The following is a 112,822-nucleotide window of genomic DNA, read 5'->3' on the forward strand; positions in this document are numbered from 1 at the left end:
GTACGCCTGGGTGTTCGGGGCCAGCGACGGGCAGATGCTCTCCCGGGAGAACCTCTCCCACGCCGCGTTCGATTACCGGGTCTGGGCGGAGGAAGGGGGCGATCACACGCCGCTCGACGGCCCCCTCGCGGATCTCTCGCCGCACCCGACCGGGCGGCCCGACGGCCAGGTCCCTCGGTTCGTCGCGCCGAGCCTCATCTCCATCGATGGCTTCAACACGAACCTCGACGGCGGGACCGATCCGTGGCTGCCGGCCGACGCGACCTCGACCCGCGGCAACAACGTCGACGCCTACGCGGACCACAACGCGCCCGACGGGTTCTCCAGCGGCGATATCCGCGCGGCGCTCTCGGGGCCGGGCTCGTTCGATCACCTCTATGACCCGCTCGCCGATCCGCTCGCCACGCCCGGGCAGACCATGGCGGCCGTCACCCAGATCTTCTACGTCACGAACTGGCTCCATGACTGGTACTACGACTCCGGCTTCACCGAGGCCGCGGGCAACGCCCAGCGCGACAACCTCGGCCGGGGCGGCCTCGACGGCGATCCGCTCCTCGCGGAGGCGCAGGACGACGCGACCGGCGGCAGCCGCGACAACGCGAACATGGACGCGACGTACGACGGCGCGTCGCCCCGGATGCAGATGTACCTGTGGTCCGGGCCGGATCAGCGCTCGCTGAGCGTCACGCCGCAGAACGCCAGCTACGCGTCGAACACCGCCCTGTTCGGGCCCCCGCGCTACGAGGTCACCGGCGAGCTCGCCCTCGCCCAGGACGGCGCCGAGCCCCGCGGCGACGCGTGCGGGCCGATCACGAGCGACGTGGCCGGCAAGATCGCCCTCGTCGACCGGGGCGGGTGCACCTTCGCCAAGAAGGCGCAGAGCGCGCAGGCGGCGGGCGCCATCGGCGTGATCATCGCCAACAACCGCGAGAGCGACGGGGCGCCGCGGCTGTCCGGCGAGGCCCCCGAGGTGACGACCCCCGCCCAGAGCGTCTCGCAGGAGGACGGCAGCGCGCTCAAGGCGGCGCTCGCCGCCGCGGACGCGCCGCTCACGGTCACCATGACCCGCGAGCCCGGCGTCGAGCGCGACGGCACGATCGACAACACCATCGTGGCGCACGAGTGGGGCCATTACATCCACCTCCGTCAGGTCGCGTGCGGCACGAAGATGTGCGGCGCGCAGAGCGAGGGGTGGGGCGACTTCATCGCCCTGCACATGGCGCTGCGCGACGGCGACGACCTCGACGGCGTCTTCCCGCTCTCGAGCTACGGGAGCGCGGCGCTCGGCGACAGCTACTTCGGCATCCGCCGCGCCCCCTACTCCGTCGACTTCACAAGGAACGGGCTGACGTTCAAGCACATCTCGGAGGGCGCCCGCCTCCCCGACCACCCGCTCAGCTCCGCGTTCTCCGACAACTCCGAGGAGCACAACGCGGGAGAGGTCTGGGCGAGCATGCTGTTCGAGGCCTACATCGGGCTGATCCGGCACGGCAGCGGCCTGACCCCGCCGCGCGCGTTCGAGCAGACCCGGCGGCGGATGAGCGATTACGTGGTGGCCGGCATGCAGCTCGCGCCGGTGAGCCCGACGTACACCGAGCAGCGCGACGCCCTCCTCGCCGCCGCGCTCGCCAGCGATCAGGGCGACTTCCTCGCGCTGGCGGAGGCGTTCGCCCGGCGCGGCGCCGGCACGTGCGCCGTGTCCCCGCGCGCCGACTCGCACGATTTCTCCGGCGTCGTGGAGAGCTTCAGCGTCCAGCCCGAGATCTCGCTGGTCCGGGCGGAGCTCGACGACAGCGCCGGCTCGTGCGACCGCGACGGGCTGCTCGACGCGGAGGAGTCCGGCACGATCGCGATCGAGATCGTCAATCGCGGCGCGGCGCCCCTGACCGGGGCGGTGGCGTCCATCGAGGTGCCCTCCGCCGGGGTGACGTTCCCGGACGGCGCGCGCGCGTCGTTCGGCGACATCGCGCCGTTCGCGACCGGGACCGCGACCGTGGCGGTGAAGCTCGACCGGACCGTGGCGCCCGCCGAGGACCTCGAGCTCAGCCTGACGCTGAAGAGCGCCGCGGCGTGCACGCCGGTGCGGGTCGAGGCCCTCGTGCGCCGCGTGAACTTCGACGAGCTGCCAGGGTCCTCGGCGACCGACGACGTGGAGGCGCAGCGCACGACCTGGCGCGTCGAGGGGCTCTCCAGCGAGCTCGTCTGGTCGCGCGCCGAGGGGACCGCGCCGAACCGCGTGTGGCGCGGCGTCAACCTCGGGAGCGTGTCCGACACGGCGCTTGTGTCGCCGGCCCTGGAGGTCAGCGAGTCCGAGCGCTTCGTGCTGACGTTCGCGCACCGGCACCGGTTCGAGACGAGCGACGAGACGTTCTGGGACGGCGCGGTGGTCGAGATCAGCGCCGACGGCGGCGCGACATGGCGGGACATCGGGAGTCGCGCGCAGCCCGGCTACACCGGGAGGGTCACCGTCGAGTCGGGCAATCCGCTGGGCAGGCGGAGGGCCTTCGTCGGCCAGAGCCCCTCGTGGCCCGAGGTCGACAACGTGGCGATCGACCTGGGGACCGCGTTCGCCGGGAAGACGGTGCAGGTGCGGTTCCGCGTCGGCACGGACGCGGCCGCGGGCGACGCCGGCTGGGAGCTCGACGACATCGGGTTCGCGGGCCTGAAGAACAAGCCGTTCGCGACGGTGGTCGAGGACACCGCCTCCTGCCAGGGCGGGCCCGTGGCCGACGCGGGGGCGGACCAGGCGGTCGCGATCGGCGAGCTCGTGACGCTCGACGCCTCGGGGAGCTCGGACCCCGAGGAGGACACGCTGACGTTCTCCTGGGTGCAGACGGCGGGGCCCGCGGTCGAGCTGACCGGCGAGGGCGCGCGGGCGACCTTCGTGGCGCCCGAGGTCGCCGCGACGACGGCCCTGGCGTTCGAGGTGACGGTCAGCGACGGGATCCTGGAGGCGACCGACCAGGTCAGCGTGGTGGTCGATCTGGCGAAGGAGCCGGCAGCTGAAGGCTGCGGGTGCGCGATCCCGGGGGGCGCGCCGCGCGGGCCGCTGGCCGCGCTCGGGGCCGCCGCGGCGCTCGCGGCGTTTGCGAGGCGGCGGCGCGGCGGTGGCGCTGCGTGAGCCATGAGCGATGAGCCATGAGCGATGAGCCGTGAGCCCGGCAGCTGACAGGTGAGGCGGAAGTTTCACCCATTGACGCCCGCGGCCCGGTCCCCCACCGTGGCCGGTCAGCATGGGACTCAGCAACTCTCCGCCCGCCTCTCCCGTCGTAACGGCCGATCAGGCGCTGGAACGCCTGATCGAGGGCAACCGGCGCTTCGTGGACAACGTCCGCGGCGAGCACGTCGTGATGGGAGCGCGGGCGCGGGCCGCCCTCGTGGAGGGGCAGCAGCCCTTCGCCATCATCCTCAGCTGCTCGGACTCGCGGGCGCCGTCGGAGCTCATCTTCGACCAGGGGCTCGGGGACCTGTTCGTCATCCGGGTCGCGGGCAACGTGGTGGCGCCCTCGCTCGTGGGCAGCGTGGAGTTCGCCGCCGCCGCCTTCGGGACCCGCCTTGCCGTGGTGATGGGCCACTCGCGTTGCGGCGCCATCGACGCCACGCTGAGCGAGCTGCTCGACGAGGACCACGGCGGCCCCCTCACCGACAACATCCGCGATATCGTCGAGCGCTGCCGAGCTCCCGTCGAGACGGTGGTGAGCGCCGCCGGCCGCCACGCCGACAGGAGCATTCTCCTGCGCGAGGCGGTGCGCGCCAACGTGCGCAACTCGTGCGATCACCTCCGGCACGGCAGCCGGCTCCTCGAGCGGCTGTGCACCGAGGAAGGCATGCTGATCGTGGGCGCCGAGTACGCCCTCGAGACCGGCAAGGTGACGTTCCTCCCGCGCGCGTGACGGGCCGGCGCGCCTCGTCGCTGCACGCCAGTCGGCGCCTCGACGCATGAGGCGAGATCACCTGATAAGGCCGCTGCGGAGCAAGCGATCCGAGATCAGGGTTCGGCGCGGCTCCGGCGCAGGACGAGCGGGAGCGACTCGAACCCGAGCGGCATGATCGCCCGCGTCTGCCGCAGCGGAGGCGCCTCGCCGGGCGTGATGGACTCATAGCAGTCGAGGAGCGCGTTCAGGGCGATCCGCGCCTCCATCCGCGCCAGCGCCGCGCCGATGCAGAAATGGGTCCCCTGCCCGAACGCGAGGTGCTCCGCCGGAGGCCGGTCGAGCCGGAACGCGTCCGGCGCCTCGAAGACGGCCGGATCCCGGTTCGCCGCGCCGAACACGACGTCGACCAGGTGCCCGGCCGGTATCGTCACGCCGCTGACGTCCACCGGCCGCGTGGCGACGCGCAGGAGGCGCTGCACCGGGCTCGAATGGCGCAGCGTCTCCTCGATGATCGGCTCCACCAGACGCCGGTCCTGCTGCGCGCGCCGGTAGAGCTCGGGCCGCTCGGACAGGAGGTGCGCCATGTTGCCGATGAGGTTCGTCGTGGTGTCGTTGCCGGCGACGAGCAGGCCGACGCAGAACCCGACCGCCTCGGGCGTGTCGAGGCGCGCTCCGTCGATCTCGGCCTCGACGAGCGCCGAGATGAGATCGCCTGACGGCGCGCGCCGTCGCGCCTCGAGCTCCGCCGCGAAGAAGTCGGCCATCGCCTTACCGCGGCTCGCGCGCTCCTCCGCCGGTATACCGCTGTAGGACATCACGGACTCGGACCAGCTCCGAAATTGCACATAGCGCTCCGCCGGGATGCCGAGCAGCGTGGCGATCACCATCATCGGCAGGGGCATCGCGTAGGTGCCCATGAGGTCTGACGGCCCGTCGCCCGTCGCTTCGAGCAGCGAGGCGGCGAGGCGGCCAATCCACGGCTCGAGCTCAGCGATGCGCCGCGGCGTGAACGATCGGCTGACGAGCCTGCGGAGGTGGGTGTGCCGGGGCGGATCGTCGTGCAGCAGCGTGATCCGCGGCAGGACACGGATCTTGTCCGTGACGTTCGACGAGAACGTCTGGGGATCCCGCAGCGCGGCGAGCACCTCCGCGTGGCGCAGGAGCGCGTAGGCACGGATTGGCTCGTCGAGGCCCGCCGCGCCGCCCGCGGGCACGCGCGCATAGAGCACCGGAGATCGCCCGCGCAGCGCGTGGTACGCGGGGTAAGGATCGGCTATCACCGAAGGCGCGGAGAGGTCGATCTGCTCGGGCGAGGGGCTCGGGGCGGTCTCGATTTCCATGTCAAGCTCACAGCGGCGCAGCCGCACTTCCGGACAGCACATCCAAGCGGTTCGTGGAAGTCAAGTCCTTTCCCCTGGCGGGACGACAGCATAGGTGATCCCATGAAACTCCGGGCGGCGTCCTCACGATCACCGTCGTGAGGCACCGTCGTGAGGCACCATCGTGCGGCACCGTCGTGAGGCACCATCGTGAGGCACCGTCGTGAAGCACCGTCATGATCTCGTCTGAATCCCCCTCGCCTCGCGAGCGCTTCCGGGCCGAACGGATTGAACAGCATCCTGGACGCCGATCACGAACACACATCGGGAATGACCTTAGCGCGAGTTCCGGATCTACCCGGCCTCAGCTGGAGATGTGTGGCTTGTAATCTCCCAATGCAAGCTGGAACCCTCGCTGGGATCGAAGCGTTTGCACATCTCCGAGCGCTCGTCATCGCGCTCGCGGGTCCTGAGAGGGGTGAGTCTGCTGACGCCGATTCTTGGCAAAATCATGCGCGATCCACGGCCCCTACGAACGAGGTGAGCACAGGTAGGAGGCCTGGATCGGGCTTGGGGGAGGGCAACATTCGTCATGACACAGCATTACACAAGTACACGCGACACGTGGGAGGCAGCCTATCTCTACTCCCCCGAGGCGCTGTTCGTAGCGAATGTCGACGGCACGCTGTCGCACTGGAGCGAGTCATTCGGCCACACGGTCGGGCACGCGGCCACGCCGGGGACGGCGTTCTTCCAGCTCCTCCACGACGACGACCGTGAGGCGGCCCGGGCGAAGTGGTCCGGGCTCCTGGAGGCGACCGGGGCCGTGGAGCTCCGCGGGCGGGTGATGACGGCCGGGAACGTGTATGCGTCCTTCTTCTGCGTGCTGCGCAGAGCGCCGCACGGCCAGGCGGTCTACGGCTCGCTGCACGCGACGTCCGGCGCCGACGATCACCCCGCCGCCGAGCCCGGGAAGGGAGAGGACGCGGACATGCTCCGCGCCCTCTCCGACAACCTCCCTGTCATCGTCTGGTCATGCGACGCGGCGGGCGTCATCACCCGCCACGACGGGAAGGGCCTGGCGGGGCTCGGCCTCAAGCGGGGGCAGCTCGTCGGGACGAACCTCTTCGACGTCTTTGCCAACGCTCCCGAAGGCACGGAGAACGTGAGGAGGGCGCTCCGCGGGTCTCCCTCCCATTCCATGAGCCACGTCCCCGGCAACAACTCGTTCTGGGAGAACTGGATGGTGCCGATCCAGAGTCCGCTCGGAAACGTCGAGTCCGTGATCGGGCTCTCGCTCGATGTCTCGGAGGCGAAGAGAGCCGAAGAGGAGCTCCGACTACGGCTGTTGCAGATCCAGAAGCAGCAGGAGGTCATCGGCAAGCTCTCGACGCCCATCATCCAGGTCTGGGACGGGGTGGTCGCGCTGCCCATGGTCGGCGTCGTCGACAGCGCGAGGACCGCCGACGTCATGCAGAACTTGCTCGACGAGATCGTCCGCACCAGCGCGCGGTATGCCATCCTGGATCTCACGGGCGTCGAGATGGTGGACACGCAGGTCGCGAATCACCTGCTCAAGCTCGTGAACGCCATCCGGCTCCTCGGCGCGGACGGGATCATCTGCGGCATCAGGCCGTCGGTCGCGCAGACGATCGTCGAGCTGGGCCTCGATCTGAACAGCATGGTCACGCGGTCGAACCTGCGGGCTGGAATCATGTTCTGCATCAACCAGATGCGCCAGCTCGCGTCCGCGTCGGCGACGAACGGCGCTTCGGGCCGCTGACCCGCGGCGTCTCCCCTCCTGCTTGCGCGCCATGCTCTCCCTGGGTCGAACCGACCAAGACAGCTTCCCCACCGCGGCGGGAGAGCTGCCGGTGATCGGTCACCTGCCCGTCCTCCACCGGGACGCCGTCGGCCTGCTGCGCCGCAGCAGGAGCGCGCTGGGTCCGCTCTTCTGGGTCAACCTCGGGTTCGCGCAACGCCGGCTCTTCTATGTCGGCGCCGACGCCCTCGATCTCCTGCGCGCGCCCGAGGTGGTCATGGACCATCCGGAGCACCTGAAGGGGATCGTGGGCCGCTCGATGGCTGGGCAGGACGGGCCGCCGCACCGGCACATGCGCTCGGCCATCAACCCCTCGTTCTCCCCGCAGGGGTTCGCCAAGGAGGCCTCCGCCACAATCGCCTCCGCGTTCGCTGCGAAGGTCGATGCCTGGCTCCAGCAAGGGAGCTTCGCGGTCCATCCCGCCATGCGGGATCTGACCCTCGAGATCATTTTTCGAATCTGCGGGGTCCCGACAGAGGATGTGCGCGCCTGGAGCCGGGCCTATCGCGAGCTGTTCCTGGGTGTTTACCCGATCCCGGGTCGTCTGCCGGGCATGCCCGCGTACCGCTCGGACCGTGCGCGCGCCTGGATAGACGACCGCCTGCGGAAGCTCCTTGCGCTCGCTCGCGAGGGCGGCGCCGCGGGTTCCCTCGTCGAGATGCTCTCGAAGGCTCGCGACGACGAGGGCGTGCCCCTGTCGGACCAAGACATCGTCGACAACCTTCGCGCGATATTGCTCGCCGGGCACGAGACCAGCGCCTCCATCCTGGCCTGGATCGTCATCGTGCTGTCGCGCCGGAGCGAGGTGTGGAGCGCGCTCTGCGATGAGCACTCGGCCGCGCCGGACGCGTCCGTGCCCATGTCCGCGAGAGAGGCGGACCGGCTCCCCGTCGCCAACGCCATCTTCCGGGAAGTCCTGCGGATGTACACGCCGGTCTGGTTCATCTTCCGGACGGTCACCGAGACGATCACGCTGAACGGTAGACGCATCCCTCGAAACACGCCGCTGGCCCTCAGCCCCGCGCAATTCGGCTATGATCCATCGCTGTTCCCGGACCCCGATCGCTTCGATCTGAACCGCTGGAGAGATCGCTCGAGCCCGCCGGGTCCGCTGGAGCTGGCCTCGTTCGGCGGGGGGCCGCACTTCTGTCTTGGATACAACGTCGCTTGCATCGAGGCGCTCCAGCTTCAATTCCTCTTCGTCCGGGCGTTGCGCCGCGCCGGGCTCGTTCCACACTTGGAGGGCGCTTCACCGAAGCACGTGTACTTCCCGACCGGGCATCCGACGGCCGCGACACGGGTCGCCTTTCGTCGGTGCTGAACGGGCAGAGCTCGAGCGCCCCAACGCATTCAGCCATCGACCGCGATCTCCGACGGGACGACGCTGCTCACCATCAACACCGTCGCCGGCGGCAGCCGGCCCTCACCGGGTGGATCAGCACATGAACACCTCGCCGCATTCGAGTCCTTCCGATCGCGCTCTGGCCGTCCTTCGCGAGCTCGTGACGGAGCTCGGGCGTGGCGGGGGTCTCGTCAGCCCGTCGGTGTACGACACCGCCACGGTGCTGATGTTCGATGTCTTTCCCGATGCCAGGGCGAGCCTCATCCCATGGCTCCTGGATCAGCAGCGGTCGGATGGGGGCTGGGGGCTGTCATCGGTGCCGCGCGCGCGCGATCTCCCGACGCTGGCGTCGATCGTGGCCCTCCATCCCTGCCGCGAGCTCGTGCCGCAGGTGCGCCGCGCCTGCGAGGGGGGCCTTGCGTTCCTGCGCAACCAGGCAGCGCATTGGGGGACGTCCTTGCCGGACGACATCCCTGTCGGGCTGGAGCTGCTCATGCCCAGGCTCCTCGACCGGGCCTCCTCGCTCGGCCTCGGCGTCGATTGGGGCCCGTACAGGGCGCTCATTGCGCTCGGCGAGCGGCGCCGGGCCTTGATCGGCAAGGCCCGGCCGGCGGCCGGCAGCGCGGCGTCGCACTCGTGGGAGGGCTGGGGGAGCGGCCCCTCGCCCGACCTCCTCGACGTGAGCGGCGGCGTCGGGCACAGCCCCGCGGCCACGGCCGCCTGGCTTCACGCATCTCGGGACAAGGCCGGCCTCGCGGGCGCACGAGCGGCGGCGCGCGAGTACCTGCTTCGAGCGAGCGACGCGACCGAGGTCGGGCTCCCCGGCGTCGTCCCCACGGTGTGGCCCATCCGCCGATTCGAGCAGACCTGGGTCCTGTATGCGCTGCGGGCCTTCGATCTCCTCGACCATCCCCGGCTCGGCGACGTGGCGCGGCCGCAGCTGCTCGACCTCGGCGCCGCGCTTCGCCCCGAGGGCATCGGCATGAGCGACGCGTTCACGCAGGACGGCGACATCACCTCGACGGTCATCGCCACCTTGGGAGAGCTCGCCGCGCCCCGCGCCATCGAGACGCTGCGGCGCTTCGAGCGAGGCGGGATGTTCATCACGTACGCGAACGAGCTGCAACCCTCGCTCACGACCAATGCCCACGCGATGCACGCCCTCGCGTCCCGCGGGGAGAAGGCGTCGGAGCCGGCGCGGTACCTCCTCGAGCGTCAGCAGCCGGACGGGCGGTGGGTCGGCGACAAGTGGCACAGCTCCTGGCTTTACACGACAAGCCAGGTCATTTTGGCCCTCTCGCACGAGGGGCAGCTGCCCGCCGTGAAGCGCGGCGTGGAGGCGCTGCTGCGCGCCCAGCGCGGCGACGGCGGCTGGGGAGCCGGCGGCGCGCCCACCGCGGCAGAGACGGCCTACGCCGTGCTCGCGCTCCGCGCCGCCCGAAGGAACCGCGAGCTCGAATCGATGGCGCGGGGCGCCTGGCGACGGGGGCGCGACTGGCTGATGTCGAACCATGACGTCGGCGCCGGCCAGGAAGATCTCCGCTGGATCGGCAAGGAGCTGTATTGCCCGGCGCGGGTGGACCGCGCGTGGGTCCTCGGCGCGCTGCTCGTGTCGCAACCGTCATGGGAAAGCTAGACGATCTGATGGAAAGGACGTGGCAGAGCCACGTCTTCGGCGACTCCTACCCGACCGCCGTCGGCCGCCGCGCGCTCTCCGAGAGGATGCGCGCCGTCCACGCGTGTTTTCTCGAGAGGTTCCGCCCGATCGTCCAGGGCGCCTTACCCGACCTCGATCCGGAGCACGTCGAGCGCGTCGTGCGCCGGATCGGCCCCAAGGCGACCGCGTTCTGCGCCGCGATCGCGATCGAAATCGAGGAGGTCGAGCGCCTCGCCGAGGTCTCCATCGTGTTTGGGCTCCTGTTCCTGTTCGATGGCCTGATGGATGACGGGGACCTGGCGATGGTGGCCGCGACGCACCGGTTCATCGAGGTTCACGCGCCGCGCCTGCACGTTCCCGCGTCGAACGACGCGGAGCAGCTGGCGTCCGCCGTCCTCCGGAGCGAGCTCGACGCGGCCAGGGCGCCGCGCCCCGATCCTGCCCTCGTCGCGGCGCGCGCTCGACCTCTCGCGGAGGTGGCGCGCCTGCTGCGTCGCCTGAGCTCTCCCGAGGGCGCGGGCGCGCTCATCGAGTCGCCTGTCGCCGGCTTTCTGAGCCATGGTTCCGCCATGCGGCAGCTCAGCCAGCGTTATCTCGAGCGCGAAGAGGGTGCGTTCTGGGACGACCACGCCGACGATTTCGTCGCGCATGCGATCGGGAGCATTCAGACGGCCGGGACGGTCGCCGTCGTCTACAGCCTCTACCGGAGCGCGAGCCCCGAGCTCCCCACGATAAGACAGGTGCTGGCCTCCCCGGCGATCAGGCGCGTGTGCGAGCGATTCGCCGACGCGGCTTCGCGCATCTTCGACGACGTGGGAGATCAGGACGTCGATCGGCGCACGGGCCCCCGGGGCCGGTTCGATCTCAACCTCTTCAACCATCCGAACCGGAGGCTCGTCGAGGCCACCCTGCGGTTCGTCGGTGTCGATGACGAGGACGTCATCGCGGCGACGCTGCGCGATCTCGCCGCCGACGACAGCGCCGGGGATGGCCGCGTCGTCGAGCGATTCGTCGACGTCGTGCGCGTCGGCGTGGCGAGCTTGCCGGCGGAGTGCTGGCGCGACGCGGGCGTGTTCCTGATGCTCCTCAAGAGGATCATCGAGTCGGGCTACGTGAACACGCTGGGCGACGCTGCGCTCGCGGAGTGACGGCGCGGCGCCTGGCGCGCCGCCCGGCGGAGCGTCGCTGCCCAGGGGGCGCTCAGGAGAGCGCCTTCGCCATGGCGGCGATGCGCTCGGCGCCGGCGGGGCTGAGCTCGCCGAGCGCGCGGACGAAGTTCGGGTGGGTCATGCCCGAGCCGAGGAACGTCCAGCGGTAGGAGCGCTGCTGCGCCTCGAAGATCTCGGCCTTCTCGGCCTCGGCGAGCGTGCGGCCGGCGGCGCGCTCCAGGGCCTCGATGTCGAGCCTGGCCTGCGCGGCGAGGCCGCCGTCGAGCATCGTGCCGATGGATACGTAGTCGTCGAAGGCCCGGGCGATGCCCTCCGGCCCGGCCTCGCGGGCGAGCTTGGCGACGAGCAGCGTGTCGACTTTGGCGTGCTGGGCCTCCTCCATCCAGTGGTGGCGGAGCAGGCTCGAGAACTGCGGGTCGAGGCCCTCGGCGTCACCCTCCTTGACGCTGTCGAGGTAGTGGCGCTGCGTCATCCACTCGAGGTGCAGGGTCACCAACGCGACGCCGAGCGCGCCGTGCTTCAGGATCGCCGCCGCGACGTCCTTCGCGGGGCCGATGGCCCCGCACTCCACGCCGAAGCCGCGCGCGAACTCCGCGGAGAACCGGCGGAAGAGGTGGATGTGCTTCGCCTCCTCGTCGGCGAACGTGACGAGCGCGCGCACCTCGACCGCGTCGGCGCCGTGGACCGCGGTGCGCGCCTGATCGAGCACGAACGGCAGGATGAACTCCTCCACGAAGCCAAAGAGGTAAAGATAGCTGTTGCCGCGGATCTGGTTGAGCAGGAGCTTCTCTCGCGCGCTCAGACAGCGGATCGACGCCGTGCCCGCGAGCGACTCCGGCAGAAAGGGCCTCGAGAAGTCGAGCTGCTTGTCACCGCCGATGATGTCCTCGACGCGCCAGGTGATCTTGTGCGAATCCGCCAGGGCCGCCTCGTAGGTGTAGCTGTGCGTGAGCATGATCCTCCCTTTCCTGGTCGAGCCGCTCGGCGTCGCGCGAAGAGCAGCAGAACGAGAGCACACGAGCGCTCGCCAGACGTCAAGGCGCGCCGGCGCCGACGTGCGCGCGACCGCCAACCGCATCTCGTGCCATGTGGTCAATCCGCCTCTCCCTCATGCGCTCACCGCCCCCTGGCGCGCGCTCGCCGGATCGCCGATCCTCCCTGCCCCATGCCAGCCTCCACGATCGTCCTCCTGACCGGCGGCGCCGACAGCTCGTGAGCGCCTCCCCCGCGTCCGCCCCTCGCGCGGCGCGGCCGGCGCGGGGACAGGCCGCTGCGGGCGCCCGCGCCCTCCGCGAGCGCGCCCTCCTCCATCTCTCCATGGGCAGGCTCGGCGAGGCCCGCTCGGATGCGGGCGAGGCGCTCGCGCTCGTCGAGCGGGAGCTCGGGCCCGCCGACCCGGAGGCAGCCGGCGCGCTGCTCGTGCACTGGCGGATCGCGGCGGCGTCCGGCGACCCTCCCGCCGCCGAGGCGCACGCGCGCCGCGCCGTCCTCGTGCTCGCGCGGGCGCGGCGGGGCGGCGAGGTCAAACGGCTCCGCGTCCACGCGTGGCTCGCCCTGGCCGCGACCGCGCGGCTCCAGGGGCGCTACGCAGACGCGGCGGCGCGCGCCCGCCGCGCGCTCCGGCTGGCCGAGGCCGCCTTCGGCGCCCGCGACGTCGAGGTCGCCGCCTGCCTCAACGAGCTGGCGATGAGCTGCAAGTACCGCGCGCGCTTCGCCGAGGGGGCGCGGCTCTACCGCCGGGCGATCCGCGTCCTCGAGCGGGTCCACGGGCCGGATCACCCCGAGCTCGCACCCCTGCTCCACAACCTCGGCGGGCTCGAGCACGCTCGCGGCCGGGCGGCCCGCGGAGAGCCGTTCGCGCGCCGCTCGGTGGCGCTGCGGGAGGCGGCGCTCGGGCCCGAGCACCCGCTCGTCGCCGAGGACGCGGCCGCGCTCGCGGCCATCCTCGACGCCCAGGGCAAGCGCGGCGAGGCGGAGGCGCTCTACCGGCGCGCGCTCGCCATCTTCGAGCGCGCGTACGGCCCCGCGCACCACGAGGTCGCCTTCACCACGAGCAACCTCGCCGCCCTCCTCTACGCCGAGGGCGAGCTCGACGCCGCAGCGCGCCTGTTCCGCAAGGCGATCGGGACGATGGAGGGGCTCCTGGGCCCGACCCACCCCGACCTGGCGATGGCGCTCAACAACCTCGGTGTGCTGCGCCTCCGGCAGGGCAAGCGGGCGGCGGCGCGCCGGCTGCTGGAGCGGGCGCTCTCCATCTACGAGGCGACGCTCGGCCCGGGCCACCCGACGATGGCGGCCTGCCGGGAGAACCTGGCGGAGGCGGGTCATGCCGGCTCGATCGTGGCCTGACGAGCACCACGCCGCGCGGTCGCGGCGGATCGAAGCGCGGCGCGTCGCTGGCTCTGGCCCTCGGCGCCGCGCGACGGCTCACCGCGAGCGTCGCCTCGACGGCGCCGAGACCGTGGTCCGCGCCTGCCGCGCGGCCTTGCGCCCGGCCCTCGGCTTCGCGCCGCCGGCCCGGAGGAGCGTGCCGTTGTGGTTGACGCCGATGGGAACGACGGCGCTCAGATTGCTGCTGGCAAAGGGCGAGGACGGCCCTCCGCATGTGATGCTGAACGTCGCGGTATAGGTCCCCGGCGACCCTGGCGCAGCGAAGGACACGTCGACGTTCCGCTGGCCTTTGAAGGAGACCGGGCAGTTCGAGACGCCGAAGTGCTGGCTCGAGACGCTGCACTGGCAACCTGCGAGGGTCACCCCTTGGCTGTCCACGGTGACCGTGCGCCAGGCCGTCGTCTGCGGCTGAACTTGCCCGAAGTCACGGAGCGCCGGGCTGGACGCCAGCGCCTGCTCCGCCTCACCGAGTGCGTCTTCTCCTCCCTCGTTCTCGAGGCTCTCCACCACGCAGCCCGCGGTTCCCAGGCTTGCGAGCAGCAGCGTCCCGACCATCACACATGAATGTTTCACAAAACCTCCGTTGCTGGACTCCACACATGACGTGCGGGGCCCCGAAGCAACGACCAAGGCGACGATCGCCGCCGGGCCTGGCCCCAGAGCCCCTCTCGGAGCCGCCCCAGCAACCGGTGCGCCAGCGCCCGGGAAGCCACGGCCCCGCCGCTTCGGCAGCTCGATGTGGATCTCCGTGGCCCAAGCGGGCGGCGGATCCTGCCGAATCGGGCCCATTCATCTGACGCAGCGGAGCTCGGAGCCCAACCCCATCTCCGATGGGCGATCGTGACATGTCACGCCGCGACCGTGACATGTCACGCCGCGATCGTGACATGTCACACCGCGATCGTGGCATCGCAGACAGACGCGGCGCGACGCGCGACGAGGCGCCCTGCTGGCATGGAGCGACGACGCGAGTCGCCCGTCCTCGGCCGCCCGGCAACGGGAGGCCCTTGGATCAAGGAGGAGGCGGAGGCGGCGGATCCTGCTCCGGGCGCGCCTGCCGCGGGGCCCACAGCGGGTAGTCGACGCCGGCGAGGCGATTGATGACGATGGCCTGGAGCGTGAGCAGGACGACCCCGCCGAGGAGCACGAGGAGCATCGGGGGCCGGGACAGGATGCCCAGCGAGACAATGAGCGTGGTCGCGCCCGCGGGAGGGTGTGGCGCGCGGGCGAGCACCATGAGGCCGGCCGTGAGCCCCAGCGAGAGCGCCGCGGCGATGGCGCGCGGCAGGGTCACCCCGGTCGCTGTCGCCGGACCTGCGTGCGTGAGCCCGGTGACGAGCAGGCTCATGTACGCGACCGCAATGCCGATGCTGTGCCCAACGATGGTGGTGCGCGGCGCGGCCGACGCCGCCGTGGGAGTGTAAAAGAACAGGAAGGCCGTTGGCCCGAGCGACGGAAAGACGAAGGGCGACTTCGTCACCACGGCGAGGGCCGCCATCAGACCGATGCTCACGAACCCGTTCACGCAGCTGAAGACCGCGAGCACCGGTATCTTGGCGTAGCGCTGGAGGAGCCACGGGAGCCTGAGGCGCGTGAAGATGCCGCGCACCACGTCCGTCATCTCGCCGCCGAGCGGGTGCCGCGGCGAGATCGGGCCGTAACCGCGCCCGTTTCCCCACAGCTCCGCCGCCGCGGGGGTCGATTGCCTGTCTCTCTCTGTCATCCTTCGTTCCTTGCGAGCGGGCCGCGCCTCCACGCGACGCGCGCCCGCCTCCGCGGCTGCACGCTCGCCGGCGGGCGCCACGGCCAGCTCGCCACGATTCTACCCCCGGGCTCCGCGAGATGGATCGGGGATCTCGCCCGGCGCGCTCGGGCCCGCCGCCCAGGGCAGCGTCAGAACTTCTCCACCGACGGGCGCACGTCGATCTCGTGGGTCCAGGCGCTCGGCGCCTGGGCGTGGAGCTGCAAGTAGGTCTCCGCCAGCGCCTCCGGCGATAGCAGGGTGTCGGCCTTCCTCCCGGGCACCATCGCGCGCACCCGCGGGGTGTCGATCAGCCCGTCGATGACGACGTGCGCCACGTGGATGCCGCGCGGGCCGAGCTCGCGCGCGAGCGACTGCGCGACGGCGCGCAGGCCGAACTTGCCGACGGCGAGGGACGCGAAGCGGGCTCCGCCGCGGAGCGAGGCGGTGGCGCCCGTGAAGAGGATCGTCCCCCGGCCGCGCTCGAGCATGCCGGGCAGCGCCGCCTGCGCGCTCACGAAGCCGCCGAGGCAGCTGATCTTCCAGTCGTCCTCGAGCTCTCGCGGCGTGAGCTCCAGCGCGCCCGCCACGCGGAAGGCGCTGGCGTTGTAAATCAGCACCTCGACCGGCCCGAGCGACTCCTCAACGCGCGCGAAGGCCGCCCTGACGGAGGCCGCGTCGGTGGCGTCCCCCGGGACGCTCAAGGCGCGCCCTCCGGCTCCCTCGATCTCCCGCTGCACGGCCTCGCACGCGGCGGCCGTCCGGGCCACGAGGCCGACGGAGAACCCCTCGCGCGCGAAGCGCCTCGACACAGCGGCCCCGAGTCCGGGGCCGACGCCGACGACGACCGCTGCCTTGTTCGAGCTCATGAACGCACACCCTCCCGCCGGCCCTCGCGCCGGCGAACCGCGGCAGCGTATCGCCTGTCCTGGCCCGCGCGAACGACAGATGCCGGGCGAGCTCGTCCCCGGCTCGGTCCGGAGGTCAGCCCCCCAGAGGAGCTACGGGCTCCCCGGCGCATCCCTCCACTGCCGCACGAAGAACGGCCATGCGTCGTGGAGGTACAGGCCGAAGGGGATCCACCAGACGAGATCGTTCGTCAAGCAGAGGATGGCGGACCGAGGCGGCCACTGCCCGGTGGCGAGCAGCGCCGCGAGGCCGATCGGCCCGAGCACCTTGCCGAGCAGGCCGACGCCCGCAAGGAGGAACCCGCGCTCGGGCGCGCGCGCGACCTCCGCGTAGAGGATGGCGTACACCCCGACGACCATCCCCAGACAGGCGAAGATCTGCGGGTGATTGAGGGGTTCCATGCCCGCGAAGCGAAAGAGCCATTGCGGGTCGGCGGCGGCATAGAGCCCCCAGCAGGCGTTGTAGAGGGCAGCCAGCGCGAAGACGGCGCGGTGCAGGCGGCGGCGGGGGATCATCGCGGGGCGACCTCGGCGGAAGGCCGGCGCTCATACACCGCGCCGGCGCCGGGCACGAGCCGGATCTCGCCCGCGCCGAGCGCGCCGTGACGGCGCGCCCGGACCCGTCAGATGCCGCCGCCGTCCTCGAAGACGTCGCTCCGCACCTGGGCCTGGCTGATACGGCTGTTCGCCGGGACGCTGCGCGTGAGCCACACGTTGCCGCCGATGCTCGATCCGCGGCCGATGGTGATGCGCCCGAGGATCGTCGCGCCGGCATACACAACCACCTGGTCCTCGACGATGGGGTGGCGGTCGATCCCCTTGATGGGGTTCCCGCTCGCGTCGCGCGGGAAGCTCTTCGCGCCGAGCGTGACGCCCTGGTAGAGGCGCACGCGCTCGCCGATACGGCACGTCTCGCCGATGACGACGCCCGTCCCGTGATCGATGAAGAAGCTCGCCCCGATCTCGGCGCCGGGGTGGATGTCGATGCCGGTGTCGGCGTGCGCGATCTCGGCGAGGATGCGCGGGATGAGCGGGACGCCGAGCGTGTAGAGCAGGTGCGCGATCCGGTGGTGCATGATCGCCGTGATGCCCGGATAGCAGAACACCGCCTCGTCGATGCTGGTCGCCGCCGGGTCGCCCTCGAACGCCGCGCGCACGTCGGTCTCGAGCAGCTCCTGCACCGCGGGGAGGCCCGCGGCGAAGTCGCGCACGATCTCGGCCGCGCGGCCCTCGCGGCGGGCGGCCTCGCGGGCGTCGAGCTCCCTCGGGAAGCCAAGGCCCCTCCGGACCTGCTCGTGGAGCGCGAGCAGCGCCGCGTCGAGCGTGTGCCCGACGAAGTAGTCCGTCCCCTCCTCGGTGAGATCCGCGGGCCCGAAGTGCGCCGGGAAGAACACCGCGCGCAGATCGCGCGCGATGCCGACGAGCACCTCGCGCGACGGCAGCGCCTGCCGCCCGAGCTTCTGGCGCGCGCCGTCGATCCCCCGGCCGGCGGCGCGCAGCTCCGCGACCACCGAGCCGAGCGCCCAGGACGCGCCGGACACGGCGGGCGCCCGGTAAACCCCGTGATCGGCCTCGCTCATGTCGCGAGCCCCTTCTCGTCGAAGAGCCCCTCGAAGAGGGCCGTGCTCAGGTAGCGCTCGCCCGAGTCGGGGAGGATGACCACGATCGTCTTGCCCTCGCTCTCCTTGCGCCTCGCGATCCGCGCCGCGACCGCCACCGCCGCGCCGGACGAGATCCCCGAGAGGATGCCCTCCTCGCGCGTCAGCCGCCGCGCGTAGGCGATCGCCTCCTCGTTGGTCACCTGCTCGATCTGATCGACGATCGACAGATCGAGCACGTCGGGCACGAAGCCCGCGCCGATCCCCTGGATCTTGTGCGGCCCCGGCCTGAGCGGCTCCCCGGCGCGCGTCTGCGTGAGCACCGGGCTGTGCGCGGGCTCGACCGCGACGGAGGTGATCGCCTTGCCCTTCTGGTGCTTGATGAAGCGCGAAACGCCCGTGATCGTGCCGCCGGTCCCGACGCCGGACACGAGGATATCGACCTTCCCGGCCGTGTCGTCCCAGATCTCCGGGCCCGTCGTCCGCTCGTGGATAGCGGCGTTCGCCGGGTTCTTGAACTGCTGCAGGAGCACGTACCGGCTCGGGTTCGACGCGACGATCTCCTCCGCCTTCGCGATGGCGCCGCTCATCCCCCGGGGCCCCTCGGTGAGCACCAGCTTCGCGCCATAACCCACGAGCAGCTTGCGGCGCTCGATGCTCATCGTCTCGGGCATGGTCAGCGTGAGCGGATAGCCCCGCGCCGCCGCGACGAAGGCCAGCGCGATGCCCGTGTTGCCGCTCGTCGGCTCGACGATCTCCTTCCCCGGACCGAGGAGACCCCGCTTCTCGGCGTCCCACACGAGCGCCGCGCCGAGGCGGCACTTGACGGAGTACGCCGGGTTGCGCCCCTCGATCTTCGCGAGCACGAGCGCGCCCGCGCCGTCGACGGAGCGACGGAGGCGCACGAGCGGCGTGCGGCCGATGGATTCTGCGTTGTCTTCGAACCAGCCGCGTGTGACGTTCGACATGGGCCCTCTGGGGTGCGACGGCATGCCTCCGCGTCCTCGAGGTCGGAGGACGTCGAGCGGGCAGCGAACGCCGCGCTTGATTACCAGCGGATGTTCATCTAACATAACGGACAGAACCCGCCAAGCACTTTGTGCCCGCCAACGCCCTCGCCGCTCAGTCGTCGTGGCGCGTCGAAGGCGCGCCGGTGGCGCGGGGGCGGCGCTCCATCACCCGACTCCTCATCTTTCATTTCGGACGACACCGCAACGACACCGCAACGCTGCCGCAACGCCTCCGCAACCCCCTTGGGCCTTGACCTCAGCTGGCGTCCGCCGGTGTCTGCATCCACCACGGCACGTGCGCCTGCGCTCCACCATCGCGGAAGGAAAATCCGCTTTATAGGAGTCCGACATGGTGGAAATTACATCTGCTTTACAGGAGGAAAGCGTCCAGGGCGTCATGAGCGCCATTGCGGCATCCCAGGAAGAAGTTGTAGTACTGGCCCAGCTTTGGCGGAGACCTCCCCCCCACGCGCCAAAGCTCGAGGAAGAGCCCTGCCATGACGAACCACGAAAGCCATCTGCTTGGCGAGCGCGCCGCAAGACAACACGCCAACACGAGCAAGACGCCGCCCCAGTGGGCCGGTTCCACCCCGCGTTGGCTCGTGCAGCTGCTCCCCTGGACGCCCGTCGAAGCAGGCGTGTACCGCCTCAACCGGGTCGTCGATAACGATTTCGCGGTCGATTGCAGCCCGGATGACGCGGCCGAGCTGCCCACGGCGCGCATCCACTATGAAGAGCAGCCGCGCGAGTTCGTGCTCAACACGGTGACCACGACGATCCAGGTGCACACCCGGATCTCCGACCTGTTCCGCAGCCCGATGGATCAGGTGAAGGAGCAGCTCACGGTCCTCGTCGAGAAGCTCAAGGAGAAGCAAGAGGACGAGCTGATCAACAACGGCAACTACGGCCTGCTGAACAGCGTGCATGAGAGCATGCGGGTCAAGCCGCGCGGCGCTGGCCCCACGCCGGACGATCTCGATGAGCTGATCACGAAGGTGTGGAAGGAGCCCGCCTTTTTCCTGGCGCACCCGCGCGCCATCGCGGCGTTCGGTCGCGAATGCACGAAGCGCGGCGTTCCGCCGCCCACGGTGACCCTGTTTGGCTCGCCGTTCCTCACGTGGCGCGGCCTCCCGCTCATCCCCACCGACAAGCTTCACCTCGCGGGCAACAAGACCGATATCCTCCTGGTCCGCACCGGCGAGAAGAAGCGCGGTGTCGTGGGCCTGTTCCAGCCGGGGATCCAGGGCGAGGTGAGCCCGAGCCTGTCGATTCGCTTCATGGGCATCAACCAGCTCGGGGCTGCCTCGTACCTCGCGTCCCTCTATTGCTCGGCGGCGGTTCTGACCGAAGATGCGCTCGGCGTGCTCGAGGGCGTCCAGGTGGACAGCTACTATGAGTACAAGTGAGATCCAGACAGCGGATCTCCAGGGTGCTCTGCTGCAGGTGACTCACGCCGTAGGGAGCTCTGGGATCGCGCCCTTGAACGTGCCGCTCTCGGCGCCGGGCGGCGCGCCGTCGCCCGCCGCCGTCGGCTTCGACCCCGCCTCCCTGGCCACGGTGATCGCGCAGCTCGCGAACGAGATACTCAGCGCGCCGTTGAATCAGGGGGCGGCTGCGCAGGCGGCGCCGCTGCCTGGCGCCGCGCCGTCGCAGTCACCCGTCCCGCACCTGGCGGCGGCTGGCGCGGCGCCGTCACCTGTACCGGGGCCGTCCGCGGCGGCGGCCCCCGTGTACCCCGGGTCGGCCCCCGCCTACTCCGGCTCTGTCCCCGCCTATTCCGGCTCTGTCCCCCCCTATTCCGGCGCGGCGCTGCCGGCTCCAGGCTCGGTCCTCGCTTCTTCCGGCGCGGCGCCTACCTCCCCCGCCGAGGCGCCGCTGCCCGGCATCTCGCCGTCGCTGTCGCCCGCCCCGCCCGCACAGGCGTCCGGCGCGACGCCGTCGGCTGCTGCGGGGCCCTCCGCGGCGGCGGCCCCCGTTTACCCCGGGTCAGCCCCCGCCGCTTCCGGCGCGGCACCGCCGGCTCCCGGCTCGGTACCCGCATATTCCGGCGCGACGCCCGCCTTCCCCGGCGAGGTCCGCGCCTATTCCGGCGCGACGCCCGCCTTCCCCGGCGAGGTGGCGCTGCCGGACTCGACGGTGCGCGCCGGGTTCGTCCGCGTCCCGTTCGTGGGCTCCGATCCGCTGAGCCTGGGAGCGACCGACGAGGTGCTCCGCATCCCGGTGCTCGGCGATCTCGCGGACCGCGACGCCGACCCGTACTTCGTACCCGGCGCGCCCGCGCTGGGCATCGAGTCGCCCGTCGGCCCTCCCCAGGTCGAAGCGCACGAGATCCGCGCCGTGGATCCGGCGCTGGTCCGCGGCGTCAGCGGCTCCTCCGGCATCCTGGACCCCCACGCGATCCGCCGCGACTTCCCCATCCTCGAGGAGCGGGTCCACAACAAGCGGCTCGTCTGGCTCGACAACGCGGCGACGACCCAGAAGCCCCGGGCCGTCATCGATCGGCTCTCGTACTTCTACGAGCACGAGAACTCCAACATCCACCGCGCGGCGCACGCGCTCGCGGCCCGCGCGACGGACGCGTACGAGGCGGCGCGCGAGGCGACGCGCCGCTTCATCAACGCCCCGTCCACGCGCGAGATCGTGTTCGTGCGCGGCACCACCGAGGGGATCAACCTGATCGCCCAGAGCTGGGGCCGGAGGAACGTGGGCCCGGGCGACGAGATCGTCATCACGTGGCTCGAGCACCACGCCAACATCGTGCCGTGGCAGCAGCTCTGCTCCGAGAAGGGCGCCAGGCTCCGTGTCGCTCCGGTGGACGACCGGGGCCAGGTGATCCTCGAGGAGTACGAGAAGCTGCTCGGCCCGCGGACGCGCATCGTCTCGATCACGCAGGTGTCGAACGCGCTCGGCACCATCACGCCCGCCCGCGAGATGGTGGCGATGGCGCACCGGCACGGCGCGCGCGTGGTCGTGGACGGCGCGCAAGCGGTGTCCCACATGCGCGCGGACGTGCAGCTCCTCGACTGCGACTTCTACGTGTTCTCGGGCCACAAGGTGTTCGGTCCCACGGGCATCGGCGCCGTCTTCGGCAAGAGCGAGGTGCTCGACGCGATGCCGCCCTGGCAGGGCGGCGGCAACATGATCGCGGACGTCACCTTCGAGCGGACGATCTACCACCCGCCGCCCGCGCGCTTCGAGGCCGGCACCGGCAACATCGCGGACGCGGTCGGCCTCGGGGCCGCGCTCGACTACGTGACGCGGATCGGGATCGAGAACATCGGCCGCTACGAGCACGAGCTGCTCCACTACGCCACCCACGCCCTCGCGACCGTCCCCGGGCTGCGGCTCATCGGCACCGCGGCCGACAAGGCGGGCGTGCTCTCCTTCGTCCTCGATGGGCAGCGCACCGAGGACGTGGGCGGGGCGCTCGACCGGGAGGGCATCGCGGTGCGCTCGGGCCACCACTGCGCGCAGCCCATCCTGCGCCGCTTCGGCCTGGAGAGCACCGTGCGCGCGTCGCTCGCCCCCTACAACACCTGCGAGGACATCGACGCGCTGGTTGACGCGCTGCATAGGATCCAGATCGGCAGGTCGCGCTGACTGGCCGCCCGGCGGCTGTCCGCTGATGCGGACGTCGCCGGGCTCCCTGCCAGCCGCCCTCACCGCCCACCCCCCCGGCTGAATCTTCGAAACAGGCTGAACACACGGGATTTCGCAGGTTTTCGTCTCGACGGCGAACTTGTGTCCCCCGGGTTGCCACTGTCGGACGCGTCCGTTATAATGGACGCATGATCCAGACGATATCGCCCAGGGACGCGGACGAGCTCATCAAGAGCGGCGAGGTGGACGTTGTGGATGTACGTGAGCCACGCGAGTGGTCGGTCGGACACGTGCCGCACGCGCGGCTGGTGCCCCTCGATCAACTGAGAGCGGATCCGCAGCGGGCCCTGCCGCGCGATCGTGTGGTGTTCGTTTGCGCGAAGGGCGCCCGCAGCCTGACGGCGGCGAAGCTCGCCGAGCGGCTCGGGTTGAACCAGCTCTACAACCTGGATGGCGGCACGAGCGGCTGGGTGAAGGCGGGGCTTCCGCTCGAGCACAGCTGAGCTGGGCTCACGCCGGCCGCATTTGCCCCGCGTTGCGGCTGGCGCGCGGCGGCGCCGTCGCAAGATGTGCGGCATGGCCCTGCGCGCACTTCGCACCTTCGTCCTCGTCCCCCTGTTCGCCGCTGCGTGCGCCCGAGGCGCCCCGCCTCCTGCCGCCGCGCCGGCTCCCCTGCCCTCGCCGGCGCCCTCGGAGGCCGCGAGCACCGCGCCCGCCGCGCGCTCGGCACCTGCAGCGGCCCGGCGACTCCCCGCCTGGGTCGAGCGCAGCAACGAGCACGCAAAGGTCCTCCTCGACGTGCTCGTCCGGTTCTCGCCGGAGCGCGCCGGAGCTCTGGGGATCGAGCGCGCGGACCGGGAGATCGCGGACCTCTCGCCCGGGGTCGAGGCGCAAAAACGCGCGGCCTTCCGCGCGGCCATCGTGGAGCTCCAGAAACGGCGAGAGACCGAGAAGGACCCGGCGGTCGCCGAAGATCTGCAGATCTTGCTGGACGCCGCGGACCGGGCCGTTCGCAGCTCGGAGCTCGCCGAGAAGTACAGCGTCACCTACGTGCACGTCACGGGGCTCGTGTTCGACGGCATCTCGAACCTCCTGGACGACCGGGTATCCCCGGCGCGGCGGGCTGCGGCCCGCACGCGCCTCCGGCGTTATGCCGGCATGGAGGCGGGCTATGTGCCCATCGCCGAGCAGGCCATGGCCAGGCTCCTCCAGGACCTCGAGAAGCCCGGATTGCTCGCCCCGCCCAGGATGGAGATCGAGCGGCACCTCGCCACGAATGCCCGCGTGCGGGAGGGCATCGGTGAGCTGTTCAGGAAATACGGCATCAGCGGCCATGACGAGCCGCTCGCGGCGCTGAATCGCCAGCTCGCGGCGTACGACGCGGCGCTGCGCAGCGACGTGCTCCCCCGGGCGCGGACCGACTTCGCGTTGCCGCGGCCGCTCTATGCGTTCGCGCTCGAGTCGTACGGCGTCGATCTGCCGCCCGCCGAGCTCGCGCCCCTGGCCCACGCCGCCTTCGAGGATCTGACGGCGCAGATGCAGGAGCTCTCGTTACCGGTCGCCCGGGCGCGCAAGCTGCCAGGCGCGGATTACCGCGACGTGCTCCGCGCCCTGAAGAAAGAGCAGCTGGTGGGCGAGGCCATCTTGCCGCACTACAAGGCGCGGCTGGCCCAGATAGAGGACATCATCAGGAAAGAGCGCCTCGTCACGCTGCCCGAGCGGCCTGCGCGCATCCGGCTCGGCACCGCCGCCGAGAGCGCCGAGACGCCGGCGCCGCACATGCGGCCGCCGCGGCTGCTCGGCAACCAGGGGGAAGTGGGGGAGTTCGTGTTGCCGCTCAGCCTCCCGGGCCCTCCCGGCGCCGCGGACGATCTGCAGAAGGTCGACGACTTCACCCATGCAGCGGCGTCATGGACGCTCACCGCCCACGAGGCGCGCCCCGGACACGAGCTCCAGTTCGCCTCGCTCGTCGAGCGCGGCGTCTCGATCGCCCGGGCGGTCTTCGCGATGAACAGCGCCAACGTCGAGGGGTGGGGGCTGTACTCCGAGGCCCTCGTGTTCCCGTTCATGCCGCCCGACGGTCAGCTCGTCTCGCTGCAATACCGCCTGCTGCGGGCCGCGCGCGCCTTCCTGGATCCGGAGCTCCAGGCCGGCAAGATCACGCCTGAGGCCGCGCGCGCGTTCCTGGAGCAGGAAGTGGTGCTATCGGCGCCGTTCGCTCGGTCCGAGGTGGAGCGCTACACGTTCCGCGCGCCGGGACAGGCGACATCGTATTTCTACGGGTTCATCCGGCTGATGGAGCTCCGGGCAGAGGTCGAGTCCATGATGGGCCCTCGCTTCGATGCGCAGCGATTTCACGATTTCGTGCTCGCCCAGGGGATCCTGCCGCCGGAGCTGCTGCGCAAGGCCGTGTTCGAGCGTTTCGTCGGGGATCAGCCGGCGCGCTGAGCGGGGAGGAGCGAGCGAGAGCGGCCTCGATCCAGCGCGGGGTCCCCTTGCGGCGCGCCTCGCCGGCTCCACCTGTCGTGTCGGGCACGGGAGCGCCGGAGGGTGACATGGGAACGAACGAGAAGAAGGCGGCGGAGCGACAGCCGGAATCGCCTGAAGGCGCCGCGGCCGGCCCCGAGGCCACGAGGGCGAAGACGCGCAAGGAGCGGAGCCCGCAGACTCCGCTCGATCGCGGCGGGGCGCCCTCGCAGCGCGAGGCGTGGGAGCCGGTGGACGAGGCGTCGGACGAGTCGTTCCCGGCGAGCGACCCGCCGGCCTGGACGCCTGTCCACCCGGGCTGAGCGCTGCGGCGTGGCGGCGGCGGGGACCCTCGCCGGCCGCGCGCCCGTCACGGCTCGGGAACGCCCTCTTCGAGCCACGTCCGCGCGCTCTCGGCGGTGAGCTTGAAGTTCGGGGGCACCCTCGACCGCCTCACGGTCTCCCCTGCCGCGTCTCGCCCCGTGAGGATGGCGTGAGGATCGTCCTCGTCGGGCACGATGTCGAGGTCCACCCGCATCCGGGCGCCGCCCCCGACCACCGTCGTCACGCTCCGGTGCAGCTGCGCCCGGCGTTGCTGGTCGTGCCGCGAAAGGATCTCGTTCGCCGTCTTCACCAGGGTGGCGAAGGCGCTCGCGTCGAGGGGCTTCGGGTTCTTCTTGTCACGCCCCATCGTCCACGGCCCCACCAGCGAGGGCTCGCTCTGGCCGTCGCACGTCATCTCGACGGCCCAGCCATCGTCGTCCTCGTTCTTGATGACCCGCGCCGTCCACCCGTTCCCCTTCCACAGCTTCGGGTCCTGATCTTCAGGGCGGATCGAGCGTGTCTGCTCCACCTCGTCGTGCGTCGCGTCCGTCGCATCGTGCGTCGTGTCCATGGACGCATCGGTGTACCCGCCGCGCGCCCGGCGCGTCCACCCCCTCCCGCGCGTCTCGGGCATTTCCTGTCAGCCCCTCACGGCGCTGGACCGCCTCCCTTCTCACGTCCGAGCGAGGCATGGCAACGGCGTCATTCAAGCGCCGCTGAAGGTCAGGATCGCCCCCGACGTCCGCCGCGGGCTGGCTGACGGCCGCGGAGCTGCGACACTCCGCGCATGCTCCTTCACCGGCGCCCCTTCCTGGCCCTGTGCGCCGCCGCCCTCGCCCCGAGCACCGCCCTCGCCGACCCCGCGCCGCCCTCGCCGCCGCCCGCCGGCGCCGCGCCGCCCTCGCCGCCGCCCCCCGCTTCCCCGCCCGCCTTCGACGTCCGCGACCTCCACGTCCCCGGCGATCGCGCCCTCGGCAGGCGGTTCACGCTGCTCGTCCCGAAGCACCTCGCCCCGGGCGAGCGCGTGCCGCTGCTCGTGCTCCTCCACGGCCTCGGCGAGACCGGCGACGAGCGCCTCGGCGCCTTCGCGTGGCTGGAGCGGTACGGCCTCGGGCCGGCCTACGAGCGGCTGCGCCGCCCGCCGCTCGGGCGCACCTCGCGCCGCAAGGACTGGACCGACGCGCGGCTCGCCGAGGTGAACGCCGCCCTCGCGGCGCGGCCGTTCCGCGGCCTCGCGATCGCGTGCCCCTTCACGCCCAACGTCCACAAGGCCCCGAACCCCTCCGCCGCGCTCGACGGCTACGCGCGCTGGCTCGCGGAGGTGGTCCTGCCGCGCGCCCGCGCCGAGGCGCCCGTGTTCGACGACGCGGCCCGCACCTCGCTCGACGGCTGCTCGCTCGGCGGCTTCATCGGGATCGAGGTGTTCCTCCGCCGGCCCGAGCTCTTCAGCGCCTGGGGCGGCGTGCAGTCCGCCATCAGCGCCCACCGCGCCCCTGCCTACGCCGACCGGCTCGCCAGGGCCGTCGCCGCGGCCGGCCCGCGCGATCTCCACCTGCTCACCAGCGAGGGAGACCCGTTCCGCGACGCGAACGCCGCCCTCGCCGCGCAGCTCGCGAAGCGCTCGCTCCCCCACACCCTCCGCGTCCTGCCGGGCCCGCACGACCAGCCCTGGCTCCGCGAGGCCGGCACCATCGAGATGCTCCTCTTCCACGACCGGCGCCCGCGCTGAGCCGGCGCCGCGCGCTCGGCCGCCTACCCGAGCGGCGCCTACCCGAGCAGCCCCGCCTCCCGCAGGAAGGCGCCCTCGACCGCGGCGTAGTCGGCCTCCACGTCGAGCCGCGCGAGGACCGAGTAGAACCCGAACTGGAGCCGGTTCGGGTATAGCATCGCCCGGCCCATTCCGATGAAGACCAACGCCGCGCGCATCCTCGACAGCCTCGGCATCCCGTACGAGCTGCGCACCTACGAGGTCGACCCGAGCGACCTGACCGCGGGCACCGTGGCCAGGAAGATCGGCCTGCCGCCGGAGCAGGTGTGGAAGACGCTTGTGGCGCGCGGCGATCGCCACGGCGTTTGCTTCGCGGTGGTGCCGGGCAACGCCCAGCTCGATCTGAAGGCGATGGCCAGGCTCACCGGCGACCGGAAGGTCGACACGGTATCGCTGAAGGAGGTCCAGCCGCTCACCGGTTACGTGCGCGGCGGGGTCACGGCGCTGGGCGCGAAGAAGGCCTATCCCGTCTACGCGGACGAGACGATCGAGCTCTTCGAGGTCGTCTCCATCTCGGCCGGCGTGCGCGGCACCCAGATCCTCGTCGCTCCCGACAATTATCTGCGCGCGACGAGGGCAAAGGTCGGAGCCATCGCGTCGCCGGGCGGCGACGCGGATTGAACGCGCGCGCCGCCGGATCCGCGGTATGCTGGCAGAGCTCGCCTCCGGTCCGGCGCCGGGCGGCGACGAGGGATATGACCAGAGCGGCCTGCGACGTGCGCGACCCGAGCGAGCTGAGCACCGCCGAGCTGCGGCAGCGGTGCCGGGGCTGCAAGCCGTGGGAGATCGGGCTCGGCGCGGTCCAGCTGGCCGCCTCGGCGGCCGCCGGAGGCGCCGTGCTCGCGGCGGCCGGCGCCTGCATTCCGGGGCTGGTCCAGTGCATCAGCGTGGGTCCGGCGCTCGCGGCCGGGCTCGCGGTCTGGGAGTCGATCGGCGTGGCCAGGGGGTGGCTCCCGGGCGCGGCGTACCGCGATGAGCTCGCGTTCCGCGCGTGGCACGCGGGGCTCTCGCCGTGGGTCGGGCCAGCAGCGCAGCGTCGCTGGGCGAGGCGCGCGCTGGCGCGCCGGCCCGCGGCCCCCGACTGGCTGCTCGTCCTCGAGGGCGTCGCGCCGGCCGGCGGAGGGCGCCGCTGGGTCAAGGTCGAGCTCTCGCTGTCCCCCTCCTCGGACGGCCCGTTCCGCTCGCAGGCCAGCGGGCACGCGCTGCTGCGCGCGGGCGGCGACGGCGCAGAAGCGCCGCACGAGCGGCGCCTCGCGCTCGAGGAGCTCGACGACCTGAGGCGGGCCGTCGCAGAGCTCCCGGCGGGGCTCTCGCTGGCCTCCCCCGCCTCGCCCCGGGACCCCGCGGTGTTCAATGGCCGCTGCGAGCTGCTCATCGCCAGGAGGACGCCGTTCGCCGCGGCCCAGCTGACGAGCGCGTTTCCGTCGCTCGAGGCCGGCCCTCAGGCGCCCTCGCTGTCGCTGCTGCACCGCCTGGTCCAGCTGGCCTGGTGCGGGGGCGAGTCAGGTCCGAGCCGGCGCGGCGGCTGACGCGGGCGCCTCGCGCATCAGGCGCCGGCCGACCAGCACCAGCAGGACACCGGACGCGAGGAAGGCCAGGTCCCAGCCGAGCTGCCCCGGACCTGGACGGACATGGTGGATCTGCAGGAGGTGATGGTCGATCACCCCCTCGACCAGGTTGAACAGCCCCCAGCCCATGGCGGCGGCGCCCGGGAGCATCCGTCCCGGGAGCTCGGCTCCGCCCACGCGCAGGGCGCCCCAGAGCTTGAACACACCTGCCACAGTGAGGCCCAATGCGACAACGCCGAACAGACCGTCGGCGAAGATGTTCCGCCTCACATCGTCGATGGTCGCGCCTGGATGGCAGCTGAAGCAGATCAGGTGATGCCACTGCAGGAGCTGATGAAACAAGATGCCGTCGATCAGGCCACCTGCGCCCATACCGAAGAGCACTCCCGCCGTCTTCACGGCGCGTGATGTCCTCGTGGCGGTGGTGCTCTCGAGCGGGCGGGCTGTGCTCATGAAATCCTCCTGAGCGCGCCCCCATGCGAGCGGCAAACCACAGCCGTCGAGCGGCGGAGGACGGATCCAGCGGGCGGGCGGGGCGACCGGTTCGCCGCCGCGGCGCCTCGCCGGCCGGCCGCGATCTGGCAGCCCCCCGACTCCGTGAGCTGGCCAGGTCGGGCCTGGCATGGAGTTGGCACATGCGAGGATCCCACGTAGCCGCAGAAATCGCTGAAAGGTGCCAGATGGACAATCGAATGAACCCGGAACGCGCCGCAGGAACGGCGGAGCCGGAGCACCAGGGTCCCAGGCCGGTCCCCTACACGTACCATGACGGTCGCGAGGACTACCTCCATGTCGGCCGCCGGGAAGGCGCGGAGTCGGATCAGCCCGAGGCGCTGATCCCGCCTTCGGAGCGGGTGACGTCACCTGTCCAGGCGACGTCCCTGCCGCCCGAAGCCGCGTCCATGACCCCCGAGGCGACGGCGCTGCCGCCCGAGGCGACCGCCCTGCCGCCCGAGGCCGCGTCCGTGGCCCCCGAGGCGACGGCGCTGCCGCCCGAGGCGACCGCCCTGCCGCCCGCGGCGGCGCCCGGGTCTCCCTGGGAGACGCCTCGCGCAGCGGCGCAGCGCCCTCAGCAGGCGCTCCGGATGAGCGAGATCGTCACGCGCGGACTGCGGACCGGCGCCGTGCTGACGGCAGCGACGATGTGCACGATGATGGCAGCGTCCACCCTCAAGCGCGGATCGCCCTGGGCCGCCATGAACGCCATGGCGGCGGCGGTCGGCCTCGGGGGTCGCCGCGCGAAGCGCCGGTTCGACCCGGTCGCCACGCCCGCTGGGATGGCGGCGCTCGCCGGGGGCCTGCTCGTGTGGGGCATCGGCTACGAGAAGGCGCTCGACGCGGCGGGGCGGCGCGGCGGCGCGCTCACGGGCGCCCTGTCGGCGCTCGGCGGCTTCCTGCTCGACGACCTGGTCTTGCCCAGCCGGCTCATGAAGGGCTTCCGCGACACGATGGGCGTGGCCGGCACCGTCGGCAAATACGTCGCCCTCGGCGTCGCGAGCGCCGTCGCCCCGCGGTGAACGCGCGAGGCGCCGGCGCAGGCGCCGCCGCGCTCCGCTATCTCTGCCCGGCGGCCTTGCGGTCCTTCTCGCCCGGCTCCTCGTGCTGGGGCAACGCGCCTCTCGGCTGCGCCTGTTCGGTCGCGCCGCTCTCCGGCGGCGGCTCCTCCTCGGGCGGGGCCGCCGCGCCCGCGGCCGTGGCCTCCGTGCCGGTCTCCCGCAGCTCGAGCGAGCCCGCGGGGCCGCCGCGGCCCGACTCCTCGTACGGCCCGCCGCCGAGCGAGCCCGGCGCGCGGAGCTCGGCGTCCTTGGGGTGCGGCCCGTCGAGCCGGAAGATCCCCTTCGATTGATCGACCTCGTCGAACCGCCTGTTCTCCTGCGGTTGCGCCTGCGCCTCGGACCGCTGCTTGGCCTTTTGCCCCATGATCCCCTCCCTCGCCCGGCGCGCAGTGCGTCGACCGCACACACGCCCGCCTCGACCCGCGGCGTGCATGCGAGGTGCCGGACCGCGCCGGCCCCGCCCGCTCACGCCGGCCGCGCCGCGCCCTGCTCCTCCGAGGCGGCCCCCACCGGGACCGGCTGGGTGAGCTGCTCCGAGGGCGTCCCGGCGGCCATCTGCTGGGCGATGATCAGCTCCCGCGCCTGCTGCCGCAGCCCGGGGAGCCTCGCGGCGAACACCGCCGCCGCGACGACGCAGCACGCGCCGCCCGAGGCGACGGTCGCGGGCGCGCCGATCTTGCCCGCGAGCCAGCCGGCGAGCAGCGCGCCGAGCGGGGCCATCCCCATGAACATCATCGCGTAGACCGCCATGACGCGCCCGCGGAGCGCGTCCGGCACCATCGCCTGCACGAGCGTGTTCGACCCCGCCATCTGCACCATCATCGAGAAGCCGACGGGCACGAGCAGGAGCGCCGAGAGCCAGAACGACCGCGACAGCGCGAACAGCCCGAGCGCCACGCCGAACCCCGCGCAGGCCGCGGCGACCCAGCGGCCGAGGCCCCGGAGCCGTCTCCGGCTGGCGAGGACGAGCGCGCCAAGCAGCGCCCCGACGCCCGACGCGCCCATCAGGATGCCGAGCCCCTGCGCCCCCCCGCGCAGGATCCGATCGGCGAAGATCGGCATCAGCACCGCGTACGGCATCGCGGTGACGCTCACGACCCCGAGCAGGACGAGGAGCGCGCGGATGGCCCTGGTGCGCGCGACGAACCGGAAGCCCTCGAGCGTATGGGCGAACGCGGAGCCGCGACCGGCGGCGGCCGGACGGGGCGCGACGCGCATCGCCAGGAGGCTCCCGAGCACGGCAAGGAAGCTCACCCCGTTCGCGACGAAGCACCACCCCTCGCCGATCGCGCCGACGAGGATGCCCGCCACCGCCGGGCCGAGGATCCGCGCGCCGTTGAACATCGAGGAGTTGAGCGCGATGGCGTTGGCGAGGTCCTCCCTGCCCACCATCTCGACGACGAACGCCTGCCGCGTCGGGATGTCGAACGCGTTGACGACGCCGAGGAGCACGCTGAACCCGAGGATGTGCGGGACCTGGACGTGCCCGCTCAGGGTGAGCGCGCCGAGCCCGAAGGCGAGCGCCATCGCGGCGGACTGCGTGGCGAGCAGGATGCGGTGGCGGCTCCGCCGGTCGGCCACCGTGCCGCCGATCGGGGCGAGCAGGAAGACGGGGATCTGCGTCGCGAACCCGACGGCGCCGAGCAGCAGCGACGAGCCCGTCAGCCGGTAGACGAGCCACGACTGGGCGACCGACTGCATCCAGGTGCCGACCAGCGAGACGAGCTGGCCGGCGAAGAAGAGCTGGTAGTTGCGGTGGCGGAGCGCGCGCAACAGCGACGGGGCGGAGGCCGCCGGGCGCTCACCACGACCCGCCGCGGGCGGCGGCTCCGCTTCAGGCTGACCCATGGCCGAAGTATGGGGCGCAGGAGGCTCGAGAACCCGGGGTTCGGAGGATCCGAGCGCGGCGGGGTGAGGCGCGTGGCCTCCGGCCGGGCTCCGCCGCGGCGCGCTCCCCCGGGCGCCGCCGCGGCGCGCGGATTCGGATCAGCCCCCGCCCGCGTAGTTCGCGGGCCACGCCGCCGAGAGGAGGCCCCCATCGACGGCGACGTCCTGGCCGGTGATGAACGAGGCCTTGTCGCTGAAGAGGAAGGCGACGAGCGCGGCGACCTCCTCGGGCCCGCCGACGCGGTTCATGGCGTGGAGCGACGCGGCGAAGGCGCGTCCCTGGGGATCGTCGAGGCGCCAGCCGGCCGTCGACATCTCCGACTCGACGACGCCGGGGCTCACCGCGTTGATGCGGATCCCCTTCTGCGCGTACTCGACCGCGGCGGTGCGCGTGAGCGCGACGAGGCCGGCCTTGGAGGCAGCGTAGACCGCGAGCCCGGGGAAGAAGCGCGACGCGGCCACCGACGCGCAGTTGACGATCGAGCCCCCGCCGCTCGCGAGCATGGCTTTGATCTGGTACTTCATGCACCAGAAGACGCCGCGGAGGTTCGTGTCCATGACCAGGTCGTAGTCGGCGTTGGACATGTCGGCGAGCGGCATCAAGAAGCCGGATCCGGCGTTGTTGAAGCTGCAGTCGAGGCGCCCGTAGGTGGACACCGCGGCCTTCACGAGCGCCTCGACGTCGCCCTCGACCCGCATGTCGGCGGTGACCCAGGTGATCTCCCCGCCGCGATCCTTGACGGCCGCGACGAGCTCGCGCCCTTGCGCCTCGCGCCGCGCGCTCGCGACGACCCTGGCGCCCTCGGCGGCCAGCGCGACGGCCGTCGACCTGCCGATGCCCGAGCTCGCGCCCGTGACGATGACGACCTTGTCTTTCAGGGCTCCCATGCCTCACATCCCTCGCGAAGGTGGCCGGCGCCCCCGTGACAGGCGCCGGCGCTTGTGAAATGCAGAGTTAAGGAACAACCGTCTTCGACCGTCTGGAGCGCAAATTGAACGCGCAGAGCGGGCCCGTGACGATGCCAAGGGCGGGTACGAAAGGGAAGCGATTCCGGCGTTCTACGCGCCTCGACACGACGCGCACACGACGCCCACACGACGCGCAACATGGCTCCTTGTGCCGTGGTGTCGCGCGTGCGTCGCCCTGGTCGCGCCGGGCTGCGCGGATGTGGGTCACGTCACCCTCGACCGAGGTGGCGTCGGCGCGGAGCGCGCGGCCACGGCGGAGATGGGCTATAGGCCAGCGTCCATGAACCGACCGTACCTTATCGCCGGCGCGCTCTTCCTGGCCGGCCACCTCTTCGCGCTCGGCTGCAGCGCCCCCAAGCCGGAGCCCGAGATCGCGTCCTCGGCCTCGCAGAGCGGCTATGCGGAGCGCTACCCGGCCGAGCTCCAGGCGACGGCCACGTCGTTCGGCGAGCGCGTCGACCTCGCGAAGCGCGCCACCGAGCAGTTCGCGGGCTATCCCGACCAGCTCAAGAAGCCGGACTGGAAGCAGGTCCTCGACGTCATCGAGCAGGCGGACGCGGCGGGCCGGAGCTACGACTACGTGGAGCGCGTGCGCGCCGTCGACGGCGCGGCGGCGTTCTTCAACGACAACAAGGAGGACCTCACCCGCAAGGTGAGCGGCGCCGCGCAGTACGTCGTCAAGCAGAAGGGGTGCGACGTCGACGTCACCGGGGCCACGGCGCACGCGCTCGAGGACGGCGTCGAGCGCCAGCTCGAGAAGTACGTCCGCGAGCGCAGCGAGGCGCACCGCCGCCTCGAGCGCTACCGCGCCTCGCTCGGCAAGGAGAACGCCGCGACGCTCGAGAAGCAGGCCGACGCCGTGAGCTTCGTGAGCTACGTCGTCCACATCGACATGGTCGAGCACAAGCTCCGGCTCCGCCGGATGCTCGAGGAGATCGAGGCCATCAAGAAGTCGATCGACGAGGCGGTCGAGGCGGAGCGAGCATTCCAGTCCTCTGGCAGCCGCACCGACGAGGAGAAGAAGGCGTCGGAGGCGCGCATCGAGGAGCTCGGGCGCAGCAAGGCGATGCTCGACTCGTCCGCGACCCAGGCGAAGCAGATCGACGAGACGATGGAGGAGCGCATCGTCGCGGCCCAGAAGACCTACCGCGAGGCGATGGACCGCCTGATCGCCACCCTGCGCAAGAACGCCGGCCTTCCGGCGGAGCCCCGCGAGGGCTGAGCCCGGTCCCGTAGGCGCGAACCAAGCTTCGCGCCGCGTTCTCCTACATCCGAACGTTTACGTGGTCGTGGTCGTGGTCGTGGTCGTGGTCGTCAACGATAGGCCGTGGACGACCACGACCACGACCACGTAAACGACCACGTAAACGTCCACGTAAACGTTCACGACCACGTTGGTGACCGATGGTGGAAGGGGGGGCGGGCTTCTTCTCCCTATCCCGCCCACCGCTCGGCCATCTCCAGCGTCCGCTGGTTCTCCGGTATCGTGAGGAACCGCTCCCTCCACACCGGATCGCTGATCTTCCCCGCCCTCTCCATCAACCTCTCCCTCGCCGCCGCGATCGCCGCCGCGCAGTCCGCCTCCATCCCGTTCGCCGCCAGCGCCTCCGCGTAGACGTTCCTCACCGCGGACTCCCCCTCCTCGATCGCCCCGATCGCCTTCAGCATCGAGAACGCCTCCCCCGCCGCCGACAGCGCCTCGTCGAACCTCCCCAGCCCGAGCAGCGCCCTCGCCCTCGCCGCTACCGCCGCCGCGCGCAGCGGCGGCGCGCTCTGCAGGAGCTCCGCCGCCGCCCTCGCTTCCTGCTCCGCCCCCTCGAAGTCCCGCGCGAGCAGCGCGATCCGCGCGAGGTACGTCCGCGCGCTCCCCTCCGTGCGCGGATCCCCGAGCCGCTGCGACAGCGCGATCGCCTCGCGCTCGGTCCGCTCCGCCTCCTCGATCCGCCCCCGGTAGCCGAGGACGTGCCCCAGGTTGCTGAGCGTCGCCACCGCGAGATCGTGCAACCCCATCCGCTCGGCGCCCGAGAGCGCGCTGCGCAGCACCTCCTCCGCGCCCGCGAAATCCCCGAGCTCCGCGTGCATGTACCCGACGTTCATGCGGAACGCGCACGCGTTGCCGCGGTCGCCCGCGCGCTCGAACGCCGCGAGCGCCGCGGACAGCCCCGCGAGGCATGCGCTGGGATCGCCGCTCACGAGCGCCCGGGCCGACCGCGCCGCGTGCAGCCGCGCCACCACTTCGACCTCCCGCTCCGCGAGATCCGTCCCGTCGCCCTCGATCGCGTCGATCAGCGCGTCCGCGAACACGTAGCGCCCCCCGAACACCAGCAGCAGCGCCCCCTCGCCGAGGCACATGTGCTTCGCCACGAGCGCGCCCTCCGCCTCCGCCTCGGCGGCCTGCGCCGCGCTCATCCAGCGCTCCACCCGCTCGAAGCCGCCCAGCTTGCCCGCGGCCATGGCGACGTGCTTGATCGCCGAGAACCACGCCGCGGAGCCGGCGGGCAGCCGGTCCACCGCCTCGGCCCCGCGCTGCTCCGCGAGCGCGAGCTCCCCGCGCCAGACGTGCGCCTCGGCCTCCACGAGGCGCAGCGCGCCGAGCGCCTGCGCGTTCGGGCCGCACGCGACGCCGCGCTCGGCGCGCTCGATCGCCGCGGCGAGGTCCTGCGCCCGCAGCGCCTGCTCCGCCGCGCGGCAGTACGCGGCCGCGGCCCGCGACAGCTCGCCGCCGCGCTCGAAGTGCTCGCCGAGCGCCATCGCGTCCACCGCGCCCGCGCCCGCGCGCGACAGCCACTCGCCGGCGAGCCGGTGCCCGAGCCGCCGGTCGCCCTCCGTCAGCATGCCGTAGGCCGCCTCCCGCACGATCGCGTGCTGGAAGCTGTACTCCACCTCGCCGGGGAGGCTGCCCTCGCCGCGCCGGGAGATCACCTCGCGCTGCTCCAGCTCGACCAGCTTCGGCGCGACCTGCGCCCCGCCCACGAGCGCCGACACCCCGCCCTGCCAGAACGTCTGCCCGAAGACGCTCGCCGCCCGCAGCGCCCGCCGCGCCTCGATGTCGAGCGCCTCGATGCGCGCCTGCACCATCGCCACCACCGTCTCGGGCAGGTCGGCGCCCTTGCCGTCGGCCACCGCGCGGAGCTGCTCCTCCAGGTAGAACGCGTTGCCGTCGGCGCGGTCGACGATCATCGCGAGGAGCTCCGGCGCGACGTCCTCGCCGAGCACCTGGCGCACCAGCCGCTCGCTCGCGCGCCGCGGCAGCCCCGACAGCTGCACCTCGTGGACGCCGCGCCCCGCCCAGAGCTTCGGGAAGAGCTCCCGCACCTCTGGCCGGCCGAGCGCGAGCACCATCAGCCGCTGATCGCCGAGGTTGCGGAGCGCCGAGTCGACGAGCAGCACGCTCGGCAGATCGCCCCAGTGCAGGTCCTCGAGCACGAGCAGCACGGGCCTCGCCGAGCACTCGGCCCTGAGGAGCTCCTCCCAGGCGACGCGGATCTGGTCGCTCATCAGCACGGGGCTGCGCCGCGCCGCCATCAGCTGCACGCTGTCGCCGTCGGGGAACGGCACGCCGACGAGCTCCCCGAGGAACGCCGCCGTGCGCGCCGACTCGGCGTGGCCGTACCGCGCGACGCGCGCGCGGAGCTTGCGCTGCCGCGCCTCGATGGGCTCGCCCTCGAAGAGGCCGATGGCGCGCCGCAGCGCCGGCGCCAGCAGCGCGAAGGCCGAGCCGGCGCTCATCGGGTCGCCGCGCCCGATCCACACCTCCATGTCCTCGCCGCGGTCGCGGAGCCGCCGGATCAGCTCGGAGCGCAGGCGGGATTTCCCTGCGCCCGCGGGCGCGGTCACGAGCACGGCGCTCGGCGTCGACTCCTCGACGCAGTGCGAGAACGCCGCCTCCAGCAGCGCGAGCTCGCGGTCGCGCCCGACGCACGGCGTCGGCTTGCCGAGCAGGGGCGGCGTGGAGGCGAGCTCCTCGCGCTCGCCGTGCAGGCGGAGGGCGCCCGCGTCGCGGGTCACGTCGAACCGGGCGCCGAGCAGCCCTGCGGTCACCTCGTCCATGCAGACGGCGTGCGCGCCGGCGGGCGCGGGCGCGTGCGCGGGCGGCAGCAGGTGGACCGCGCGGTCGATGAGCTCGCCGACCGGCAGCCGCGCGGACATCTCCGCGCGGCCCGTGACGAGCGCGACCGGCACGCTGCCGAGCAGCGCGTTCAGCGCGAGCGCGCAGCGGGCGGACTGCGCCGCGAGGTCGGTCGGGGCGCCGCCGGCGGTGAGCACGATGAGCGGCGAGCGGGACTCCAGGATCTCGAGCTCGCCCTGGTAGCGCTCGGCGACGGCGATGAGCGCCTTGCTGCGCTCCAGGTCCTCCTCCTGCGAGCGCGTCGCCTCGGCGTCGCCGCTCGCGTCGCGCGCGAGCACGAGGCACATCATCTTGCGCTCGTTCGTGGTGATCTCGCCCCCGCGCAGGGTGTTCGACGGGCGGCTGCTCGCGGCGCCGACGCCCACGTCGTCGAGCGCGAGCAGCTCCGCCGCCACCGCGTCGGCGTCGCGGGGCCGGTCCTTCGGCGGCTTCGCGAGCATGCGCGCGACGAGGTCGTCGAGCGCCTCGGGGATGTCGCCGCGCAGCTCCCGGAGCCGCGGCGGATCCTCGAGGATGACCTTGATGAGCACCGAGAGCCCGTCGGCGCCCTGGAACGCCGAGCGCCCGGTGAGGCACTTGAAGAGCACGCAGCCGAGCGAGAAGACGTCGGCGCGGGGGTCGATGTTCGGCTCGCTGCGGGCCTGCTCCGGCGCCATGTAGCCCGGGGTGCCGAGCATCGTCCCGGGCATGGTGAGGTGCCTGTCCATGGCGCCGAGGCGCACCACGCCGAAGTCGATGAGCGTGACCCCCTCGATCGCGCCGCCCACGAGGAGCAGGTTGCTCGGCTTGAGGTCGCGGTGGACGATCCCGGCGCGGTGCACGACGCCGAGCGTCGACGCGATGCGCGACGCGAGCGCGATGCTCTCGGCGATCGTGAGCGAGCTGCGGGTGAGCCGCTCGGTCAGCGTCTCGCCGGCGAGCCACTCCATCGCGAGGTAGGGCTGCCCCGCGTCGGTCGCGCCGTGTCCGATGTAGCGCACGATGCCCGGGTGCCGCAGCGCGGTGAGCGCCTCGAGCGCCTCGACCTCGCGCGCGAACCGGATCGCCTCCTGGAGCCCTCGCCGCTGCAAGACCTTCAGCGCCACCGGCTCGTTCGTGACCAGATCGCAGGCGCGGTAGACGTCCCCCATCCCGCCCGAGCTGGCGAGGCGCTCGATCAGGAAGCGACGGTCGATGACGTCTCCCACGCGCATCTCATCCCCGCCTTACCTGAGACCTCGCATGAGCCTGCTTACAACGGAGTAAACGAACTCAGCCCCGATCGCCAGCGACTCCGCCCGCAACGGCCGGACGAGGCTGACCGCCGGCGGCTGCGAGCCCGATCGAAGTGTGAGCTGCCAAACATCGCTCATCAGCGCCAGCGTGGGGAGGGACATTTTCTCCACACCGAGACAAAACGTCCTGTCTGCGGGGCGCGTGTCACAGGGGCGCATTGCGCTCGTCACCCCGCTTCGGCCTCGATCGCCATGGCACGACCCCTGCTGAGCTGATGGGATCATGAAGGCGAAGCTCTCGAAGAAGCAAAAGAGGAAGCTCAACAAGCTCGGCCGGAGGGCCCTCCGGCCGGTGGCCGCGGCGGCGAGCCTCGCAGCGGTGTTCGCGGCAGGCCTGTACAGCGGTGAGGCGAGAAACTATCTGAGCAGCGCGAAGACCGCCGTGAGCCGGAAGGTGAGGGCGTGGGCGGGCGCGCTGTGCGGTTTGAAGCTGGTGAATGGCGAATCGGGGAGAGCTCACCCCGACGTCGAGCTGGCGCAGCCGTCATGAGGCGCGCCGCCGCGGGCCTGCACGACCGCCTCGCGCCTCGGGCGGTCCTGGGGTAGGTTCGGCCGCCGATGGACACCCGAACTTATTTCCAGGGCAAGAGCGTTCTCATCACCGGCGGTTCGAGCGGCATCGGGCTGTCGTTCGCGAGGCTCGTCGCGGGGTACGGCGCCGCGGTGACGCTGGTGGCGCGCCGCCGCGCCCTCCTCGACGAGGCCGCCGTGGGCATCCGGCGCGAGCACCCGTCCGCGCGGGTCGACGTCCTGGAGCTCGACATCAGCCGGGCGGACGACGTGGCGCGGGCGATGGAGTCGCGGCTCGCCGACCGGCCGATCGATCACCTCGTGAACAACGCCGGCGTGGTGATGCCGGGGCGCTTCCTCGAGCTGCCGGTGGATCAGTTCCGGGGCATGATGGACGTGAACTTCTTTGGCGCCGTGCACCTGTGCAAGGCGGTGCTCCCGGCGATGGCGGCGCGCGGCAGCGGCCATGTGCTCAACGTCTCGTCGCTCGCGGGCGTGATCGGCATCTACGGTTACACGCCGTACGCGGCGAGCAAGTTCGCGCTGATCGGCTTCTCGCAGGCGCTGCGCGCGGAGATGTGGCCTCACGGCGTGCGGGTGAGCGTGTGCATGCCGCCCGACACCGACACTCCGCAGCTGGCGTTCGAGAACCAGTACAAGCCGGCGGAGACGAAGGCCATCGCGGGCAACGTGAAGACCCTCGAGCCGGACGCCGTAGCGCGCAGCATGGCCGACGGCATGGCGCGAGGGCGGTTCGAGATCTACCCCGACGTCGGCTCGCGCGTGAGCGCGATCGCGCAGGGGGTTATTCCTGGGGTGGTCCGGTGGGTCTGCGACAGCGCGCAGCGGAAGGCCGGGCCTACGGTGGGGTGACGCGGGAGAGCGATAGAAGGGCGGGACTCGTCGCCTGAGGTCCCCCCGCGCCGCGAGAGATCGTCGCCCGTGAATAAGCGGCGACATGAGGACGAAATGGTCTTCAGCAGAGCGCGTGAGCGCCGGGCAAATACGATCATCGAGAGGGCGCGCATGCATTATGCACCGCGCGTGCCGGAGGGATCCATCACCGGAGCCCGCTCGATGAGCATCGCTGATTCGCGGCCGGCGCGATAGCGCCGGATGGCGGCCCCAGGTCGAGCCCGATCGAAACAGGCGCGCATCGCCAACGGGATCAAGGTCGGCGACGTCCTGAGCAACAACGACGTCGACGCCAGCGATGTCATCGCGGTCAAGGTGTTTGACGTCGAAGGCGTCAAGAAGCTGCTGGTGTTCGTCACGTAGGGCTGCCCGATCGCCCCACCTCGCGCCAGGCCTCGAGACGGACATCGTAATGCATCGCCGGTGATCAGCCCTCGATGGCGGCTGGAGATCTGGCACGCACCCCCACAGCGCGCCGAGATCGCGCCTGGTAAACCTCCATCGCCTGGCCCCCCGCGTCCCGGCGGCTTCCAGGGCTTCCACCGACAGCCTCCTTCTGGTACGTGGGGCCGTCGCCCGGGGCCCTGGCTCCGGAGCGGCCCTTCAGACCGAGGCTCGGCCAAGGAGATCCGCACCCGTGCTAAGGAACACACGCCGCGTCGCCGCGCTCCCGCTGTGCATCGCCCTGCTGGCCGGCGCGGCGGAGGGTCGCGCCGAGGCCCCGCCGGAGGCGGTCGCCCGGCTCATGGCGCAGGCGAACGCGGCCGCCCGCGAGGATCGGCTCGCCGACTCGCGCGACCTGTGGATGGCGGTCTGGCGGCTGGAGCGCGCCCAGGTCGCCGCGTGCAACATCGGGGCGCTGTCGCTCCGGCTCGGCGACGCGCCGGCCGCCGTGCGCTGGCTGTCGCTCTGCCAGGAGATCATGCGCGCGCCCAGGACGCCCGCCGAGCGCGCGCTCGTCGCGTCGCGGCTCAGCGACCTGGCCCGCGCGCGGCAGCTCGCCGGCGAGCTCCACGTGGTCGCCCCCGCGGGCTCGAAGATCACGATCGACGGCGCGCCCGCCGAGATCGAGGGCGACAAGCCCATCCCCGTCGCCCCCGGCCACCACGTGGTGCGCGCCGCGCTGGACGGCGACGTCGCGACGGCCGAGATCGACGTGCCGCGCGGCGAGGCCCGGGAAGTCGTGCTCACGTTCGCTGCCCGGCCCGCCGGCGTCCCTGCGCCGCTCCCAGGCCTCCCGGCCGCGCCCGCAGGCGCGCAGGCGCCGCCCCCCGGCCCCCGCGCCGCCTCCCTCGCCCCCCCGCCTCCCCGGCCCGGGCCGCGGCCGGAGCTCGTCGCCGGCGGCTTCGGGCTCTCCGCCACCCTGGCGGCGATCGGCGGCGTGATGCTCGTCGGCGCGGAGAAGAAGGACGACGCGGGCGACACGGCCGCGCTCTCCGCAGGGCCGAACCGTTGCTTCCGGCTGACCCGGCCGATTTGCCAGCAGTCGGCGTCGGCCTACGACGACGCGATCACCTACCGGGGCGCGGGCATCGCCGGCCTCATCGCGGGAGGGGCCGTCCTGGCCGCCACGCTCGGTTACACGTTCTATCCGCGCGGGCCCGCAGAGATCACGGTGTCGGCCAAGGGGCTTACGTTGACGAGCACGTTTTGATGTGCGCTTCGACCTCGCCCCTGCTCTGATCGAAGGACGCTTCGCACGCCGCGCGATCTTGCGAAAACTTGCGTGACGGCGGCCGCCTGACCGCGGCATACTGCGCCCCGAGACGAACTGGCAAACGACACCCCGGCGGATTGGGGCCGCCTGGGTGCCGGCGCCACAGCCTCGTGCCGGAGGACTGGACGCATGGGTAGACCCATCGCGCGTTGTGCTGCTGCTCTGCTCTTTCTCATCACCTCGGCGACCTTCTTTGCGTGCGGCGACGGGCCCTACGTGGGTGGAAGGTGCGCGACCACGGACCACTGCCAGTCGGACCAGCAGAATGTGCCGGGCACGATCTGCATCGATGAGCACTGCGAGTGTGGCGAGCCGGGGAAGGTCATCTGCTGCGCGCGCGGCGACGACAAGCCGAACTGCTTCGAGGAGTGCCGGACCTGCGACGAGTGCGCCGAGGGCACGGAGGAGTGCTCGGGGGCGCCGGTCCCGACCGAGAGCTGCGAGGGCGACGCGGAGTGCCCCGGCCCGCCGGACCCGCGGTGCGGGGCCGGGAGGTGCGCGGACGGCGCGTGCGTCGTGGAGATCGAACGAGGGCCGATCGCCTCGCAGATCCGCGGCGACTGCAAGGTCGAGGAGTGCACGGCCGACGGCCGCGTGGTCAGCGTGACGGCCGTCGACCCCTACGACGACGGCAACCAGTGCACCCTCGACGCCTGCGAGATCGACGAGCCGCGACATCTCCTGTTGGATGGTGTCGCATGTCCCGCCTCGGGCGCCGGACGATGCCATGAGGGCGCGTGCGTGCAGTGCGTGGACACAGACCCGACGCCGCTGTGCCCTGGCGGGCTCGCGTGTGATGGTGTCTGGTGCGTGCCGGAGCACTGCGTGAACGGTGCGCGAGATGAGGGGCTCCGCGAGACGGGACTGGACTGCGGCGGCGCGTGCCGTCCCTGCCCATCGAGCGAGCGCTGCAAGGCCGCCACGGACTGCGAGAGCGGCGTCTGCACGAACGGAAGCTGCATGATCCCGACGTGCAGCGACGGGATAAAGAACGGCCTCGAGGCCGGCGTCGACTGCGGCAAGCAATATTGCCCGCGCTGCCCGGTGGGCGGGGGCTGCGAGACCGGCGCAGACTGCCTGAGCGGCGTGTGCTGGAGCGGCATCTGCCAGGCGCCCACCTGCACCGACGGCGTGAAGAACGGCGACGAGGCCGGCGTCGACTGCGGCGGCGCGGCTTGCGCCGCGGCGTGCCCCGAGTGATCGCGCCGCAGGCAGGAGGCCGACGGCGACCATGAGCTTCCAGGACCGTCGTTGATCCCTGAGTCCCCCGCGGATCAAACGCCGCGCTGCACCCCCACATCATGAGCTCATGTCGCCCCCGCTCCCTGGAGCAGGTGGGTTCGCACACGACCCGCCCCCTGAGGTGCTCGAAGTTCGGACACGTTGTCCCCGACTTTTCCGTTTGGGTCGTTCACGCGAGGCGCGACATCGACGGGGTACGTCCGCTAACCTCGCGTCGGGGGATTCCTGTGTCGCGGCTCGGCGACATCGACATCGACACGCTTTTCGCAGGCAAGGAGGGGAGAACTGCCGTGAAAGACAAGAATCGTTTCTGGAAGCTAGCGTTTGCAGCGTTCGCGGTGCTGTCCATGACATGGATCACCGGCTGCGCTCAGGGGGGCGGAGACGAGGCGGCCAAGGGCCACGACGGCGACGGCAAGAGCGCCCCGACGACAGCCAAGGTCGTCAAGCTCGCCTTCGTGACGAGCGGGACGAGCGAGTTCTGGCGCATCGCCGGGGCCGGAGTCCACAAGTACGAGCAAGAGGCGAAGATTCAAGTGGACATCAAGGCGCCGCCGAACGGCACGCCCGAGGAGCAGAACCAGATCCTGGAGAGCCTCGCCAGCCAGGGATATGACGCCGTCGCCGTGACCGTCCTGGCGCCGAACGATCAGGTCGCCGTGCTCAACAGGGTCGCCGAGAAGGTCAAGCTGATCACGTTCGACTCCGACGCCCCGAAGTCGAACCGGCTGCTCTACATCGGCACGAACAACTACGAGGCCGGCAAGGCGCTCGGCAACGAGATCGTGAAGATCCTGCCGAACGGCGGGAAGATGGCCGTCTTCGTCGGCATGTTCGCGGTCGACAACGCGACCCAGCGCCTCAAGGGCATCCAGGACGTGGTCACCGCCCACAACATCCAGATCGTCGACAAGCGCGAGGACAACGCCGATCGCGCCAAGGCGCGCGCGAACGTCGAAGACATCATCAACGCCCACCCGGACCTCAACGTCGCGACCGGCCTCTGGTCGTACAACGGGCCGGCCATCATCGCGGCCGTCGAGGCGCTCGGGAAGAAGGGCAAGGTCGTCCCGGCCGTGTTCGACGAGGAGGACGCGACGCTCAGCGGCATCGAGAACGGCACCGTGGCGTGCACCGTCGTGCAGAAGCCGTTCCAGTTCGGCTACCTGTCGAGCAAGTGGATGCACGAGCTGGCGACGAAGGGCGACGCGGCCATGGCCGCCATCCCCAAGGACAAGATGGTCGACACCGGCGTCGACGTGATCCGCAAGGAGAACGTGGCGGAGTTCAAGGCCAAGCTCGTGGAGCTGAAGAAATAGCCTCCTCATCCGGCGGCTCGATCGGGGGCGCCCCCTCGATCGAGCCGCGCGGTCCGGGCCAATGACGTCGACTCCCGATCTCCCAGCCCTGCTCGCGATGCGCGGGATCGTCAAGCGGTTCCCGGGCGTCACCGCGCTCTCCGGGGTGTCGCTCTCGCTCCGCGCCGGCGAGGTGCTCGCGCTCGTGGGAGAGAACGGCGCCGGCAAGAGCACGCTCATGAAGATCCTCGGCGGCGCTTGCCCGCCCGATGAGGGGCAGATCTTCATCGACGGGGCGCCCGTGTCGCTCAGCGGGGTGCGCGCGGCCAAGCGCCTCGGCGTCGCGCTGATCCATCAGGAGCTGATGCTCGCGCCGAACCTCGACATCGCCGCGAACGTCTTCCTCGGGAGCGAGGGGTGCGAGGCGCCGACCCCCCGCCTGCTTGCCCCGCTCCGGCGCGGTGAGCTGAACGCGCGGGCGGCGGCGCTCCTCGCGCGCGTCGGCCTCCCGCTGCCGCCGACGACGCCCGTGTCGGCGCTCACCGCGGGGCAGATGCAGATGGTCGAGATCGCCAAGGCCCTCTCGGCCAGCGCGCGCATCCTCGTCATGGACGAGCCGACCTCGTCGCTCACCGCGGGCGAGTCGAGGGAGCTCTTCGCGATCGTGGAGCGGCTCCGCGCCGGCGGGATCGGCGTCATCTACATCTCTCACCGCATGGACGAGGTGCTGAGCCTGGCCGATCGCATCGCCGTGCTGCGCGACGGGCGGCTCGTCGGCGAGCTCGCGCGGGCCGAGGCGACGCACGACAGGATGGTCTCCATGATGGTCGGGCGGGAGCTCAGCGGCCGCTACTTCCCGGAGAGGAGCGCGCGCCCGCGGCGGGAGCCCGCGCTCGAGGTCCGCGACCTCGTCGTCCCCGGCGCGCCCGCGGGCGTGAGCTTCACGGCGCTTCGCGGGGAGATCCTCGGCTTCGCGGGGCTGGTCGGCTCGGGGCGCACCGAGCTGATGCAGGCGATCTTCGGGGCGACCCGGGCGCTCGGCGGCGCGATGACGCTCGCGGGAGAGCCTTATGCGCCGCGGACGACGCGCGACGCGATCGACCGCGGCGTGTGCCTCGCGCCGGAGGATCGCAAGCGGCACGGGCTCGTGCTCCCCATGACCGTCGTCGAGAACGCGTCGCTGCCGGGCCTCGCCCGCTTCGCCCGCGCCTTCTGGCTCGACCGCGCCGCCGAGCGCCGCGCCGCGCGCGCCGAGGTCGACCGGCTCCGCATCAAGACGCCGACGCTCGATCAGCGATCGGTGAACCTCTCGGGCGGCAACCAGCAGAAGGTCGTCCTCGGGAAATGGCTGTCGATGGGCCCCCGCGTCCTCCTCCTGGACGAGCCGACGCGCGGCATCGACGTCGGCGCCAAGGCCGAGATCTACAGGCACATGGCCGCGCTCGCCGCGGAAGGGATCACGCTCTTGATGGTCAGCTCGGACATGGAGGAGGTGCTCGGCATGAGCGATCGCGTGGTCGTCATGCACGAGCGCCGGATCACGGGCGTGCTCCCGCGCGAAGGGCTGACGCAGCAGCGCGTCGCCGCGCTGATGACGGGGAGCGCGAGGGGCGCGGAAGGGGACGTGGAATGCGCGGTGACCGCATGAGACGTGAGCTGGGCATGAGCGTCGTGCTCGTCCTGATGTGCGCGGGGCTCTGGATCTCCAACCCCGACTTCCTCGGGCAATCGAACGTCGTCAACACCACGCGGCAGATCGCGATGCTCGGCATCTTCGCGATGGGCATGGGGTTCGTCATCATCACCGGCGGCATCGACCTGTCGATCGGCTCGGTGATCGGCTTCACCGGCGTCCTGCTCGCCAAGATCTCGTCCTCGGGGATGGGGTGCCTCGGCTACCCGCTCTGGGTCGGCATCCCGGCCGCGCTCGCCGCCGCGATGCTCGTGGGGCTCGCGCAGGGGCTGCTCATCACGCGGCTCAAGCTGCAGCCGTTCGTCGTCACGCTCGGCGGCATGCTCCTCGTGCGCGGCGTCTCGCAGACGGTGGCCGAGGGCGGCACGCTGAGCTTCGGCGACTCGCCGTTCCTCGGCCTCGCCAACGGCGGGCTGCTGCGCGTGTCCGGCGACGCGCTCATCCCCTACCCGCTCGTCATCTTCCTCGTGGTCCTCGCCGCCGGCGCGTACGTGCTGCACTTCACCGTGCTCGGGCGCTACATGTACGCGATCGGGGGCAACCGCGAGGCCGCCGAGTACTCGGGCATCGACGTGCGCCGGGTGGAGGTCTCGACGTACGTCATCTCGTCGGCCACCGGCGGGATCGCGGGCGTCTGCTACGCGTCCTACATCGGCCAGATGTCGCAGCAGGTCGGGATGGGCTACGAGCTCTACGCGATCGCAGCCGCCGTGCTCGGAGGCTGCTCGCTGCGCGGCGGCGAGGGCGGCGCGCTCGGGATCCTCATCGGCTCTGCCCTCATGCGGGTCATCGACAACGGCATCAACATGTTCCAGATCCGCCACAGCGACGCCGGCGTGCCGCGCATCTGGCGCCTCGACCCGAACTGGACGTTCATCATCATCGGCACCGTCATCCTCGTGGCCGTCGTCTTCGACCAGGTGGTGCACGTCGCCCAGGCGCAGCGGCGCGCCCGGCGCGCCGGCGAGGCGAAGACCGCGGAGCCGCACCCCATCGAGGCGCCGCCCGCCGGGGCGGAGTAGCCGCCGCGCGGTCAGCGGCGCTTCGCCGCGCGGCGGCGCACCCTCGAGAGCGCATGGCGGAAGCCGCTCGCCAGGTTGGCGTGCGTCACCATCGAGCCGACGTCCAGGCCTTGGCGGACCATCATCTGCGCGGCCTCCGGCCGGATGCCGACGAGCACCGCCTCGGCGCCGAGCAGCGCGGCCGCCTGCGCCGCCTCGACGAGCCGCGACGCCGCCGTCGCGTCGACGAACGCCATGCCGGTGACGTCGATCAGCACGACGTGCGCGCGCTTCGCGTCGATCTCGCGGAGCATCGACGCGATGAAGTCGCCGGAGCGCCGGGCATCCATGACGCCCACGACGGGCATCACGAGGATGCCGTCCGCGATGGGCACCACGGGGCTCGAGAGCTCGCGGATCGTCTGGAGCATCGCCGCTTGCTGCAGGTTGGCGCGCTCGAGCTCCTCGCTCCGCGCGGAGATGCGGCGCAGCAGCCGGGCGTTCTCGACGCCGATCGCCACCGTGCCGGCGACGCGGACCAGGAACGCCACGTCGCCCGCGCCGCACGCCTCCCTGCGAGCGCTGCTCAGGACGAGGGCGCCGAGGACGTTGCCGCGGCCTTGCAGCGGCACGGCGATGGCCGTGCGCGCGCCGTCGTGCGCGGCAGGCAGGTCGGCGTCCGCGCCCCCCTCGGCGGGGTCGATCACGACCGGGCGGCCCGACGCGATCGCGCGGCGCACGAGCGAGCGCGCCGGGATCGAGACCTGGTCCTCGACGACGGAGCTCGAGGGGGGCGCGACCCCGATCATCATGACCTCGATCGCCGGGGCGACGGGCGCGATCCGCCCGCCGTTCCCGGCCGCGGCCCGGCGGGCGGCCTCGAGAGAGAGGTAATCGCTCAGCGTCGTGGACCACGGCGTCTGCTCGAGGGTGACGCAATCGACGCGGGTGTGGAGGACACGGGAAGGCGGCAGCTCGGCGAGCGTCGGCCCGACGCCGCGCGTGATCATCCGGTGGATCGTCTCGATGGCGCGGAAGCCCATGTCGTCCTCGCGCTGGACGATCGTCGCGTGGATCGCCCCCTGCCGGAGCAGGGCGACCGTGCGGGCGACGAGATCGAAGCCGACGATCTTGAGATCTCCGGCCCTGCCGAGGGCTCGCGCCGCGCGGCCCCAGGACGGCCCGTTGTCCGCCGCGGCGCCGAAGGCGCCCGCGACGTCGGACCGCCCCTCCAGCGCCGCCGTGGCGAGCCTCGTCCCGGCCTCCTGATCCCAGTCGCACGGGATCGTCGGCAGCACCGTGAGGTTCGACCCGAGCGCCGCGACGCGGAAGCCCTCGACGCGCTCGCGGATGTTCAGCGCGAGCCCCACGGCGCCCAGGGACGCGACGACGCCGCCGCCCGGGAGCAGCCGCTTCATCACCTCGGCCGCCAACCTGCCCGACGCCACGTTGTCCGTCCCGATGTAGAGCGGCGCCCGGCTGCCCGGGATCGGAGGCGTGTCGATCACGACGACCGGGATGTCCCTCTCGGCCGCCCGCCGGAACGCCTCCTCCGCGCTCTCGGGGTTGCTGGGCGCGACGACGATGCCGGACATGCGCCGGCCGATCGCCTCATCGAGCAGGGCGCGCTGAGAGCCGTCGCCGTCGCCGCCATGGCCGGTCCGCCAGTCGATGGAGACGCCGAGGGGCCGCGCGGCGCTGTCCGCGCCGGCGCGGATGTTCTGGAAGTAGGTCGTCGGCTCCGACGCCGGGGCGCGGTAGACGCGGGCGCACAGGTCGCCCCGCGCGAGCTCGGGGCCGTCCCCGACGCGGTCCTCCTCGAGCAGCCAGATCTCCACCGTGTCCCAGCTCGGATCGAGCTGCACGCTCTTGATGCCGTGAGCGATGGTCTCGATGAGGTCGTGCAGCGCGAGCGTCGTGCCCACCGCGTGGAGCAGCCGCTCGAACAGGCGGATCTCCTGCGCCGCGCTCGCCTTGTCGTCATAGAGCCTGTGCCGCTCCAGCGCATCTCCGGCCGTGCCCGCGAGGACCTCGATCATGGCGCGGCGCTCCTCGCCCGGAGACTCCATGGTGGCCTGCTCGATGGCGAGATAGCCGGCCGGCTCGCCGCACAGCTGGATGGGCGCGACAAGCACCCCGGCGCCTTCGGGGACGCCGCAGCCCGCCTCGATCGCGAAAGGCAGGTACGTCCGGTACCACGCCCGCGCATCGACGATGCGGCTCGCGTGCGCGCCGTCGGGAGGCGCCGCCGTGCCGAGCGCGCCCCCCTCGACCTCCGCGCCGACCGGAACGCGCGAGGAAACCCCAGGCGGCGCGTCGAACCCGACAAGCGCTCGGGCCACGAAGCGGCCGCCCTCGCGGAGCAGCAGGCTCCCGCGCGGCGCGTGCGGGAGGACGGCCATGGCCCGCCGCACGATCTGCTGGAGGACGGCGAGGAGGTCGGGTACCTGACGCATGCGTATCGTTCCACGATCTCGCCTGGATCCAGGCGGCCTTCAACAACTTCGCGCGAGATCGATCGATCGATCGCGTCAATCAGGGCTCGGAAGAGGCTGCGCGGCCGAGCGGCGGCGCGCCTCGCGAGGAGCCGCTCACGACATCGACTCATGACGACGCGATCATGAGCTGGGCGCTCGTGGCACAAACAGGCAGCGACCTCCGCCCCAGGCGCGGGGAGCGCGCAGGCCCGCGTCACCCCGGCAGCCGAAGGCCCGCCCCGCTGGCGCCGGCCCCGAGCCCCTGTCAGCCCACCGCAAGGAGCCACCGCAAGGAGCAGCGCCCGCGCGGGCCCCGAGCCGCGCCGGGCGCTCCCCCAGCAGCGCTGCCGCAGGCGCGCAGGTTGCAGGGAAAGCGCAAAGATCTCGCGAAGCGGCCATGGATTCCGCTTGCGGACGCCGGCGAAATTTGTGTCATTATTGCGCGGTTACCGTAACAACCTTGCGACGCGTAGCAGCGCGGCGCGCTTGCCCTTGACGACCGAGGAGGCGAGAGTCCTGGACGTCATCGAACGATACGAGTTCAAATACCTGGTTCCGGAGCGTCTGGTCCCGGCGATCCGGGCCACCGCCTGCGCGATCGGCCGGCTGGACCGGTACGCCGGCCCGGGCGGCGTGTACCGCATCCGGTCGCTCTACCTCGACACCCGCGGGTTCGACCTCTACTGGGCCAACGCCCGGGAGCAGCGCGACCGCTTCAAGCTGCGGGTGCGCACCTATCCCGGGAAGACCAGCCCGGCCTTCCTGGAGGTGAAGCGGCGCGTCCAGGATGTGATCATCAAGTCGCGCGCGGCGGTGCCAGCGAGCGAGTGGCGCGATCTGCTCGCGCACGGCCGCCCCCCCTCGCTCGATCACCTCTCGCCGGGCGCGCGGAAGGGCGCGGAGAAGTTCATCGGCGCGTTCCACCGCCACGACCTCAGACCGACGCTCCTTGTCGACTACGAGCGCGAGGCGTACGAGAGCACCATCGACACCTACGCGCGCCTGACGTTCGACCGGAAGATCGTCTGTCAGCGCAGGGAAACGATGGATCTCGACGCCTCCGAGGGGGGGTGGCGCCCGGTCGACCACCCCGTCCAGACGCAGACGCCGGAGCCCGTCTGCGTCCTCGAGCTCAAGTTCGAACGCAGGCCGCCTGCGTGGATGGTGGCGCTCGTGCGGCGCCTCGACCTCGTCCGGCACTCGTTCTCCAAGTACTGCTACAGCGTCACCGCGCAGCTGATGCTCCCGGAAGCGCGGGCGACCCGGGTCGCAGGGTGGCAATGATGGACTGGCTGGCGGCGCTCTCGCACGGCGAGGCCGTCGAGTGGCGCGACGCGCTCCTCGCCCTGCTCGTCGCCTTCGGGCTCACGCAGGGCATCGCCGGCGTCTACATGCTCACGTTCCGCGGCCTCTCCTACTCCCGGACGGTCGTCCAGAGCATGGCGCTGGGCAGCATCATCACGTGCACGCTCATGCTCGCCGTCGGCAACAACATCGCGGCCGGCATCGGGATCGCGGGGGGCGTCTCCGCGATCCGGTTCCGCACCACGCTGCGCGACCCGCGCGACGTCGTGTTCGTCTTCGCGTCGCTCACCATCGGCATGGCGAGCGGCGCGCGGGCCTACGGCGCGGCGATCGCGGGGGCGGCCATGTTCGGCGTCGCGACGCTCTTGCTCCACGTCACCGGCTACGGGTCGCGCCGGCAGCCGGACGGGCTGCTCCGGTTCGTGGTGCCGGCCGGCCAGGCCGGCGCGGAGATCGCCGGCCCGATCGCGGGCATCCTCCGCGAGCACTGCGGCACCTTCTCGCTCGTGACCCTGCGCGAGGCGGCGCAGGGCACCGTCATGGAGCACGCCTACCAGATCCGCGTTCGCCACCCCGACATGCGGGCCGGCCTCGTGACGAGCCTGCAGGCGTTGCCCGGCGTGGCGGACGTGAGCCTGATGCTCCAGGAGCCGACGCTGGACCTCTGACCACGGCGACGCACCACATCAGCTGGTGCGTGGGCAGCAATCTCACCTGGGCGCCTCGCGTCGCCGCCGCACCGTGGTGGCCGTGCTAACAGATCGCATGCACAAGAGTCGCCTGGCTGGGTTCATCATCGACTGCCGAACCGACGATCTCGATGGCGCCGCCCGCTTCTGGAGCGCGGCGCTCGGGATGCGATCGCGCGGCCAAGACGGCGAGGCCTACGTCCGCCTGGACGCGTCTGCGCGCGATCTTTCGGTCGAAGTGCAGAGCGTGAAGCACGGGAGCCGCGTTCACCTCGACATCGAGACCGACAACGTCGAAGCCGAGGTGCGCCGCCTCGAGCGGCTCGGCGCCAAGCGGGTCACGCAGGCCTCGACGTGGTGGGTGCTCGAGGCGCCGACCGGCCAGCGCTTCTGCGTGGTGAAGACCCATCATCCGGACGCGCACGGCTTCTCCACGTGGGACGACGAGGGGAACCCCGTATAGAAGCGGCGGCCCCGGCCTCGACGCCCGCAATGGGCAACTCATTACCTCGTGCAGTTCACCAGAACGTAACACAACCCTAGCCATTCTTGCGCTCACGCCCGCTCCTCTGCAAAACTCGATAAAGCGGCCCTGGCGAACTGGTTCCGAGCCCGATCCATCCACGCATCCCCGTCGAGCGCCTTGGCGCCGCGGTGCCCGTTCGCAACGCTCGGCCGTCGGCGCCGGCGCCAGCGCCCGCGGCGCACACCGAGGCTTCCAGACCTGCAAAGGGTCGTGCAGTTCCGTGGATACTGGACGCGCTTTGACCTCCTGAGATGCCCCGCCTGCGGCGTGCCGGCGTGACAGGAGAGAGAGGCCCAGAGCCCCGCCTGAGCCCTCCGGTCGACGCGACATGACGGCGGCGACCAACCCGCGGCGCAAGAGGACGCAGGGCGCGCAGTTCGCGCGCTGGCCGATGTGCCGGGGTGGCCGCGCTGGCCGGCCATCCTGGACCACCGGGCGGCCACGCCACGGGACAAAGCCACGACCAACAGCCCCGTAGCCCGGTTTTCCGGGGTGCGGAGGCAGGCCGAGATTTTGCAGTGCCTCCGGACGGCTCCCGACGCTCGCGAGAAATCGAGGCGAGCCCGGGTCAGCATCAATTTTGGCCCACGCCTGTAGGCTGATGTAGCCAAACGTGGGAAGAGGTTAACGTGCGTATCCTGGGTTTCACGGTACTGACACTGCTTGGCGTTGCGACCTCGAGCTGCACCGGTCCCTCGGACAGCGGCGGGAGCGGGGGCGGAGGTGGAGGCGACGCCCGGCACGTCGAGATTCCCGAGCAGTCGGCGGAGATGTCCGACCCGCTGCCGGTCGAGACGCCGGCGACGGAGGCGGAGATATCGGACCCGCTGCCGGTCGAGCTTCCGGCCGCGGAGAACGACGAGCCGCTGGACCAGCCGGCGATGATCGAGGTGCCGATCGCGCTGCCCGGCTCGACCCAGGGCTGCCCCGACGGAATGGTGCGGGTGGAGGGCGAGTATTGCAGCGCCGTGGTGCAGGAATGCCTCGAGTACCATCCCGAATGGACAAAGCGCCACGGCGAGCCGGGGGTTGCCGCCCGTTGCTTGCGATTCCGCGAGCCGTCGCGGTGCGTCGCAGAGAAGACCCAGCACCTCTCGTTCTGCATGGACCGGTACGAGTACCCGAATGTCCCCGGCGCGCTGCCGCGCACGCTGACCTCGTGGGAGCAAGCCGCCGGGCTCTGCGCGGCGGAGGGCAAGCGGCTCTGCACCGAGGCCGAGTTCAATTTCGCCTGCGAAGGCCCTGAATCGCAGCCTTACGTCTACGGCTACGAGCGGAATGCCGAGACCTGCAATCAGGACCGAGACTACCGCTTTCCAGACCACTCGCAGCGGCTGCTCCACTACGAAGCGTGCCAGCAGAACGCGCGATGCGCCGCCGAGCTCGCGCGCCTGGACGGCCGCGAGCCGTCCGGCGGGCGCGCGGAGTGCGCCTCGTGGGCGGGCGTCTTCGACCTGAACGGCAACGTCAACGAGTGGGTGGTGCGCACCGATCAGAAGGCCCCTTACCGCAGCGGGCTCAAGGGCGGATGGTGGGGTCCGATCCGGAGCCAGTGCCGCCCGATGACGACCTTTCACAAGGAAGACGACTACGGCTACGAGGTCGGCTTCCGCTGCTGCGCGGACGCCGAGACACACCCCGCGGGGTGAGCGCGGCCCGCGGGCCACACGTCCGCCCGGGCTTCTGACCTCGCTCCCGCAGACCGCGGGAGCGACGGTATCTCCCTTAGCGCATAGCTCGACCATCGAACCCTCGTTGCAGCTTCAGGAGGGCGGACGGCACGCACGCCGTTCCGTCGCGAGCCTGTGAATGCGACGTGACTGTATCAGGGAGCCGATCGCGCGAAGCGCTTGACATCGGTTCCCAGTTGCATGCTTAAGTCACATGCCATGCTCGGCATCGCCTCGCGCCGGGCATGGCGTGTGTACAGCTTGCTTCGACAGTCACGGTGTGATCGTGCAACGGCCATTGTCGATCGAATATCGCTCTGGCCGCAATCTTACAAAATCGACCCGACGGGCGGCAGGGCTCGCAGACGCAACTCTGTCCTACTTATTCGCTTTGAGCACAACCCTGCGGCTCGGCCGGCCGGATCATGGAGAACCTTATGCGTATCGATCGCTTACTTGGCCCTGTCTCCTTCTCGTTCGCGTGCTGCCTGGTCGCCTGCGCCATGGAGCCTGCTGACCTGGAGGACAGCGACGCCCTCGAGTCGGGGTTGAGCAGCCCGGACAACACGATGAAGGCCGAGCTCGCGTTCCAGTCGCAATGGACCGGCGGGTACTGCGCGAACGTGACGGTGACGAACACGAGCAACGGCCCGGCCACGTCGTGGGGTCTGGTCGTCGGGCTCAACGGCGCCACGGTGACCAGCCTGTGGAACGCGCGCTACACGACGTCCGGCGGGCAGCTGAACGTCACCAACGAGAACTACAACGGCTCCATCGCTGCAGGCCGTTCGGCGTCATGGGGGTTCTGCGCGAGCGGCACCGGGAGCCCCACGATCGTCTCGGTCAAGGGCAATGGAGGCTCGAGCACCAGCACGAGCGCTTCTTCATCGAGCAGCAGCAGTTCGAGCTCCTCATCGACCAGCAGCAGCTCGAGCTCGTCCTCGAGCTCCTCGGCGAGCAGCGGCGGGGGCGGTGCAGGCGGCTCCGGTGGCGGGGGCGGCTCCGGCGGCTCCGGCGGCTCCGGCGGCGGCACCCCGACCGGCGCGAAGTTCGTGGGCAACATCACGACGAATGGCGCCGTCCGCGCCGGCTTCGCCAACTACTGGAACCAGATCACGCCCGAGAACGAGGGCAAATGGGGCTCCGTCGAGAGGACGCGCGGCCAGAAAGACTGGAGCAAGCTCGACACGATCTACAAGTATGCGAAGGACAACGGCATCCCGTTCAAGCAGCACACCTTCGTGTGGGGCAGCCAGCAGCCAGAGTGGCTCGCGGGCCTCTCCGGGTCGGACCAGCAGGCGGCCGTGAGGGACTGGATGCGGTCGTTCTGCGCGCGCTACCCCGACACCAAGTACATCGACGTCGTCAACGAGCCGCCGCCCCACACGACGCCCTCTTACAAGAACGGCATCGGCGGCGACGGCGCCAGCGGCTATGACTGGATCGTCAACTCCTTCAAGTGGGCTCGCGAGTTCTGCCCGAACGCGAAGCTGATCCTCAACGACTACAACAACATCGAGTACGAGGGTGAGCACCAGAACTTCATGCGGATCGCGAGGGCGGTGATCAACGCAGGCGCCCCGGTCGACGCGCTCGGCGCTCAGGCCCACGACGCATACAGGCTCAACACAAACACGGTGAAAGGGTACATCGACAAGCTCGCGTCGCTGGGCAAGCCCGTGTACATCACCGAGTACGATATTGGCATCGCGAACGACGAGGAGCAGCGCCGGGTGATGCAGGAACAGTTCACGATGTTCTGGAATCACCCTTCCGTTCCTGGCGTCACGCTGTGGGGTTACATCGTCGGCTCCACCTGGAGGGCCAACACGGGCCTCCAGCAGTCGAACGGCACCATGCGGCCGGCCATGACGTGGCTGATGGACTTCCTCGACCGCTGACGACCGGAAGCGCGCGCGGCGCGCGTCGAGCCGTGCTATGCGAGCCGAATGTCCAGAGACGTCGAGCTCCAGTGTCGCTGCGGAAAGGTCCATGGATGGCTGCGCGGTGCATCGCCGGAAGCGGTGAACCGCGCCGTCTGCTACTGCGACGACTGTCAGGCGTTCCTGCACCATCTCGGCCGCGCCGACCTGCTCGATGAGCAGGGTGGCACGGACATCGTGCAGGTGGCTCCTTCGGCGGTCTCCTTCGACCGCGGCAGCGAGCTCGTCACCGCGGTGCGCCTGACGCCCAAGGGTCTCTATCGCTGGTACGCGAGCTGCTGCAAGACGCCGCTCGGCAACACGTTGACGCCGCGATTGCCGTTCGTCGGCATCGTCACAGAGCTGTTCCAGCAAGCGCCGAGCGCGCGCCCGTGCGACGAGGTCTTCGGCGCGCCGCGCGGCGCGATCCTGGGCAAGTTCGCCATCGGCGAGCCGCCGCCCGGGTCGCTGAGGCCGAGCGTGCGATTCCTCGCGCACGTGGCCCGGAAGCTGCTCGGCTGGAAGCTCCGCGGCAAGGCGTGGCCGCATCCGTTCTTCGATCGCGCGAGCGGCGATCCGAAGTACCCCATCACGGTGCTGTCCGCGGCCGAGCGCGAGGCGCTGCGCCCGCTGTGCGGCCCGCGCCCCGCGCGCGCATGACGAGCCGGCTCGAACCTCCCCCGCTCGTCCTCGCGGCGTCGCCGCGCTAGCGCTCCGCGCGCCCTTCGCGCGGGGTGCCGCTCCAGCGCAGGTCGGCGACGATGGGGAGGTGATCCGAGCCGAGATCCGGGCCGATCCATGCGCGCTCGGTCGTCCAGCCAGGCCCGGCGAGCACGTGGTCGATGCGGACGCCAAACCAGCGCGTGCGCTTCGTCGCGCCGAACCCCAGGCCGGCGCGCGAGAACGCGTTCTCGAAGCCCGCCCAGAAGCGCCGGTAGATGGCGCTGTCGACCGGCATGTTGAAGTCGCCAGCGATGACGACCGGATAGGGCGCCTCGTCGACCCACTGCCGCGCGAGCTCGGACTCCCAGGCACGCAATGCGATGACACGGTCGTGCTCCGCTGCCTGCTTCCACAGGCCGTGGATCAGCGCCTCGATCGCCTCGCGGGGCGTCTCCAGATGCAGGTTGAGCAGACTGAAGACACGGGTCCCGCGCGGCTCCTCTGAGCTCGGCCGTAGCGCGTCCGGCAGCGCGATCTCGTAGCGCAGGATCGCGCCGTGGCCGCCTTGATCCCAGACGTCACGGCGATCCCTGGACTCGGCCTTGAGGAGAGGGTGCCGGCTCACAAGGCACATCCCGGTATCGACGTGGACGGACCATCCTGGAAATGCTGCGTTCAGCTCCGACTCCGACGCCGAGCACTCCTGCATCGCGATCACGTCGGGCCGGGTCTCGGCCACGAAGCCCTTGAGTCGATCGATGTCCATCGCGCGGCTGCCCGTGTTGAAGGAGGCGACGCGCAGGTCGTGGCTGTCGGCGTCTCCGGTAAGGGCCCGGAGAGAGAACGTGAAACCGAGGATCGGCCCGGCCACGATCGCGGATGCCAGCGCCGCCGGAAGGAGAGCGCGGCGCTGCACGAGGAGCGCGGCGGGCACGATCACGAGGAGAGGGAGGGCGACGAGCCGGCGCGGGCCGAAGAGAATGAGCGTCCCTGGCCACCACCGGTCGCCCACGATGGGCAGGGCGAGCCAGATCGACGCGACCGCGAGGAGGTAGAGCACGGCGACGGCGAGCACGACGAACCGGAGCCGGCGCCAGCGTGGTGGGGACGAAGGACGCCTGGCAGGTTGCGGTTGCGGCTCGGACGACGCATCCGTGGATGGCTCGCGGTGGCGCATCGATGTTCCTCCGTCGGGGTGTAGAGTCCGTCTCGACGCGCGGGGCGGCGACGAACGCACTCAGCCTCACCGGCCGGGCGCGCTGGCCGCGTCCGCTGGCGCCGCCTCGTTCACAAGCGTCATGGACTTCGCCGGCTCTCCTTCTCCGCCGCCTTCTTGGCGGAAGACCCCTTCTTCGCCGCAGCCTTCGTGGCGGGAGTCCCCTTCGCCGCAGCCTTCTTCTCCGGCGCTCTCTTCTCCGCTGCCACCTTCTTGACGGGAGTCCTCTTCTTCGCCGCAGCCTTCTTCTCCGGAGCTCCCTTCGCCGCCGCCACCTTCTTGGCGGGAGACCCCTTCTTCACTGGCTTCCCTGGCTTCCCCGGCACCAGCGCCGCGCCACCCAGCGACTGCAATGCTCGCTTCGGCGCCACCGCGCGATAGCTCTCCTCGATCCACTCGATCAGCATCGCCTCGGGCACGCGATCCTTCGGGCCGAAGCGCGCCGTCACCCAGCCGCTCTTGCCGAGGTTGTACCCTGTGGGCTCCGCGAACGGCAGCATGAGCGCGGCCTCGCCCGACTGCGGCAGCTTCGCCGTGACAAGGAGCTTCCCTTCGTGGGTGTTGAGGAAGACGAAGATCTTCCCGCGCACCTTGGCGACACGGTCGCCCCAGGGGAACTCCTCCACGGCCTCGGGATAGGCCAGCGCGGCGTCGCGCAGCCTCGCAAGGATGGGCGTGAACCTCGCGTCGTCCTGGCGCATCGTCATCCGGCGAGCGTAGAGCGCTCGCACGACCTCGTAAAGCCGGAACGCCGCCTGCGCACAGCCCGCTCAAGAGCTGATTTCTCCGATGCCATGAGGTAGGGTGACGCCTTGCAGGAGCACGCTATCCCAATGTTTTCGCTCGAGAACCGTGTTCAGGAGTACGCCTGGGGCTCCCGGGACGCCATCGCGACGCTGCTCGGACAGCGCCCCTCCGACAAGCCGCAGGCCGAGCTCTGGATGGGAGCCCACCCGGCGGCCTCCTCGTGCATCGAGCTCGACGGGGGACGAGAGCGCCTGATCGACGCCATCTCCAAGCACGCAGACGCCTTCCTCGGAGGACCGACGCGCGAACGCTTCGGCGCTCGGCTCCCCTTTCTGCTCAAGGTGCTCGCGGCCGACCAGCCGCTGTCGCTGCAGGCACACCCGGACGAAGCGCAGGCGCGGCGCGGGTTCGACGCGGAGAACGCCGCCGGCGTCCCGGTCGACGCCCCCGAGCGCACCTACCGCGACCCGCACCACAAACCCGAGCTCATCTGCGCGCTCACCCCGTTCGACGCCCTCTGCGGTTTCCGGCCCGCCACGGCCCTGCCGGAGGTCTTCGAGCTGCTCGCCGGAGGCCCGGGGGACGCGCTCGTCCCGCGCAGCGCCGACGCGATCGACGCGGCCGCTGTCGCGCGGCTCGTCCAGGGCCTGCTCGCGCTCGAGCCGGCCGCCCGGCGCGAGCTCGTGTCCTCGGTGGTCGAGGCGTGCCGGGAGCGCGCCCAGGCGGGCGGATGGCTCGCGCGGGCCGCTGGCTGGGCGCTCCGCCTGAACGAGCTCTACCCGGGCGACGTCGGCGTCGTGATCGCGCTCCTGCTCAACGACGTGCACCTCGAGCCGGGCGAGGCGCTGTACCTGCCGCCGCGCCGCCTGCACGCCTATGTGCAAGGGGTCGGGATCGAGATCATGGCGAGCTCCGACAACGTGCTGCGCGGCGGGCTCACGCCGAAGCGCGTCAACGTCGACGAGCTCGTTCGCGTCCTCGATTTCGCGCCGTGGCGTGTCGAGCCCATCGTGCCGCGCCAGGTGGGCGTGGAGTCCTTCTATGACACCCCAGCGCCGGAGTTCCGGCTCTCCCGCATCGACCTCGACGCCGCGGCCCCCTGGAGGACCGATGACCGCCGCGGCCCCGAGATCGTCCTCTGCACCCGGGGACAGGCCTCGCTGGTCGACGCGCGCGGCGCTGCCCGCGAGCTCCGCCAGGGTGGCTCGATCTTCGTCCCGTTCTCGTCGGGGAGCTACGCCATCGAGGGACACGGCCAGTTCTTCCGGGCTACCGTCGGCCTCTGAGGCCACCTCGAGAGACGCACAGCGACGCCGGGCAGCGTCCGATTCCGGCCCCACCGGCCTCTGCCCACAGAAGAGGAACAGAGGGCCACAGAGCACGGGACGGGAGCCTAGGATTTCTGTTCTTGGCGAACAGCTCGCTCCGAGGCGGCTCGCTCGCGCGCTGCCCGCGGGGGGGTGTCGGGATCTCCCTGGGCGACTGCGGGCTCGCCGCGCGGGGTCTCCTGGCCATCCGCGGGCCCGCGCGCGAGCGACCCGGCGGCGGCGCGCCACGTCGCGAGGACGCGCCGCTTGAGCGCGCGGAGCTCGTGCGCGGCGAGCTCCGCGGCGCGGCGGGCGCTGTCGTTCACCGAGGGGCGCGCGGCCCGGAGCTCGATGAGCGGCCGCGCCGATAGCGAGAGGGCCAGCTTGTACTGGCAAGGGCTGTCCAGAAAATCGTACTCGTGCCGCCCCTCCGCGATCGCAGCGCGGATGGCAAAGGCGTGGATCACGGTCCCCGGCCGGAGCCCCTTCGGCAGGTCGACCCTGCGCCCGCACTGGTAGAAGTAGATCTTGTTGTTCCACACAAGGTTATAGAGCGCCGCGATGGGCTCGCCGCGCGCCGAGAGCCACGCGAGATCGAGGGCGCCGCGCTCGAACATCGCGGGCATCACCTCGTCGTGGAACTCGCGGAAGCGCTGCGAGGCGAACACGCCGGCGCGCCCATCGGCCGACCAGCGCTCGGCGTGCAGGCGGAGCAGGATCTCGCGCGCGCGATCGAGCTCCGCGCGCGTCCTCGCCCGCTCGAACGTCAGCGTGCCGCCCGCCCACGCCTCGAGATCGCGCGTCGAGCGGCGCACGAGGTAGCGGCGCGAGGCGGAGAGCGCGCTCAGGTACTTCTCCCAGCTGGACGGCAGCGGGATGTAGGGCGAGGCGTCCGTGACCTCGATCCGCGCGTCGATGCCGTGCTGCCGGAGCTCGCGCGAGAGGATCACGGCGAGCGCGCCCTCGGGGCGCATGGCCGGCATCACCAGCTCGTCCCAGGCCCCGAATGCCGCGCCCGTGAGCGCGCCGGCGAGCGCGTGCGCGACGTCGGCCTCGGCGCCCCGCTCGGCGATGACACCGAGGTTGCAAGAGCAGACCTCGTCGGCCTGATCCTCCCCCGAGGCGATGAGCTCCAGCCGGCGGAACACGATGCCGCTGCGGTGCCGGCAGCGGCGCTCCAGCAGCGGCGCGAGGCCGACCAGGCGGGACCCATCGAAGAAGAGCGCGGCGCGCAGCGAGCGGCCCTGCGCCCCGAACACGCGCCACCAGGCGAGCATCCAGTCCGGCGTGAGCATCGGCTCGTTCATGCCGCTCCGCCCCATCAGTTCTTCCCACGCCCCACGCATCGCGCCGAGCTCGGCGACATCCGTGACCAGGTGAAACCGCAGCATCTCCCCCTCCCTTCCGCACGACCCCGCACGCCGTCCGCCGCCGCTCGGCCGGGCCTCGCAGCGGAGCGGCGGCAGCGGCGCTCCCCCTCAGCGCCATGTCCGCTCAGCTCGCGAGCACCGGCGGCGAACGCGCCGTCCAGGGCATCGCAGGAGCGGACATGGAATGGTCGGAACCTCGATCCGGCGGATCGACACGAGCGCTGTGACACGCCTCAGGACGATATGGCGGACGGCAGGAGCGCGACTCACAATCAGTATACGGTGAATTTGCTGGCTGACAAGAGAATCACGCAACGAATGGAAAGCCAAGGCATAGGGCTGTCCAACCAGGATAAGGACATGGGCCGCCGCTCCGAACCGAGGTGTTCTACCCCGTGTCCGGCGGCTGCGCGCCTCGCGAGCGGCGCTCGCCGCGCGCGGATTGGTTGAGGGCGCCTGTTGGGTCGGCGTGTTCATTCGTCCACGACGTGGATCGGCTTCGGCCAGTGACGAAAGGTGGGCCGTCGGCAGATCGCGCGGGCACTGTAGATGGCATGCGTTCGCCCCGGTGACTCTGCTCATCGGGAGACGGCGCCACCCGTGCGCGACGCGCTATCGCAGGGCGTCCTCGATCCGGACGCGCACGAGGCGCACGCCGGAGGGCACCCGGAGCAGCGTGTCCCACCACTCCGAGCCCGCGAAACGATAACGGATCTGCACCCCGAGCGCGGTCCCGTCGCCGAGCGCGCGGCGGGCGAGGGCGAGCTCGCCGCCCGCGCTGCCGGCCCGCTGGAGATCGCCGGCGCGGGCAGTCGCACCGGCCTTGAGCGACACCGAGACGAGCTCCGCGGCCTGGGCGAGGTCGAAGAAGAGCTGATCGAGGGTCGCCTCGTCGAGCACCGCCTCCTGCAAGGGAGGCAGCGGGATCTCGGGACCGACATCCGTCTCATCCCTGGAAGGGAGCTTCATGGCCTGTCCGCTCCCATGTTCGGCGGCGGCCACGCGGAGAGAGGCGTGGGCGCACGCTGATCCAGCTCGGCCGAAGGGGCGTGGCACTGGGTGCAGCTCTGCCGGTAAGGGTGGGTCGAGCGAATGCCCAGGGCGCCATGGACGCCATGGCAGCTCGCGCACTCGGAGCGCATCAGCGTCGGGTGCGGGATCGTGGGCGGCCCGCCCTCGTAGGCGCGGGCGCCTCGCCGCGGCGACGGCATACCAGCAAAGGTGTTGTCGGGCGGAGGCGGCGTCTCCGCGAGCGGCCTCGGGTCGTCGCCGACGACATGGCACTGCGTGCAGCTCTCGTAGCGACGGTGGCTCATCCTGGGCGCGGTGAGGTTCGCGACGCGCAGCCCGCGCTCGTGGCACGAAAGGCAATCCGGGACGCCGAGCTGCTCGATGCGATGCGGGATCGTGGGCGGCGCGCCGTCGTAGGCGCGGCGGGAAGCGCGCCGCTCGAGCGCCGCCTCTCGATCGGCCTCCGACTGCTCGACAGGCGCGTAGAGATCGGCGTCCGCCGCCTCGAGCCGGGCGAATGCGCCCTCGTACATGCCGGCGTTCGGGCCGTGCGCGCGCTCGCGCATGTCGGCGTAGCTGCGCGCCTCGACGCTCGCCGAGGGCGGAGGGGGATCGCCGTGCAGCTCAGCGACCCCCTGCTCCGTGCCGCGGACTCCCGAGAAGTAGCCCGCCGCCGCGACAGCGACGATCGCGGCGAGGCCGACGTGCAGGCCGCGAGCGTCCTTCATCGCGCCTCTCCTCGCTTGCCCTGCGGTTTGCGGCGGATCCTGACCGCGCACTTCTTGTAATCAGGCTGCTTCGAGAGCGGATCGTACGCCTCGAGCGTCGCGCGGTTCACCATCACGGTCTCATCGAAGAACGGCACGAACACCGTGCCAGGCGGCGGCGCGCCACGGCCCTCGATCCAGACAGGCAGCTCGAGCGCGCCGCGCCGGCTCTCCAGGATCACGACCTCGCCGTCGCCGACACCGAGCTTCCGCGCGTCCTCGCGGTTCATCTCCAGGTACGACTGCGGCATCGCCCGCTGTAGCTGGGGTATCCTCATGGTGAGCGACCCCGTGTGCCAGTGCTCGAGGACGCGGCCCGTGCACAGCCAGAAGGGATACTCCGCGTCGGGCGACTCGGGCGGCGGCTCGTAGGGGTGAAACCAGATGAGCGCCCGGTCGTCCTTGGTCACCGAGTGGTAAAACTGGATCTCCTCCTTCGTGGCATAAGGGTCGTCGAACCTCGCGAAGCGGAACCGCGTCTCCCGCCACGAGCCGTCGGGCTGCTCGACGACGGGCCAGCGCAGGCCCCGCGCCTTGACGTACTCGCGGTACGGCGCCAGGTCCTTGTGCTTGAACCGGCTGAACTCGCGGTACTCCTCGAAGAGCTGCTCGTCGACGTTGACGTCGTGGTAATGCTTGTAGTCCCAGACCGGCACCTCCTTGCCGTCCTTCCGGATGTCGAACAGGAAACGGCCGTCCTTGTCCTTCATCCCGGCGAGTCCCATGTCGTGGAGCTTGCGCGCCACGGCGATGATCTGCCATGCATCGTCCCGCGCCTCGCCGGGCGGCTCGACCATCTTGAACCACTGCTGTGTACGGCGCTCGGAGTTGCCAAACATCCCGTTCTTCTCGACCCACATGGCCGAGGGCAGGACGAGGTCCGCGGCGCGCACCGTGGCCGTCGGGTAGACGTCGGACACGATCAGGAACTTGCCCGGGATCTTGCGGCTCGCGTCGAAGAGCTCGTTCGTGTTCGGCAACGACTGTCCTGGATTGGTCACCATGACCCAGATGGTGTCGATGTCGCCCCCCTGCTCCTTCGGGGTCGAGAAGCGCTTCCAGAGCTCGACCGTGTGGTAGCCGGGCTTCGGGTTGATCCGCCCCTCGGGCAGCTTCCAGAGGTGCTCGGCCTCCTTCCGGTGCTCTGCGTTCGTGACGACGAGGCCGCCGGGGAGCCCGTGGGCGAGCGTGCCGACCTCGCGCACCGTGCCGCAGGCCGACGGCTGGCCCGTCAGGCTGGTCGGGGCGTCGCCGGGCTTGCCGAAATGGCCGCTGAGCAGGTGCACGCCGTGCACCAGATCGTTGATCGCGGTGCCGCGGGTGTGCTGGTTCATCCCCATGCACCAGACGCTCGTGATCCGTAGATCGCGGCGCCCGAAGAGATCCGCCAGCATCCGGATGTCCTTCGCGGCGACGCCCGAGATCGCCTCCACCCGCTCCGGCGTGTACTCGGCGAGCGCCATCTTGTACTCCTCGAAGCTCATCGGCTGCCCCTCGAGGGTGGGGTGCTCCGTCCGCTTGCGGAAGTTGCAGAACCTGTCGACGAACGCCCGGTCGAACGTCCCGCGCTCGACGAGCAGGTGCGCGATGCCGTTCGCGATCGCAAGATCGGTGTTCGGCTTGAAATACAGCGTGTGCTGGCAGAAGGCCGAGGTGCGGGTGCGCCGCGTCGTGAGATCGATGAGGAGCACCTGCTCGCCCCTCGATCGCCGGTCGACGACGCGCGAGAAGAGCACGGGGTGCATCTCGGCCGGGTTGTTCCCCCACATGAGGAGGACATCGCACTTGTCGAGATCCTCGTAGCAGCCGGCCGGCTCGTCCACGCCGTAGGTGGAGAGGAAGCCTGTCACCGCAGAGGCCATGCAGAGGCGCGCGTTCGGGTCGATCTGGTTGTTCACGAGGCCGGCCTTCACGAGCTTGTTCGCCGCGTACCCCTCGGGGATCGTCCACTGGCCGCTGCCGTAGAGCGCGAACCCCGCCGGGTTCTGCATCGCGCGCCGCGCGACGATCGCGATGGCCTCATCCCAGCCGATGGGCTCGAGCTTGCCGTTTTTGCGGAGCAGCGGCTTCGTGAGCCGGTCTCTGCCGTAGAGGGCGAGGCCGACGTGATACCCCTTCACGCAGAGCAGGCCCTTGTTGACGTCCGCGCTCTGGTCGCCCGCGACCGCGACCACGCGGCCCCCCTTCACGCCCACCTGCACGTGGCAGCCGGTGCCGCAGAACCTGCACGGCGCCTTGTTCCAGATCACATCGGAGGCGGTCCCCGCCCCGGGCGCCGCCTGGGCGGCGGCGACGCCGTCCTTGCCCAGCGCGAGCCGATTGGCGGCCACGGTCGCCGCGCCCATCGCGGAGCACCTCAGAAAATCGCGGCGATCCATCATGGCTCCAGATCCGAGAAGTCGACCGAGACCACATCGACGAAGTCCACCCCGTCGGTGCAGAGCATCCGCTCCACGAGCTCTTCCCCCGCGAGCAGGGTCGCTGTCTCGGCGATCGCGGGCAGCCTCGAACCACACGGCGGTCCGAGCGAGAGCGCCGCCTCCGCGGCGAGAGAGCGACACGCCCGCGCTCGCGCGCTGGGCTCATCGGAAAGCGTGATGACAAGAGCACTGAGGGGCATCGGAACGCCTGTTTGGGGTTGATCGGGTGGATGTGATCGCGCGGGTCGAGCGTCGGATCACGACATCGCAAGGTCCACGCCACGCGAGATCGTCGCCGGGACGCCCGCCCATCGCGGCCTGCGCCCTGCTCCTCACCGGAGATCCATGGCGCGCGCGGACCGCGGGGCAGCGCAAACGGTGCGTCCGGACGCGCGCCCTGCACCGCGCGGAGCCGCGGGCCGCGGCGCCGCCCCGGACGCGCGCGATGGCACGTGGCGTGCGATGCGAAACGCGCCGTGCACTCCTCTCTTCATCTTCCCGGGGCCGCCGCGCTCCTGGGCCTCCTGTGCGTGGCGCACGCGGCAGGCTGCCAGGGTCGCGACCAGCCGCTCGGGCTGCGCCCCACGCTCGACGCGACGCCGATCGCCTCCGCGAGCATCCACCGTCCTGACAAGCTCTCCGGTGTCGCCACGGACAAGCGGGACTCGCTGGGCCGGCCGATCCGCGCGGCGTGCGTGACGTGCCATTCGCTCCGCAGGCCCGATGCGCTGCCGACCTCGACGGCGGAGCTCGACGAGTTCCACGTCGGGCTGAGGTTCGAGCACGGCGGGCTGAGCTGCGCCTCGTGCCATGTGATCGGCGAGCAGGACACGCTGCGCAAGGCCGATGGCGCGCTCCTCCCGATGCGCGACGCCATGCAGCTCTGCGCCCAGTGCCACGGCCCCCAGCTCCGCGACTACGCGAACGGGGCTCATGGAGGGATGAACGGCAGTTACGCGGGCGGCACGCGGGTGCGCAACCACTGCGTCGACTGCCACGATCCGCACGTGCCGGCGTTCCAGCCGTCGATGCCTGTCCTGCCCCCGCGCGACCGCTTCGTGGAGGCGCACGGTGCAGGAGAAGGAGCCCACAAATGACCCAGACATCCAGGCGCGTCGCGCTCAAGGTGCTCGGAGCCACGCTCGGCGCCTCCGCGTTCGCCCACGCGATGGAGCCGCTCCGCGCGTGGAGCAAGGACCTCTCGCTCGATCAGTTCCTGCAGCGCCATTACAAGGAGCTCACGAGGGAAGAGCTCGCCGAGGTCATCGACCGCCTCGAGCGAGAGACGCGCGAGGAGTACGGCCGCGAGGTCACGATCCGCGACGTCCGCCCGCAGGAAGGGGTGCAGTTCGGCTACGCGCTCAGCCTGAGCGTGTGCATCGGCTGCCGCAAGTGCGTGGAGGCGTGCCACGTGGAGAACAACCACGATCGGCGCACGAACAACTCCTACATTCGCGTGCTCGAGATGGATCAGGGCAGCTTCGACATGGAGAAGGGCGACGCGACGTACGAGCACGCCGTGCCCGCGAAGGGCAAGTACTACCTGCCGGTGCAGTGCCAGCAGTGCGACAACGCGCCTTGCGTGAAGGTCTGCCCCGTCCAGGCGACCTGGAAGGAGCCCGACGGCATCGTCGCCGTCGATTACAACTGGTGCATCGGCTGCCGCTACTGCGAGGCCGCCTGCCCCTACCACGCGCGGCGCTTCAACTGGACGAAGCCCGAGGTGCCCGCGGACGAGATCAACCCGGACCAGGGCTACCTGTCGAACCGCATCCGGCCCCAGGGCGTCGTGGAGAAATGCACCTTCTGCCTGCATCGGACGCGCGAGGGCCGGATGCCGGCCTGCCTCGAGGCCTGCCCCACCGGCGCGCGCGTCTTCGGCAACCTGCTGGATCCGAAGAGCGAGATCCGCTGGGTGCTCGAGAACAAGCGGATCTTCATCCTCAAGGAGGAGCTCGGCACGCGGCCGCGCTTCTTCTACTTCTTCGACGTCTGAGCGAGCGGAGCCACGATGGGCAACGACACGCACGCCATCACCTACCCGCGCTTCCTGCTCCGGGTCATCGGCCAGAGCTTCGAGGGCTCGTGGCGCTTCTATCTCTGGATGACCGTGCTCACGGCGATCGCCCTCGTCGGCGCGAACGCCTGGGCCCACCAGCTCGCCGAGGGCATGCGGGTCACCGGCATGAGCGACCACGTCTCGTGGGGCCTTTACATCGCGAACTTCACCTTCGGCGTGGGGCTCGCGGCGGGCGCCGTGATGATGGTGATCCCGGCGTATCTCTACGACGACCACGAGATGCACGACGTCGTGATCCTCGGCGAGCTGCTCGCGATCGCCGCCATCGTCGTGTGCCTCCTGTTCATCGTGGCCGACATGGGGCGCCCGGACAGGTTCTGGCACATCTTGCCTGGGCTCGGGCGGTTCAACTGGCCGATCTCGATGCTGACATGGGACGTCATCGTCCTGAACGGCTACCTGTTCATCAACCTGCACATCTCGGGCTACCTCATCTACACGAGGTACCTGGGCAGGAAGCCGGACAGGAAGTGGTATCTGCCGTTCGTGTTTCTGTCCATCGGCTGGGCGGTGTCGATCCACACGGTGACGGCGTTCCTCTACTCGGGCCTCGGCGGCCGCCCCTTCTGGAACTCGGCGCTGCTCGCCCCCCGCTTCATCGCCTCTGCCTTCATCACGGGCCCGGCCTTCGTGATCCTGCTGCTCCAGCTCGTCGCCCGGCTGACCCGGTTTCGCGTGGGCGACGGGCCGATCCGCACGCTCACCTCCGTGCTCCGCGTGACCGTCCTGCTCAACCTGTTCATGCTGGGCTCGGAGCTCTTCACGTCGCTCTACACCGGCGGCACGCACAGCACCGCGGTGACCTACCTGTTCTTCGGCCTGCACGGCAAGAGCGCGCTCGTGCCGTGGATCTGGTCGGCGGTCGCGCTGAACGTGACCTCCGCGGCGCTCCTGCACCTGCCGGCGAGCCGCGGGAGCCGCGCCTACCTCAACGCCGCCTGCGTCGCCGCCTTCGCCGGCGTCTGGATCGAGAAGGGCATGGGCCTCATCATCCCGGGCTTCGTGCCGAGCACGCTGCACGAGCTCGTCGAGTACGTGCCCTCGATGGCCGAGTGGAAGATCACGGCGGGCATCTGGGCCGTCGGGTTCATGGTGCTCACGATCGCCATCAAGGTCGCGCTGACGGTGCTCACCGGCGAGATGTCGGTCGAGCCGCGCTCCGGTGCCACCCGCACGGACGAGCACGCGCCGCCGCTCGCGCAATAGCGCGGCTGTGTGCCTCAGCGCGCCGCCGGACACACCTCTGGCGTCGCTCGAGCGCGCGTGTCGGCCTGCGTGGTCGTTGGCCCGGAAAGTGGCACTTCCTCGGACAATATAAAAGCTGAGCCGTCCACGGATCGCCCGGGCACTGCAGGGGGCATGTGCTGGCCAGCTCGTTGGCCCAGGGCGAGAGTGGCAATCGCCTCATGTCATCCAGATTGCCCGGGCGAGTGAGCGCTGAGCCGCGCTGGCGACCGCGCCGCATTTCAACTTACAAGAGGGAGGACACTTCAATGAAAGTTGCCGAGTACGCTCGTCTGGCCGCACAGGCCGCCGCCATCGCTCTCCCGCTCGTCGCGCTGGGCTGCGGGCCTGACCCGGAGAAGGTCGGCGATGAATGTGCTCCGGATGACGGCTGCCCGAGCGGCCTCGTGTGCGCCGAGGGCGGCGAGGACCACATCTGTTATGCGCCGCCGGGCGCCGGCTGCGATGCGGGCGGCACCGACTATTGCCTGGGCGATGCCGTCTGTGGCGACGACGGCACATGCCGAGTTCCGCTCGGCGGCCCCTGCGCCGGGGACGCGAAGGACTTCTGCGCAGAAGGCACGACGTGCGGCGCTGACGGAACCTGCCAGACCCCGCCCGGCGGCGCGTGCGATCCGGCAGGCCCCGATCTCTGCCTCGACGACGCGGTCTGCGGCAAGACGCGAGACGGCGGGGGAATCTGCGGCATCGCCGAAGGCGGCGCGTGCGATCCGGAGGCCCCGCTGTGCGCAGGCGGGCTCACCTGCGCCGAGCTCGTCGCAGGCGGCCATGCGTGTTATCCGCCCGTGCTGGCGAGAGGGAGCGTCTTCGACTCCGAGAGCACCGCGGGCATCGAGGGCGCGCTCGTGCTCGCGCTCGACGATCAGGCGACCGCGATCACGGACGTGACGACCACCGACGCCGCAGGGAATTACGTGCTCGAGGTGCCGGTGCCCCGCACGGAGGACGGTGCGCCGATCGGAGACGTGATCTTCACGCTGCGGGCGAGCGCACAGGACCACCAGCCCTTCCCAGGTGGGCTCCGCACGGCGCTGCCGATCGCCTCGAGCGAGGCGACGTCGGGCGACGACGGGTGGAGCATCGAGACCGCACTCACGGATATCGCGCTGATCGCGCTGCCCGAGGACCAGCGGGGGCTGCCGAGCATCTCAGGCTCGGTGCTCGCGGACGAGCAGTCCGGCGGCGTGCTCGTCGTGGCCGAGGACGAGGGCGGCAAGGGGTTCAGCGCGGTGACCGATCGCGGCGGCGCCTACACGATCTTCAACGTGCCGGCCGGCAGCTACTCGGTGAGCGGCTACGCGGCAGGGCTCGCGCTCGATCCGAAGGCCGCGGAGGTCGGGGACGCGGCGGTCACGGGCGTGGATCTGGCGCGCTCGGACGCCGCCCTCGGCACCCTGACTGGCACGCTCAACATCGTCAATGCTCCTGGCGGCTCGACCACCAGCGTCGTGGTCGTCGTCGCGTCCACGTTCAACGACGCCTTCGTCCGAGGGGAGGTGCCGCGAGGGCTGCGCACGCCGCTCAGCGGGCCGCCCGACGTGAGCGGCGAGTTCAGCATCTCCGGCGTGCCCGCTGGCAAATACGTGGTGCTGGCCGCGTTCGAGAACGACAGCCTCGTCCGCGATCCTGATCCGAACATCGCCGGCACGCAGCTCGTCACCGTGGAGATGCCGAGCCCCGGCGAGGACGTCTCGCTGCCGGCCTCGTTCAAGATCACCGAGTCGCTGCCGGTGATCGGCCCGGGCGCGACGGATCCCGAGCCGGTGACGGCCGCGCCCACGCTCCGGTGGGGAGACGACGCCAGCGAGGATTTCTATACCGTGGTCGTCTACAACGCCTATGGTGACCTCGTGTGGTGCCTCGGGGACGACCCGACGTGCGCTGGGCCGAGCATCCCGGGATCGAGCGGCGTCGACGAGGTCTCGGTCGAGTACGGCGGGCCCCTCGATCCTGGCATGTACTATCAGTTCCGCGTGACCTCCTGGCGCTCCCCGGGCGGCGAGCCGGGCGCCATCTCCGCGACCGAGGATCTGCGGGGCGTGTTCTACGTCACAGGCCAGTAACCACCCCCCAGGTGTCCCGCGTGGACAGCTGAGCCCGCGGCGCTGCCCCGCTCACTCGGCGACGATCGCGACAGAGGCCGGGAGCGCCCCGATCTCCGCGGTGACCACGCCGTCCTCGTACGAGAAGGGCACCACGCGATCTTCCTCGAAGTCGATCGACGCGACAGTGACCTGCGTCGGGCTCGCGTCCACGGGGAAGCTCACCGTCACCCCCTCCTGCTCCACCACGCCTGCGCTGTACTCGTGGTTGATCACGTGGAGCACCGTGCGGCCGTCCGCGAGGCGCACGAGGTTGTGGCTCATCTTCTTCTCGCCCGCGCACGCCTCGGGCTGCTCGGCGGACGCGCACTCCTCGAAGGAGAGGGTCACGGGCCCTGTGACGTCGGTCGCCCCGTGGACCAGGGCCTCGTGGGACTTGTAGAAGTCGCGGAAGCGCGCGAAGAACTCCATCATCTCGAGCGCGGTCGCGGTGCTCTCGTCCGTCGTCGTGTGCAGCGGCAGGGCGAAGTACAGGCCGTTTGCGTAGACCTCCGCGGCGAAGATGCGGAAATAGTCCTTCCGCTCCTCCAGCGGGAGCCCGTAGTAGCGGTTCATCATGTCGTTGGGCCAGTCCAGGAACAGCATCAGCGGGACTTCCTTGCCGCCGACGAGCTCTTGAACGCGCTTCGAGCGCGCCTTGAGCCCCCGCAGGGCCGTCTGGAACGACACGGTCCCGTCGAGGTGCCCCTCCACGACAGGCACCCAGTTCATGCCGCGCGGGCCGTTGCCGTCGATGTTCCAGTCGTACAGGCCCACGCTCTGCATGTCGACGAAAGGCACGATGCCGTTCGATGAGATGAAGATCTCGCGGCCGTGCTGCTCGCGCGCGTAGCGGCGGAGCTCGAGCACCACCTCCTGCCAGTAGACGAGCGCCGGATAGACCTCGACGAAGGTCCCGAGCTGCGGGTCTGGACGGTTTCCCACGGTCCGGCCCCACTCCTCGACGAGCAGCTCGTTCCCGCTGTCGAAGGGCTTCGTCGTGGCGTTCACGCGCTGGAGGTAACCGCGGAAATCGAAGCCTCTCCCGGCGGTCTCGGGCGCTCCTCCGCAGTCGAGCCCGTCCTCGGGGAGGAGATCGAACCCCTGCTGCCAGCCGTCCGGACGGCCGCCGTGCCTGCGGCAGAGGTAGTTTCCGAAGTCCGCGACATGGTGGTCGTCGAATCCCTCGTTGCCGTCGTACTCCGCGCCCCCGTAGCCGCCGTTGATCTCGTCGAAGTTCAGCCCGTCGACGCCGAGGTCGATCTGGAGCTTGCCCATCTCGACGAGCCGCGCGCGGTAGCCCGGGGACGCCATGCTCGACCGGTGGGCGCCTGGCACGATCTGGTCGTGGGCGACGAGCTCGCCCGCGGCGTTGCGCGTTGTCTGCTCCAGAAACTGCTCCTCGCTGTCGACCTCGTCCTCGAAGACGATGGATGCGGTGCTGCCCGCGACGAAGCGGATGCCGCGCTCGCGGCAGCTCGCCAGGTACTCGGCGTCGTAATCGTCGGCCTGGATCCCGGTGTCACGCCAGCGCTGCCACGCTCTCGGCACCATGTCCGGGGCGAGCTCCAGCACCTGGGGATCCGCCTCGTGCACCTCCACCTGGCTGAACGCGAACACCGTCAGCTCCGACGTGTCGAACGTGCCGAACACCTCCGGGTCGATATCGGGCATGACCGGCGTGATGTCGCCTCCACCCCCCTCTCCCCCCGCGCCTGTCGCCGTGGTCGCGCCCCCGCCGCCCGCGCTCCCGCTGGACGCGGCCATGCCGCCGGTTCCCCCGGTTCCCCCGGTCCCCCCGGGGTCCGGATCCGAGCTGCACGCGCTCCCGGCCAGGGCGCCGGCCATGACCATGCACGTCAGCAGCCCGGACCAGCCTGATTTCCCGATGCGGGCCGCGCGGCCCTGGTACCCATGCGCCGAAGCCCCTCGACGCCCAGCGCCGCCCGCGATCCCGTCTCTCCGATGAGTTGCCATGGGCACAGAAGGAGTTCGCGCCCTTCGCCATGTCAAGCTTGCCCTGCCCCACGGCACGAAGCCGTCACGTGGGCGCTTCTCAGACAACGACGTCAAATTCCAGCACCACCGCTCGCGCTTCATGGTTGAATTCCGCGTGCACAGAACGTCGCTCCGCCGACTGGCGGCCTTCATCGCCCACTACGTCCTCGGCGCCGCGCTCTCCTCTTCCCACGATACCGCATTCACGATTTGCTCTTGACGGAGACGATCATGCCCATTCGACCTTCATTGTCGCACACCATTCTTCTTGGCTTGCTCGCTGCCGCCTGCAGCTCGAGCGAGCCGGCTCTGGAGGGCTCCGGCGGCGCGGGCGGCGCCGGTGGCTCGGGCGGCGCCGGTGGCTCCGGCGGCGCCGGTGGCTCGGGCGGCGGCGACGTGGCTGCGCCGCTCGTCGAGACGGAGGCGGGTCCGGTGGAGGGCGCGCTCGTCGGCGCGACGCGCACCTTCCTGGGCATCCCGTACGCCGCGCCGCCGGTCGGGGACCTGCGCTGGAGATCACCCGCGCCACACGAGCCGTGGACCGAGCCGCGGGCTGCCGTCGAGGTGGGCATCCCCTGCTCGCAGCTGAACCTGCTCACCCCGGGCTTCAATGAGATCTCGGGAGAGGACTGCCTCACCCTGAACGTCTGGACGCCCGAGCGCCCGGCGTCCTCGTCCGTACCCGTCCTCGCCTGGATTCATGGCGGCGGCTTCGAGCTCGGCAGCGGCGGGGAGGCCGATTACGACGGCCGGGCGCTCTCCGAGGCGACAGGATCGGTGGTTGTCACCTTCAACTACCGCCTTGGCCCGCTCGGGTTCCTGGCCCTCCCGGACCTCAAGTCGGAGGATCCCGATCACCCCTCGACGGGCGCGTACGGCCTGGAGGACCAGCGCGCCGCGCTCGAATGGGTCAAGGCCAACATCGCCGCGTTCGGCGGGGATCCCGGCAGGGTCACCCTGTTCGGCGAGTCCGCGGGCGGCATCAGCGTCTGCATGCACCTCGTGTCGCCCAGGAGCAAAGGCCTCTTCCAGACCGCCATCATCGAGAGCGGACCGTGCGACTCCGCCGCGGACGAGGCGGCGGCCAGCGCGCAGGGGCAAGAGTTCGTCGAGGCGCTGGGCTGCACCGACGCGCCTTCCGTCCTCGAGTGCCTTCGCGGCAAATCGGCCGAGGAGATCATGAGCGCGCTGCCGCGGGGCGCGGCCTTCCTCGAGGGCGCCGGCCCGACGTGGTTCCCGGTCGTCGACGGATGGAACCTCCCCGACAGGCCGGGCAAGCTCCTCGAGGCCGGGAGCTTCGAGAAGATGCCGACGATCCTCGGCAGCAACGCGGACGAGGGCACGCTCTTCGTCACGCTCTGGGGCGAGTCCGCGGCGGTCGCCGACGACGCCGCGTTCGAGGCGTTCGCCGAGACGCTCGCCCCGGGCCACGGCGAGGAGGTGGTGGCGCTCTACCCGAGCGAGACCTACGGCTCGGCGCAGGCGGCGGCGATCGCGGCGCTGGGTGATTCGATGTTCGTGTGCCCGACGCGGCGGGCGGCGCGCGCGATCGCGGGCGCCGGCGCGGCGACGTATCTCTATCATTTCACCTATGCGCCCGAGAGCTCGCTTCTCGGCGATCTCGGCGCCTTCCATTCTGCCGAGATCAAGTTCGTGTTCGGCAACCCGACGCTGGTGTTGCCGGAACCGCTGACCGAGGGAGAGCTCGAGATGTCGCAGAAAATCATGGGGTACTGGTCGCGCCACGCGGCGAGCGGGGACCCCAACGGCGAGGGCGCCGTCGCGTGGCCGAGGTATGAAGCGGAGGGGGACGAGAGCCTCACCCTCGATCGCGACATCGCGCCGCAGGCCGGCCTGAAGGGAGAGCTCTGCGACGCGTGGGACACCTTCGCCACGGCGGCTCCCTGACGGTGCTCGCACGGAGGGCCGCGGCGCGTCACGCGATGGCCGAGGCCCTGCGAGCGGCCTGCGCGGCTTGAGTGTTGAGTCCGGGCCCGCCGCGAGCGCGATCCCCGAGCGCCGCCGCCGCGCGCTAAATAGCGATAGATATTATGCTATCCTGACCACGGTGCTCTCCTCCTACGACCTCGCCGCCATCATGGCCCGCCTCGACGCGCGCGAGGCCGCGCTCGACCTGCTCACGCAGGAGCGCCAGGCCGCGGTCGCCGCGATCTTGCGGGCACCGGCGGGGTCTCTGGGCACGGCGTTCGATCCTGCGGGGGGCCGGGAGCCCGGGGAGGCCGAGCTCCTCCTCATCCGCCGGGCCGATCACCCGGCCGATCCCTGGTCGGGGCACATGGCGCTCCCGGGCGGGCGGCGCGAGCCGGTGGACGAGAGCCTGCTCGCCACCGCGATCCGCGAGACGCGGGAGGAGGTGGGGATCGACCTCGCGGCGCACGGGACGCTGCTCGCGCGCCTGCCCGAGGTCCCGGCGGTCGCGCGCGGGCGGCGCACCGGGATGATCGTCGCCCCGTTCGTTTTCGCGCTGCGCTCCACGCCGGAGCTCACCCTGAGCGACGAGGTGGCCGAGGCGCTCTGGACGCCGCTCGGGCCGCTCGCGCGCGGCGAGCGCACCTCGCGTTATGCGTACACGCACGAGGGAAACGTCCTCCAGCTCCCGTGCCTGCTCGTGGACGAGCGGGTCGTCTGGGGGCTGACGTACCTCATGCTGAAGCAGCTCTTCGAGGTGCTCCACCGGTAGCTCCCGCAGCCGCCGGATCAGCCGGTCTGCCGCGGCGTCGCTGGCCGCGTTCCCCTCGGATTCCCTTCAGAAACCGCCTTCGATCGCGAGCCCCGGCATCGTGATGGGCCCGATCTTCCGCGGCGTGCACCCGCTATCATCGCAGCTCACGTCGAACACCTCCTTCGCCAGCGTCGCGTTCTGCACGTCGAGCACGAGCCCGAGGTAGCTCCGCGTGCCGAGCGCCCAGCGCTTCGAAAGGCGCATGTCGAGCCGGTAGAACGGCGCGACGCGATCCGGGTGCTCGCTCGGGGGGCGGCCCGGGGCGGCCTCGTCGGCGGGAAAGCCGGTGTAGAAGACGTGGCGGATCCCGGCGCGCCAGCCCCCGCCGAGGTCGTAGAGCAGCGCGACGTGCGCCACGTGCGTCCGATCGTAGGCGGAGGGGATCGTCGACTTGCCCCGCGTGCGCGTGGAGCGCGACAGCGTGTACGACGCCAGGAAGAACATGTCGCGGCGGAGCGCACCGCGCGCCCCGAGCTCCAGACCGTACGTGTCGCCGAGGCTCCGCGTGAGAAAGCGCTCCGTGCTGAGGGTCGTGCCGCGGCCCGTCCCGATCGGATCGCTCAGGCCGAAGGTCGCCTGTCGAAACACCGTGGCGCTGAAGTTGACAGGGCCCGCGTCGACCTCGACGCCGAAGCTCGACTGAAGGCTGCGCTGCAGCCCCCCAGGGATGCCGCCGATCTGGAGCGCCGGCAGCGGGGCGAGGCCGGGCAGCTGCGAGGCGAGGCCGAACGCCGGGATGAGCCGCACGTGGTCGCCGACGCCGAAGCGGCCGACGATCCTCGGGTCGACGGCGAGCGCGCTCTTGCCGAGCGAGGTGTAGTGGTCCACGCGCACGCCAGGCGTGATCGTCGATCGCTCGTCGAGCACGAGCAGCGCGTCGGCCCACGCGCCCAGCGCGAGGTCGAGCCGGCTGCGGAAGAGCTCGGGGAAGCTCTCGTCGAGCTGGGCCGTCCCCTCGGCGGGCGTGTCCTCCTCGGTGGACGCGCCGCCCTCGGCCTCGCCGTCCGATCGGCTGGGGCGCGGCGTCACCACGTAGCGGTCGACCGCGGCGTCGACGCCCACCCGCACGAGCGCGCGCCCCGCGAGGATGGGCCGGGCCAGGCTCATCCGCGCGTTGAGCTTCCAGGCCTCGGCGCTCTCCACGCCGACCCCGCGCGACCGGTCGAGCCCGAGGGTGAGCGCCGACCTGACGCGCGCGCCCGAGGCGGCGTCGTCGCGGTCGTAGCGCAGGTCCAGGCGGTGGAAGTCGCTGTCGAGGAGGACGTCGGTCGCCTCGGCGCCGTCCTCCTCGCCGATGCTGGCGAGGTAGTCGTACGCGCCGAAGGCGAAGACGGTGAAGCGCTCCTCCGGCCCGAGCCGGTGCGTCATCCGGCCCTGGTAGTCCGCGTAGCCCACGTCGACGCTCGGGACGAGCGCCGAGGTGAGCGCCGCGCCGGCGGCGTAGCGCCCTCCCACGAGGACGTGGGTGTCGCTGTCCATCGGCCCCTCCACGACGCCGCCGAGGTCGACGAACCGGAGGCTCCCCTCCCCGCGCCAGACGTCGGACGGCGGCGCGCTCTCGGCCTCGATCGCCGCGCCCGCGAGCCGCCCGATGTCCGAGGGATAGGGGCCGAGGTGCATCTCGACGCGCTGGACCATCGCGGCCGGGATGACGCTGGGGCCAGCGCCCACGTGAAAGAGGAGCGGGACCTGGATGCCGTTGAAGAAGTAGCCGATGTTCCCGGGCGGCGCGCCGCGGATGTAGTAGTACGGCATGCCGCTCGCGATGGAGGTCACGCCGGGCTGGATCTCGATGGCGCGGTAGGGGTCGCCGAGGGCGCCGGGCAGCTCGCGGACGTCGCGCCGCGTGAGCGAGACCGAGCCCGGCGGAGCCCGGTTGCCCTCGACTGTGACCTCGATCCCGGCGGGCGCGACGGCCTGTCCGTCGGGGACCACGGGAGACGGCGGCTCGGCCGGGGCCGCGCCGGGCGCCTGCGCCGCCTCGGCTCCCGCCGGCTCACCGGCCGGGCGGCCTGCAGGTTGAGGGCGCGCCTCGCCCGCATGCAAGGTCGCGGCGGCCGCGAGCGCGAGGGAGAAGAGTGCGCCTGGGGATCTCACGCGGATGTCGTAGCTACGCCGCCGGGCAGCCGGGAGAACCTCCCCCGTGGCGCCCCGGGATTAGCAAATCCATCGGCTCGGCGGAAGCCGGGGAGTCCCTCCACGCTCGGCCACCCACGCGCCCTGGACGCGCATCCCCGCGCTTGCGAGGCGCCCGTCAGCCACATCGACGGGCGGCGCGTCTGCTCGCCCGATCCGGGAGACAAAAAACAGAGCGCCCATTCGACGGCGGGGGGGGAAGCCGTCACGGGCGCTCTGACGTCCGTGTTTTGCAGGACACGGGCCAAGGCTACTCCCTTCTGTATTCCTGGGGTTACCCTTAAGGATGCCCCCGACACCTTTCGATTCTGAGATCTCTGCTTTCAAACCTGGCACGGGATCGCTCCTTGGAACATCCCGCCGGGCCTCCCTGCCGCGCCAACCTCCCTGAGATGCAAGCCAGGCCGAGGACGTCGGTACAGCGGTCAATTGACAAGTCACTGTCAATATGACAGGTTATTTCCAATGACGAGGCTCACCGCGGAGGCGACCGCGCTCAGCGAGCTGGTGATCGAGGTGTTCCGCTTGAATGGTCTGGCGCTCGAGGCCGGGGACGCCCTGGCCAGGCCGGCGGGGCTCACGAGCGCGCGCTGGCAGGTGCTCGGCGTCGTGGACCACGGCGCGGCGCCGGTCTCGAACGTCGCTCGGACGATGGGGCTGACCCGCCAGGGCGTGCAGCAGATAGCCGACGCCCTCGAGCGCGAGGGGTTCGTCGAGTATGTCGAGAACCCTCACCACCGCACGGCCAAGCTCATCGCGATGACGGCGGCAGGGCGCGAGGCCCTGCGGCAGGTAGAGGCGCGCCACGCCGCATGGGCGGACCGGATCGGCAAGCGGCTCGACCTGTCGAGCCTGCACGCGACGCTCGATGCGCTGCGGCAGGCCCGACGTGTGCTCGAAGAGGACGCGGCGTCGCCTGCGCGGCCCGCTCGAAAGGCGTGATCCCATGAGCGAAGCGATGACGATTCCCGTGCTCCCGTGCGTGTCGCTGCCCGAGACCCTGGCGTTCTACGGCGCCCTGGGCTTCGAGGTCACCCACCAGCAGACAGCGCCGAACGTGTATGCGGCGACGTGCCGCGGGGAGGTCCACCTGCACTTCATGGGCCTCAAGGGGCTGGATCCCAGGCAGGCGTACAGCACGTGCCTTGTGATCGTCCCCGAGGTCGAGCGGCTCCACGAGACCTTCGCGGAGGGGCTGCGGCGGGCGTACGGCAAGCTGCCGATCTCCGGATTGCCCCGGATCTCGCGCATGAAGAAGGGGCAGAGCCGCTTCACGGTGGTCGACGTCGCGGGCAACTCGGTGATCTTCATCCGGCGGGACGCGCCGGACGACTACGACGAGGGGGCCGCCGGGTCGCGCTCGGACTCGAGGCTGGGCAAGGCCCTGCGCGCGGCGGCGCGGCTGCGCGACTTCAGGAACGACGATGCCGCGGCCGCCAAGGTCCTCGACGTGGCGCTCGCCCGGAAAGGGCCGGACGACCCCCTCGAGCACGCCCGCGCCCTCGCCGCCCGGCTGGAGCTCGCCGTCGCCCTGGGCGAACAGGCGCGCGCCCGCGCCCTGCGCGACGAGATCGACGAGGCGCCGCTCTCCGACGAGGAGCGCGCCCTGCTCCGGCCTCAGCTCGACGCCGTGGACGCGCTCGATCGGTCGCAGCGATAGGCGCGCCCGCGCCGCCAGGCCTCACGTCGCTCGCCGCCTCCGCGCCGCGCCCGTCGGACGCGCGACACGCTCGTCCTTGGCCAGGAGCTCGAGCGCGCGATCGAGCGCGAGCCCCAGCGAGCGCGCGCCCTCGGCCGAGAGGTCGGAGAAGAGCATCTGCGCGCCGACGAAGGCCGCGTACTCCAGCCGCGCGAGCAGCAAGGCGGCGCCGCGCGCGCGCCCCTCGGAGGTGTACAGGGACGCGAGGTACTCGACGCGGCGCGCGTCGACCCGCCGGAGCACGGCCGCGGCGCGCTCGTCTCGGAGCGCCCACGCCCGCACGGCGAGCTCGAGCCGGCCGTCGAGCGAGCGTACGACAGTGGAGAGCCGCTGCCGCTTCTGTTCGGGGCTCCCGCCCGCCTCGGCGTGGTGGATCGGCGCCGACGTCTGCCGCTCCTCCCAGCGAGCGAGGAGCGCCGCGAGGAACGCCGCGATGTCCTCGAAGTGATGGTAGAACGAGCCCTTCGTTCGCCCGAGCCTCGCGCAGAGCCCGTCGATCGTCAGCGCGCCCTCGCCGCCGTCGCGGAGCGCGTCGAGCCCCTTGTCGAGCCAGTCGTTCCTCGATGTGCGCGCCATGCGGGTCAGTCGAGCGTGGCGCCCGCGACGGCGGCGGCGAGGGTGAGCGAGAGCGGCGAGTACACGAGGCGGTTCAGCCGGTGATACGGCAGCGCGCGCGTGTCGGGCCGCAGGCGAGCGTCGAAGTAGCCGCCGACGCCCCGCGCCCCGAGCACCAGCGCGACCGCCCACGCGCCGAGCCGGAGCAGCGTCGGCGAACTGCCGCCGTACCGCTGGGCCAGCACCAGCGCGGCAGACGACGCGAGGAGACACGCCACGACGAGACATGCGCCGAGGGAAGGAAAGGGGCTGCCCTTGGGCAAGCCGACCACCATCTCCACCTTCTCGTGCCGGGCATCCCCGGGCCACGCGCCTCCCAGGCCCCAGTAGACGTGGATCGCCGCGAGCACCCCGAGGGCGCCGCCCGACGCCAGGGCAAGCACGTCCCGCCGTGGGCCCCCCACGCCCAGCGCCCCGGCCGCGCACAGGATCGCGAGCAGGCCAAGCAGCGTCCATGGCGACACGCCGCGCGGCGCTCCGAGCCGGGACACGCCGGCGACCAGCACGAGGAGCGGGGCGACGACCGCCGCGCTCGAGAGAAGTGGATCCATCGTGGCCTCACCTTCAAAACATACCATACGGTATGGTATTGCGCTGGACAAGCGTCTGCGCCTCACTGAACGCACGGCGCAGGGACCGTCGCTGTGGCGCTCCGCCACGGACGCTCCGGGGCCGCGCGAGGCCCTCGGCTCCTCGGGTTGCTCTCGCCCGCCGCCGCGCACGCTGCCCCGCGCCTCCCTGCGCGCGCCTCCCTGCGCGCGCCGCCCGCCACGCCCGGCGCGGCCCGATTCCCGCCGGCAGCGCGGCAGCGCCACCGTGCCTTCCACCCTCCGCGGTGAGATTCTCACGAAAAGCGCACGACCAACAAATGCTGAGATCTTCTCGGGGCCTATCGAAATACACTCGATATACACTCGATTCATCGCGCCTTCACGGCCGATTCGGCTTCCTTGTCCTCGCCTGCCCAAGTATGAAATAGGAGTTCGAGCTCTCCTTGGCTCCGAAGTGACAAGGGCGCCGCGCGCCCCCGGTCGGGTCGCCTCGCCGGCGTGAAGGAGCGGGAAGAGAGAGGCTTGGGGCAGCGCCGAGCGATCGTCGTGGTGCCCCTTGCCGAAGAGCCGAAACGCGACACGCGAGAGAAGGACCATCACGATGAGGAGAAGGAAGGACCCGTTCGGCATGGCGCTCGCGCTCGCCGGCGCCGGCAGCTTCGTGGGCTGCTGGGAAGGCGGCGCTGTCCAGATCTATTCGTGCAATGAGCCGTGCTTCAGCCTGGATGCTCACGAGTGCAATGATCCGTGCCCCGTGTGCGACGGCGCGTGCGTGCCGCCGCCGTCCCTCGGGTTCGACGATCCCATCCTGCTCTGGAGGGGCGACGCGACCGGCGGGACGTCCCCACCGGAGTGCCCGGTGGAGGCGCCGGATCTCCTGTTCGACGGTTACAGCGGATTCGCCGGCGAGCACAGGTGTCCGACGTGCCTTTGCACGAAGCCCTCCTGCGAGCTGCCTTCAGGCCTTCTGGGGAGCGCCTCGGCCACGTGCGACGGGACGGCGTCCACGTCGTTCGCCGCCCCCGAGGGGTGGAGCGGCGCGTGCACGGCGCCGGCCGCGGTGACCTCGAGCGAGCTCAGCTCGCTCCTCATCCCCGCGCCGACCGTGAGCGCGTGCGCCCCGGCGCACGATCCCGGAGGAGCGCGGCCCGAGCTGGCCGCCCCCGCGAGCACCCGGGTGCGCGCGTGCACCGGCGCGGCCGACGAGAACAAGTGCAGAGATCCCTCGATGATGTGTGTCGCGGCTCCCAGGCAGCGGTCCGGGGGCTTCACGATGTGCATCCGCTATCTCCTCCAGCACACGCCGGAGTGCCCCGAGCCGTATCCCGATCTGCTGGCGATCTCCGAGGGCTTCGACGACACGCGCAGCTGCACGCCTTGCGCGTGCGAGGAGCTCGAGGACGCCACGTGCGCCGCGCTCGTCTCCGTCTACGAGGACGGCAGCTGTCGCGAGCTCCTCGGCGCAGAGACGGTGACGATGGCCGGGCCGAAGTGCGTCGCGGGGCCGGATCTGCGGCTCGAGAGCATGATGGCGCGCTGGATCAGGGACGACCCAGGCCGGTGCGCCCCGACCGGAGGAGTCGCCATGGGGCAGGTGACACCGCAGAGCCTGGCTTACTATTGCTGCCAGTCAGACGAGGTCATCCCTATCTACTGATGACCCCGCCCGCCAAGGGCTGTTCGACCTGGACGCCCCATTGAGCGAGGGTGCGACTTCGTGTACCCGTACGCGTGCTTCGCGGCTATAAGAGCGAATCACGCGAAAGGGAGAGCGGATATGCGAATCGCACGATGGTGCTTCTGGATCGCGCTCGCCGCGGCCGGTTGCAGCGCGTCCAACCGCGGCACGTCCGCGACGGAGGCCGACCCGTCCTCGGGCGCCGGAGAGAGCGGCGAAGGGAGCGGTGAAGGGAGCGGCGCGGGCGGCCAGGACGACCCGTTTGGCTCCGGCACCGATATCGGCGGGAACAGCGGAGACGTCGGGAATGGGGGCAACGGGAGTGGGGCCCCTGACAACGGGTGCATCGAGCGAGCCTCCCTCGTGTATGTGCTCTCACAGGACAACGAGCTCTACAGCTTCAGGCCCGATCGTAAGGAGTTCACGAAGATTGGTGTCCTGGGGTGCCGGACCGGCATGGATCCGAACTCGATGGCGATCGATCGCAACGCGGTGGCGTGGGTCAACTACGTGGAGCCCGACGACAGCGAGGGGACGTTGTTCAAGGTCAGCACCGAGGACGCGAGCTGCGAGCCCTCCGGGGCGACGCTCTCCGACGGGTGGTCCCGGCTCGGCATGGGCTTCTCGAGCGACCTCTCGCGCCCGGACACCGAGGAGCTGTTCGTGGCGGGCGCCACGGGCACGCCCGGCATCGGGCTGGGGAGGATCGACGGCGCGTCCGTGACGCCGGTCGGCGAGTTCAGCGGCTCGATGCGCGACATCTCGGCGGAGCTCACCGGCACCGGGGATGGACGCCTCTTCGGCTTCTTCACGACCACCCCGGTTCAGCTCGCCGAGATCGACAAGGAGACCGGCGAGATCATCGAGGCCACGGACCTGCCGGGCATCGAGACCCCCAGCGCCTGGGCGTTCTCGTTCTGGGGTGGCGACTTCTATTTCTACACCGCCCCGAGCGAGTTCGGGTCGTCGCGCACCACCAACGTGAGCCGCTATCGCCCGTCGGACGGCTCGATCGACACGGACTACATGACGAACATCGGCTTCCGCATCGTCGGCGCAGGCGTCTCGACCTGCGCCCCCCTCGAGCTGCCCCTCTAGAGCGACGGTCGCCCGCACAGGAGACGGGCCCACCTCGACGTTTTCGGTGCTCAGCGCACCGGAGTGCGCTTGCGCGCCGAAAACGCCGATCTGGGCCCGTCTCCTGTGCGGGCGACCGCCGCTCTGCTTGGCATGGTGCTGAGGGGAGAAGCCCTCGGGACGGACTTGCCAGGGGCGTTCCTGATGGCATCGGGAACGGATCCGGGAAGCGCGCTCCCGGCGATGCAGGCGTCTACCGGTCGGGCATCGCCGGTATCACGTTGCGCGTGGCCGATCGGGCACACCCGATCGGGCGGCGAGGTGTTGCGATGCGGATGAACCTTCTCCACGGGCGCGCTCTCTGGCTACTCGCGCTCGCGCTGTCGCTCACCGCAGCGTGCGGGACGGCGCCGGGCGCCGAATCCCCGGCGCGCGACGACATCTTCCGCGCCGCGGGGCCGAACGAGTTCATCCTGCTGACCGCCCAGGGCGAGCTCGTCAGCGCCGACATCGAGCCGGGGCGCGTCGTCGGCCCGGACGTGAACCTCGGCGTGTACGCCGCCGACAGAGGGCGAGACGGGCAGACAGTCCGGGGCGTGGCGTTCAACCGGACCGTGAACGTCACAGCGACGGGGCAGCGCGCGGCCGGCATCGTCGGCGCCATGCCGCTGGAGCTCTCGGTGACCCCGGCGGAGGCAGGGCTCCGCGCGCAAGGCCTCCTGGCCGGCACCCTCTCCGACTACCGGCTGGACGAGCGGCAGCTCAGGGGCACGATCGGGCGCTGCAGCTACGAGCTCACGCGAGCGGGGCGCACCTACGAGGGGTCGCGGCGCTGCGAAGGCCCGCCTCATCACGCGACCGTGCTCCTGCCCCGCGGGCTGTCCTCGTGGAGCGACGCCGCGCTCGCGGCCGCCCTCGGGCTGCTCCTTGGCGCGTGAGCGCGCCGCGGCCCGCACCGCCGCGTGGTGAATGACAGGTCGCGCAGCGGCTGCTAGAGCTCGGGGCGACCCGGCAAGAAAGACGATGCGCGCCGGAAGCCCGTCGGGTACGGAAGGGCCGAGCCTCCTGGGCCCCGGCGGTCCTTTCTTCGCGCCCTCGCGCGGCACCCCCTCTCCTCCGTGACGAAGCCCAGATCCGATGGCAATGCGCCGGGCAGGCCGACCCCGGCGACTTCACCGAACCTCCTCGAGGGACGCTCCGCGCCCATCCCGCTCGGGCCGCGCCTCGAGGCCGTGCTCGAGCTCGCCTACCGCGCGCGCCGCGCGGTGCTGCTCGAGGGGCCCACGGGGATCGGCAAGAGCGAGCTCGTCCGGCAGCTCGCCGAGCGGCTCGGCATCGCCACCGTCGTGCTCGATCTGAGCCTCCTCGAGCCGCCCGATCTCGTGGGCCTGCCGGTCATCCGGGACGGCCGGACCACCTACGCGGCGCCGTCGGTGCTGCCCCAGGACGGCGCCGGCATCCTGATGCTGGAAGAGCTCAACCGGGCGGAGCGGTACATCCAGCAGCCGGCGCTCCAGCTGCTCAGCGCCCGGCGGCTGCACGAGTACGAGCTGCCCGCGGGCTGGGTGTGCTTCGCCGCCGTCAACCCCGAGTCGGCCGATTACCAGGTGACCCCCCTCGATCGCGCGCTCCGCGCGCGGTTCCTTCACCTGAATGTCCGCGCGGACCGCGCGTCCTGGCTCGCCTGGGCGCAGGTGAACGGGCTCCACCCGGGCGTGATCGCCCTCGCGCAAGGGCACGAGCGCATCCTGGACGACGTGCCCCCGCGCACCTGGACCTATGCGTCACACGTGCTGAGCGCGCTCCGCCCCGAGGAGGTCGCGGACGGCGTGCTCCTGCGCGACGCCCTGGGCGGGTACCTGCCCCCGAGCTGGGTCGAGCTCCTGCTCGCGTCGAAGGACACCTGGTCGACGCGGCTGCCGTTCGATCTGCGCGCGCTGCTCGCCGATTACGGGCCGAGCTCGCCGGCGGGCAAGGTGCTGCGCGCGGCGCGCGAGCGCGGGGAGACCGACCGGTTCGACGAGGTGACGACGCGGCTCGCGCCGCTGCTCGAGGGGCCGGAGGTCGGCGTGCTCGCGGCGCAGCGCAAGCTGTCGCTGGGGGCGTTCGAGGCGCTGCTCGCCGACCTGCCGGGCGACCACCGCGAGCGGCTCCAGGACGCGCTCGGCGGCAACGCGACGGCCACGCAGCTCATCGACGTCCGACCGGAGGAGCTGCTCCAGAACTACGCGGGCAGCGCCGCCGAGCAGAAGGTGCTGGCGTGGCGCGCCGATCCGCTGCGGCAGCACCGCGTGGGGCTCGTCGTGACCGCGCTGTCGGCGCACCTCGCCCAGCAGGCGAAGCTCGTCGACGTGCGGCGGAGCAACGTCGCGCGCGTGTGCCTGGGCCAGCTGCTCGCGCAGCTGCCGGAGCGCTGGGCCCTCCGGCTCGCGGCGACGCTGAAGAAGCACGGCGTCACGCCGGTCCGGCCGCAATGAGCGAGGCCGCGGGGCGCGGCGAGGTGCCCGAGGACGCGGTCGCCGCGTGGCTCGACGCCTTCGTGCGCGATCCCGGCTTCCTGGAGCGGTACCCCTGCTACGCGGCGATCCTCGCGCGGCTCGCGCCGGTCGCGGACCCCTCGGTCAAGCGCATGGCCGTCTCGCTGTTCGACGGCCGCTTCTTCCTCCACGTCAACGTGGAGTCGTTCATGAACGAGCCCGTGTTCCTGCGGGGCGTGCTCCTCCACGAGGTGCACCACGTCGCGCTCGGGCACCTGTGCCACCCCAAGTTCGCGGGCGCGGACGAGCCGGAGCTCATGGACCTCGCCCTGGAGATGTCGGCCAACGAGTACATCGAGGAGCCGCTGCCCGATCCGATCCGCTGGCAGCCCTACGCCTCGATCGGCCTGCGCGGCGGCCAGAGCACGCTCGAGCGCTACGAGCTGCTCGTGAGCGCGGCGCGCGAGGGCAAGCTCCCGCAGCGCGGCGGCGAGGCCGTCGACGATCACCGCGTGCTCCGGCGCCCCTCGCGGGAGCCGGGCGCGGTGGAGCAGACGCGGCAGCTCCTGCTGCGCGCCGCCGAGGAGGCGGACGCGCTCGCGAACGACGGCGATCCGGCGGACGTGCCTGGCCTCTTGCTCGCGGGCAAGACGCCGGGGCGGCTCATCGAGGAGCTGACCGACGCGCTGGGCCCGCCCGCGCACCCGCTCGACTGGAAGACCGCGCTCAGGATGTTCGTGGCGAGAGAGCGCGCGCCGGTGCACACGTACGCGCGGCCGAACCGGCGCTTCCCGGGCCGCGTCGGCGAGGTCCCCGGCAGGACGTACGCGCCGCGCGCGATCACGAAGCCGTCGGTGCTCGTGGCGATCGACACGTCGATGAGCATGCGGCGCGAGGAGCTCTCGGAGATCGCCCGGCAGCTGCAGGTGATGAGCGAGTCGGCGCGCATCACCGTCGTCGAGTGCGACGTGGAGATCGGGCGCGTGTACGCGTTCGACGGGCGGCTCGACGAGGTCGGCGGCCGCGGCGGGACCGATCTGCGGCCGGTGTTCGCCCCGGAGTTCCTGGCGGCGCGGAAGGTCGCCGGCGTGATCTATTTCACGGACGGCGCGGGGCCCACGCCCCCGGCGCCGCCGCCGCTGCCGGTGCTCTGGATCCTGACGAAGCCGCTCGATTTCACGTGCCCGTGGGGAGACCGGGCGTGGCTCGCGAGGAAGCCTCGGCCACGGTGAGCAGCGCGGTCATCGGGCGTGGATGACCGCGCGCGAGGCGGCGCGCCGCAGGCGGAGCCTCAGGGCACGCTCGCCGGATCGGCCGGGTCGGTCAACGCGTCCGCCTCGTCGCCGTCGAGCGCCCCATCGCTGTCGCGGTCGAGCGCCATCCGCACCCCCGATCCCGGCGGCGCGCAGGTGAAGGTCAGCGCCTTGCCCGACGCCGCGATCGCGCGCAGCGCCGTCGCGCTGATCGCCGCGCTCGCCGCCCTGTCCCGCAGGAATGTGCCAGCGCCCTGTTGATAGAGGAAGCCCTCCTCGTTCCCGTGCCTGCGGACCTTCGCCACCAGATCGCACTCCCCCGCGTCGGCGCGCGCGATCAGGAGATCCACCCGCAGCTCGGCGGCCGTGTCGCCCACGCCGGCGAGCGTCGCTTGCTGGCCCACGATCGGCGCCAGGTTGCTGTCGAAGGCGTGAAGGAAGGAGGTCACCTGCCCGCGCAGCACGTCGCCCGCCGCGCCCGGCGGGAAGCCGTTGACCCCCGGCACCTCGTTGAAGCCGTTCTGATCGTGGAAGCGGAAGATCGTATCCATCGTCCCGTTGTGGCCAATGCCGAACCCGCGGATCTGATCACCCTGGAACTCGAAATTCCGGTCGTTGAAGCGGGGGTTCTCCACCATGCCGAACATACCCACCTTCTGATAGACGTTACGGAGCTGGGCGACCTTGAAGCTCTGGGTGATGAAAGCGAACGTGTAGCGCCCGTCGGTCCCGAAGAAGCCGGGGAACGGGACCCCGTGCTCGGCGTTGCCCGTCGGATCGAGCACGTGGCACGAAGCGCACGGCCCGCCCTCGCTGGCCGGCAGCGTGAAGAATGCCTTGCCCGCCGCCTGATCGGCGGTGAGGCTGTTGTCCAGCGCGCGGATGGGGTTGGGCGGATACATCACCTGGAGGGCGAAGTCGGTGAACGCCTGCATGTCCGCCGCGGGGATGGGGGCGTCCCGCCCGAGCAGGCCGAGGAAGGCGACGCTGAACTTCTTGAACGCCGCCTCCTCGTCGAAGGTGCCGCTGTCCGGCTGCGCGCTCGGCGCGTCGTTCCCGCCGGTGCGGTCTCCGCGCCAGTGCATCGGCCCGTGGTTGGCCATTCCGCGCAGGCTCTGCGTCGTCATCGGCCCCTTGAGCGCGGCGAACTCGGCGGGCGCGCCGAAGAGCGTCGGATCGAGGATGAACGGGCCTGGCATCGGCGTGTTCGCCCCGTCGGGGTCGCCGAGATCCCACGACAGGCTGTCGAGATCGCCGAAGACATGGCAGCTCGCGCAGGCCGAGTCGCCGTGGCTCGACGTGAACGAGGCGTCGTAGAGGAAGCGGCGGCCGCGGACCACGCTCTCCGGCTCGGGGCTGTACATGGGCACGTGCGCGATCTCGGCCCTGGCGCCGACGTCGATGATCGAGATCGCGTTGTCGAAGCGCGTGAGGGCGTAGAGCTGCCCGCGCGCCTCGTCCAGCACCACGCCGGTCGGCCCGCCGCCGGAGACGGGGATCTGGCGCGCGAGCCTCGGCACGAAGGTGTCGGCCTCGAGCGCCGCGGTGTTGAAGACGCCGATCTTGTCCGAGCCGAGCGCGGCGACGTAGAGCCTCTTTCCGTTGCTGGAGACGGCCATGCCCGTGGGCAGCGCGAGGCTCTTCCGGTTCTCGGGGTTCGGGACCGGGGCGCAGCACGTGCTGTAGTCGATGTGTTTGTTCAGGTGCCGCGGGGCGACGCCGCCCGTCGCGGGGTCGATCACCGTGATGTTGTTGTGGTTGAACCGGCCGCGCACGCTGTGGCCGGCGAAGACGCCGGCGCCCTCGAAGCGATTCTCGTTGAACGCGTCCGTGTTGGCCACGTAGACGCGACCGCTCACCGGGTTGACGGCCATGTTGTAGAGGACCGTGCCGACTCCCTGGAACACGCCCCCGGGCCCCTCGACGGGCGCGGGCGGGTTCGCCAGGGCGTCGATGACGAAGACGTCCTTGTCGGGCAGCGAGAAGTTCACCTTGTCGTCCCAGGGTCGGTTCAGCTCGTCCACCCAGTGCGTCCCGTTGAACTTGACGATGAGGGGTATCGGGGGCTGCGGGGCCCCGGCGGCGTTGGTGGTCGGCGGGGGCAGGCCGAGGCCCTGGTTCACCAGGTTGATCTCGATCGCGGTGGTGCGGTTTCCGGAGTGGAAGGCCGCCGCGTAGACGCGTGAGCCGTCGGGCGTGGCGGCGAGCGCGCGCGGCGTGTCGCTGAAGAGGGTGATGATGTTGAGCGGCGCGGGGCTCGAGCTCGCCGCCGAGAAGACCCAGACGTCGGCGCGCCCCACGCCCGGCGTTGTGAGCGCCGGATCGACAGGGCTGTTCTGGCCGCGGTGCGCCGTCGTGATGAAGGCGCGGCTCTTGTCGGCACCGGCGAAGACGATGTCGCGGGGCTCGTCGCCGACGAGCAGGGTGCGCACGACGCGGGGCTTCCTCGGCCTCGAGACGTCGACAACGCTCACGCTGTCGGAGAGATGGTTGACGACCCAGACCTCGTCGTCGCTGCGCGCCGCGACGGCGACCGGCTCCAGGCCCACGGCGACGGAGCCGCGGTGCTCGAGCCCGCCGCTCTGGACCTTGAAGATCTCGAGGCGGTTGTCAGGCGTGTTGACGGCGAAGAGCATCGAGCCGTCGGGCGAGAGGGCGAGAGGGCGGACCTGGCCGCTCTCGAAGAGGGAGTAGGGCCGGGCGGCGGCGACCGTGATCGGAGCCCCCGCGACGGCCGGGGTTTCGTCGACAGGCGTGCCGCTGTCAGCGCATGCGGCCAGGGCGAGAGCCGGGAGCGACCAGAGGACGAGCTTGTTCATGGGCACCTCGAAGGCGGGAGAAGAGCGACATTTTATGATCCATCGAAAGGCGCCCACGGAGCAATAGACAGACGGATGGAATCAACCCACGTTGTTCGGCAAGACACTTTTAAAGCGCGGAGCGCCTCGGCGGCGGGAGCGCTCCACAACACGCCACAGGTCTCCCACGGTGGGGCCCCGCCCCACAACAACGTTGTTGCCATCAGCGAGTCTCGTCGTTGATCACGAGAAGAATGCCCGCATACACAAAAAGACGACCCGTCGGGGCGGCGCGCGCAGGCGAGGAGCCGGCGGCGCTCCCGAGGCAGAGGGGCTCCTCGGCCTCGGGCGCGCGCGCCGCGGGAGCGACGCGGCGTTCGCCGTGGACCCGCGCTGATACGGAGTTGGAGGGGCGGCGGGGTCGCGCGCCTCGCCGCGAGGCGACGCGGATCAGGCCGCGGCGAGCTTGGCCGGGCGGCGGATCAGCGAGAGGGCGACGTAGACGACGAACGAGATGGCGAAGCCCGTGAACCAGGCGTAGCTGTAGAGATCCATCCATGCCTTGGAGACCGTCGCGACCTTGATGGTGCCGAGGAAGCCAGGCAAGTTGGGCAAGACGCCGAGGACGAGGGCGACGATCGCGACGGGGTTCCACCCGCCCGCGTACCAGTAGATCCCTTCCCGCTTGTAGAGCTGGGTGAGATCGAGGTTGGTCCTGCGGACGACGTAGTACTCCGCGATCAGGATCGCGCCGAGGGGGCCGAGCAGCGCGGAGTAGCCGACGAGCCAGGTGAAGATATACCCGGTCGGGTCGCTGACGAGCCGCCACGGCTGCATCAGGATCCCGATGATGCCGGTGATGAGGCCGCCGGTGCGGAAGGAGATCCGCGACGGCCAGAGGTTCGAGAAATCGTTGGCCGGGCTCACGACGTTCGCGGCGATGTTGGTCGCCAGGTTGGCGATGCAGAGGGCCGCGAGCGAGATGATCAAGACGACCGGGTTCTCGAAGCGGGTGATGACGACGACCGGATCCCAGAGCGTCTCGCCGTAGATGACGACCGTGGCGGAGGTGACGGCGACGCCGATGAACGAGAAGAACGCCATCGTGGGCGGCAGGCCGATCGCCTGCCCGATGACCTGATCGCGCTGCGAATGCGCGTAGCGCGTGAAGTCCGGGATGTTGAGGGCCAGGGTGGCCCAGAAGCCGACCATCGCCGTGAGCGCCGGGAAGAAGAAGACCCAGAACTGGCCCTCCTTGGGCTGCCCCACCCCGAAGGACGAGGGCTTCTCGAGCATCGGGCCGAACCCGCCGGCGCGGCTGTAGGCCCAGAGGAGCAGCGCCAGGCCGAGGCCGATCAGGAGAGGCGCCTTGATGTTCAGCAGGATCCGGATCGACTCGATGCCCATGCGAATGATCCAGATGTTGACGCCCCAGAAGAGCAGGAAGCAGGCGAGCTGCGCGACGTTGATGCCCAGCGGCGTCGGCGGCATCTGCTCTATCGACGGGACGAAGACCGCCACGATCTTGTAGATGGCCCACCCGCCGAGCCACGTCCCGATCCCGAACCAGCCGCAGGCCACGAGGGCGCGCAGCACCGCGGGCACGTTCGCCCCTCGGATGCCGAAGGCGCTCCGGCAGTAGACGGGGAACGGGATGCCGTACTTCGTGCCCGCGTGCGCGTTGAGGATCATGGGCATGAGCACGATGACGTTGCCGAGGAGGATCGTGAGGACGGCCTGCCCCCAGCTCATCCCCTCGGCGATCAGGCCCGAGGCGAGCATGTACGTCGGGGTGCATGCGCACATGGAGACCCACAGCGCAGCGATGTCCTTCATCCCCCATTTGCGCTGGTCCAAGCGCACGGGCGCGATATCTTCGTTGATGTAGCGCGAGTCGATGTCCCCTCCTATCTGCTGAAAGCCCTCGCTGGCCTTCGCGCCGTGAGCAGCCGAATGCACGTCGGGTTGAGCAGTCGTTTGCGTGTGCGCCATCGTCGATGAGGCTACACGATCGCACGTGAGACGGGATAGTGGACAGACGCACCGTCGCCGGAGCACGCCGGCTGTCCGGTGAGCCCGAACGAGCAGCCGCAGCGCGAGCGGCGCTCGCTTTGTTCCCTTTGTTTCCTTTGTTTCCTCGATGTTGCGCGCCGGGCCTCGGCGTCCGCTCCGCGGTTGTTCTGGTGCCGTGGTGCGGTGATCCCTGGCGGGATCTCCGAGGCTCGGAGCTAGCTGCCCTGGCGGGCCGAAGGTCGAGGGGCGGTGAGCCCGCGCCGCAGGGCGAACGCGATACCCTCTTTGAGGGTCCGGAGCGTCACGACGCCACCCACACCGACGCCCTGCGCGACGAGCGTCTGCGCGATCCGCGGCTGGATGCCGGTGAGCACCACCTGGGAGCCGAGGAGGTTCACCGCCTTGGCCAGCCGGATGAGCGAGTCGGCGACCTGGGAGTCGATGACCCCCACGCCGGTGATGTCGAGGACCACCGTCCTGGCGCTGTGCGTGACGACCCCGTTGAGCACGGTCTCGAGCGCCGCCGCGGCGCGGTCGCTGTCGAGGAAGCCGATCAGCGGCACCGCGATGACCTGATCCGCCACCGGCATGAGCGGGGTCGACAGCTCGCGGACCATCTGCTCGAGCCGCTTCGTCTTGTCCGCCACGCGCAGCTCGAGCTCGGCGTTGAGGCGCCTCACCTCGTCCTCGGCGTGCCGGCGCTCTGTGACGTCGACCCCGATCGCCTGGAACTCGGCGAGCGGCCCGCCCTCGCCGAGCGGTGCGCGGTTGGTCCAGTGCATCCAGCGCACCGCGCCGTTCGGGAGGATGACGCGGTGCTCGGTGTGGACGATCGGGTTCTCGGGGCCGAGCTTCGCGAACTGCCGGGCGAGGAGCAGCCCGTCCTCTTCGGGGACCATCGGCATGAAGCGGTGGCCGACCAGCTCCTCGCGCGTCTTCTCGAAGTACCGGCAGTAGATGTCGTTGACGAAGGTCAGCGTGCCATCCATCCGAAAGCGGCAAATGAGCTCGGTCTGGTCCTCGACGATGCCCCGGTAGCGCGCCTCGCTCTCCCGCAGGTCGTTCTCGACGCGCTGCTTCTCGGCGAGCTCCCTCTCGAGCTCGGCGTTGCGCCAGCGGAGCAGCTCCAATTCCGCTCGCATCGTAGCGAGAACATTTGCTTCGCCGTCGTTCATGATCCGGTGATTCCTTGGCGCGCCGTGTGGACAGTTACGTCCGTCCTAGCTATCTTATCAAAGGACGACCCCGCCGGGTGAACTTCGAGCGTGCCGAGGGCGCGCGCAGCGCTTCCTACAGCGCATGCCCTGTCGTCCCATCGACGCACCGCAGCGCACCAGATCACGCATGCATGAGCGTGCGTCTCCTCGTCTCATCAAGAGAGCATGGCAGGCGCATTCGCCGCGGATCTGCTCCCGCTTCGGCGCTCGCCTGCGTCGACGCGAGAGGACAGGCCGCTCGCTACTGCGCCCGCCGGAGCGTGGCGACGCCCTTCCAGGGCGGCGTCTGCGCGTGCACGACGAGCTCTCCCTGGTCCGAGAACTCGCACAGCGCCTCGTAGGCGACCCCCGCCTCGTCGTAGGAGACCAGCTTGAACCGATCCCAGGCGGGATCGCGGATCTCGTAGGCGCGGTCCACGTGGAGGCCGGGTGAGTCCGCAAGGATGCGCTTGCCATCGAAGCGGACGACCAGGTGCGCGTACTGGAACTCGAGCATCGACGCGAGCATCGGCTCGAGCGGGACCTCGGGCTCGAACCGGACGAGCCGGAAGCTGCCGCGCAGGCGCGCGTCGATCGACGCGACTTCGGCCCCCGCTTCGGGCCCCCGGGCGGCGCTCGATCCGCAGCCGGCGGCCAGCGCGGCCAGGAGAGCGGCGCAGGCGACGAGGAGGGAGCGGGAAGAGGGGGATGGACGGCTCGCCGAGGGCGACATGGGGCGGAGCTTAGGGCGAGCGGACGGACAGCGCAAAGCGGCGCTCTCGCCTGCGGCCGTGGGCACGCCGCAGGCGAGAGCGCGAAACCTCTTCCTGCCGCGTCCGCTTCCGCTCACGCTTCCACTGGAGCGCCGCGGTCGCGCTCGCGGGAGGGGGAAGCATGACAGACGTCCTGAGAGGCACCGATTTCGTCGCAGGCCTTCCAGAGCACGCGTGCGCCGCGCGCGAGGAGGCCATCCTCGAAGCGGTGCAGGCCGGCCACCTGGCGCCGATCTCGTGGGTCCCGGTGTACAGCCAGCTCGACGAGCGCCGCGCGACGTTCCTCGTGAGCGCCGACGCGCTCCGCATCGGCGACGCGGAGGACTCCGTCCGCGTCAACGCCTCGGCCCGGACGACCCAGCGAATCGCGGATCTGCTCGAGTGCGCGATGCTGACGACGCGCCTCTGCGACCTCGTGTGGGAGCAGGCCACCGTGCGGATCCCGCCGTGCATCGGCGCCCCGGACGCCTCGATGGCGAACACCTCCCGCATGCTGGAGCACCACCGCCGCCTCGAGGAGCAGGTCGCGGGGAGGACCGGGCTCATCGAGAACGTGGGCAAGCACTGGGTACTGACCAACCGCCTCGCGGACCGCCCCGACCGGGCCGCCAACTACGGCTGGTTCGACCCGGGCGCGGCCCACAGGCACGACCAGCACACCTTGTGGCAACCGCTCGGGCTCGCGCACGATCCGGATCACGTGGACTACTCCCAGGTCGTCCGCCTCGTGCGGCGGCGCTGCACGGTCGACGAAGCGGAGCGCGATCTCCACGAGGTGATGACCGACCCGGCGCTCGCCGGCCTGCTCTCGTCCGAGGGCCCCCTGCGCGTCCTCCGGCTGCCCGGGGTGCCCGAAGAGGCGTGGATCGCGGCGCCCCTGAAGGAGCGCGCCGGCCACGCGCTGGACCCAGCCCCCGAATCAGTCGCCGGCTGGCGCCCTGTGTAACGCGCCCTCGTGCCGCGCGGATGTCCCCGCCGCTGTGCCCCGCGCGCTTGGCCATTCCTGCGCAACGCCGCCCCGATTGCGCGAGTCCCTGCTCAAGTTGAGCAAACCAGCGCAGGCCGCCCCGCGCTCGCGCACCGCGGCGTCGCGTCCCCGGAGCGCCTGGCCAGGTCGTGGGCCCTCGACGCGAGGCGTGGCACGGAGCGTGATTAAAGGATCGCGCCATGACCGACAGAACTCACAGGCTTCTCGCCAACACTCCTCGCCGAACGTACCGAGCCGCGCCCCTGCTCGCCGCGGCGTTCATGATGGGCTGCACCGCCGCGTCGACCGAGGCGGACGACGCGGCCCCTCTCGCCCAGCCCTCGGCTGGCGGCGGGCTGCGCTTCGCGAGCGAGCACGACGCGCTCGGGTGGGTCGCCAGGCGGGCCGAAGAGCTCGAGATGGGGCCGGTGATGGTCGAACGAGACGAGGGCGGCCAGCTCATCAAGGTGGCCGGCGTGTCGATCGGCTCGCCCGACGAGATCGCCGCGGCGAAGGCGGGCTTGATCGGCGAGCTGGGTGGTGAAGACCATGCGGTCGAGATCGCGGGGGAGCGCTATCTCCTGGAAGGCCAGGAGTCCGGGCTGTTCGCCGCGGTCGCCCACTGCAACGGCGGCCTCTGCACGAACGACGAGTCGTTCAAGAACGACTACGTGTTGTATCGAGAGCTCGGCAGCCGAACCTCGGTGACGTCAGGGGGGTTCGAGACCCGGCGCCAGACGATCCAGGGCAGAGGAGAGTACGAGTGCGTGGACCTGCCGGGACCCCTGCCCGTCAAATGCACCGGCTACTGCACGTATGCGTCCGGCTGCCCTTCCGGCTTCACGGTGGAGAGCACCGCCGGCTACCCCACGTGCAGGACGACCTGCGTCGGCCAGGTGCGCAACGTGACGCTCTCGATCTCGATCGAGGGCTTCGAGTTCTTCGAGTCGAGCGGCATCCTCGTCCCCTCCATCCCGGCGCGAAGCGGCACGACCCACGACTCGAGCCTCGAGGTCAAATACTGGGAGTACGGCATCGGCATCGACTCCGTGATCTCCGACGCCGATGGGCTGTGCGGCTCACACTCGACGTCCGGCCCGGACGGGTTCGTCGTCGCCAAGAGCCACTGGGGCAGCGTGCCCACCGCGTGTCAGTAGGGTGCTGCAAGCACGGTCGCTGCTCGCTCACAGGACGCCGCTCCATCGATCGCGAGCGACGCGCGCGGCGCCCGGCGAGCGAGGGCCGAGGCGCGCTCTTCAGGCCGCGTCGCTCACTGGTTCACGAGCTGCATGCCGGGCTCCGGATAGCGGAGGCCGGCGGCCGCGCCCTTCGGCGCCACCGCCTCGAGGCGCCGCAGATCGGCCTCGCCGAGCGTGATCGCCGCCGCGGCGACGTTCTCCTCGAGGTAGCTGCGGCGCTTCGTGCCGGGGATCGGGACGATGAAGTCCCCCTGGGCGAGCACCCACGCGAGCGCGAGCTGCGACGCCTTCACGCCCTTCTCCCGCGCGACGCCCTCGACCTTCGCGACGAGATCGAGGTTCCGCTGGAAGTTCTCGCCCTGGAATCGCGGCGAGATGCGGCGGTAGTCGTCCGGCGCGAGATCCTCGAAGCGCCGGATCTGCCCCGTGAGGAAGCCGCGGCCGAGGGGGCTGTACGCGAGGAAGCCTATGCCTAGCTCGCGGCACGTGGCGAGCACGTCGTCCTCGGGATCGCGCGTCCAGAGCGAGTACTCCGTCTGCACCGACGCGAGCGGGTGCACGGCGTGGGCGCGCCGGAGCGTCGACGAGCTCGCCTCCGAGAGGCCGATCGCGCGCACCTTGCCGGCCTTTACGAGGTCCGCCATCGCGCCGACGCTGTCCTCGATGGGCGTCTTCGGATCCACGCGGTGCAGCTGGTAGAGATCGATCACATCGACGCGCAGGCGCCGCAGGCTCGCGTCGCACGCCGAGCGGATGTACTCCGGCGCGCCGTTGATGCCGCGGACCGTGACGTCGTTCGGGTCGCGGACGACGCCGCACTTGGTCGCGAGGACGACGCGATCGCGCCGGCCCGCGATGGCCCGGCCGACGAGCTCCTCGTTCGTGAAGGGACCATACATGTCCGCGGTGTCGAGCAGCGTGACGCCGAGCTCGATGGCGCGGTGGATCGTTGCGATCGACTCGGCCTCATCGCGCTCGCCGTAGAAATCGCTCATGCCCATGCAGCCGAGGCCGAGGGCGGAGACCTGGAGAGTTCCGAGCTTGCGTGTGTGCATGGTTGGGCTCCTTGGCGCCGCGGAGAGGCGATGGCGACGCACACCACGTAAAAGTGAGCGCGCGCACGGAGTCAAGGGCGGTTCGCCCGCTCGGAGGTTGGAGGCTGTCGAGACCCTCCCGGGAGAGATGAAACCCAAACCGGAGGCCTCGGACAGCCGCCACACTGTACAATTCAGATGATGGTGCAACCGTCGCAGCTGGCGCGCTCAGGAGGGCGGAGGCCCATCCATCAGCGGCAGCACCTCGCAGTGGCCATCCCCGGCGACCTGGAGGAAGCGCTTCGCCCCCGCGATCGCCTCCTCCTTCGAGGCCGCCCGGATCAGCGCGTAGCCGACCATCGGATCCTTCATGTCCGGGAGCGCCCCATCGCTCACGGTGAGCTCGGCGCCTTCTCTCCGGACGCGCGCGCCCATCGCGGTGGGGAGGAGCGCGTCGGTGCCGAGGAGCACGCCCTCCCGCGTCATCTCGTCGATGAGCTTCCCCATCTGCGCCATGTGCTCCGGATCGGGTGCGCAGAGCTCCTGGCTTTTGTCAGGCCGATACAGCATCAAGAATCGCATCGTCGTCTCTCCTTGGGTGCTCGCCCGCCACGGCGGGCGTTCCTCGATCAAAGACAGCGCGACCCGCTCGGACTCATCGGTCGCGCGACGATTTCTCGATCCCCGCTACTTCCGGAGCGGGAGCAGCGCGCGCAGCCGCTCGTCGCGCAGGAGCAGCCCGCCCCAGATCATCGCGGCGACGTACAGGGGGAACAGGACGTGGCTGAACAGCGGGTTGTCGACGCGCACGTGCGTGGCGACGGCGCCGCCCAGGAAGCCCGTCAGCAGGATCGCGCCGAGCACGGAGGTGCGCGGGATCATGTAGGTGACGACGCTCGCCAGCAGGACGAGCCCGATGCCGCGGACCGAGCTCACGGGATAGCCGAGCTGCTCCGACCCCTCCAGCACCTGGGGCACCATCATCAGCTTACCGATGCTGTCGAAGAGCAGGAACGCCACCGAGAGGCCGCTGAGGATCCGCCCGGCCCAGACCTTCTTGTTCGACACAACCACCGGCTGCACGCGCTGCTCCGACATCGAGGCGCTCGTCTCCATCGTCTCCTCCTGGCTCGCTCTGGACAGATCGGTCCTCCCGCCCCGGCGTCATGGCGGCGCGGCGCGGCCGATTCGATCCCTAGGACGCAGCGGCGGCGCCCGACTCATCGGTCGTCCGGAAGATTTTTTCCTGGGCCGCGCTCGGCGGCGGCGCACGAGCGCCCGGAGCTCGGAGCGCTTGACTCACCAAGCACGCCGCCAGAGGCTCTGCACCATGAGGGGCAGGAACAGGGCTGCAGCAGCGGCGATCTGGCTCTGGGCCGTTGTCACGGTTGCGCCTGGCGGCTGCGCGCAGAATATCCGCGCGGAGCAGGGCAACGGTGGGCAGAGCCCAGGGACGGGCGGCGCAGGGGGCATGTCGGAGCCAGGACCGGCGACGGTGCACCCCGAGCGGCTGGTGCAGGGCTCGGTCGACAAGATCGACCTCCTCCTGGCGATCGACAACTCGGGCTCGATGGCCGACAAGCAGGACGTCCTCGCCACCGCGATCCCCGACCTCGTCCACGGTCTCGTCAACCCGCGCTGCATCCACGAGGCCGGCGCGATGCCCCCGACCACGGTCGGCTCGCCGAACGCCCCGTGTCCGCAGGACTACAAGCGTGAGTTCGCGCCGATCAAGGACCTCCACATCGGCATCATCAGCTCGAGCCTCGGCGGCCACGGGTCGGGCGCCTGCCAGGGGACGACGAGCACCTCGAACGTGGACATGGCGCACCTCCTCGCGCGCAGCGACGAGAGCTCCACCGAAAACGACATCCCGACCTACCTCGACCGGGGCTTCCTGGCCTGGGATCCGGATCAGAAGCTCGACGGCGAGCCGGAGAGGCCGGATCCGAGCGACGGCGAGGCGGACATCGGCCCCAATGATTCGAACGCCGACCTCAACGACACGTCGCTGGTCGGGCAGCTCACCGCGATGGTCCGGGGCACGGGGCAGACCGGCTGCGGCTTCGAGGCGCAGCTCGAGAGCGTGTACCGCTTCCTCGTCGACCCGGAGCCCTACGAGACGATCCGCGTCGACCCGGCCACCGAGTACATCGTCGTCACCGGCGAGGATGCCGTCGTCAAGAAGCAGCGCGCCGACTTCCTGCGGCCGAGCTCCCTCCTCGCGATCCTCATGCTCACCGACGAGAACGACTGCTCGATCCGCGAGGAGGGCATGGACTACCTCGTCGCAGAGACCGCGCCGGGCTTCCGGATGTGGCGGCCGCGCGCCGAGTGCGCCCAGGACCCGGGCAACACGTGCTGCAGGTCGTGCCGCCAGGATCAGACGGGCTGCACCGAGGACCCGGCGTGCACAGGCCCGGACGGCGACGCGGCCAGGCTGACCGCCGCGGAGGACCCGGTCAACTCTCGCTGCTGGGACCAGAAGCGCCGGTTCGGCTTCGACTTCCTCTATCCGATCGACCGCTACAGGCGCGCCTTCACCGAGGCGCAGATCCCGAACCGCAGGGGCGAGCTGGTCCCGAACCCGATCTTCAGCGATCTGAACCCGGACGACCTCGACTACACCATCCGCGATCCCGGGCTCGTCTTCTTCGCCGGCATCGTCGGCGTGCCATGGCAGGACATCGCGCGCCAGAACGCGCAAGGCCAGCCCGACCTGCTGAACGGCCTCAACCAGGAAGGCGAGCCGGTCGGTGGGTTCAAGAGCGCCGACGAGCTCAGCGCTCCGGTGGGCGCCTACGGCAGCACCTGGGAGCTCATCCTCGGCGATCCCGCGAAGTACCAGCGGCCGAAGGATCCCTTCATGGTCGAGTCGATGAAGCCTCGCTCGGGCGCGAACCCGATCACCGGGGACACGATCGTCCCGCCGCAGGAGACCGGCTGGAACGCCATCAACGGCCGCGAGTACACGATCCCGGCGGACGGCACGGGGGACCTCCAGTACGCTTGCATCTTCGATCTCCCCAGGGACGCGGTGAGGAGGAGATGCGACGGGCAGGCTCAGAGCTGCGATTGCAGAGCGGTGGGGGGTCAGGCGATCGACAACCCGCTGTGCGAGCCGGAAGCGGGGAACGACCAGGAGGATCCGGCGCCCAGGTCGACGACGCAGATCAAGGTGAAGGCCTACCCGAGCCTCCGCGAGCTGCAGCTCATCCGGGAGCTCGGCCCCCAGGGCATCGTCGGCTCGGTGTGCCCGCGCCAGCTAACGGACGACAACGCGGCCGACTTCGGCTACCGGCCGGCGATCGGTGCCATCATCGAGCGTCTGAAGACGGGGCTCGACAGCCGGTGCCTGCAGCGCACGCTGACGCCCGAGGCTGGAGGGGAGGTCGCCTGTCTGATCCTCGAGGCGCGCAACTCGCAGGGCGCGTGCAGCTGCGCTGACATCCCGGCGCGCGCCGACGTCACGGGGGAGCACGCGGCGGCGAAGGAAGAGGTGCTCGCCGATCCGATCGCAGCGGCCGCCGGCTGGGATTGCGTGTGCGAGATCGAGCAGCTCGCAGGCGCAGAGGGCGAGGCGTGCAGGGACGACGTGAGCGACAATGTCGAGACGGGCGGCGAGCCGGTACACGGGTGGTGCTACGTCGACCCGGCGAACGGCCGCGGCGACCCGGCCATCGTCGCCAGCTGCCCGGCAGACGAGCGCCGCAAGATCCGGTTCGTCGGCAGGGGTGAAGCCCAGCAGGGGGCCACGCTGTTCATCGCCTGCACCGGCGAGTAGGCCGCCCGCGTCCACCGGGAGCAGGACGTGCCCGGTTGTTGGAGCTACGGCTCGGGCCGCAGGGGCAGGCCGAAGAGCGGGAAGAGCCGCTCGGCGTCGAGGAACGAGCACACCCCGACGATCTCCCCGGCGGACACGTCGATGACCTGGATCGCCCACGGGACGAAGGCGCCGCCAGGGCCGCTCGGCCGGTACTGCCCCAGCGCGAAGGATCCGTTCGCCGCCACCGGCAGGAGCCGTGAGCCTCTGCACCCCTCGCCCACCTTGAGGAGCCAGGCGTGCACCGAGGGACGCCCGCGCAGCCACAGCCGGTAGGGCGGCATCGACCAGGTCGCGTCCTCGCGCAGCAGCGAGACCAGCGCGTCGACGTCCTGCCGCTCGAAGGCCGCGACGTAGCGGCCGAGCAGCGACCGCTGCGCCTCGTTCGTCGGCTCGTGGAGGTCGCTCTTCTCCTCCTGGCCCAGCGTCGCCCGGGCGCGCTGCAGCGCGCTGTTGACCGAGGCGACGGTCATCCCGAGCAGCTCCGCGATCTCCGCGGCCTCCCAGGACAGGACCTCCTTCAGTAGCAGCGCCGCGCGCTGCCGGGGCGGGAGCCTCTGGAGCGCGGCCACGAACGCGAGCCGGATCGTCTGCCGCGACGAGACAAGCTCCGCCGGGTCGCAGGACGCCGCCAGCACCCGACCGTCGGGGATCGGCAGCACCCACGTCGCCTCCGCCAGCGTGTCGAGGACCGGGTTCTCGGCCGAGCCCGCCGGGCCGAGATCCATCGGTCGAGCCCGCCGCGACCGGCCCCGCAGCATGTCGAGGCACACGTTGGTGGCGATGCGGTAGAGCCACGATCGCATCGCCGCGCTGCCCTCGAGCTGATCGAAGCTCCGCCACGCCCGCACCATCGTCTCCTGCACGGCGTCGTCCGCGTCGAACGCGGAGCCGAGCATCCGGTAACAGTGGCCGGTCAGCTCCTGCCGGTGCTGCTCCAGGCGCAACTCCATCTCGCGAGGAGGAGGGTTCGCTGCGAGGGTGGAGAGCTCCATGGCCTCAGCTGACCTTCGTGGGCGGGTTGCGGAGCCAACCGAGGGGGAGACGGGTCGCAGGGTCGATGTCTCCCTGAAACTTCGGCCCGCAATAGACCTCGGTGACCTCGATGATCCCGACGAGATGCCGGTTGAACTCCTCCAGCTCCTCGGCGGGCACCCAGAGCTCCTCGTGGGAGCGGCCGCCCGCGATCTGCACAGGATACCTGCGGGCAAAGTCGTCCTCGACCTCGAACCGCGTCACCCACCCCGCGAACCCGGAGGTCTCATCGGCGGTGTTCCAGTCGCGGGCGATCTTGCGCGCGTACTCCTCCGTCAGCACCGGATAGAAGATCGGCTGATGCGACAGGCGCGGCGGGAACGCTCGATAGCCGGCCTCTGCGATGAGCCGGAGCTCGGCGAGGCCCACGGGTCGGAACAAGATCATCGTCGTCTCTGCTTCCTTTATACCCCCGCTGGACGTGGATCTCAGCGTCCGTCGACCGGAGCCGACGCTGCGACCTCGATGCGATGCGCGGAGGCTCACACCAGCGGGCTGCCCGCGGCCCCTGCCCACGGGCGGGTGGTGGCGGGCCGGCGCCGAGCGAGGTGCCGTGGACCACGGCCGCGCCCGCTGAAAAAAGATCGAGGGGCGCGTAGGGAGGGCGGCCCGGGGCACGTCTCACGAACAGAAGCCGGCAAGAACACGCTGGCCCTTGCACCAAGGAGCACGACCCAATGACCCTCGCCCTCTTCTCCAACAAGACCCACACCGCGCTCCGTCGCCTCGTCCTCGGCAGCTTCCTTGCCGCGGCCGTCCTCGCCGGCGGCGGAGCGGCCTACGCGGCGAACGACGCGGGCGGCACGGGGGGCAAGCCGGCGCCGCACCAGGGCCAGGGCAAGGACGCCCGCCGCCAGCACGGCCCCAAGGACCCGGCCCGCCTCATCAAGCGCTTCGACAAGAACGGCGACGGCAAGCTGACCGTCGCCGAGCTCCCCGAGAAGGCGCAGAAGCGGCTCGGCAAGGCCGACACCAACAACGACGGCTCCCTGTCGGCCGAGGAGCTCAAGGCGCACGCCGAGCTGCGCATGAAGGACAGGGCGGCGAAGCACAAGGCGCGCTTCGCCAAGAAGGACAAGAACGGCGACGGCTTCCTCACCAGGGACGAGGTGGGTGACAAGCGCTGGGAGCGGGTGAAGGCCGCGGACGCGAACCGCGACGGCAAGGTGAGCGCCGACGAGCTGCGCGCGGCGCACGCAGCGCGCAAGCCGCCGGCGGCCCGGTAGCTCCGAGGAGAGCGCGCGACGCGGAGAGCGGTGGCCGGCCTGCTCCGTTCATCGCTCCGGCGCGGACCGGAGCAGCTCATCGCCGAGCGCTCGCAGCGCGCTCTCCAGCGCCGGCAGGTCGCTCCCCTCGATCTCCCAGTCCTTCCGGCTGTAGTACTTCGCCGCGCCCCGCGGAGCGCCGCTCAGATCGAGGCAGTAGTCGAAGCCCTTCACATCGCACGGCCGCGCATCGAAGGCGACCTCGTGCCTCGATTTGTCCTGCGGGAAGAGCAGCTGCACCTTGTCGTTGCCGCGGAGCTCGTACCGAAACAGGGCAAACGAGCCCTCGTACTGAGACGAACGCCGGAAGATGCCGATCGGCTCGTCGGCGAGCAGCACGACGAGCTCGACAAGGTCCGTGTCGCCCCTCGGAATCCGCTCGATCCAGACGCGGCCCACCAGCGTCTTCGGATCGGAAGCGCGCGAGCTCAGGAGCCCGTAGCCGGCTGCGACCGCCGCGAGGGCGATCGCCGTGACCGTCATCATCCTGGAAACGCGGTTCATGGGCGGCATCCTACCCCTTGCAGCGCCGCACGGGGCCCGAGATCGATGCCCGCGGTCCGCCTGCCGCGGCGCCGCGGCGCCGCGATCCGCGGCACGTCGTCGAGCGCCGGCGATCAAGAGCCGAGCGGCGCGCCGCAGCGGTCGCAACCCTTCGTTCGGTACGAGTGCTTCGCCTCGCAGTTCAGGCAGTGCTTCGGCAGGAAGTAGAGGAGCGCGAGGCCGATGCAGGTGCCCAGCCCAACGATCCCCCACGCGCCGCTCCGGCCGCGCATCTTCGCGTAATACACGAGGGCGGTGACGAACAGGGCGACGCCGAGGAGCGTGATGGCAGCGTTGTCCGTCGCGCGACCTACCGATTGCAGCACGATCCCCGGCAACCCGAAGACGAAGGTCAAGGTGCTGAAGCGACTCAGCTTCTTCTGGATCTCGAGGCGCCGCTCCGGGCTGATCTGCTCGACGCCCGCGGCGTGAGGCTCGATGGATGCGGTCGGAGGTGCATAAGGGTTCATGCGTTCTTCCTTCCCGGCGCGCGTTCCAGCGCGGTCTCGCTGGGCGCCGCGCGGCGAGGCTCCCAGGTTATGCACCTTTCCCGACCCGGAATAGCGGGATCCTCCTGCCGGGCTCTGTCTCCTGGAAAGATCGAGGGCCGCGTAGGGAGGGCGGAACGGGGGGCAAGCCGGCGCCGCACCGGGGCCAGGGCAAGGACGCCCGCCACCCGCTGAGCGCGGACGCGCTGCGGGCGGCGCGCCCCGCGCGCAAGCCGCCGGCGGCGCGGTAGCTCCGAGGCGAGCGACCGAGCTTCGAGGTACCCCCACCGCGCCAGGCGCCCGTCAGCGGCGCGGCGCTGTCTCCTCGCCCGGCGCCGTCTCCTCGCCCGGCGCTGTCTCCTCGCCAGCGCTCGCTGCGGCCGCGGCGCTGCGCTTCCTCGTACGCTTCGGAAAGAGCGGGAGCTGCCGCTCCAGCACCTGGCTCCGCCAGGCGAGCAGGGTCTGCGCGCGCCGGCGCGCCGTCGCCTTCCCGATGCCCGCGGTGAAGCGGAAGATGCGCCGCGCGAGCGCCTCCCGCGTCGGCGCCGCGGGCTCGAAGAGATCCGGCGCGACCTCCTTCACGACCTCGCACGCGAAGATCGCGCGCCGCAGGTGCGTCCGCTCGTCGGCAGAGCCGGACGAGGTGGCGAGAAGCTCGCGTGCCCCAGGTGTGATCGAGGCGCCGTCGTCGCCGAGCCAGCCGAGGACGCGGGCAGCGGCGAGCGCATAGCCGACGTGCCGCAAGGAGATGCCCGTCTGCTCGGAGATCCGCTCCTTCTCGGTCACCCCGCCCGAGAGCGCCTCCAGCACGCGCCGCACGTTCGCGAGGTTGTCGGCCTGGGGGATCTCGGCGCTGTGCAACAGGCGGGTCGTCGGCATGGGCGGCAAGGAACCCCCGGCTCCCGGCCGGGAGACGACACCATAGCGCGCCAAGGCACGGCGTGGGTCTCGAAGACGCCCGCCGGGGCCGGGCGCGCCCTCGCCGCACCTCTCCAGCGCGCACGCCGCGCCGGCCGGGCCGTGGGGGCCCGGTCCCTGTGCCAGAGCTGTCTGCGCCTGGCACACCTGGCGCAGCGCGCTGGCGAGCGCGCTCGGGAAAGCGCCCGGATTGCGCGGCGCGCGCGATGGAACGGTTGCTGCGAAGTCGGCCAGGGCCGGCGCTCGCGTCGAGCCCGCCGCGGCCCTCCGGGACATCGCGCCTGAAGGAGGGAGCGCTCCGGCTCTCCCCTTTACAGCGCCCTCGCGTGTTCCAGGTGCTCCTCATGAGATCTTTACTTCGCGCATTGACCCGCCGGCAGGCGACTCCCGTGCTCACCCTCGCGCTGCTGTGTCTCCACTGCGGCTCGAGCGTCGAGGCGGACGCGATGGGCGGCGGCTCCACCGGCGAGGGCGGCGGCGGTAGCTCCACCAGCGAAGGGAGCGTCGACAGCACCTCGACCGGCGAGGGCGGCGGCGGCGCCGGAAGCTCGAATGGATCGGGCGCTGGCGCCTCCACAGGGGAAGGCGGCGGAAGCTCCGCAGGAGAAGGCGGCAGCTCCACGGGGGAAGGCGGCGGCGGAAGCTCCACGGGGGCGGGCGGCGGCGGGTGCCGCCTGCCGGTCGACCCCGCTGTGTTCGAGATCGGGACCGGCGAGACCTGCTTCGAGAGCATCGAGGAGGGCGCCACGCTCCCGGTGATGGCCGGGCCCCAGGGGGGATATCACCTCTGGTTCGCCGTCGGCTGCAGCGATTGCGGCGCGAGGGTCCGTGTGCGGTACAGCGTCAAGGACCCTGCGACCGGGGACCTGTTCCCCCCGGGCGTGCCGCAGGAGGGGATGGTCGAGCTCCTCCCCGGGGAGTTCCCGCACGCGTTCGGGCTCATTGCGATCCTCCCCGGAGGGCAGTGGGATCCGGCCGCCGTGCTCAAGGAGGGGACCCACGTGATCCTCGCGGCGGAGGCGCGCAACGACGACGGCTCGACGAAGCACGCGGCGCAGGTGGAGGTCGTCCTCGGCGCCACCGTGGCCTGGGGGCTGCCGTGCAGCGACGATCCGGCGACCTGCGACGCTCCCGGCGGGGCCCCGTGCTGCACCGATTGAGCGATGCGGCGCGGAGCCCATGTTCGGTGCGCCCGGTGCGGGTTCTCTCGACTTGCGCGCCGCGCGGAGGCGGCGTGGCTCAGAAGACGACGGCGCCGGGCGAGCAATACTGGTCGAGGAGGGGCGAAGGCGTCGCCGACACGTTGGCGTCGTCCACGTAGTACACGGCCGGCCCGCCGATCGTGTAGATATAGACCTCGTTGTTGAACGACGTGCCGCAGGTCTGGAGGTACTCCCACTTTCCGGTCTGGGTCGAGGTCCTGGTGGTGTAACCCGTCCCGCCGCTGCCGAGCCCTATCGTCACCTGCCCCGTCACGGTATAGACCCAGACGCTGAACCGCAGGTAGGCGTTGTTCGGCGGCGGGCTGGCGGATGTCCAGTACTGCTGGGCGATGCCGCCGTTGGTCGTCGTCGCCGACACGAGGAGGCTGCGCTTGTTGGCGGTGTGCACGACGTCGGTCTTGAGCCATGTCGCGATGGCCCCGTAATTCAGGTCATTGCTCGTGGCAGGCCAGGAGTCCGCCGCGGTGCCCCAGCCGGCGAACCAGGACGCGTTGGCGCTGCCATGATCGATGAAGCCCGACGGGATGCCGGCCTGCGCGGTCTCGAAGCCGGGGTTATAAAGCAGGTTGACGATCGGGAGCTGGAGGAGGATGAGGGACTGTGCGCTGCCGCCGGAGCTGACCGCGATCTCTGCGCCGGACTTCCCGGCGGGGCTCAGAGCCTGCTGGGTGCGGGCGTCCGCGGCCGGCGCGGTGTTCTGCGCGCCGATGCCTTCGGACGGCTGCACCTCCGCCGGGGTGCGCGCTGCCTCGGGGAAGGCGGTGGCCTCCTCGACGTCCATGAGCCCCTCGTCGTGAGGTTCGGAGTCCGAGACGCAACCGACGAGGGCGAAGGGGACAACGAGAGTGCTGAGGATGAATGCGGTAGATTTCATGATGGGTTCTCTCCGGTCGGGGATTGATTGATCGATTGACTGTCCTTCCCCCTGAGCACGCTGAGCACGCAGCGTGCCGTTTCGACGGGCGCGGATTTCGGGTGATCTTGAGGGGGCGCTCGTGGCGCGAGCGCCGCGAAGGGAGCACGCCAACAGCTCTGCTAAAATGCTCCAGGCGCCTGTGTGGAGGCTGTGGCCTGGAGGCCAGGACCTCCAGGCGCAGAGGCGTGCCTCTCCAGGAGGCCGCGCCGGCGGTGCTGCCTGCGCGCGAGCGCCGCGTGGACGGAGGGCGCGCTGCGCTGGAGCGTGCCGTGGCGCCGTCGGATGTCAGCCCGGCGGGAGCAGGGCGAGCAGCGCTCTGGCGGCGACCTTCTTGTCGAGGACAAGCACGCTCCGGATCAGCCTTGCGCTCCCCGTGAGCTTCTCGCCCAGCGCCTCGCCGGTGATCTCGAGCCGGCAGGCCAGGAGGCGCTGGGGGTAGCGGGAGAGGAGCGCGTCGCAGTCGCGATAGAAGCGGGTGCTGCCGTCGCTCGCGAGAAAGAGGATGCGGGACGCGCGGGCGTTCTGCGGGCTCTCCGGGGCCCTCCTGGCCGCGGCGTCCAGCCCTTTCTGCTCGCGGCCGAGCTTGTCGGCGATGAGCTCGAGGCCGTGGCAGGCGTGCTCGGCCGCGAGCGCGCCGCGGAGCTCCGCGGCCAGCGCGTCGGTCATCGGGAGCGTCGCCACCTGGTTCCGGCCGCTCTCCCACAAGAGACCCGCATGCTTGGTGAGGAGCTCGGACACCGCGTCATGGCGCGGATCGGCGACGAGATCTTTCGGCAGCTTGAGCACAGGCACCTCTGCGCGCACCCTACCAGACCCGGCGCTCGGCGACGACCGCCGCGGCGGCGGGCCTCCCGCACGCGGATCCGTCGGACCAACCCATCCCTCCCGGCCTGGTCCGCTGGCTTCGGTTGACCAGTCGACGACTCGTTGAGCCGACGAGGATACCGTTCATGGCACGGCAGAGGAGAACGGCCGGCTGCGCGTCGCGCTGCGCCTTGCACCGCCGAGCTTGCTGGCCTCGACGGCCCATCGTAAACTAGGATATGGCCGTTCAAGCCGTTACCGTGAACTTGCCCGAGCCGCTGTACGAGCGGCTGGCTCGCTGCGCGCGGAAAACGCAACGAACCGTCGAGGCCGAGCTCGTCGACGCGGTGGCGACCTCCCTCCCTGACGAATCCGACGAGCTGCCGGTCGACATGGCGGAGGCCATCGCCGCGCTGCACTTGCTAGGTGACGAGGATCTCTGGCGGGCCGCCAGGCGGCGCCTCGCCCCGGAGAAGGCAACAGACCTCGAGGATCTGCACATCAAGCGTCAGAGCGAAGGGCTCTCCGCGTCGGACATCGAGGCGCTCGCGACGCTCATGAAGGAGTACACGCGGATCATGCTGGTTCGTTCCCGATCTGCCACCCTGCTCAAACAGCGAGGTCATGACGTCTCGGGGCTTCATCAAGGACATGAGCCGTAGCTACATCGGGAGGGCGCTGCGTGAGCAGGTCGCCGGTGAGGCGCGCCATCGCTGCGGCTATTGCCTGACCTCGGCGCGTATCATCGGCACACCGATGGAGATCGACCACATTATCCCTGAGTCGCTGGGCGGATCTGCAGAATGAAGATTCAGCTTTACTACTATCCCGGCAACGCGAACCTCGCGCCACACCTCCTGCTGCAAGAAGCGGGCTGTGACGTTGAGCTCGTGCTCGTCGATCGCGACCGGCGCGAGCAAAAGAGCGCGAACTACTTGCGTCTCAACCCCAACGGCGTGATCCCCACGCTGGTTTGTGGCGAGCTCGTGCTCTTCGAATCTGCGGCGATCTGCCTGTACATCGCGGATCAATACCCGAGCGCACGGCTGATCCCACCTCTGGGGTCAAGCGAACGAGCGCATCTCTACAAGTGGCTCTTCTTCCTGAGCAACACGGTGCAGCCCGCGTACATGGCTTACCGCTACCCAGAAAAATACGCGGCAAATTTGACCCAAAGCGACGGCGCACAGCCTACCAGCGGGGCTGTCGACGAGGTGCGAGCCGCGGCGGCGGCGCGAGCCATGCAGGCCTTTGAGGTCATCGAGAACGCCTGGGGCTCCGGGCCCTTCATGCTGGGCGAAGCATATTCGGCGTGTGACGCATATCTCTATATGCTGACCTGGTGGGCGCGGAAGTTGCCACGACCCCCGCATCGGATGGAGCGCATCGGTGCCTGTATCGACGCTGTTGGACGACGTTCCGCGACGCAGCGCGCGTGTGCAGCCGAGGGCATCGAAGTTCGCTTCGAGATCTGAACGCGGTGCGCGAGAGAACAAGATAGAAACCATGAGCGGAAAGCTGCATAGCGAAGCGTTGCAGCAGACGGTCGCCGCCGGTCGCAGATGCTTCTGTGGCGCCCGCAGCTGAACGCCGGTGCGTGAGACTGGAGAATGCAGCCAGAGGGAGGTCTCGTCGGTCGTACTCCCGACCGCTCTCTCCGTCCCGCGCGCGGAGCTCAGGGTTGTCTCTGCTCTGCCCGCGCGTGTGGGCCGAGCCCTCTCGGCCGGCACGACCCCGGGCAGGCGCGGGCACTGCAGAAGATGCTGGAATTATTGGATAATCGGACGGAATGGCCCACGAACATCCTGGCATGAGGCACTGCCCGCCGGGCGTGATCTCCGGTCGAATTTGCGGTATAATTTCGGATATGACCCTCCCCGCGATGCCCCCTCCAGGTTTCGACGACCTCTCTCCCGCTGAGAAGCTCGATTACCTACAGGCCCTCTGGGACCGCGTTGCGCTCCATCCTGAGGCAGTTCCCGCCCTGGAGTGGCATCGCGAGATCATCGCTGAACGCCTGGCGGCGCACCGAGCTGGTCAGGGTTCGAGCCGCTCGTGGGAGGAGGCCCGCCGAGACCTGCTCTCGCGCCTGCGCGCCGCGCAGCGATGAGACGGCTTGAAATCCGCCAGGAAGCGGAGGTCGAAGTCTTCGACGCTTCGCTACGAGCGGGAGCGGCGCGATCTCGGATTCCGATTCGAGTCTGAAGTGGATGTCACGATCCGCCGTACCATGGAGAATCCTCTCCAGTTTCCTGAGATCGAGCCCGGCATTCGTCGCGCACTGGTTCGAATCTTTCCTTACGGCGTCTTCTTCGTGCTCGAAGAACCCTTGGTGCTCGTGATAGCGGTGCTTCATCTGCACCGCCATCCGGACGCGTGGAAAGATCGGCTGTAAGCACCGAGCTGCGTAGGAAAGTTCTGGCACTTGCAGTGCCTCCGGCGCGCCGGCTCCCGTGGCTCCTTGATCGATAGGCTTCAACCAGGACCTTTTTCATGGCGCCGATCATTCCCAACCCAGACAAGATCAAGAGCTTCCCCACCGAGGCGGCCTTCGAAGCCTGGATGGCCGCGAACCACGCCCGCGAGACCGAGCTGTGGCTAAAGATTCACAAGAAGGATTCGGGCATGCCGACGGTGACCTACGCGCAGGCGCTGGACGTGGCCCTGTGCTGGGGGTGGATCGACGGCATCCGGAAATCCTTCGACGAGGTCTCGTTTCTGCAGCGGTACACGCCTCGCAAGGCGAGGAGCGTCTGGAGCGAGATCAACACGGATCACATCGCTCGGCTCACAGCGGCCGGCCGGATGACCCCGCACGGCCAGCGGCAGGTCGACGCCGCGAAGGCAGATGGCCGCTGGGAGGCCGCCTACGCCCCCATCCGCCGCGCGACCGAAGCCACCGTTCCCGACGACCTTCGCGCGGCCATCGAGGCGAACCCACGGGCGCGCAAGACGTTCCAGACCCTCGGGCGCCAGAACCTCTTCGCGCTGGCGTTTCGCATGAACAACATCAAGACGCCCGCCGGGCGCGCGAAGAAGATCGATACGCTGGTGGCGATGCTGGCGCGCGGTGAGACCATCGTGCCGGAAGGGCAGCGCTGACCTCGGTCAGCGCGCGCGGCTCCCCTCCAATGAGCGTGCAACGTGTTGCCTACGTGGTCCTCCGGTGCGCGGACCTCGAGCGCTCGCGGCGGTTCTACGAAGGCCTTGGCCTGCGCTTGTCCCCGGAACAGCACGGCAACGGAGCGAAGCACTACTCGTGCGATGTGGGTGGGATGATCCTCGAGCTCTATCCGCTCTCGGACAGGCCGACGTCCGGTCTCCGCCTGGGGCTCGTCGTCTCTGACCTCGATCGGATCCTGGAGTCGCTCAGAGCGCTGGGCGCGGTGGTCGGCGCCATCGGCTCCGAGGGCAGCTCGCCCGTGACGGTCATCGATCCCGATGGCCATCGGATCACCCTGGAACAAGAACGCTGAGCCGCTCCAGGGCAAAGCCGGGGAGCGCGCGCTGCTCCTCATGAACCGCTCCCCCCTCCTCCTCGGGCGACGAGGTACCCGTCACGAACGCCGCGCGGAACTTGGCCCTCCCGCGCGCCCCCTGGCATCTCCGCGGGGTGCGATCGCGTCTCTTCCTCGCGCTCGCCGCCGCGATCGCCATCGGGATCGCGCCGGCGACGGCATCCCCGGCCCCGCCGGGCGTCCGAAAGCTCCACGTCGAGGCCGGCGCGGTCCACGCCACGGTCGGCGCGTCGGGCAAGCAGGTGCGCCTCACGCTCGATCCCGAGCTCCAGCGCGCCGCAGAACGCCTCCTCGCCCGCTCCGGCGCCCCCGAGGGCGCCATCGTCGCCTCCGACGTCCGCACCGGCCGCATCCTCGTGTGGGCGAGCCGCGGAGACCGGGACTACGTCGCCACCCCGCTCGCCCCGAGCGCGAGCCTCTTCAAGATCGTCACCGCGGCGGCCCTGCTCGAGGGCCGCAAGGTGAACATCGCCACGCCCGTCTGCTACACGGGCGGCATGAGCGCCATCACCGCGGCCGATCTGGAGGGCCGCGGCGCCACCTGCACCGTCTTCGGCGAGGCGCTCGGCCGCAGCATCAACGGCGTCTTCGCCCGCCTCGCAGGCCGGCACCTCACGGCCGACGACCTGCGCAACAAGGCCCGCGACCTCGGCTTCGACGGCGAGGTCCCCATCGACATCCCCGTCGCGCCGAGCACCGCCAACATCCCCGCTGGCGGGCTCGGCCTCGCCCGCGCCGCCGCAGGCTTCTGGAGCGGGCGGCTCAGCCCGCTCGGCGCCCTGTTCGCGATGCAGACGATCGCCAACGACGGCGAGCGCGTCCGCCTCTCGCTGCTCGCGCCGCCGGGCGCGCAGGACAGCGAGGACGCGGGCGCCGTCACGCCGCGGAGCACCGACGGCCGCGGCTTGCGGGCCGATGTCGCGCGCACCCTCCGGTCGATGCTCGAGATCACCACGCGGCGGGGCACCTGCGCCAAGGCGTTCCGCAAGCCCGACGGCACCCGCGCCCTCGGCACCATGCCCGTCGCCGCCAAGACCGGCACGCTGGTCGGCGGCAGCCCGTCGCGGATGTTCTCGTGGTTCGCCTCGTTCGCGCCGTCGGATCGCCCCGAGATCGCGGTCTCCGTGATGCTGGCCAACGACATCGCGTGGCGCACCAAGGCGAACCTGGTGGGGCGCGAGCTGCTCGAGATCTACTTCGGCCGGAGACACCCGGGGCCCGTGGCCCGACGGCGCTGACGGCGCTGACGGCCATCGACGCCGCGCACACGACGCGCCCGTGGCGCATCGCCTTCACCGATCACACGCGCAGCTGCTTCCGTGACGGCGCCCGCGCGTCAGGCGCAGCCCTTCGCTCGACCTGCATCACGCCTTGCGCTCCCCTCCCCGAGGATGTGACGCTCACGCGGCATGGCGAAGGTTACCGCGCTCGGCATGGACACGATCACCGAGAAATCCGGTCATCAGATGACAGGGATGGCCGTGAGCGTGTGCCTCACGCCGGCCGCGCCGAGCCCGTTGCCCATCCCCTACCCCACGATGGGGGCAAGAAACCTTCCTGGAAATTCTGGGGGAAGCCCCCCCAGTATCCCTATCGTCCTGGCGAGATGTGCCCCACGCCCCAGGGCCCCTTCGTGCATCAAGGCTACTACGTCGGAGTGACGCCATCCGGATCGGTCAGCGGCGTCCCGTTCAAGCCATGAGCCCTCGTCTCGCGAGCGTACCATCCCCCTTTGGCGGGCTGCCCCGGCAAGCAGATATCGACGCGCTGCTCTCGCGGGCCAGCTTCGGGCGCGTGCTGGCGCGACCGCCGGCGCCAGGGCGCAGCGTCGCGCCGA

At 71.0% G+C, this 112,822-nt stretch carries 101 protein-coding genes (2 of these 101 cut by a window edge); 60 read left to right on the forward strand and 41 right to left on the reverse strand.

The features are described from left to right. Both WMF46_RS25080 and WMF46_RS25085 read left to right on the forward strand, forming a co-directional pair. Positions 1-3,121, forward strand: the 3' portion of a protein-coding gene (locus tag WMF46_RS25080) for a M36 family metallopeptidase (RefSeq protein WP_437979500.1). 842 nt of this gene lie to the left of the window's left edge; only the last 3,121 of its 3,963 coding nucleotides appear in the window; its start codon lies off the left edge, out of view; the stop codon is at positions 3,119-3,121. Between the two features lie 112 nt (positions 3,122-3,233). Continuing rightward, complete coding sequence (locus tag WMF46_RS25085; protein ID WP_437979501.1) at positions 3,234-3,893, forward strand: carbonic anhydrase; 660 nt, start codon at positions 3,234-3,236, stop codon at positions 3,891-3,893. Between the two features lie 95 nt (positions 3,894-3,988). Here WMF46_RS25085 and WMF46_RS25090 read toward each other — a convergent pair whose 3' ends face one another. Beyond that, positions 3,989-5,215 carry a cytochrome P450 gene (locus WMF46_RS25090; RefSeq protein ID WP_437979502.1) on the reverse strand — a complete coding sequence of 409 codons (1,227 nt, stop codon included), beginning with the start codon at positions 5,213-5,215 and terminating at the stop codon, positions 3,989-3,991. A 571-nt stretch (positions 5,216-5,786) separates the two neighbouring features. Between WMF46_RS25090 and WMF46_RS25095 the strand changes: the two genes are divergently transcribed. From WMF46_RS25095 to WMF46_RS25110, 4 genes are all read left to right on the forward strand, one after another. Beyond that, positions 5,787-6,977 carry an STAS domain-containing protein gene (locus tag WMF46_RS25095; protein WP_437979503.1) on the forward strand — a complete coding sequence of 397 codons (1,191 nt, stop codon included), beginning with the start codon at positions 5,787-5,789 and terminating at the stop codon, positions 6,975-6,977. Positions 6,978-7,008: 31 nt separating this feature from the next. Further along, the gene (locus WMF46_RS25100; RefSeq protein WP_437979504.1) at positions 7,009-8,337 is read left to right on the forward strand and encodes a cytochrome P450; all 1,329 of its coding nucleotides are present in this window, start codon (positions 7,009-7,011) and stop codon (positions 8,335-8,337) included. A 121-nt stretch (positions 8,338-8,458) separates the two neighbouring features. Beyond that, a complete protein-coding gene (locus WMF46_RS25105; protein ID WP_437979505.1) occupies positions 8,459-9,994 on the forward strand; it encodes a hypothetical protein in 1,536 nt (511 codons plus the stop codon). Continuing rightward, a complete protein-coding gene (locus tag WMF46_RS25110) occupies positions 9,982-11,163 on the forward strand; it encodes a hypothetical protein (RefSeq protein WP_437979506.1) in 1,182 nt (393 codons plus the stop codon). Before WMF46_RS25105 ends, WMF46_RS25110 begins: the two co-directional genes overlap by 13 nt. 52 nt (positions 11,164-11,215) lie before the next feature. Here the strand turns inward: WMF46_RS25110 and WMF46_RS25115 are convergent, their stop codons facing one another. After that, positions 11,216-12,139 carry a hypothetical protein gene (locus WMF46_RS25115; RefSeq protein WP_437979507.1) on the reverse strand — a complete coding sequence of 308 codons (924 nt, stop codon included), beginning with the start codon at positions 12,137-12,139 and terminating at the stop codon, positions 11,216-11,218. A 257-nt stretch (positions 12,140-12,396) separates the two neighbouring features. Here WMF46_RS25115 and WMF46_RS25120 point away from each other — a divergent pair, with 257 nt between their 5' ends. After that, positions 12,397-13,533: a tetratricopeptide repeat protein gene (locus WMF46_RS25120; RefSeq protein ID WP_437979508.1), complete on the forward strand. Its 1,137-nt coding sequence runs from the start codon at positions 12,397-12,399 to the stop codon at positions 13,531-13,533. 78 nt (positions 13,534-13,611) lie between these two features. Here WMF46_RS25120 and WMF46_RS25125 read toward each other — a convergent pair whose 3' ends face one another. The 6 genes from WMF46_RS25125 to cysK all read right to left on the reverse strand — a co-directional run bounded on the left by WMF46_RS25125 (position 13,612) and on the right by cysK (position 18,790). Further along, the gene (locus WMF46_RS25125; RefSeq protein ID WP_437979509.1) at positions 13,612-14,148 is read right to left on the reverse strand and encodes a hypothetical protein; all 537 of its coding nucleotides are present in this window, start codon (positions 14,146-14,148) and stop codon (positions 13,612-13,614) included. A gap of 439 nt (positions 14,149-14,587) precedes the next feature. After that, on the reverse strand, positions 14,588-15,298 hold the full coding sequence (locus WMF46_RS25130) for an HPP family protein (RefSeq protein WP_437540732.1): 711 nt from the start codon (positions 15,296-15,298) through the stop codon (positions 14,588-14,590). 170 nt (positions 15,299-15,468) lie between these two features. After that, positions 15,469-16,185, reverse strand: coding sequence for an SDR family NAD(P)-dependent oxidoreductase (locus tag WMF46_RS25135; protein WP_437979510.1), 717 nt, complete (start codon positions 16,183-16,185; stop codon positions 15,469-15,471). Between the two features lie 132 nt (positions 16,186-16,317). Then, entirely contained in the window at positions 16,318-16,740 is a 423-nt protein-coding gene (locus WMF46_RS25140; RefSeq protein WP_437979511.1) for a hypothetical protein, read from the reverse strand. Positions 16,741-16,847: 107 nt separating this feature from the next. After that, complete coding sequence (gene epsC, locus WMF46_RS25145; protein WP_437979512.1) at positions 16,848-17,804, reverse strand: serine O-acetyltransferase EpsC; 957 nt, start codon at positions 17,802-17,804, stop codon at positions 16,848-16,850. Further along, a complete protein-coding gene (gene cysK, locus WMF46_RS25150) occupies positions 17,801-18,790 on the reverse strand; it encodes a cysteine synthase A (RefSeq protein WP_437979513.1) in 990 nt (329 codons plus the stop codon). The genes epsC and cysK overlap by 4 nt, the downstream gene beginning before the upstream one ends. A 539-nt stretch (positions 18,791-19,329) precedes the next feature. On the opposite strand from cysK, the gene WMF46_RS25155 reads away from it, so the two are divergent. From WMF46_RS25155 to WMF46_RS25175, 5 genes are all read left to right on the forward strand, one after another. Beyond that, complete coding sequence (locus tag WMF46_RS25155) at positions 19,330-20,238, forward strand: family 2A encapsulin nanocompartment shell protein (RefSeq protein ID WP_437979514.1); 909 nt, start codon at positions 19,330-19,332, stop codon at positions 20,236-20,238. Continuing rightward, positions 20,225-22,432, forward strand: coding sequence for a family 2A encapsulin nanocompartment cargo protein cysteine desulfurase (locus WMF46_RS25160; RefSeq protein WP_437979515.1), 2,208 nt, complete (start codon positions 20,225-20,227; stop codon positions 22,430-22,432). The genes WMF46_RS25155 and WMF46_RS25160 overlap by 14 nt, the downstream gene beginning before the upstream one ends. A 188-nt stretch (positions 22,433-22,620) precedes the next feature. After that, complete coding sequence (locus WMF46_RS25165; protein ID WP_012237276.1) at positions 22,621-22,935, forward strand: rhodanese-like domain-containing protein; 315 nt, start codon at positions 22,621-22,623, stop codon at positions 22,933-22,935. A 64-nt stretch (positions 22,936-22,999) separates the two neighbouring features. Beyond that, entirely contained in the window at positions 23,000-24,880 is a 1,881-nt protein-coding gene (locus tag WMF46_RS25170; protein ID WP_437979516.1) for a DUF885 domain-containing protein, read from the forward strand. 107 nt (positions 24,881-24,987) lie between these two features. After that, a complete protein-coding gene (locus WMF46_RS25175; RefSeq protein ID WP_437540747.1) occupies positions 24,988-25,221 on the forward strand; it encodes a hypothetical protein in 234 nt (77 codons plus the stop codon). A 47-nt stretch (positions 25,222-25,268) separates the two neighbouring features. Here WMF46_RS25175 and WMF46_RS25180 read toward each other — a convergent pair whose 3' ends face one another. Further along, the gene (locus WMF46_RS25180) at positions 25,269-25,793 is read right to left on the reverse strand and encodes a hypothetical protein (RefSeq protein WP_437979517.1); all 525 of its coding nucleotides are present in this window, start codon (positions 25,791-25,793) and stop codon (positions 25,269-25,271) included. 216 nt (positions 25,794-26,009) lie between these two features. Between WMF46_RS25180 and WMF46_RS25185 the strand changes: the two genes are divergently transcribed. Beyond that, positions 26,010-26,951: a hypothetical protein gene (locus WMF46_RS25185; RefSeq protein WP_437979518.1), complete on the forward strand. Its 942-nt coding sequence runs from the start codon at positions 26,010-26,012 to the stop codon at positions 26,949-26,951. A gap of 38 nt (positions 26,952-26,989) precedes the next feature. Here the strand turns inward: WMF46_RS25185 and WMF46_RS25190 are convergent, their stop codons facing one another. Further along, on the reverse strand, positions 26,990-27,136 hold the full coding sequence (locus WMF46_RS25190) for a hypothetical protein (protein WP_437979519.1): 147 nt from the start codon (positions 27,134-27,136) through the stop codon (positions 26,990-26,992). Here WMF46_RS25190 and ybaK point away from each other — a divergent pair. Together ybaK and WMF46_RS25200 are read left to right on the forward strand one after the other, a co-directional pair. Further along, positions 27,126-27,611 carry a Cys-tRNA(Pro) deacylase gene (gene ybaK, locus WMF46_RS25195; protein ID WP_437979520.1) on the forward strand — a complete coding sequence of 162 codons (486 nt, stop codon included), beginning with the start codon at positions 27,126-27,128 and terminating at the stop codon, positions 27,609-27,611. The genes WMF46_RS25190 and ybaK overlap by 11 nt on opposite strands. A gap of 74 nt (positions 27,612-27,685) precedes the next feature. Continuing rightward, the gene (locus WMF46_RS25200; protein ID WP_437979521.1) at positions 27,686-28,519 is read left to right on the forward strand and encodes a hypothetical protein; all 834 of its coding nucleotides are present in this window, start codon (positions 27,686-27,688) and stop codon (positions 28,517-28,519) included. Here WMF46_RS25200 and WMF46_RS25205 read toward each other — a convergent pair. Further along, positions 28,493-29,011, reverse strand: coding sequence for a DUF2243 domain-containing protein (locus tag WMF46_RS25205; protein WP_437979522.1), 519 nt, complete (start codon positions 29,009-29,011; stop codon positions 28,493-28,495). The genes WMF46_RS25200 and WMF46_RS25205 overlap by 27 nt on opposite strands. Before the next feature lie 227 nt (positions 29,012-29,238). Between WMF46_RS25205 and WMF46_RS25210 the strand changes: the two genes are divergently transcribed. Beyond that, complete coding sequence (locus tag WMF46_RS25210; protein ID WP_437979523.1) at positions 29,239-30,075, forward strand: hypothetical protein; 837 nt, start codon at positions 29,239-29,241, stop codon at positions 30,073-30,075. Between the two features lie 37 nt (positions 30,076-30,112). Here the strand turns inward: WMF46_RS25210 and WMF46_RS25215 are convergent, their stop codons facing one another. From WMF46_RS25215 to WMF46_RS25225, 3 genes are all read right to left on the reverse strand, one after another. Continuing rightward, entirely contained in the window at positions 30,113-30,478 is a 366-nt protein-coding gene (locus tag WMF46_RS25215; RefSeq protein WP_437979524.1) for a hypothetical protein, read from the reverse strand. A gap of 101 nt (positions 30,479-30,579) precedes the next feature. Further along, on the reverse strand, positions 30,580-31,962 hold the full coding sequence (locus WMF46_RS25220; protein WP_437979525.1) for an MFS transporter: 1,383 nt from the start codon (positions 31,960-31,962) through the stop codon (positions 30,580-30,582). 138 nt (positions 31,963-32,100) lie between these two features. After that, entirely contained in the window at positions 32,101-32,889 is a 789-nt protein-coding gene (locus WMF46_RS25225; RefSeq protein WP_437739081.1) for an SDR family NAD(P)-dependent oxidoreductase, read from the reverse strand. A 361-nt stretch (positions 32,890-33,250) separates the two neighbouring features. On the opposite strand from WMF46_RS25225, the gene WMF46_RS25230 reads away from it, so the two are divergent. Further along, positions 33,251-34,192, forward strand: a complete 942-nt coding sequence (locus tag WMF46_RS25230; RefSeq protein ID WP_437979526.1) for a hypothetical protein — start codon at positions 33,251-33,253, stop codon at positions 34,190-34,192. Between the two features lie 212 nt (positions 34,193-34,404). Here WMF46_RS25230 and WMF46_RS25235 read toward each other — a convergent pair whose 3' ends face one another. Continuing rightward, positions 34,405-38,292: a serine/threonine-protein kinase gene (locus WMF46_RS25235; protein ID WP_437979527.1), complete on the reverse strand. Its 3,888-nt coding sequence runs from the start codon at positions 38,290-38,292 to the stop codon at positions 34,405-34,407. A 304-nt stretch (positions 38,293-38,596) separates the two neighbouring features. On the opposite strand from WMF46_RS25235, the gene WMF46_RS25240 reads away from it, so the two are divergent. The 8 genes from WMF46_RS25240 (at position 38,597) to WMF46_RS25275 (ending at position 46,770) form a co-directional block, all read left to right on the forward strand. Further along, entirely contained in the window at positions 38,597-38,863 is a 267-nt protein-coding gene (locus WMF46_RS25240; protein ID WP_437979528.1) for a hypothetical protein, read from the forward strand. A gap of 68 nt (positions 38,864-38,931) precedes the next feature. Beyond that, positions 38,932-39,756 (forward strand): SDR family oxidoreductase, encoded by an 825-nt coding sequence (locus tag WMF46_RS25245; protein ID WP_437979529.1) that lies wholly within the window; start codon positions 38,932-38,934, stop codon positions 39,754-39,756. A 243-nt stretch (positions 39,757-39,999) separates the two neighbouring features. Then, a complete protein-coding gene (locus WMF46_RS25250) occupies positions 40,000-40,161 on the forward strand; it encodes a hypothetical protein (protein WP_437979530.1) in 162 nt (53 codons plus the stop codon). A 274-nt stretch (positions 40,162-40,435) separates the two neighbouring features. Then, complete coding sequence (locus WMF46_RS25255) at positions 40,436-41,452, forward strand: hypothetical protein (protein ID WP_437979531.1); 1,017 nt, start codon at positions 40,436-40,438, stop codon at positions 41,450-41,452. Positions 41,453-41,644: 192 nt separating this feature from the next. Next, entirely contained in the window at positions 41,645-42,715 is a 1,071-nt protein-coding gene (locus tag WMF46_RS25260) for a hypothetical protein (RefSeq protein ID WP_437979532.1), read from the forward strand. Positions 42,716-43,047: 332 nt separating this feature from the next. Further along, a complete protein-coding gene (locus tag WMF46_RS25265) occupies positions 43,048-44,076 on the forward strand; it encodes a sugar-binding protein (protein ID WP_437979533.1) in 1,029 nt (342 codons plus the stop codon). A gap of 61 nt (positions 44,077-44,137) precedes the next feature. Continuing rightward, positions 44,138-45,703, forward strand: coding sequence for a sugar ABC transporter ATP-binding protein (locus tag WMF46_RS25270; RefSeq protein ID WP_437979534.1), 1,566 nt, complete (start codon positions 44,138-44,140; stop codon positions 45,701-45,703). Next, positions 45,700-46,770: an ABC transporter permease gene (locus tag WMF46_RS25275; protein ID WP_437979535.1), complete on the forward strand. Its 1,071-nt coding sequence runs from the start codon at positions 45,700-45,702 to the stop codon at positions 46,768-46,770. Before WMF46_RS25270 ends, WMF46_RS25275 begins: the two co-directional genes overlap by 4 nt. A gap of 11 nt (positions 46,771-46,781) precedes the next feature. Here the strand turns inward: WMF46_RS25275 and WMF46_RS25280 are convergent, their stop codons facing one another. After that, entirely contained in the window at positions 46,782-49,205 is a 2,424-nt protein-coding gene (locus WMF46_RS25280) for a substrate-binding domain-containing protein (protein ID WP_437979536.1), read from the reverse strand. Positions 49,206-49,712: 507 nt separating this feature from the next. On the opposite strand from WMF46_RS25280, the gene WMF46_RS25285 reads away from it, so the two are divergent. The 6 genes from WMF46_RS25285 to WMF46_RS25310 all read left to right on the forward strand — a co-directional run bounded on the left by WMF46_RS25285 (position 49,713) and on the right by WMF46_RS25310 (position 55,998). Then, positions 49,713-50,510, forward strand: coding sequence for a polyphosphate polymerase domain-containing protein (locus WMF46_RS25285; protein ID WP_437979537.1), 798 nt, complete (start codon positions 49,713-49,715; stop codon positions 50,508-50,510). Beyond that, complete coding sequence (locus tag WMF46_RS25290) at positions 50,507-51,199, forward strand: DUF4956 domain-containing protein (protein ID WP_437979538.1); 693 nt, start codon at positions 50,507-50,509, stop codon at positions 51,197-51,199. Before WMF46_RS25285 ends, WMF46_RS25290 begins: the two co-directional genes overlap by 4 nt. A 97-nt stretch (positions 51,200-51,296) precedes the next feature. Further along, the gene (locus WMF46_RS25295) at positions 51,297-51,683 is read left to right on the forward strand and encodes a VOC family protein (protein ID WP_437540794.1); all 387 of its coding nucleotides are present in this window, start codon (positions 51,297-51,299) and stop codon (positions 51,681-51,683) included. A gap of 833 nt (positions 51,684-52,516) precedes the next feature. Next, a complete protein-coding gene (locus WMF46_RS25300; RefSeq protein WP_437979539.1) occupies positions 52,517-53,395 on the forward strand; it encodes an SUMF1/EgtB/PvdO family nonheme iron enzyme in 879 nt (292 codons plus the stop codon). Positions 53,396-53,853: 458 nt separating this feature from the next. After that, a complete protein-coding gene (locus WMF46_RS25305) occupies positions 53,854-55,317 on the forward strand; it encodes an endo-1,4-beta-xylanase (protein WP_437979540.1) in 1,464 nt (487 codons plus the stop codon). A gap of 48 nt (positions 55,318-55,365) precedes the next feature. After that, on the forward strand, positions 55,366-55,998 hold the full coding sequence (locus WMF46_RS25310; RefSeq protein ID WP_437540800.1) for a DUF6151 family protein: 633 nt from the start codon (positions 55,366-55,368) through the stop codon (positions 55,996-55,998). A 46-nt stretch (positions 55,999-56,044) separates the two neighbouring features. Here WMF46_RS25310 and WMF46_RS25315 read toward each other — a convergent pair whose 3' ends face one another. Both WMF46_RS25315 and WMF46_RS25320 read right to left on the reverse strand, forming a co-directional pair. Beyond that, the gene (locus tag WMF46_RS25315; protein ID WP_437979541.1) at positions 56,045-57,178 is read right to left on the reverse strand and encodes an endonuclease/exonuclease/phosphatase family protein; all 1,134 of its coding nucleotides are present in this window, start codon (positions 57,176-57,178) and stop codon (positions 56,045-56,047) included. 119 nt (positions 57,179-57,297) lie between these two features. Continuing rightward, positions 57,298-57,924: an MmcQ/YjbR family DNA-binding protein gene (locus WMF46_RS25320; protein WP_437979542.1), complete on the reverse strand. Its 627-nt coding sequence runs from the start codon at positions 57,922-57,924 to the stop codon at positions 57,298-57,300. 126 nt (positions 57,925-58,050) lie between these two features. Between WMF46_RS25320 and manA the strand changes: the two genes are divergently transcribed. Next, positions 58,051-59,250 carry a mannose-6-phosphate isomerase, class I gene (gene manA / locus WMF46_RS25325; RefSeq protein ID WP_437979543.1) on the forward strand — a complete coding sequence of 400 codons (1,200 nt, stop codon included), beginning with the start codon at positions 58,051-58,053 and terminating at the stop codon, positions 59,248-59,250. A gap of 107 nt (positions 59,251-59,357) precedes the next feature. Here the strand turns inward: manA and WMF46_RS25330 are convergent, their stop codons facing one another. From WMF46_RS25330 to WMF46_RS25350, 5 genes are all read right to left on the reverse strand, one after another. After that, positions 59,358-60,662 carry a GNAT family N-acetyltransferase gene (locus tag WMF46_RS25330; RefSeq protein WP_437979544.1) on the reverse strand — a complete coding sequence of 435 codons (1,305 nt, stop codon included), beginning with the start codon at positions 60,660-60,662 and terminating at the stop codon, positions 59,358-59,360. A 591-nt stretch (positions 60,663-61,253) separates the two neighbouring features. Then, complete coding sequence (locus WMF46_RS25335) at positions 61,254-61,610, reverse strand: hypothetical protein (RefSeq protein ID WP_437979545.1); 357 nt, start codon at positions 61,608-61,610, stop codon at positions 61,254-61,256. Beyond that, entirely contained in the window at positions 61,607-62,380 is a 774-nt protein-coding gene (locus WMF46_RS25340; RefSeq protein ID WP_437979546.1) for a nitrate reductase cytochrome c-type subunit, read from the reverse strand. The genes WMF46_RS25335 and WMF46_RS25340 overlap by 4 nt, the downstream gene beginning before the upstream one ends. Continuing rightward, positions 62,377-64,800 carry a molybdopterin-dependent oxidoreductase gene (locus WMF46_RS25345; RefSeq protein WP_437979547.1) on the reverse strand — a complete coding sequence of 808 codons (2,424 nt, stop codon included), beginning with the start codon at positions 64,798-64,800 and terminating at the stop codon, positions 62,377-62,379. The genes WMF46_RS25340 and WMF46_RS25345 overlap by 4 nt, the downstream gene beginning before the upstream one ends. Beyond that, positions 64,797-65,039: a hypothetical protein gene (locus WMF46_RS25350; protein WP_012237335.1), complete on the reverse strand. Its 243-nt coding sequence runs from the start codon at positions 65,037-65,039 to the stop codon at positions 64,797-64,799. Before WMF46_RS25350 ends, WMF46_RS25345 begins: the two co-directional genes overlap by 4 nt. 276 nt (positions 65,040-65,315) lie before the next feature. Between WMF46_RS25350 and WMF46_RS25355 the strand changes: the two genes are divergently transcribed. The 4 genes from WMF46_RS25355 (at position 65,316) to WMF46_RS25370 (ending at position 70,227) form a co-directional block, all read left to right on the forward strand. Continuing rightward, positions 65,316-65,936 (forward strand): hypothetical protein, encoded by a 621-nt coding sequence (locus WMF46_RS25355; protein ID WP_437979548.1) that lies wholly within the window; start codon positions 65,316-65,318, stop codon positions 65,934-65,936. After that, the gene (locus WMF46_RS25360; RefSeq protein ID WP_012237337.1) at positions 65,933-66,835 is read left to right on the forward strand and encodes a 4Fe-4S dicluster domain-containing protein; all 903 of its coding nucleotides are present in this window, start codon (positions 65,933-65,935) and stop codon (positions 66,833-66,835) included. Before WMF46_RS25355 ends, WMF46_RS25360 begins: the two co-directional genes overlap by 4 nt. A 15-nt stretch (positions 66,836-66,850) precedes the next feature. Beyond that, complete coding sequence (gene dsrP, locus WMF46_RS25365; RefSeq protein WP_437979549.1) at positions 66,851-68,125, forward strand: sulfate reduction electron transfer complex DsrMKJOP subunit DsrP; 1,275 nt, start codon at positions 66,851-66,853, stop codon at positions 68,123-68,125. 287 nt (positions 68,126-68,412) lie between these two features. Then, on the forward strand, positions 68,413-70,227 hold the full coding sequence (locus WMF46_RS25370) for a carboxypeptidase-like regulatory domain-containing protein (RefSeq protein ID WP_437979550.1): 1,815 nt from the start codon (positions 68,413-68,415) through the stop codon (positions 70,225-70,227). A 51-nt stretch (positions 70,228-70,278) separates the two neighbouring features. On the opposite strand, the gene WMF46_RS25375 is transcribed toward WMF46_RS25370, so the two are convergent. After that, the gene (locus WMF46_RS25375; RefSeq protein ID WP_437979551.1) at positions 70,279-72,093 is read right to left on the reverse strand and encodes a hypothetical protein; all 1,815 of its coding nucleotides are present in this window, start codon (positions 72,091-72,093) and stop codon (positions 70,279-70,281) included. 127 nt (positions 72,094-72,220) lie between these two features. On the opposite strand from WMF46_RS25375, the gene WMF46_RS25380 reads away from it, so the two are divergent. The 3 genes from WMF46_RS25380 (at position 72,221) to WMF46_RS25390 (ending at position 74,944) form a co-directional block, all read left to right on the forward strand. Beyond that, on the forward strand, positions 72,221-72,463 hold the full coding sequence (locus tag WMF46_RS25380) for a hypothetical protein (protein WP_437979552.1): 243 nt from the start codon (positions 72,221-72,223) through the stop codon (positions 72,461-72,463). Positions 72,464-72,474: 11 nt separating this feature from the next. Then, entirely contained in the window at positions 72,475-74,151 is a 1,677-nt protein-coding gene (locus tag WMF46_RS25385; RefSeq protein ID WP_437979553.1) for a carboxylesterase/lipase family protein, read from the forward strand. Between the two features lie 160 nt (positions 74,152-74,311). Next, positions 74,312-74,944, forward strand: coding sequence for an NUDIX hydrolase (locus WMF46_RS25390; RefSeq protein WP_437979554.1), 633 nt, complete (start codon positions 74,312-74,314; stop codon positions 74,942-74,944). A 66-nt stretch (positions 74,945-75,010) separates the two neighbouring features. Here WMF46_RS25390 and WMF46_RS25395 read toward each other — a convergent pair whose 3' ends face one another. After that, positions 75,011-77,083 carry a TonB-dependent receptor plug domain-containing protein gene (locus WMF46_RS25395; RefSeq protein WP_437979555.1) on the reverse strand — a complete coding sequence of 691 codons (2,073 nt, stop codon included), beginning with the start codon at positions 77,081-77,083 and terminating at the stop codon, positions 75,011-75,013. A 504-nt stretch (positions 77,084-77,587) separates the two neighbouring features. Between WMF46_RS25395 and WMF46_RS25400 the strand changes: the two genes are divergently transcribed. Together WMF46_RS25400 and WMF46_RS25405 are read left to right on the forward strand one after the other, a co-directional pair. Further along, on the forward strand, positions 77,588-78,064 hold the full coding sequence (locus WMF46_RS25400) for a MarR family winged helix-turn-helix transcriptional regulator (protein WP_437540856.1): 477 nt from the start codon (positions 77,588-77,590) through the stop codon (positions 78,062-78,064). A gap of 4 nt (positions 78,065-78,068) precedes the next feature. After that, positions 78,069-78,782 carry a hypothetical protein gene (locus tag WMF46_RS25405; protein WP_437979556.1) on the forward strand — a complete coding sequence of 238 codons (714 nt, stop codon included), beginning with the start codon at positions 78,069-78,071 and terminating at the stop codon, positions 78,780-78,782. A 21-nt stretch (positions 78,783-78,803) separates the two neighbouring features. Here the strand turns inward: WMF46_RS25405 and WMF46_RS25410 are convergent, their stop codons facing one another. Together WMF46_RS25410 and WMF46_RS25415 are read right to left on the reverse strand one after the other, a co-directional pair. Then, positions 78,804-79,397 carry a TetR family transcriptional regulator gene (locus WMF46_RS25410; protein WP_437979557.1) on the reverse strand — a complete coding sequence of 198 codons (594 nt, stop codon included), beginning with the start codon at positions 79,395-79,397 and terminating at the stop codon, positions 78,804-78,806. Between the two features lie 5 nt (positions 79,398-79,402). Continuing rightward, complete coding sequence (locus WMF46_RS25415; protein WP_437979558.1) at positions 79,403-79,987, reverse strand: DUF3995 domain-containing protein; 585 nt, start codon at positions 79,985-79,987, stop codon at positions 79,403-79,405. A gap of 601 nt (positions 79,988-80,588) precedes the next feature. Between WMF46_RS25415 and WMF46_RS25420 the strand changes: the two genes are divergently transcribed. The 5 genes from WMF46_RS25420 (at position 80,589) to WMF46_RS25440 (ending at position 86,451) form a co-directional block, all read left to right on the forward strand. Beyond that, positions 80,589-81,644 (forward strand): hypothetical protein, encoded by a 1,056-nt coding sequence (locus tag WMF46_RS25420; protein ID WP_437979559.1) that lies wholly within the window; start codon positions 80,589-80,591, stop codon positions 81,642-81,644. A gap of 120 nt (positions 81,645-81,764) precedes the next feature. Next, positions 81,765-82,763 carry a hypothetical protein gene (locus tag WMF46_RS25425; RefSeq protein ID WP_437979560.1) on the forward strand — a complete coding sequence of 333 codons (999 nt, stop codon included), beginning with the start codon at positions 81,765-81,767 and terminating at the stop codon, positions 82,761-82,763. A gap of 314 nt (positions 82,764-83,077) precedes the next feature. Beyond that, entirely contained in the window at positions 83,078-83,680 is a 603-nt protein-coding gene (locus tag WMF46_RS25430) for a hypothetical protein (protein ID WP_437979561.1), read from the forward strand. A 180-nt stretch (positions 83,681-83,860) separates the two neighbouring features. Further along, on the forward strand, positions 83,861-85,219 hold the full coding sequence (locus WMF46_RS25435) for an AAA family ATPase (protein WP_437979562.1): 1,359 nt from the start codon (positions 83,861-83,863) through the stop codon (positions 85,217-85,219). After that, on the forward strand, positions 85,216-86,451 hold the full coding sequence (locus WMF46_RS25440) for a vWA domain-containing protein (RefSeq protein ID WP_437979563.1): 1,236 nt from the start codon (positions 85,216-85,218) through the stop codon (positions 86,449-86,451). Before WMF46_RS25435 ends, WMF46_RS25440 begins: the two co-directional genes overlap by 4 nt. A 59-nt stretch (positions 86,452-86,510) precedes the next feature. Here the strand turns inward: WMF46_RS25440 and WMF46_RS25445 are convergent, their stop codons facing one another. The 4 genes from WMF46_RS25445 to WMF46_RS25460 all read right to left on the reverse strand — a co-directional run bounded on the left by WMF46_RS25445 (position 86,511) and on the right by WMF46_RS25460 (position 93,212). Continuing rightward, complete coding sequence (locus WMF46_RS25445) at positions 86,511-89,291, reverse strand: hypothetical protein (RefSeq protein WP_437979564.1); 2,781 nt, start codon at positions 89,289-89,291, stop codon at positions 86,511-86,513. A gap of 429 nt (positions 89,292-89,720) precedes the next feature. Then, positions 89,721-91,262 carry an NCS1 family nucleobase:cation symporter-1 gene (locus tag WMF46_RS25450; RefSeq protein WP_437979565.1) on the reverse strand — a complete coding sequence of 514 codons (1,542 nt, stop codon included), beginning with the start codon at positions 91,260-91,262 and terminating at the stop codon, positions 89,721-89,723. 236 nt (positions 91,263-91,498) lie between these two features. Continuing rightward, on the reverse strand, positions 91,499-92,425 hold the full coding sequence (locus tag WMF46_RS25455) for a PAS domain S-box protein (RefSeq protein ID WP_437979566.1): 927 nt from the start codon (positions 92,423-92,425) through the stop codon (positions 91,499-91,501). 316 nt (positions 92,426-92,741) lie between these two features. Continuing rightward, entirely contained in the window at positions 92,742-93,212 is a 471-nt protein-coding gene (locus WMF46_RS25460) for a hypothetical protein (RefSeq protein WP_437979567.1), read from the reverse strand. A 161-nt stretch (positions 93,213-93,373) separates the two neighbouring features. Here WMF46_RS25460 and WMF46_RS25465 point away from each other — a divergent pair, with 161 nt between their 5' ends. Beyond that, positions 93,374-94,198 (forward strand): hypothetical protein, encoded by an 825-nt coding sequence (locus WMF46_RS25465; RefSeq protein ID WP_437979568.1) that lies wholly within the window; start codon positions 93,374-93,376, stop codon positions 94,196-94,198. Positions 94,199-94,419: 221 nt separating this feature from the next. After that, a complete protein-coding gene (locus WMF46_RS25470) occupies positions 94,420-95,376 on the forward strand; it encodes a hypothetical protein (RefSeq protein WP_437979569.1) in 957 nt (318 codons plus the stop codon). Between the two features lie 113 nt (positions 95,377-95,489). On the opposite strand, the gene WMF46_RS25475 is transcribed toward WMF46_RS25470, so the two are convergent. The 3 genes from WMF46_RS25475 to WMF46_RS25485 form a co-directional block, all read right to left on the reverse strand. Beyond that, positions 95,490-96,473 (reverse strand): aldo/keto reductase, encoded by a 984-nt coding sequence (locus WMF46_RS25475; protein ID WP_437979570.1) that lies wholly within the window; start codon positions 96,471-96,473, stop codon positions 95,490-95,492. A gap of 207 nt (positions 96,474-96,680) precedes the next feature. After that, positions 96,681-97,034, reverse strand: coding sequence for a YciI family protein (locus WMF46_RS25480; protein WP_437979571.1), 354 nt, complete (start codon positions 97,032-97,034; stop codon positions 96,681-96,683). A gap of 105 nt (positions 97,035-97,139) precedes the next feature. Further along, positions 97,140-97,568, reverse strand: coding sequence for a DoxX family protein (locus WMF46_RS25485; RefSeq protein WP_437979572.1), 429 nt, complete (start codon positions 97,566-97,568; stop codon positions 97,140-97,142). A 214-nt stretch (positions 97,569-97,782) separates the two neighbouring features. On the opposite strand from WMF46_RS25485, the gene WMF46_RS25490 reads away from it, so the two are divergent. Then, a complete protein-coding gene (locus WMF46_RS25490; RefSeq protein WP_437979573.1) occupies positions 97,783-100,236 on the forward strand; it encodes a hypothetical protein in 2,454 nt (817 codons plus the stop codon). Positions 100,237-100,280: 44 nt separating this feature from the next. On the opposite strand, the gene WMF46_RS25495 is transcribed toward WMF46_RS25490, so the two are convergent. After that, on the reverse strand, positions 100,281-101,270 hold the full coding sequence (locus WMF46_RS25495; protein WP_437979574.1) for a sigma-70 family RNA polymerase sigma factor: 990 nt from the start codon (positions 101,268-101,270) through the stop codon (positions 100,281-100,283). 4 nt (positions 101,271-101,274) lie between these two features. After that, entirely contained in the window at positions 101,275-101,697 is a 423-nt protein-coding gene (locus tag WMF46_RS25500; RefSeq protein WP_437979575.1) for an ADP-ribosylation/crystallin J1, read from the reverse strand. A gap of 290 nt (positions 101,698-101,987) precedes the next feature. On the opposite strand from WMF46_RS25500, the gene WMF46_RS25505 reads away from it, so the two are divergent. Continuing rightward, the gene (locus tag WMF46_RS25505; protein WP_437979576.1) at positions 101,988-102,536 is read left to right on the forward strand and encodes an EF-hand domain-containing protein; all 549 of its coding nucleotides are present in this window, start codon (positions 101,988-101,990) and stop codon (positions 102,534-102,536) included. Positions 102,537-102,584: 48 nt separating this feature from the next. Here the strand turns inward: WMF46_RS25505 and WMF46_RS25510 are convergent, their stop codons facing one another. The 3 genes from WMF46_RS25510 to WMF46_RS25520 form a co-directional block, all read right to left on the reverse strand. Next, positions 102,585-103,079, reverse strand: a complete 495-nt coding sequence (locus WMF46_RS25510) for a hypothetical protein (RefSeq protein ID WP_437979577.1) — start codon at positions 103,077-103,079, stop codon at positions 102,585-102,587. Positions 103,080-103,192: 113 nt separating this feature from the next. Further along, on the reverse strand, positions 103,193-103,588 hold the full coding sequence (locus tag WMF46_RS25515; protein WP_437979578.1) for a hypothetical protein: 396 nt from the start codon (positions 103,586-103,588) through the stop codon (positions 103,193-103,195). A 321-nt stretch (positions 103,589-103,909) separates the two neighbouring features. Beyond that, positions 103,910-104,485 carry a hypothetical protein gene (locus tag WMF46_RS25520; RefSeq protein WP_437979579.1) on the reverse strand — a complete coding sequence of 192 codons (576 nt, stop codon included), beginning with the start codon at positions 104,483-104,485 and terminating at the stop codon, positions 103,910-103,912. A gap of 383 nt (positions 104,486-104,868) precedes the next feature. Here WMF46_RS25520 and WMF46_RS25525 point away from each other — a divergent pair, with 383 nt between their 5' ends. Further along, positions 104,869-105,684: a hypothetical protein gene (locus WMF46_RS25525; RefSeq protein ID WP_437979580.1), complete on the forward strand. Its 816-nt coding sequence runs from the start codon at positions 104,869-104,871 to the stop codon at positions 105,682-105,684. 79 nt (positions 105,685-105,763) lie between these two features. On the opposite strand, the gene WMF46_RS25530 is transcribed toward WMF46_RS25525, so the two are convergent. Both WMF46_RS25530 and WMF46_RS25535 read right to left on the reverse strand, forming a co-directional pair. Then, positions 105,764-106,621, reverse strand: a complete 858-nt coding sequence (locus WMF46_RS25530; RefSeq protein ID WP_437979581.1) for a hypothetical protein — start codon at positions 106,619-106,621, stop codon at positions 105,764-105,766. A 327-nt stretch (positions 106,622-106,948) separates the two neighbouring features. After that, entirely contained in the window at positions 106,949-107,455 is a 507-nt protein-coding gene (locus WMF46_RS25535) for a hypothetical protein (protein ID WP_437979582.1), read from the reverse strand. Between the two features lie 251 nt (positions 107,456-107,706). Here WMF46_RS25535 and WMF46_RS25540 point away from each other — a divergent pair, with 251 nt between their 5' ends. The 9 genes from WMF46_RS25540 to WMF46_RS25580 all read left to right on the forward strand — a co-directional run. Beyond that, a complete protein-coding gene (locus WMF46_RS25540) occupies positions 107,707-108,129 on the forward strand; it encodes a hypothetical protein (RefSeq protein ID WP_437979583.1) in 423 nt (140 codons plus the stop codon). After that, positions 108,119-108,274, forward strand: a complete 156-nt coding sequence (locus tag WMF46_RS25545; protein WP_437979584.1) for an HNH endonuclease — start codon at positions 108,119-108,121, stop codon at positions 108,272-108,274. Before WMF46_RS25540 ends, WMF46_RS25545 begins: the two co-directional genes overlap by 11 nt. After that, on the forward strand, positions 108,271-108,942 hold the full coding sequence (locus WMF46_RS25550; protein ID WP_437979585.1) for a glutathione S-transferase family protein: 672 nt from the start codon (positions 108,271-108,273) through the stop codon (positions 108,940-108,942). Before WMF46_RS25545 ends, WMF46_RS25550 begins: the two co-directional genes overlap by 4 nt. A 392-nt stretch (positions 108,943-109,334) precedes the next feature. Beyond that, on the forward strand, positions 109,335-109,577 hold the full coding sequence (locus tag WMF46_RS25555) for an addiction module protein (RefSeq protein ID WP_437849561.1): 243 nt from the start codon (positions 109,335-109,337) through the stop codon (positions 109,575-109,577). A gap of 96 nt (positions 109,578-109,673) precedes the next feature. Next, positions 109,674-109,862 carry a hypothetical protein gene (locus tag WMF46_RS25560; RefSeq protein WP_437979586.1) on the forward strand — a complete coding sequence of 63 codons (189 nt, stop codon included), beginning with the start codon at positions 109,674-109,676 and terminating at the stop codon, positions 109,860-109,862. A gap of 98 nt (positions 109,863-109,960) precedes the next feature. Then, a complete protein-coding gene (locus tag WMF46_RS25565; RefSeq protein ID WP_437979587.1) occupies positions 109,961-110,569 on the forward strand; it encodes a YdeI/OmpD-associated family protein in 609 nt (202 codons plus the stop codon). A gap of 29 nt (positions 110,570-110,598) precedes the next feature. Then, positions 110,599-110,943: a VOC family protein gene (locus WMF46_RS25570; RefSeq protein ID WP_437979588.1), complete on the forward strand. Its 345-nt coding sequence runs from the start codon at positions 110,599-110,601 to the stop codon at positions 110,941-110,943. A 137-nt stretch (positions 110,944-111,080) separates the two neighbouring features. Continuing rightward, the gene (locus WMF46_RS25575) at positions 111,081-112,223 is read left to right on the forward strand and encodes a penicillin-binding transpeptidase domain-containing protein (RefSeq protein ID WP_437979589.1); all 1,143 of its coding nucleotides are present in this window, start codon (positions 111,081-111,083) and stop codon (positions 112,221-112,223) included. A 460-nt stretch (positions 112,224-112,683) separates the two neighbouring features. Then, positions 112,684-112,822: the 5' end (the start) of a hypothetical protein gene (locus WMF46_RS25580; RefSeq protein WP_437979590.1), read on the forward strand. It continues 1,538 nt past the right edge of the window; only the first 139 of its 1,677 coding nucleotides appear in the window; it begins with the start codon at positions 112,684-112,686; the stop codon falls past the right edge of the window.

The sequence above is a fragment of the Sorangium sp. So ce117 genome (assembly GCF_051524395.1).
GTDB classification, from domain to species: Bacteria; Myxococcota_A; Polyangia; order Polyangiales; family Polyangiaceae; genus Sorangium; species Sorangium cellulosum_B.

Excerpts from the sequence above, each read along its gene's own strand:
- WMF46_RS25085 (WP_437979501.1), top strand. The coding sequence starts at position 3,234 with ATGGGACTCAGCAACTCTCCGCCCGCCTCTCCCGTCGTAACGGCCGAT.
- WMF46_RS25090 (WP_437979502.1), bottom strand. The coding sequence starts at position 5,215 with ATGGAAATCGAGACCGCCCCGAGCCCCTCGCCCGAGCAGATCGACCTC.
- WMF46_RS25095 (WP_437979503.1), top strand. The coding sequence starts at position 5,787 with ATGACACAGCATTACACAAGTACACGCGACACGTGGGAGGCAGCCTAT.
- WMF46_RS25100 (WP_437979504.1), top strand. The coding sequence starts at position 7,009 with ATGCTCTCCCTGGGTCGAACCGACCAAGACAGCTTCCCCACCGCGGCG.
- WMF46_RS25105 (WP_437979505.1), top strand. The coding sequence starts at position 8,459 with ATGAACACCTCGCCGCATTCGAGTCCTTCCGATCGCGCTCTGGCCGTC.
- WMF46_RS25110 (WP_437979506.1), top strand. The coding sequence starts at position 9,982 with ATGGGAAAGCTAGACGATCTGATGGAAAGGACGTGGCAGAGCCACGTC.
- WMF46_RS25115 (WP_437979507.1), bottom strand. The coding sequence starts at position 12,139 with ATGCTCACGCACAGCTACACCTACGAGGCGGCCCTGGCGGATTCGCAC.
- WMF46_RS25130 (WP_437540732.1), bottom strand. The coding sequence starts at position 15,298 with ATGACAGAGAGAGACAGGCAATCGACCCCCGCGGCGGCGGAGCTGTGG.
- WMF46_RS25135 (WP_437979510.1), bottom strand. The coding sequence starts at position 16,185 with ATGAGCTCGAACAAGGCAGCGGTCGTCGTCGGCGTCGGCCCCGGACTC.
- WMF46_RS25140 (WP_437979511.1), bottom strand. The coding sequence starts at position 16,740 with ATGATCCCCCGCCGCCGCCTGCACCGCGCCGTCTTCGCGCTGGCTGCC.
- epsC (WP_437979512.1), bottom strand. The coding sequence starts at position 17,804 with ATGAGCGAGGCCGATCACGGGGTTTACCGGGCGCCCGCCGTGTCCGGC.
- cysK (WP_437979513.1), bottom strand. The coding sequence starts at position 18,790 with ATGTCGAACGTCACACGCGGCTGGTTCGAAGACAACGCAGAATCCATC.
- WMF46_RS25155 (WP_437979514.1), top strand. The coding sequence starts at position 19,330 with ATGACGAACCACGAAAGCCATCTGCTTGGCGAGCGCGCCGCAAGACAA.
- WMF46_RS25160 (WP_437979515.1), top strand. The coding sequence starts at position 20,225 with ATGAGTACAAGTGAGATCCAGACAGCGGATCTCCAGGGTGCTCTGCTG.
- WMF46_RS25165 (WP_012237276.1), top strand. The coding sequence starts at position 22,621 with ATGATCCAGACGATATCGCCCAGGGACGCGGACGAGCTCATCAAGAGC.
- WMF46_RS25170 (WP_437979516.1), top strand. The coding sequence starts at position 23,000 with ATGTGCGGCATGGCCCTGCGCGCACTTCGCACCTTCGTCCTCGTCCCC.
- WMF46_RS25175 (WP_437540747.1), top strand. The coding sequence starts at position 24,988 with ATGGGAACGAACGAGAAGAAGGCGGCGGAGCGACAGCCGGAATCGCCT.
- WMF46_RS25180 (WP_437979517.1), bottom strand. The coding sequence starts at position 25,793 with ATGGACACGACGCACGATGCGACGGACGCGACGCACGACGAGGTGGAG.
- WMF46_RS25185 (WP_437979518.1), top strand. The coding sequence starts at position 26,010 with ATGCTCCTTCACCGGCGCCCCTTCCTGGCCCTGTGCGCCGCCGCCCTC.
- ybaK (WP_437979520.1), top strand. The coding sequence starts at position 27,126 with ATGAAGACCAACGCCGCGCGCATCCTCGACAGCCTCGGCATCCCGTAC.
- WMF46_RS25200 (WP_437979521.1), top strand. The coding sequence starts at position 27,686 with ATGACCAGAGCGGCCTGCGACGTGCGCGACCCGAGCGAGCTGAGCACC.
- WMF46_RS25205 (WP_437979522.1), bottom strand. The coding sequence starts at position 29,011 with ATGAGCACAGCCCGCCCGCTCGAGAGCACCACCGCCACGAGGACATCA.
- WMF46_RS25210 (WP_437979523.1), top strand. The coding sequence starts at position 29,239 with ATGGACAATCGAATGAACCCGGAACGCGCCGCAGGAACGGCGGAGCCG.
- WMF46_RS25215 (WP_437979524.1), bottom strand. The coding sequence starts at position 30,478 with ATGGGGCAAAAGGCCAAGCAGCGGTCCGAGGCGCAGGCGCAACCGCAG.
- WMF46_RS25220 (WP_437979525.1), bottom strand. The coding sequence starts at position 31,962 with ATGGGTCAGCCTGAAGCGGAGCCGCCGCCCGCGGCGGGTCGTGGTGAG.
- WMF46_RS25225 (WP_437739081.1), bottom strand. The coding sequence starts at position 32,889 with ATGGGAGCCCTGAAAGACAAGGTCGTCATCGTCACGGGCGCGAGCTCG.
- WMF46_RS25230 (WP_437979526.1), top strand. The coding sequence starts at position 33,251 with ATGAACCGACCGTACCTTATCGCCGGCGCGCTCTTCCTGGCCGGCCAC.
- WMF46_RS25235 (WP_437979527.1), bottom strand. The coding sequence starts at position 38,292 with ATGCGCGTGGGAGACGTCATCGACCGTCGCTTCCTGATCGAGCGCCTC.
- WMF46_RS25240 (WP_437979528.1), top strand. The coding sequence starts at position 38,597 with ATGAAGGCGAAGCTCTCGAAGAAGCAAAAGAGGAAGCTCAACAAGCTC.
- WMF46_RS25245 (WP_437979529.1), top strand. The coding sequence starts at position 38,932 with ATGGACACCCGAACTTATTTCCAGGGCAAGAGCGTTCTCATCACCGGC.
- WMF46_RS25250 (WP_437979530.1), top strand. The coding sequence starts at position 40,000 with ATGGCGGCCCCAGGTCGAGCCCGATCGAAACAGGCGCGCATCGCCAAC.
- WMF46_RS25260 (WP_437979532.1), top strand. The coding sequence starts at position 41,645 with ATGGGTAGACCCATCGCGCGTTGTGCTGCTGCTCTGCTCTTTCTCATC.
- WMF46_RS25270 (WP_437979534.1), top strand. The coding sequence starts at position 44,138 with ATGACGTCGACTCCCGATCTCCCAGCCCTGCTCGCGATGCGCGGGATC.
- WMF46_RS25275 (WP_437979535.1), top strand. The coding sequence starts at position 45,700 with ATGAGACGTGAGCTGGGCATGAGCGTCGTGCTCGTCCTGATGTGCGCG.
- WMF46_RS25280 (WP_437979536.1), bottom strand. The coding sequence starts at position 49,205 with ATGCGTCAGGTACCCGACCTCCTCGCCGTCCTCCAGCAGATCGTGCGG.
- WMF46_RS25290 (WP_437979538.1), top strand. The coding sequence starts at position 50,507 with ATGATGGACTGGCTGGCGGCGCTCTCGCACGGCGAGGCCGTCGAGTGG.
- WMF46_RS25295 (WP_437540794.1), top strand. The coding sequence starts at position 51,297 with ATGCACAAGAGTCGCCTGGCTGGGTTCATCATCGACTGCCGAACCGAC.
- WMF46_RS25300 (WP_437979539.1), top strand. The coding sequence starts at position 52,517 with ATGTCCGACCCGCTGCCGGTCGAGACGCCGGCGACGGAGGCGGAGATA.
- WMF46_RS25305 (WP_437979540.1), top strand. The coding sequence starts at position 53,854 with ATGCGTATCGATCGCTTACTTGGCCCTGTCTCCTTCTCGTTCGCGTGC.
- WMF46_RS25310 (WP_437540800.1), top strand. The coding sequence starts at position 55,366 with ATGTCCAGAGACGTCGAGCTCCAGTGTCGCTGCGGAAAGGTCCATGGA.
- WMF46_RS25315 (WP_437979541.1), bottom strand. The coding sequence starts at position 57,178 with ATGCGCCACCGCGAGCCATCCACGGATGCGTCGTCCGAGCCGCAACCG.
- WMF46_RS25320 (WP_437979542.1), bottom strand. The coding sequence starts at position 57,924 with ATGACGATGCGCCAGGACGACGCGAGGTTCACGCCCATCCTTGCGAGG.
- manA (WP_437979543.1), top strand. The coding sequence starts at position 58,051 with ATGTTTTCGCTCGAGAACCGTGTTCAGGAGTACGCCTGGGGCTCCCGG.
- WMF46_RS25330 (WP_437979544.1), bottom strand. The coding sequence starts at position 60,662 with ATGCTGCGGTTTCACCTGGTCACGGATGTCGCCGAGCTCGGCGCGATG.
- WMF46_RS25335 (WP_437979545.1), bottom strand. The coding sequence starts at position 61,610 with ATGAAGCTCCCTTCCAGGGATGAGACGGATGTCGGTCCCGAGATCCCG.
- WMF46_RS25340 (WP_437979546.1), bottom strand. The coding sequence starts at position 62,380 with ATGAAGGACGCTCGCGGCCTGCACGTCGGCCTCGCCGCGATCGTCGCT.
- WMF46_RS25345 (WP_437979547.1), bottom strand. The coding sequence starts at position 64,800 with ATGATGGATCGCCGCGATTTTCTGAGGTGCTCCGCGATGGGCGCGGCG.
- WMF46_RS25350 (WP_012237335.1), bottom strand. The coding sequence starts at position 65,039 with ATGCCCCTCAGTGCTCTTGTCATCACGCTTTCCGATGAGCCCAGCGCG.
- WMF46_RS25360 (WP_012237337.1), top strand. The coding sequence starts at position 65,933 with ATGACCCAGACATCCAGGCGCGTCGCGCTCAAGGTGCTCGGAGCCACG.
- dsrP (WP_437979549.1), top strand. The coding sequence starts at position 66,851 with ATGGGCAACGACACGCACGCCATCACCTACCCGCGCTTCCTGCTCCGG.
- WMF46_RS25370 (WP_437979550.1), top strand. The coding sequence starts at position 68,413 with ATGAAAGTTGCCGAGTACGCTCGTCTGGCCGCACAGGCCGCCGCCATC.
- WMF46_RS25375 (WP_437979551.1), bottom strand. The coding sequence starts at position 72,093 with ATGGCCGGCGCCCTGGCCGGGAGCGCGTGCAGCTCGGATCCGGACCCC.
- WMF46_RS25380 (WP_437979552.1), top strand. The coding sequence starts at position 72,221 with ATGGGCACAGAAGGAGTTCGCGCCCTTCGCCATGTCAAGCTTGCCCTG.
- WMF46_RS25385 (WP_437979553.1), top strand. The coding sequence starts at position 72,475 with ATGCCCATTCGACCTTCATTGTCGCACACCATTCTTCTTGGCTTGCTC.
- WMF46_RS25400 (WP_437540856.1), top strand. The coding sequence starts at position 77,588 with ATGACGAGGCTCACCGCGGAGGCGACCGCGCTCAGCGAGCTGGTGATC.
- WMF46_RS25405 (WP_437979556.1), top strand. The coding sequence starts at position 78,069 with ATGAGCGAAGCGATGACGATTCCCGTGCTCCCGTGCGTGTCGCTGCCC.
- WMF46_RS25410 (WP_437979557.1), bottom strand. The coding sequence starts at position 79,397 with ATGGCGCGCACATCGAGGAACGACTGGCTCGACAAGGGGCTCGACGCG.
- WMF46_RS25415 (WP_437979558.1), bottom strand. The coding sequence starts at position 79,987 with ATGGATCCACTTCTCTCGAGCGCGGCGGTCGTCGCCCCGCTCCTCGTG.
- WMF46_RS25420 (WP_437979559.1), top strand. The coding sequence starts at position 80,589 with ATGAGGAGAAGGAAGGACCCGTTCGGCATGGCGCTCGCGCTCGCCGGC.
- WMF46_RS25425 (WP_437979560.1), top strand. The coding sequence starts at position 81,765 with ATGCGAATCGCACGATGGTGCTTCTGGATCGCGCTCGCCGCGGCCGGT.
- WMF46_RS25430 (WP_437979561.1), top strand. The coding sequence starts at position 83,078 with ATGAACCTTCTCCACGGGCGCGCTCTCTGGCTACTCGCGCTCGCGCTG.
- WMF46_RS25440 (WP_437979563.1), top strand. The coding sequence starts at position 85,216 with ATGAGCGAGGCCGCGGGGCGCGGCGAGGTGCCCGAGGACGCGGTCGCC.
- WMF46_RS25445 (WP_437979564.1), bottom strand. The coding sequence starts at position 89,291 with ATGAACAAGCTCGTCCTCTGGTCGCTCCCGGCTCTCGCCCTGGCCGCA.
- WMF46_RS25450 (WP_437979565.1), bottom strand. The coding sequence starts at position 91,262 with ATGGCGCACACGCAAACGACTGCTCAACCCGACGTGCATTCGGCTGCT.
- WMF46_RS25455 (WP_437979566.1), bottom strand. The coding sequence starts at position 92,425 with ATGCGAGCGGAATTGGAGCTGCTCCGCTGGCGCAACGCCGAGCTCGAG.
- WMF46_RS25460 (WP_437979567.1), bottom strand. The coding sequence starts at position 93,212 with ATGTCGCCCTCGGCGAGCCGTCCATCCCCCTCTTCCCGCTCCCTCCTC.
- WMF46_RS25465 (WP_437979568.1), top strand. The coding sequence starts at position 93,374 with ATGACAGACGTCCTGAGAGGCACCGATTTCGTCGCAGGCCTTCCAGAG.
- WMF46_RS25470 (WP_437979569.1), top strand. The coding sequence starts at position 94,420 with ATGACCGACAGAACTCACAGGCTTCTCGCCAACACTCCTCGCCGAACG.
- WMF46_RS25475 (WP_437979570.1), bottom strand. The coding sequence starts at position 96,473 with ATGCACACACGCAAGCTCGGAACTCTCCAGGTCTCCGCCCTCGGCCTC.
- WMF46_RS25480 (WP_437979571.1), bottom strand. The coding sequence starts at position 97,034 with ATGCGATTCTTGATGCTGTATCGGCCTGACAAAAGCCAGGAGCTCTGC.
- WMF46_RS25485 (WP_437979572.1), bottom strand. The coding sequence starts at position 97,568 with ATGGAGACGAGCGCCTCGATGTCGGAGCAGCGCGTGCAGCCGGTGGTT.
- WMF46_RS25490 (WP_437979573.1), top strand. The coding sequence starts at position 97,783 with ATGAGGGGCAGGAACAGGGCTGCAGCAGCGGCGATCTGGCTCTGGGCC.
- WMF46_RS25495 (WP_437979574.1), bottom strand. The coding sequence starts at position 101,270 with ATGGAGCTCTCCACCCTCGCAGCGAACCCTCCTCCTCGCGAGATGGAG.
- WMF46_RS25500 (WP_437979575.1), bottom strand. The coding sequence starts at position 101,697 with ATGATCTTGTTCCGACCCGTGGGCCTCGCCGAGCTCCGGCTCATCGCA.
- WMF46_RS25505 (WP_437979576.1), top strand. The coding sequence starts at position 101,988 with ATGACCCTCGCCCTCTTCTCCAACAAGACCCACACCGCGCTCCGTCGC.
- WMF46_RS25510 (WP_437979577.1), bottom strand. The coding sequence starts at position 103,079 with ATGAACCGCGTTTCCAGGATGATGACGGTCACGGCGATCGCCCTCGCG.
- WMF46_RS25515 (WP_437979578.1), bottom strand. The coding sequence starts at position 103,588 with ATGAACCCTTATGCACCTCCGACCGCATCCATCGAGCCTCACGCCGCG.
- WMF46_RS25520 (WP_437979579.1), bottom strand. The coding sequence starts at position 104,485 with ATGCCGACGACCCGCCTGTTGCACAGCGCCGAGATCCCCCAGGCCGAC.
- WMF46_RS25525 (WP_437979580.1), top strand. The coding sequence starts at position 104,869 with ATGAGATCTTTACTTCGCGCATTGACCCGCCGGCAGGCGACTCCCGTG.
- WMF46_RS25530 (WP_437979581.1), bottom strand. The coding sequence starts at position 106,621 with ATGAAATCTACCGCATTCATCCTCAGCACTCTCGTTGTCCCCTTCGCC.
- WMF46_RS25540 (WP_437979583.1), top strand. The coding sequence starts at position 107,707 with ATGGCCGTTCAAGCCGTTACCGTGAACTTGCCCGAGCCGCTGTACGAG.
- WMF46_RS25545 (WP_437979584.1), top strand. The coding sequence starts at position 108,119 with ATGAGCCGTAGCTACATCGGGAGGGCGCTGCGTGAGCAGGTCGCCGGT.
- WMF46_RS25550 (WP_437979585.1), top strand. The coding sequence starts at position 108,271 with ATGAAGATTCAGCTTTACTACTATCCCGGCAACGCGAACCTCGCGCCA.
- WMF46_RS25555 (WP_437849561.1), top strand. The coding sequence starts at position 109,335 with ATGACCCTCCCCGCGATGCCCCCTCCAGGTTTCGACGACCTCTCTCCC.
- WMF46_RS25565 (WP_437979587.1), top strand. The coding sequence starts at position 109,961 with ATGGCGCCGATCATTCCCAACCCAGACAAGATCAAGAGCTTCCCCACC.
- WMF46_RS25570 (WP_437979588.1), top strand. The coding sequence starts at position 110,599 with ATGAGCGTGCAACGTGTTGCCTACGTGGTCCTCCGGTGCGCGGACCTC.